Here is a 115,343-nt window from a genome sequence, read left to right as displayed (position 1 = left end):
AGCCGGGTGACGTAGGTCTTGGCGGTGGCGACACTGATCACCAGGTGTTCGGCGAGTTCGGGGTTGGACATCCCCTGGCCGATCAGGGTGAGCACCTCGCGCTCCCGGTCGGTGATGCCGGTGATGGTTCGCCGGGGTTCGGCGGAGGACGTGGCCGTCGGGCGGTCGGCGAACTCCTTGATGAGCCGGCGGGTGACGCCGGGGGCGATCAGGCCGTCGCCGGCGGCGACCACCCGTACCGCGGCGAGGATCTCGTCCAGCGCCATGTCCTTGACGAGGAAGCCGGACGCGCCCGCCCTCAGTGCGGCGTAGACGTAGTCGTCGTCGTCGAAGGTGGTGAGCACGACGATCTGGGCCCTCCCGGGGCCGGCGGTGATCCGCCGGGTGGCCTCGATGCCGTCCATGCCGGGCATCCGGATGTCCATCACCACGACGTCGGGATCCAGGGCGGCGGTCAGTTCGACCGCCTCGGCGCCGTCGCCGGCCTCGCCCACCACCTCCAGGTCGGGGGCGTCGGTGATCACCATCTGCAGGGCGGCGCGCACGAGCGGCTGGTCGTCGGCCAGCACCACGCGGATCGTCATCGGACCCCCTCGGGAACGGGAAGACGCGCGGCGACGCGGAAGCCGCCCTCGGGAAGCGGCCCGGCGGAGAATTCACCGTGCAGCAGGTCGACCCGTTCACGCATGCCCACCAGGCCGAAGCCGGACCCGGTGGTCCTGCCGTACGGGTGCCGGCGGCCCCGGTCGAGGACCTCGATGGTCAGCTCCGACTCCTGGCAGTCGATGGACACCCGGCACTCCGTGGCGTCCGCGTGCCGGACCACGTTGGTGACCGCCTCCTGGATGATCCGGAAGGCCGACATGTCGATCTCCGGGGGAAGCGTCCGGTGCTCGCCGGTCCACCGGACGTCGACCCGGACACCGGCGGCCGTCGTGGTCGTGGCGAGCCGTTCGACGTTCGCCAGACCGGGACCGGGCTCCAGCGGGGCCGGCTCGGCATCCGAACCCTGCTCTGGCTGTCGGAGGGCACCGAGCATCCGGCGCAACCCGGACAGCGTCTCCCGGCTGGCGGTCTCGATCTCGCCCAACGCGCCGCGCGCCCGGCCCGGTTGGGTGTCGATGACCCGCCGCGCCGCGCCGGCCTGAAGGGCGACGATGCCCGTCGTGTGCGCGACCACGTCGTGCAGTTCGCGGGCGATCCGCAGCCGCTCGGCGGTGACCGCCCGGGCGGCGGCCTGGGCTCCGAGTTGTGCCGCGTGCTCGCGGGACTGGTGCATCGAGCGACCGATCAGCCAGGCGATGACGGCCAGCAGCACCGCGCCCTGGGCGTCGGTGGTGTCGGTGCGGGGCACCATGCCGATGTGTGCGACCAGCACGCCGAGAAGCATGGCGGTGGCGGTGCGAGCCGTCCGCCGCGGGCGGGTGGCCGTGATCACGAGGAGCGCGATGTCCGCCGAGACGAACTGCAGGGCCGGGAACTGCGACCCGGCCGACCAGCCGTTCGTCACTCCGACCGAGGCGGTGATCAGCAGGGCGAGGCCGGCCAGCGGCCGACGAGCCAGCAGGGCGCTGCCCGCCAGGGCCACCAGCCCGGCCGCGCACACCATGTTCCAGTCCCTGTTCGTCGCCGAGTGCCCGTCCATGGCGATGCTGGTGAACCAGGTGGTGGCCCCGTCCCGCCCGACGAGGAGGGTGGGGTAGACAGTGACCACCAGCCAGCTGAAGCCTGTCCAGGCGCCAGGTGGCACGCGCTTCAGCAGCGGGAGGGTCGACGTGGCGTACATGCGCCGATGGTAGCCAGGAGGTGCTGACCGGGCATCGGACCACGGGTGTACAACCGTGGCTGACAGGCCGGCCGGACGACTGCCACCACGGGTTCGATGCACTGAACACGACGCGGGCCGCACGATGGGCCACATGATCGAAGTCCGCGAGCTGACGAAGCGTTACGGCAAGAAGCTGGCAGTCAACAACCTGACCTTCACCGTGAAGCCCGGCCAGGTGACCGGGTTCCTCGGCCCCAACGGCGCCGGCAAGAGCACCACCCTGCGCCTGCTCCTCGGCCTGCACACCCCCACCAGCGGGTCCGTCACCATCAACGGCCGCCCGTTCCGTTCGCTGCCCCGGGGTCTGCGGCACGTCGGCGCGCTGCTGGATGCCGGCGACGTGCACGGCGGGCGCACCGCCCGATTCCACCTGAGGGCACTGGCCCGCAGCAACGCGATCCCGCGCAGCCGGGTGGACGAGGTGCTGCGCGAGGTCGGCATCGCGGACGCGGCGGACCGCCGGATCGGAGGCTTCTCCCTCGGCATGCGCCAGCGCCTGGGCATCGCCACCGCGCTGCTCGGAGACCCGCCCGTGCTGCTCTTCGACGAGCCGCTCAACGGATTGGACCCGGAGGGCGTGCACTGGGTGCGCGGCCTGTTCCGCCGACTCGCCGGCGAGGGGCGTACGGTCTTCGTCTCCAGCCACTTGATGTCCGAGATGGAGCACACCCGCCGACGAACTCGTCGTCCTCGGCCGCGGGGAGCTGATCGCCGCCGAGAGCGTGGCGGACTTCGCGGCCCGCGGGGCCGGCCGGAGCGTGGTGATCCGTACGCCGGACCCGGCGGCACTGTCGCCACTACTGAGCGCCGAGGGCGCCTCGGTGCAGCGCGAGGCCGACGGGAGGCTCACCGTGGTCGGGCTGGAGTCGGACCGGGTGGGCGAGATCGCCTTCGAACACCACATCCTGCTCCACGAGTTGACCAACCGCACCGGCTCGCTGGAGAAGGCGTTCATGGAGCTGACCGCCGACAGCGTCGAGTACCTCGCAGGAGAGAACAGGTGACCGCGCAGACCACGACGCAGACGACCGGAGTGCCCAACGTGCCGGTCCTGGAGCCCGAGCCCCGCTTCAGCGATCTGTTCGCCTCCGAGTGGATCAAGCTGTGGTCGTTGCGCTCGACCCCTTGGGCCTTCCTCGCCACCATCGCGCTGGTCCTCACGACCACCGTCACCGCCGCCGTGGGCGATCTCGACAACTACAGCCAGTCCGACGAGGAGCACCGGGCGTACTTCCGGATGTTCGGGGGGCTGGCCGACTCGTTCTCCACCGGTGCCGCCACGCTGCTGATCGTCGGCGTCGGCGCCATCGGCGCCATCACGATCCTCAGCGAGTGCACCTCCGGCATGATCCGGACGACCTTCACGGCCGTGCCCGACCGCCGTTCGGCCATGGCCGCGAAGGTGGCGGTGGTCACCGTGACCACGAGCGCCCTCGGTGCGGGCTTGGCCCTGCTCTCCTTCGGTGTCGCCCAGACGATCCTCTCCGGCCAGCACGCCGCTGTCGGCCTCGGGCATCCCGGGGTCGTGCGCCTGCTCGTGGCCTCCGCGTTGCTCGCTCCGGTCTCCGCCCTCGTGGGCATGGGGCTGGCCACGGCCATCCGGCACAGCGTGCTCACCATCGTGGCCACGATCGCCCTGCTCTTCGTCCTGCCCTCCATGCTGAGCAGCGAGAAGCACCTCACCATCAGCCTCCGGCACATGACGATCCCCCAGGCATGGGAACGCATCGGCCACGAGCAGTCCACCACGGAGCAGTGGCCGTGGACGGTGGGAGGCGCCTGCATCGTCCTCGGTGCATGGGCGCTGGTCGCCGCAGCCATGGCCATCTTCCTCCCGAACCACCGGGACCAGTGAGCGGCGCTCCCGCTGGCCTTGTGTCCCAGGTGTGGGCCGATACGGCCGGGCTGATCACAACGACCCGATCCACAGTCGGCTGCTCGCGGTCGAGCGGTGGGTCGACCTCGTATGTCCGCAGGATCACGCAGCGGCGGTATGCGGCGACGACTTCGGCGACAGCGGCGAGGCGGTCGATCGGTAAGGCGCCGAGGGCGGCGGCATCGCCGAGCTGGCGGTCGTCCTTTGTCAGCCTCTCAGCCCCGGGCCCTGACCGACGAGGCCACCGGTGAGCTCGTCTCCTGTACCCAGGCTGACAACAGACCGTACGATGCTGGCGAAGGTTCAGAGTCGGCTCGCCGGGGCGCAGCTGAGACAGACTGCCGCTGGCGAGTTGGCCCGGCACACGTCGGGCTCCGGATTCGAACTGAATGGATTGGCGCACTCTGAGCCCAATCGCAGCAGGTCAGGAAGTGTCGGCCCCGCGCTCGCGGGGATAGCTCCCCCCCAGATGAGCGACCAGCAGAACACCCAGCGTCGGCCCCGCGCTCGCGGGGATAGCTCCCGCGAGTACAACGAGAAGGCAACGGACATCAGGTCGGCCCCGCGCTCGCGGGGATAGATCGTTCTGGGCTGGGGTACCGATGTGCATAGTGCGGTCGGCGTCGGTGAGGCGCTCGGCCTTACGGCGTTCGGCGTCCTCGGCGTCCAGCTGGCGGCGCAGCAGCGCGACCCGTTCCTCAGCCGCGCGTACCTGGTCCTGCACGGCAGCCACGTGTTCTTCGGCGGCCCGGGCCTGGCGCCGGGTGACTTCGGCGGCCGCCTCCGCAGCTTGCGCGTCTTCGCGTGCGTCTCTCGCCTGGCCCTTGGCGATGGCCGCATGCCAGAAGGTGGCGTCGGCGGATGCTCCGCCGAAGACAGCTGCCGCACTTGCGATGACCTGGTCGGTGTTCACGGTGGTCCTCCCCTTCCGGTCCGGCGGGTTGCGCCGGACCAAGGGAAGGACAACGGTGGTTGTCCTTCCCTTCCTTGGGGCGAGACGGGCTCAGGCGATCAGCTTGTGCAGCCCGACCACACTCGCCCCGAACGCCGCCAGGCCAGCTACTGCCGCGGTGGCTGCTCGGCCGCCACCGAGGAAGGTCAGTCCCCCGACGACCAGGCCGGTGAGGGCGCCGGCGAGGAGGATGACGGCGGTGCGCACCGTCAGGAACGGCTCAGGGGCGGGCGGGGGCGTCGGCGATTGGGTCGGCGAACTCACGTGCTTCTCCGTCGGGTTGTCGGTGATTCGGGCGTCCGCTTCTATGTCGTCCCGGGCCCTGCACCCCACGGACGAGTTTCCTCGGAGCCGCTCCAAGAAATCTTGAAAAAGTCCGTGGGGTACCCGGGGGAGGGCTACTTAAAAGGGGTCGGCCATCCGCCGAAGGCTGAGGGAGTCCGGCGGAGCCTGACGACGGCCCCGTTCCTCATCGGGCCGGGAGACGATCGGAAGGGGAGACGATGCGGGGCGACGACGCGGGCGCGCAGTTCGCGGCCGCGCGCGTCCGGGACCTACAACCCGCAGGCCGACCCGGCGCGACCGAGCTCGGCATGCCGGTGCCGATGGAGATCTTGGACGCGTTCCTCGCGGAGGAGTCCCGTGAGAGCGCGAGGGCGAAGAAGCTGCAGGAGAGCGTCGACCGGCGGCTGGCCGACCAGCGGATCGTCGGGCTACTGGCCAAGAAGGGCTTCGAGGGCCCGCAGTACGACAGGTTCGTCGACGAGCTCGTGCGGTACGGAATCGCCGTGCTGAAGGCCTGGTTGTGCCTCGTCGATGCGGGCGAGGAGGTTGTCGCGGATCTCTTCGATCCGGGTGCGTTGAGCGGGGTCGGGCCAGTGCATCGGACAGCGCGGCCGCCTCGGTGCCCGGGACGACCACGGTCTGCTCGTCGAGCGCGGTGAGGATCTCCTCGACCAGGCGCTCGGCCATCCGCGGAGCCTCCGGCCGGGCCAGGCTCAGCAGGCCGTGGCGCCCGGCCTTGCGCAGGGCGGCCGGGGAGCCGACCCGCTCCAGCAAGGTCAGGACTGCCGGGTGGTCCAGTCGCGGTCCGAGCACGCGTTCCAGGTGGGGGTGGATCTGGGTCAGCAGTCCGCGCAGGTGGTTGGCGATGCGGGTCGCCTCGCCGGCGAGGTCGTCGTCGAAGCCGACGATCATCTCCAGCTCGGCGAGGGTCTCGTCGGTGAGCTCGATGCCGCGTAGGGTGTGCGGCATGGTGCGGGCTGCGTCCGCGATGACGAAGGCGTCGCGGGCGTCGGTCTTGGCCTCGCCTGGGTAGAGGTCGGCGATCCGGTTATGAGGGTCGTTCATTCTGTCCGTTTGTCCGCCCTGGACGAGGCTCACTACCACCTGTCGATTCCTATAGCAGGCCCGCACCCGCGATCGGTGCGGGCCTGCTTCCCTCTCTTCTCTCATTCAACGTGACCGTTGCCCGAGACCTGTCCTGAGCAGGGTTGCGGTGAGATTCGAGAGATCCAGGTACCAGTAGCGGCCCAGGTGGCTACCGTCAGACCATGGGTCTTGACGATGCGATCAGCAAGGCGAGGCGAGAGCAGCAGACGCTGGACGAGTCGAAGCGGCAGGAGGAGGCCCGTCAGCAGCGCGATCAGCAAAGGCTGAGCCAACTGCTGGCAGACGCAGCCCAGCGCCTGCTGCCTCACCGTGGCGAGACGTTCCACCGGATGCGGCGCTCGCCGACCGGAACATTCATCGGCCAGGACAGGCAGCGTTACCAGCAGGTCTCCGGTCACTGGTGCTGGGTGATCAAGGAACTGACGACCAACCCGACTGCCTGGAATCACCCCGTGATGCTGCTCGTAATGGAGGGCACTACCCCGCACGTGGTGAGAGTGGAGCTCAACCTTCGAGCCGCGAAGGCCGGCCAGTATGTGAGCTCGCTGCCTTTGACCCCGGTGGGGCCGGGTGACTACGCGGATCGTGGCTTCACCACGCTCTTCTTCGGCGGGTGGATCGACGAGTTGGAGAAGGATCTAGGCGCTACGATCGTGCGCTACGAGCGAGGCGCGTGACGAGCCGACTCGATCGGCAGTACGAATGGCTGAGGGCCACCGGCTTCCCGGTGGCCCTCAGCCATTCGCACCTGGTGTCTGGGCTGCTGGCAGCGTCACAGCGCGAGGGCGTGCCGGTAGACGGCCCGCAGCCTGGCGCGGAGGGTGGCGTCGGTGATGGTCTGCAGGGCGGTCTCGTGGTCGCCGGTGACGATGTGGAGCTGGGTGCGCTGGCGGTCGAGGTAGGCAGTGAGGAAGGTGTACGTCTCACCGCTGGTGGTGGGCAGGAGGGCGGCGACGTAGAGGGAGACCAGGGAGAACGACCAGCAGCCGTGGAGGAATCCGTAGGCGGGCCGGTGGGTCTTCTTCCAGGGGGAGTAGAAGGTCTGGGCGTTGTCGATCTCGCAGCCGGTGGCGGTGAGGGCGTCGTTGAGCCAGTTGTGGCCGGCCTCGTGGACCAAGTCGCGGGCGACCATGACGGGGTTGTCCGGGACGTAGTCGAGGAAGACGGTGCCGGGCATGCGGCTGATGGTCCAGGAGCGCAGGGGGCTGCCCAGTGGCTTGCCGGTCAGCAGGCACACGACGGGGGCGTGGACGTCGACGAGTTCGCCGAAGCCGTGCTCGGCGGCGAGGCCGGCCGACTCCAGGGTGAGCTTGTGAAGGTGTTCCGGGGCGGCCTGGGTGGTGGGGCCGAGCACGTAGTACGGGGTGTCGGAGATGGACGAGGTGATCAGGTTCTCCTCGCCGGGAGCGACGGTGAGCGGACCGGCCGGGGCGAGGTCGGTGGCGCCGGCGTCAGGGTGCTCGGCATACCAGGCGAAGGCGTCGGGGTCGTCGGTGCGGGCGGCGTGTTCGGCGCCTTCGAGGACGTGGTGCGCGAGCGCGTAGGCCGCGGCGGTGGGCTCGGGCTCGGTGATGGCGAGGCCGGCGCCGCGTCGGAGGGCGTGGTGGATGCGCTGGGTCTTGGCCTGGTGGAGGTCGTGGATCGCGGGCATGCGGAAGACGGTGCTGAGGTCCATCGCGGTCTCCTTGGCGGGGAAGGGGTGGGGCCAGGGCTTGCGGCCCTGGCCCCGGCTGGGTCTAGCGCGCTGGATCAGGCGTGGACGGTCGGCTCGGTCGGCCAGTCGTCGGCGCCCTCTCGGGAGGAGTGCATGGTGAAGCGGACGGACCCGTCGTCGTCGCGGAGCTCCTCGACGGCGTCGAGGAAGTCCTTGGCCCAGGTGTCGTTCTTCATCGCCGGTTCCTTCTCTGCTCGGGCTTCTTGGGGTTGGGTTGGGGCCGTACGGGTTGGTCGGGGGTGCGCGCCCCCGTGGTGTGGGGGTCACGCGATGGCCTGTGGGGCTGCGATCGGCTGGGTGCCGGCCGGGAGGGGGCAGGCGCACGGGCGCCCCTCTGCGGGGGTTTCGGCGTCGAGGGCGGCCAGGAACTGGGTGGTGGCGTCGTCCAGGGCGGCGAAGTAGGCGGCACCGGGTGTTTCGGAGGTAGGCAGGAGCCGCAGGTCGAGGACCGGGTGGGTGCGGCCGGTGGTCTCGCAGGTCAGGTTGTTTCGGGCGACCAGGAGGCGTACGGCGGGCGGCAGGGCGGGGGCGCATCGGGTGGCGGCCCGGCACAGGGCTGCGGTGGTGGCGGCGTACTCGGCGCTGTCGCGTGGGAGGAGGCCGACCTCGCGGGTCTGGCTTTTGCGGGTGCCGTTGTAGTGGTGGCCTTCGCAGCTGTCGTAGGTGACGAGGTGCCAGCGGCCGGTGAGGTGGTCGACGAGCGGTTTGATGCCGGGCTCGATCGCGCCGTTCCACTGGGGGTGGGCGGGGTCGAGGTCGTCGGCGGGCTGGGCTGTGGGGCCGGGGAGGCCGGTGGTGTTGATGTTGCCGAAGGCGCTGGTGACCAGCTGGGCCGGGTGGCGGGCGGCTTGGGGGTTGTCCCAGGTGGCCAGGAAGGCGTGGACGTCGCGCATCCGGTTGACGGGGGTGGGGCGCCAGCGGGCCGTGCGGCACCAGGCGCCGTCCGGGTGGGCGGGGTCGGCGAGCAGGGCCGCGGTTCCGTCAATCAGGCGTATGCGGTGGTCGCAGTAGGCGTCGTGGTGGCCGGCGAGGTTCATGCGCCAGCGGGTGGCGATGCAGCCGCCGCCGCAGGTGGTGCGGTAGTCGCAGGTCACGCACGCGGTCATGAGGCCCTTGCCCTGGCCAAGCAGGTTGGAGCCGCGCTGGGCCGTGATGATGTCGGCCGCGCTGGTGGTGGGCGTCAGGTGGGTGAGCTGGGCCTGGGGCCAGGGAAGTTCGTCGCAGCTGCCGAGCCTGCCGTCCGGGTAGAGGGTGACCACGTGGTCGCACTTCATGTCGGAGAAGTGGCAGAACGACACCCCGAGGCCGCGGATGCGGCGGATGGTGGGCACGGCCGGGGAGAGCTTGAGGCGGCGGAACAGGCCGGTGGTGATCCAGCGCCGGGTGAGGCCGAGCACGAAGTCGGTGTACTGGTCGGGGGTGATCGCCCAGGCCGGGCCGCCGGGACGGTCGAGGGCGGCTTGCTGCAGGGCCCGGCTGGGCGGGCGGCGGCGGCCGGTGTGCGTGGTGGGCCGGGTGACGGCGGTGTCGAAGCACGGTACGACGCTGACCGAGGTGACGGCGGTGAACGCGGCCAGGTGGTCGAGGGTTTCGGCGGGGCGGTCGAGGACAGCGGGGGTGACGGTAGTGATGATGCCGCAGGTCCGGCCGCGTTCGGCCAGCAGTTCCAGGGCCTTGACCACGAGCTGGTAGGTGGGCTCGCCGTCGTAGCCGACGCGCCAGCGGTTGCCTTCCGGATCGCCGTCCAGGGAGATTCCCAGCTCCAGGCCGGGGTAGTGGGCGTCGAACAGGTCGAGCCACTCGGCGTCGAGCTGGACGCCGTTGGTCTGCAGGGACAGGCGCTTGACCTGCGGCATGCTGGCGAGGGTCCGCAGCAGCTGGGTGATGTGCTCCTTCCCGGCGGTCAGCGGTTCGCCGCCGTGCAGTTCGATGGCGAGCGGGCGGCCCGCGAAGAGGTTCGGGAGGAGCTGGACCTGGTCGTCGCTGATCCGCGCGCCGCCGGGGCCTTCCTTGCGCTTCTCGTAGCAGTGCAGGCAGTCGATGTCGCAGGTCTCGCCGCGGACCTTGAGGATGACCGAGACGGCGTCCTGGTCGGACGCGTCCAGCGACCGGTACAGGTGGCCGATCAGCTCGTTCGAGCTGGTGGGGTGCATCGGGTGCCTCCCAGGGAGAGGGACGGGCTCGGGCCCGGTCAGGAGCGAAGCGCCTGGTGCCACGCGGCCAGCTGGCCGGGGGTGAGGCGGATGGTGGCGTCGGCGAACTTCAGTCGCCAGCCGTCGCTGTAGCGCTGGGGAAGCCAGCCGGCCTCCAGCCAGTCGTCCGGCACCGGGCCGTCCGGGGCGGCGGTCTCGGGCCACACCGTCAGCAGCGCGGCCAGCAGCCGGGCGCGGGCCTGGCGCAGGGCCTGGTGCACGGACGCCGCGGGCGGTGTCGGGGCGCCGGCGAGGACGGGGGTCCACTTGTCGCCGAGGAGCGGGTGGCCGGCGGCGACGTTCTCCGCCTGCTGGACGGCGAGGTGCAGTTGTCCGGTGACCAGGTCCACGACGTCACTCAGTCCGGCCTGGAACAGGCCGTCGAGGTCCTCGACCAGGCTGATCGCGTGCTGGACACGGTCGGCCAGCGCCCACCGGCGGTAGACGTCCCGCTCGGCCTGGCCAAACACCGGCTGCTGTCCGTTGTGCATGGCGCGGGCGGTCCGCAGCACGGTCAGCGCCGGAAGGCGGCGCCTCACGGTGCGGAACAGGTCGACGTCGTCGCCCAGGATGTGGAACTGCCTCAGGTAGCCGCGCAGTTCGTCGGCCTCGGCCACGGTCTGGGCCTCCAGGTCGACGCGGACGCCGTCGACGATGCGGGACTGCAGCACCGGCACCGGGCCTTCGGTGACCAGCACCCGCAGGTCGACGTCGCTGCGGGCGTGGGCGATCCCGCAGGCCACGGGCCCCGTCATCCACACCGGCGAGTCCGGGTACTCCTCGGCGAGCTGCCCGGCGACCGTGCGGGCCGCTGCCAGTCTCTGTTCGACCCACGCGTTCACCGGGCCGCCTCCCCGCTCAGGACGGCGCGGGCGGTCTGGGTGACCCAGGTGTCCAGGGCAGCGCGGACGTCCGCGCGCTGGGCTCCGATGTGCGGGGTGGCGAGCAGGTTCAGCGGGGCGGGGCCGGCCTTGAACAGGTGCGCGTCGCGCGCCTCGATCGGATCGACGGCAAGGCCGGTCAGGCCGCCGTCGGCAAGGGCCTGCAGGCACGCGGCCGTGTCGATGGTGGCCAGGCGCCCGGCGACGACGAGCAGAGGCCGGCGCCTGGCCGACGAGCGGAGGAAGGCCGTGCCGAACGCCCCGGTGTTCTCCGCGGTGGCGGGCAGCGCGACGATGTGGGCGTCCGCCCAGCCGGGCAGCTCGGCCGCAGGTAGTTGCCGCAGCCCGTCGGTGATGCTGGGCCGGGCGGCGAAGGCGACCTCCGTGCCGAATCGCTCGGTCACGGCGGCTGCGGCCCGGCCGATGGGCCCGGCGCCCCAGACGGCCACGCGCATCGACACCGCCGGCGTCCCCAGGCAGGCCGTCTTGAGATGGTCACCGTGGGCCAGGCCGTTGGCGCCGAGCGGGATGCGCCGGGCCAGGGCCAGCAGTGCCGCCAGGCACCACTCGGCGACGGCCGGGGCCGATGCCTCGGGGTATCGGTGCAGGCCGATCCCCCGCGCGGGCAGGAGGGCGGTGTCGATGCCGTCGAGCCCGGAGCCGGCCCGGATGACGTGCCGCAGCTTCGGCATGGCGGCCAGCCGGTCCGCGTCGAGCCGCACGCCGGAGCGGATGACGATCAGCTCGGCGCGGCGCAGGGCGCCGCCGAGGTCGTCGAGGCTGGTGAACTCGTAGACGTCGTACCGGCTCAGGGAGCGGACCAGGGCGTTCGCATCGCCCGCCCCCTTGGCGACGAGGATCGTGGGCGCCCTCATCGCGTCGTCTCCGTCTGGGCGCGGTCCACGAGGACGTCACGGGTGTCCGTGAGAGCGGCGAGGATGGCGGGGGCGACCTGCGGGATCAGGGTCACCGTGGTGAGCTCGGTCAGCGGCAGCCATTCGAAGCCGACCTGGATGGGGTCGCGCGGGTCGGAGAAGCGGGGTGCGGTGCGGCCGTCCGTGATCTCGGCGAGGAAGTTGTGCTGGGTCTTGTGCTGCTGGCCGAGGTCCTTTCCGAACTGGCCGGGGACGTACTCCACGACGAACATCTCCCGCACGGCCCGCACGCTCAGTCCGGTCTCCTGGTGAACCTTGCGCACGACCGCCTCGCGCAGCGACTCGCCCTCGATCGCCTTGCCGCCGGGAAGGTTGTAGTGGAAGCAGCCGCCGTCCGCGCTGTCGTCGTAGGACAGGAGCAGGATCCGGTCCTGGTGGATGATCGCGGCCTTCACCGACACGCTGATGCTGGGCAGATCGCTCAAGGGTGCCTCCGTACTGGTTGTCGGAGCAGGGGTGTCACAGGCAGGCGCGGGCGTCGGGGTCGCCGACGCGCATCAGGTCCTGGACGTCGGCGAGCTGGTGGGCCTCGAAGACGCCCGTGGCGCGGAAGCCAACCGCGGCTCGGTGCATCGCGGCCAGTGCGGCGCGCGTCAGCTGGTTGGCGTAGATCGCCAGGACGAACCCGGCCCCCCCGAGGAGCCGGCGGTCCAGGTGCGGGAAGGCGGTGGGGACGGTGACCAGCGGCACGCCGGACCAGCGGCGGCCCACCTCCAGCGCCTGGTTGCCGGTGGTGTCCTTGGAGTGCAGGAGCACGGCGTCCGCTCCGGCCGCCTCGTAGGAGGCGGCACGGGCCAGCGCCTCGTCCATGCTGGCGCCGCAGATCAGCGTCTCCGTGCGGGCGATCAGCAGCAGGCCGGGGGCGGCGGCCTTGAGTTCCTTGATCTGCTCGCACACCGCCCCGGTCTCCGCCATCGCCTGGACGCGGTGTTCGGAGAACGAGTTGCACTTGGGGTAGCGGCTGTCCTCCAGGCAGACGGCCGCCGCCCCGGCCGCCTGGAGGTCGAACCCGAACCGCGCGGCCGACGCCCCGGTGCCGGCCGCGTTGTCGACGTCCACGATCACCGGCAGGTCGGTGACGCGGCAAAGCGAGGTGACGACGTCGGCCAGGTCCCGGGAGCCGAGCAGGTTCTCGTCCGCCAGCCCGTAGGCGGCCGACACCTCCAGGCCCGACACCCACAGCGCGTCGAACCCGGCCTCGACGGCGACCCGCGCGGCCATGGCGTTGACCGCGCCGATCGCCTGAACGGGCCGCCGGGAGGCTGCGGCGTCACCAAGGGCGGCCCGCAGGCGGCCGGCCGCGGATATCTCAGGCATGACGGCGCTCATCGGGTACTTCCTTCCAGATCGGGGGTCAGGCCGCGCTCCAGCAGCGCGGTCCAGGCGTTCGCGAGCACGTCAGCCCGGGACTGGTTGGCGTCGATCGTCACGGTCGGCCCGATCTTCGGGAACGCGGCCGGGCTGGCGGTGATCGCCCGGTAGGTGACCCGCACGATGGTCTGCACGTGGTCCACGTCCCAGTCGTCGCGCACCGAGTCCCCCGCGCTGCGGGAGGCGGCTCGCTGCATCGTGGTGCAGGTGGGCGCGTCCAGGATGAGCGTCAGGTCCGGCACCAGGTCGATCGCGTCGGCGAGAGCGCCGTAGGTGGTCTGCGGCGTCTGGCCGTGCTTGACCTGGAAGAACGCCAGTTCCGACAGCAGCCACCGGTCCGCGATCACCGGCCGCTGCGACAGCGCCGGCGCGATCAGGCGCTCGACGGTGGCCTGCTTGTCGGCGCGCAGGGCCTCCAGGTAGCGCTCGCGGTTGGCCTCGGTGGGCGTGTACTTGCCGTCCACCAGGTCTGCGGCCACCTCGGGGGCGAGGAAGTTCGTGGTGAGCACCGACAGCGGCGTCACCCCGTACAGGTTGTCGAACAGCCGGAACAGTCCCTTACGCAGCGTGGTCTTGCCGCTGCCGTCCAGGCCTTCGATCACGACGAACGGATACTGGTCCATCCCTACTCCACCTGCCCCGCTCCGGTGCCCGACTGGTACTTGGTGAACTGTCCGCGCCACGGCACCGAGGTGGTGACCAGGTCGGTGAGCCGCATCCCGCCGATCTCGCCGAGCAGCTGCGGCAGCGACGCCTCCAGCACGACGACCTCGGCGATGGCCCGGCAGTACGCGACCCGCAGAACCGCGCTGTCCTCTCCCCTGGTCCGAAGCGCCGCCCGCAGGACGCGCGTCCCCGTGCCGAGGGCGACGGCCCGCGCGGCGGACTGGAGCATCGCCAGGGAGGCGGTCCGGCCGCTCTCGTGGTGGATGACGGCGAACGCCCCCACCCACCAGGCGCTGGACCGGGTCGCGCCGTGCACGGCCGCCTCAAGGCCGCCGTCCAGGTCCTCGGCCAGCATCCGGGCCACCTCGTCCACCGCGAGGGTGAGCGGGCCGCTCGCGGTGCGGTCGTGGCCGAGCCGGTACGGCACCTCGATCCACGGCGTGAGGCCGGCGGCACTGATCAGGACGTCGTCGCACGGCACCACGAGCACCGGCTTGGACACCAGGTCGACGGGGTCCAGCTCGGCGGGCAGCCCGAGCTGTTCGGGCGCGAGCGTCGCGGCCCGGCGCCACTGGTCCTGGTGCAGGTGCACCCGCTGCACGTGCAGGCCGTCGGCGAGCGCCTGCCAGCTGTCCCGCACACTCGCGGGCCTCAGCGTTTCGGGCGGGCTCATGGCGGTGGTGGTTCCTTCCACGCGGTACTCCTTGATGGGTGAGCCGAAGCGATGGATCGTATTCGAATAGTGACGAACAGCAATGGCGCGTATGTTGGCGGACTGCCGCCCGGTTGACGGGATGGCCGGTGGTCAGGGGATCGTGAGGTCGGCGTGCACGCACTTGCCCCGTGGCTCCAGGCTGGTCCCCCACCGGCCGCTGGTCAGTTCGTGGACCAGGACGAGTCCGCGGTGGCACTCCTCTTCGTCGCCGGCCTTCAGCAGCACCGGCAGCTCGCAGGAGCCGTCCCGCACGCAGACTCGGACGAATCCCGGGGCGGGGCGCCGGACGGCCACCCGCATGAAGGTCAGGCAGCCGGTTTTGCAGGCGTTGGAGACCAGCTCGGTGACGATCAGCTCGGCCGGGTCGACCAGCTTGTCCAGGCCCCATTCGGTGAGCTTGCCCCGCACCAGCAGGTGGGCGGCCCGCGCCGACTCCGGGCGATAGCGCAGGGATACCGTGGCAGGGCCGGGCCGGGGAGCCGGCTCTGCGGGAGCGAGCTCTGCGGTCGTCACGCCAGCCCCCGGTACCGCCTGAGCCACCGTCCGTCCTCCAGCCGCCGTAGCACCGTCGCGCGCCGCAAGGCCCGCTCGAAGCCCTCGACGAAGACCTCGGTGCCGTCCGGCCGTCGCCGCCAGGCCCCCCGAGGGGCGCCGGCGGGATACACCCGCTTCAGGAGCTCGTCCGGGTCCGCACGCGCCAGCCGCCCCGGCAGGCCCGCCGCGATGTCGACCGACACCCGGCGGCGAAGCTGGCCATCAGCAGATCGACGCACGAAGACCTCCGCATTCCGATGGTGGAGGTGGCGGCCGTCGGCGTCTCGCAGGCCTCGACCGACCGTCTCTGACGCCCCGTCAACCAGGGCGTGCCACCACGGTGGCCCGTCTACGCTGAATCTGCAACGGCATCGGCACCGAATCCCCCGACGAAGGAGAAGTGGCACATGCCACCGCAAACGCATGGCCTGGCACCGCGCGCATGTGACGTGCAACACTGCGCGGATCGGTACGGACGGTAGACGCATGCACCCCGGAGGTGAGCACATGGCAGCACGGCCGAGGCCGACAGCACGGCGGATCGAACTGGGACACGCGCTTCGGGAACTGCGTCAGCAGGCTGGCATCACGCTCGAGGACGCCGTCAAGGGGCTGTCGTTCAGCGAGACGAAACTCCAGCGCGTAGAGACCGGCTTCCAGGACCTCCGCAACGCCGGGGACCTGCGCAAGCTCCTCACGCGGTACGGCGTTGACGACGAGGACGAAACCGAACGCCTGGTGGAGCTCCAGCGCACCGCCTCACGCCAGGACTGGTGGACGCCGTACACGGTGGCGACGATGGCGCCCTCGATGCCCCGCTTCCTCGGCGTCGAGTCCGCGGCCCAGTCCATCCGCGCCTACCACCCCACGTGCGTGCTCGGACTGCTGCAGACCGAGCGGTACGCGAAGGCACTGCACGAGATCGCCAAGCCGATCGAGGAATCAACCACGGAGTTCATACACAAGAGCGTGGCCCTTCGGATGAAGCGCAAGGACCGGGTGGTGGCCCCCGACGACCCTGTCAAGCTGTGGGCGATCCTGTACGAGCCGGCGCTACGGTACGTGGCCGGAGACGTGGACACGATGCGCGAGCAGTACGGGGAGATCACCCGGATTGCGGAGTTCGACAACGTGACCGTGCAGATCCTGCCCCAGTCGGTTCGCGGCTACCTGTCGCTCTCCGACTTCACGCTCCTGGACCTCGGCGACAAATTGCCTATGACGGTCCAGCTGGACACGGGGGCTGGCATGTCCCTCACGGACAAGGCCCGCGAAGTCGGCCGGTTCACTCGGATGTTCGAGGCGCTGTCCCGCTCGGCCCTCCCGTCCGAGGCGACACCGGAGTTCCTGCAACAACTCACCCGAGAGATCACCTCATGACCCACCACATCACCGCCCCCGAACTCGCCGGAATGACCGACTGGTTCAAGTCGTCTTACAGCGGTGGATCCGGCAACAACTGCGTCGAGGTCGCCGACCTGACCGCCACCCGCTTCGAGGCCGTGGCCATCCGCGACTCGAAGGACCCCGCCGGACCGGCCCTGCTCGTCACGCCGGAAGCGTTCGCCTGTCTCGTGGCGTTCGCCCGCGACTCCCGCGCCTGATCAGCGAAGGGCCGTTTCCCCCTCGTCCGAAGCAGGGGGAGGCGGTCCTTCGCTGTGGTGTTTCCATGCCCGGAAAGCACCGCGACCATGCCGCCATGCCCTTGCCCTGACTGCTTCCGATCCTCGCCTGTACTGCTTTAACACCCCTAGATCTTGATCTCCACCGCCATGATCCAGTGGCGGAAGCCACTTCTGCCGCCGCCCTTCCGCACAGGGTCTCGGCCTCGACTTGCGGCCAGTCATCCCCACTGTGACGCTCGACATGCGAGTCGGGCCCACCCTAGTCGTGGGCCCGACTCGTTCCAGAGATCGGATTCAACGCCGTCCGGCGGCACCCGACGTCTTCCGGCCCCTAGTCGATGCCGTAGACGCCTTTGGCTTCTCCTGCACGGCGTCCGCTGCGGCCTGCGCCGAGAATCCTGTCTCCTTGAGAAACTCCATCGCTCTGAAGATGTCGTCGCAGGTCTTGAGCAACACCATGATCGACAGGTCACTCTTGGCGTCCGTCGGAAGATTCACCAGGGCGCACTTGTAAACACGCTCAACCGACTTGTACAAGCTTTGCAACCGTAGCGTCGCGTACAGCTTGTTCATGTCGACATTGTTCGTCGCCGCATAGCGACTGTGGACCAGGACGAACCCGGTTTTCTCATTCCCGCACTGGGAGTCCCGGATCCACCCCTTGCCCCGTTCGAACTGGGCGGGTGTAAGCGGGCCCATGGCCTCGTCCCGGGGAAGGCCGTTGTCACCGGCCACGACCACCCGGTTCCATATGTCCTCTCCGCTGTCGTGCGCCGCCCGGCGGCGCGTCGTCGTCATTGCTACTCGCCTTCTTCGTCCTTATCGTCGCTCAGCACGTAGTATCCGTCCTGGTCGACGATCTTCCTTGTGTCCGGAGGCAGATGGTCCCGGATCCACGCCTTGTCCGTTCGAACCGGGCGATCGTGAGCCCGCCCATGGCCTCATCCTGGGAAAAGCCGCCGTCGCCGGCCTTAGCGACCCGGTTCCACATGTCCTCTCCGCTGTCGTGCGGCGCACGGCGGCGCTGCGTGGCCACGGTTACTCACCCTCTTCGTCCTCCAGCAGGCTCGCCAATGCCTTGTCCATGTCGGTACGGCCCGTCTTGACGGCGCTCTCGCACCAGTCGAGGAGCATCCGCGCTTTGTGGACGTTGTCGAGTACCGCCGCCTTCGTCTCCTCGTTGTAGTCCTGGGCGTGGATCTCGGGGATGATCCGCTGCAGGGAGACGAAGAACGATGCGAACGCCCCGATCAGCCGTAGAATCTCCAGAGGCGCTTCCTTGTAGTTGACCAGCGGTTCCTTCTCCTCGACGAACTCCTCAACCTCTGCGGCGTCCTCGGTCGGCGCGAACTCGGCTTCGGCTTCGAGCTCCTCGTCGACCTGCCGCCAGTGCTCGCGCTGAGCCTCCCGCAGTATGTTCCGTGACCTCGGGTCGGCCACCACTCGGCTGCGGACCTCGGGCCGGGTGATCATCTCCTTGACGACCTCGGCCGCGTCCTCGTCGCTGTGCAGCAGCCTCCGGGTCCTGGCCAGCCGTTCATCCCTGTTGCTCGGCGTGTCGAAGGCCCGGTGTGCGACCTTCTCCGCCTCGTTCACCGTCCACCGGTTCTCCTTCGAGATCGGGTCGTACGGGTCCTTCCGGATCAGGACGTAGCGACTTCGGACGTAGGCAAGCTCCGCGTGCACCGAGTAGCACACGTCCGCGCGACGCTTGGCCTCCGGCCACTGCTTCGCAATCTCATAGTGGTTTCGAAGCGTGAGCGCGTTGATGCCGATCTGGTGAGCAAGCATCTCGGTGACCTCGGTGACCTCGCCCCGCCTGCGAGGATGGCCTTCCAACGCTTCGATCACGAGATCACCCAGTGCGAACTGAATGCTGGTCTTCTGCTTGACCAGCTTTCGCCCCTTGCGGACGATCGGCTCCCATTCGGCCTTGGTGTAGCCGGTGGGAAGTGTCATGGTTGTCACGAGGAGCCTCCTCGCCCGTGTACCGAACACCGTCGAGCTGGTGCTCGCGCGCTGTCCGCCCGCTGGGCTGCGGGAAGCAACAACATCCCGCGACAGCCGCAAGTGCCGCCTACGAACCAATCTACCCCTGCCCAGCACTCCCGACCTCTGACCAACGGCCGACCGGCTGCGCTACCACTGGGCTGCCGCGGGAGGGATGCTGGAATCGAGGATCCGGGACGGCAGCAAGGAGGTGTCCTCGGTGTACGGCTCTCCCGCGATCAATGACATCGATCCCGCCGTCTGGGCGGACATTGTCCGCCGGGGGAAGGCGCTCGTACGGGAGATGCACAAACGTTCGCCAGGTAGGCGGTGGTCGGGGGGTTGAGGTCCTCCCCGCGAGCGCGGGGTCAGCCGTTCCCGTTCTCCTTCGCCAGGGCGGGCGCCAGGTTCTCCCCGCGCCCGCTGTCACAACTCATGTATAAAGCCAGTCGTCGCCACCGATCCGTTCGACCGCGTGTAGATCAGTGGTGTGGTGTCCCGCTTCATTGAGGGCGAGGAGGCGTGCGGCCGGATGGACCGGCTGGCCCGCAAGTACCTCGGTGTGGAGCGCTTCCGGGTGGACCATGCCGGGTGAGCAGCGGGTCGCGGTGATCGTGCGCCCGGTCAAGGTGCGGCACATTGTCGGAGTGGAGCGGGTTCGACCGGGCGGCCCTGTCCCTGAGCAGTGCACCTGCGTTGCTGACAGTCGGAAACCGAAGGGGCCGGCCACCATCGCGTGGCCAACGCCTTCGGTTCGGCTTTCCAGCGGGCACAGGGCCGCCGCACCACTCCAGAGTGACTTTCTATAACAGCCCTAGGCCTTAGCCATGCACTTAGCCGTCGCCGCGCGCGCCCCTCACGTACGCGTGGAAACGGCGGTTCGGAAGGCTGACCAGGGTAGTTGGTGACGGTAAGGCTGTTATAGAAAGTCACTGAGGGAATCTGGACGACGCGTCTCCATGGAGAGTCGTTCTATCAGGAGCCCGAGAGATTCCCTCCTGGCGGAGTCCGGGAAGGGGCCAGTGGAAGACGAGGACGTGGCCGCCCTCAATCGGGCCAGAGTCCAGGAACGACCCCTGGCGGCGACGGGTCCGCCGCCGCGCCGACAGCCTTTGTCTCGGGGGCGAGGAACATCGGAGCGACACTGGCGCTAAACCCTCTCCCCACTCTCCAGAACCCGTTGACTACGCTTTCATCGTGGCTGAACCTTCGGCGGTCGCGTTGCTCAACCGCCTCGCGGTTCGGGATGCCGGTCGAGTTCTGACGGATGAGCAGGCCGCGGGGTACACGGCGTTCCGAGGAGCGCCGACCCGCGCGCGGAGCTGGAGCGGTTCTTCCTGGACGACCCGACCGACGTGCCGACGAAGTCGCAACATACCCGGCCGAGCACCTGGACATCGAGGACGCCTCGGTACTGGAGGCGTACGGCGAGCGGGAGAACACCCGGCTCGACACCTCCCCGACCGGCCTGTGACACCCTGGGCCCCATGCACATCCCAGCCGGCGAGCCCACCTCCGAGGAAGAGCTCCCAGTCCTCCGCCCCGACCCCGAGCAGGTGCTCGCCGACTGGCTGACGACCACCCCGCTCGGCGACAGCGCCCGGCTGAACTACCCGCGCGAGGTCATGCGCTGGATCGCGTACATCGGGGACCGGGTCTGGACCGCCGGCGGCCGCGACGTCAGGAACTGGACCGAGGGCGCGGACAACGCCCGTACCCGCGCCTTCCTCGTCAGCGCGGTACGCGGCTTCTACCAGCACGCCCAGAGGTTCGACTCCGGCATCGTCAACCCCGCCCCCAAGACCCTGCGCCCCTCCGTCGCCGACCTCCCCGGCCGCCCCGCCCTCACCCGCGCCGAGTCCACCCTCTACGTCTCCGCCCTGGACCGCTACAGCGGCCTGATGCCCCACCGTGCCCGCGCGCTCGGCTACCTCGTCCTCGGCCGCGGCCTGCGCGCCCACCAGGCCGTCGCGCTCGACGTCGAGGGCATCGTACGCGAGCAGCACCGCACCACCGCCCTCGTCACCCTCAAGGGCGGCGGCACCGAGTTCCAGGAGCTCCCGGCGCCCGTCGCCCTCGCCGTCGAGGACTACCTGCCCCACCGCCGCACCGCCGCCCCCCACAGCAGCCCCGAGGCCGGCCCGCTGCTCACCAGCGGCCGCGGCCGCCGACTCGACCCCGCGCCCAGCGTCCGCGACCTCCTGCGCGCCGTCGCCTCCACCCACCCCCAACTCACCCACCTCACCGACACCCTCACCGCCGACGGCCTCGCCGCCAGCCCCAACCCCTTCCTGGGGTAACGGGTCGAGACCGGTAGGAACGAAAACCGGCGCTCAGTGGGCCTTTCAGCCGTGATTCAGCTGGTGGGTCTTGTTCTGCGGGCCGTAGGGTCGACCTGGCTACCGTGACTCCGAAAGACTGATGGGGCAGCAGTGTCACCGGTGTACAGCTGTCCACCGGAACTGCGCGGGTTCCACAGAGCCGCGCTGGCCCTGCCCGCGCCGTCCACGCGCCGGCCGGCGTCCGGGCGGCCGCCACCGTCACCGAGCTGCTGCGCTCGACCGTCAGGACGGACGTACGGACGCAGCGCGGCATCGCGGCCCAGTTCCTCATAGGGCGCCACGGTTCGCAGGCGGCTGCACGGGTGGAGCTGGGCATCGCGAAGTCGACGCCGAGCGAGCTGTTGTCAGGTAGTTGAGGGAAGCGGTGTGAATGTCCTGTCTCGCTGGGCCGAGCGCCGCTGGCTCAGCAGCCGGGTCGGCGTTCGGGCCCGAAGGCCCGGGCCGGTGTGGGATCGGGCGGAAAGGAGCGTGGGGCAGCGGGCTCCGGCGCTCCTGGCCGGCCTGAGCCTGGACCTGGCGCTGTTCAGCCGAGCGTGACGCGGGCGGCGGTCTCCCACTCGTACATCCGCCGGTCGCGGCCGAGGACGATGAGTTCGGCGGCGGTGACGCGGGCGGTGGCCGGGTAGGTGGTGACGCCCGTGAGGGTGTCGGCGGCCGGTTGGGCCGGGCCGGCGGCGTTGGAGTAGGCCACCGAGACGTGGGGCCAGAAGTTGTCGGCGGGCTCGGGGACCTCGGGCCAGACGTCGGCGATGGCCGCGCGGATGGCGGTGCGGACGGCGCGCACGGGCTCGGCCGGGTCGACGGTGAGGAGCAGGGCCTCGGGAGTGACGATCGCCGGGCCCAGGGCGAGGTCGAACGCGGGGATCTTCGCGAGGTGGTGGGCGGCGGCGTCGGCGATGGCGCGCGCGTCGGCCTCGCTGACCTCGGCGGTGGAGCCGAGGCCCTGCATGGTGAGGTGAAGCCAGCGGTCGGGGACCAGGTCGAGGCCGGGGACGCCGGCCAGGGCGTGGCGGTAGTCGGCGGCCAGGCGGTGGACGTCGTCGGCGCCGTCGAACGTCAGGTGCCAGGTGTACCAGCGGGTGCCCGGTTCCCAACCCGGGCGCCACCACCAGTGATCGGCCATGCGCGCAGGGGTGTCAGTCATGGTTGCTGATCCAATCACTGTCCGGGCCGGCGAGGCAGAGGGCGAGTTTGGCTTCGCGGACGGCGGTTTCCACGACGGCTTGCAGGCGGCGTCCGGCGGCGCTGTTGCCCATGGGCGATCCGGCGGCGTCCCGGGCGAGGTCGCGCAGGCGCCGGCGGACGGGGGCGGTGCGGTGTTCGGCGGGCAGTGCGAGGACGGGGGCGAGTGCGTCGAGGACGCCTTCGGGTTCGTCGGCGAGCAGGTGGGCTCCGGCGCGGGTGATGTGGAGCTGGGCGATGGTGCCCAGGGGCCGGACGTCCTGGCGCTGGAGAGCGGCGAGCCCGTGGTCGGCGTGGGCCAGCGCCCGGGTCGGGTTGTCACCGCGCAGGCAGATGCCCGCCCCGTAGTTGGCCAGCCGACCGTCCGTGCAGGCGAACAGCCCGCCGACCTGGTCGTGGGAGGCGTTGGCGAGATCGAGCCCGGCGGCGTCCTCGGCTCGGCCGAAGGCGGTCTTCGCCTCGGCGTGCGCACCGACTTCCGCCCACGCGTCCGCGGCCTGGCAGTGGAGCAGCACGGTGACGGTTCCGGGTGCCTGGAGGGCGGCGCCGTGTTCGGCGTGCTGGATGGCCGCGCGATACTGCCCGTCCCAGTACGCGAGCTTGCTGCGGGTGGCGGCGACCCATGCCTGGAGGGCCGGATCGGCGGCCATCTCGGCGGCCACCATGGCGGCGCGGATGTGGGTCGCGGCCTGCCTTTTGTGTCCGAGGTCGCTGGTCATCCAGGCCATCATCGCGGCGAGGTAGCCGGCGGTCGCGAAGAGTTTCTGGCGGTGCTCCAGGTTCTGGTGCCCGTACAGCAGGTCCCAGACCCGGACGAGTGATCTGTGGGTCTGCCCGTAGACCTTCAGCGGGTCCTGGGCCATGAGGTAGTCGGCGGCGAAGCCGCGGACGTCGGCGGCGTACTGCTCCACGCTGACCGGCCCGCAGTTGGGGACCTCGGCCCACTGCGTCCACTGCGCCGACTCGTCGGCCGCGGTGTGGATGAGCTCGGCGCCGCTGAGCGGCACGTCGGGCACCGGGGGAAGGGGCGCCGCAACGGCCGTGGCCGGATCGCCGGCGGCCTGGTGTCGCAGCACGCGCAGATCGGACTCGGGCAGGGCGCGGCGGTCTTCCAGATCCAGCAGGTCTTCCAGGGAGGCGCCGTAGAGCTCGGCGAGGACGGTGAGCACCCGCAGGGTGACCCGTCGGCCCGCCGCGGCCGGCCACTTCTCCCATTTGCCGAGAAGGGAGGCGTCCGTCGCGGGCCCGGCAGCGCCGACGGCGTTGTTGAGTCGGTCGGCCGCCTCCTGGAGAGTCCAGCCGTGGGCGTGGCGCCAGGCCTCCCGCGGACGGCAGCCGAAGCTGGTGCGCATCTCGGCGGCGATCGTCGCGATCGGGGCGCCGACGGCGAGGAGTTCGGTGCGGAGCGAGTCCCGGTGGGTCTTGGATCCGGGCTTGGGGCGTGGAGGCATGGTGGCTCCCGGATGGGTGCGGTGAGCGGCCTGACCACCTCACCGTAGCGACCCGACTACGCCACATGGGTCACGCTCCGCGATTTCCACATGACGCACTGTCCTCTTCTGGGCCTGCTCCGAAACTCCCGCCCAGGTGAGCGAGCTGACGCCGGTCCGGAAAAGGCGGTCACCGCTGCCCGTGGCCGCAGCGGGTCGAAGACGGGACCGTAGTGCCACCGCCGTTCACTGCGCGTCCGCTCTCGGACGGCAGAGGCGCGATTCGAAGGAAGGCACCATGCTGTCGAAGTCCGCCGCCATCGCCATCGCCGCGAGCACCGGCCCGGAGGAGAAACCGCAGGCCCTGGAGGACCTGGTGCTCGCGGAGGGCGTCGACCAGGAGTGGTAGTCACCGCCCGCTTCCTGAACCGGGATGTCCTCCCTGGGGGATCCGATGAATCATCTGTACGTCGGCCCGACGCTGCGCCCGCGCGAGCCCGTGCTGCGGCACCCGCGAGTCCGGGTGCACCGCCCGGCCCGGCACGGCGACCTGTTCGCTTCCTCGATCGCCGACGGCGACCGGATCGTGCTGATCGACGGGGTCTTCCACCAGAGCCCGGCCCTGCGCCACAAGGAGATCCTGGCCGCCCTGCGGCGCGGCATCGAGGTGTTCGGCGTAGCGAGCACCGGGGCGCTGCGAGCGGCCACCTGCGGGTGCTGCCGCCGGACGCGGACCCCGATCGCAGACGGGACCTGACGCGGTGGATCGACATCGGGCTGCTGACCTTGGGCGACCAGCTCGCAGCGCGAGCCTTCCTGCGGCAGGCACTCGGCCAGACCGTCGCCGACCTGGCCGCCGGGCGGGAGTGACGCACCGAGCCGTAGGCTTCCAGTTTCAACTGCGCTTACTGACAGCATAGTTAACTGTTCATCACATTGAGAGCGAGCACTGCATGTCTGACACGGTGGAGACCGCCACCACCAGCACGGAGACCCCGGAGGAGCTGCGGACGGCCATGGTCGAGCAGCTGATCTCCATGGGCGAGATCCGGACCGCCGCGGTCGAGCGCGCATTCCGCACGGTGCCGCGCGAGGCCTTCGTGCCGGAGGCGCCCGTCCGACAGGCCTACGGCGTCGAGGACGTCGTGATCACCAAGCGGAACGAGCACGGGACCGCGATCAGCTCGGTCTCCGCCCCGCGGATCCAGGCGTTCATGCTGGAGCAGGCCCACATCAAGCCCGGGCACCACGTGCTGGAGATCGGCTCCAGCGGCACCAACGCCGCGATGATCGCCGAGATCGTCGGGGCGGACGGCGAGGTCACGACCCTGGACATCGACCAGGACGTGACCGACCGCGCGACCCGCGGCCTGGCCGCTGCCGGCTACGAGCGGGTGAACGTCGTCCTCGGCGACGGCGAGGTGGGCTGCGCCGACCGCGCCCCCTTCGACCGGATCCTGGTCACCGTCGGGGCCTGGGACATCCCGCCGGCCTGGGTCGACCAACTCACCGAGCACGGCACCATCACCGTGCCGCTGCGGATGCGCGGCGTCTCCCGCTCGATCACCCTGCGCCGCGAAGGCGACCGGCTGGTGAGCCTGTCCGCCGAGGTGTGCGGCTTCGTGCGGATGCAGGGCGTCGGCGCACACGAGGAGCAGCTGCTGCTCCTGCACGGCGAGGAGGTCGGGCTGCGCTTCGACGAGGAACCGCCGGTCGACGCCGGCCCGCTCACCGGCGCCCTGGACAGCGAGCGCACCGAGGAGTGGACCGGGGTGGCGGTCGGCCGGATGGAGCCGTTCGACTCCCTGCACCTGTGGCTGGCCACCGTGCTGCCCGGATTCTGCATGTTGTCCGCCACCCCGGACACCAAGCTCGCCGCGCCGCAGAACCGCATGGCCTGCCCGGCGACGACCGACGGGTCGAGCCTGGCCTACCTGGCGCTGCGCAAGGTCAGCGAGGACCCGACGTTCGAGTTCGGCGCGCACGGCTACGGGCCGGACGGCGCGAAGCTGGCCGCCCGGCTGGCCGAGCAGATCCGCACCTGGGACCGAGACCACCGCTCGGGCGCCGGCCCGCAGTTCACCGTCCACCCGGCGACCACGCCGGACGGCCAGCTGGGTGAGGGCCGCGTCATCGACAAGCGGCACACCCGCATCACGATCTCCTGGCCCTGAAGCGGGCCGGGTAACCCGAGAGAACCGACCACCCAAGGAGGGGATCAGCATGGCGCCTCGGACGCTCATCGCGCCGGAGACCGAGAAGACCGACGTCGCCGCGCTCGACGGCTCGGACTTCGACCTCGACCCGACCATCGTCGAAAGCGGCGACGTGTTCGCCGACCTGCTGCGCGACACGAACGACAACTGCGGCAGCACCTGCTCCGGCAGCGCCTGCGCCAGCGGCGGCGGCAACGTCGCCTGAGCTGAACAGCTGAACGTTCGGCGGGCGGGCCGGGGCCGAAACGTCCCCGCCCGCCCGCCGGGCCCTTTCCGTCTTCTCGTGGGGGTGATGAGCGTTGTACCGTGCCGTGGATGCCGTGCTGCTCAGGGCGGGGGCCCTGACCGTCGAACCGACCTGGCCGGACCTGGCCGGCGGGGACGCGGAGCAGTGGCGGGCCTGGCTGGACATGGTCTGGTCGCATGCCCGGTTCGCCGAGGCCGTCGAGGCCGCGAGCCCTGTGCTGGCCGACCAGGTCCGAGCGGTGATCGACGGGCGGGGCCGGACACGGCGACAGGTGCGGCGCATCACCGTGTCGGTCCTCAAGTACGTGCTGCGGGCCCAGTCCCGGGCCACCCCGTTCGGCCTGTTCGCCGGCGTTGCGCCCGCCCGCCTCGGCGAGCGACTCTCCCTCACCCTCGGCGACGCGCACCAAGCGGTCGCCCGGCCGGACGCGGCGTGGCTGGCCGACGTCCTCGCCCGTCTGGAGAGCGACGAACTGCTGCTGGAGCGGCTGCCGGTGGTCGCGAACCCGCTGTGCTTCGCCCGGGGCGAGCGCCTGGTCGTGCCGTGGCAGGCCAACCCCGTCCACGGCGGCGACCCGCTGGAGGTGGCGGTACGCCGCACCCGCCCGGTCGAAGCCGCGGTGCGCGCGGCCGCGGGCCCGCTGAGCTTCGGCGAGCTGGCCGGCCGGCTCGCCGAGGAGTTCCCCCGCAACGACCCCGCCGCGATCCGGCAGCTGCTTCGCGCGCTGGTCGCCCAGCGGGTGCTGCTGACCGCGCTGTGGCCGCCGATGACGGCCACCGACCCGCTCGGCCACGTCCTCGCTGTCCTTGACCGGGCCGGAGCCGCCGGCATCGGCTCGGCCGCGCCGCTGCTCGCCGTACTGCGCGACGTCCATCAGGACCTGTACCGACACAACACCGGCCGTGCGCACGGGCGGCAGCTGCGGGCCCGTGCCAGTTCCACCATGGCGCGGGCCGCCGCCGCCGAGAAGCCGCTGATGGTCGATCTGCGGCTCGACGCCGCGCTCACCCTGCCGACGGCGGTGGCGCGCGAGGCCGCGGCCGCCGTCACCGTGCTGACCCGTCTCACCCCGCAACCCGGCGGGCTCCCGGCCTGGCGTGACTACCGGGGCCGCTACCTGGAGCGGTACGGGAGCGGTGCCGTGGTCCCGGTCCTGGAGATCACCAACCCGAACACCGGCCTCGGGTTCCCGGCCCGCTACCGCGACTCGGTGCACGAGCTGCCCGCGCCGAGCCTGAACGGCCGCGACGCCGAGCTTCTGGCGCTGGCCCAGGCCGCCGCCGTCGAGGGCCGCCTCGAGACCGTCCTCGACGACAAGGCCGTCGAGAGCCTGGCGCGGCCGGCGGCCGGCGGCCGCGTCCAGCCGCACGCCGAGCTGACGTTCACCCTCACCGCGCCGACCCGCGAGCACCTGGACCGGAGCGACTTCGCCCTCACCGTGACCGGCACCCCCCGGGCGGCCGGCACCACCACGGGCAGGTTCCTGGACCTGCTCGACCCGGCCGACCGCGACCGCATGACCGCCGCCTACGCGGCGCTGCCGACACTGGACGGCGACGCCGACCCGGTGCAGGTGTGCGCCCCGCCGCTGCACGCCCGCGTCACCAACGTCGGCCGCGCCCCCGCCGTCCTCCCGCTGCTGCTCCCGCTCGCCGAGCACCCCGACCCCGCGCACGCCGTCCTCGACCTGGAGGACCTGGCGGTGTGCGGCGACGTGGACCGGATGTGGCTGCTGCGCCTGTCCACCGGCGGGCCCGTCGAGCCGCGGGTGATGAACGCGATCGAGTTCCGCAACAACACCCAGCCCCTCGCCCGGTTCCTGTGCGAGATCACCACCGCCCACACCCCCACCTACACCGCGTTCGACTGGGGCGCCGCCGGGCGCATGCCGTTCCGCCCCCGGATCCGCTACCGGCGCACGATCCTCTCCCCGGCCCGCTGGAACCTGCCCGCCGACGCGCTGCCGCCGCGCACCGCCCCGTGGCCGCGATGGCAGCAGGCCGCCGCCGGCTGGCTGTCCCGCTTCCGTGTCCCCGACCGGGTGTTCCTCACCCAGCACGACCTGCGCCTGAGTCTGGACCTCGGCGAGAGCTCCCACCTGGTGCTGCTGCGCGACCACCTGGACGCCCACCCGGTGGCCGAACTCACCGAAGCGCCCGACCCGGCCGCCTTCGGCTGGATCGACGGCCGCCCCCACGAGATCACCCTGCCCCTGGCCGGCACCCGTCCGCCGGCCAGGCCCGGCCACCGGGGCGCGGTCGCGATGCGGACCTGCGGCCACCTGCCCGGATCCTCCCCCTACCTGTCCGCGAGGCTGTACGCCCACCCGCACCGGCACACCGAGATCCTGACCGCCCACCTGCCCGCACTGCTCGCCGCGTTCGACACCCCGCTGTGGTGGTTCCTGCGCTACAAGGACCCCGATCCGCACCTGCGGCTGCGCCTGCCGCTGCCGGACACCGCCGCCTATGGCCCGGCAGCCGGGCACCTCGGGGCGTGGGCCGCCCGGCTGCGCGACCTGGGTCTGATCACCCATCTGCAGCTGGACACCTACCACCCCGAGGCCGGCCGCTACGGGCACGGCGCGGCGATGACCGCCGCCGAGGCGGTGTTCGCCGCCGACTCCCGCGCCGCCGTCACCCAACTTCTCCACACCGCCCACAACCCGCGCGCGGTCACCGCGGCCAGCATGGTGGCCATCGCCACCGGCCTCAACGGCATCCACACCGGGATGCACCGGCTCTCCGCCAGCATCCCGGCCCGCGGCACGCCGCCGACCCCGGTCCCCCGCACCGTCCACCGGCAGGCCGTCGCCCTGGGCAACCCCGACAGCGACTGGGCCGCCCTGCGCGAGACCCCCACCGGCCGAGCCGTGGCCGACGCCTGGGAGCAGCGGCAGCGGGCGCTGGCCGCCTACCGCGACCGGCTCGAGAAGGCGGACCCCGGCGACGAGTCGGTGCTGTTGTCCCTGCTCCACATGCACCACGTGCGGGCGCTGGGAATCGACCCGGAGCGCGAGCGGCTCTGCCACCGCCTGGCCCGCGCCGCAGCGCTGGCCCACACCGCGAAGGCCCAGCGGTGAACCGGGCCGCCCAGTCCCTCGCCAAGGGCGCGGCCGGCGTCGCCCTGCTGCACATCGAGCAGGCCGCCAGCGGTCGGGGCAGCTGGGGAAGCGTCCACGCCCACCTGGCGGCGGCGCTGCGCGGCGGCGTCAGCTCCGGTCACGGCATGGGCCTGTTCTACGGGGCGCCGGCCGCCGCCTACGCCGTCCACACCGCGACGATCGGCCCCGGCCGCTACGAGCGCGCCGTCCAGGCCCTGGACCGGGCGGTGAAGACGACGACCCGAGCCCGGCTGGAGGCCGCGCACGCCCGCATCGACCGGGGCGACCTGCCGGAGTTCGGCGAGTACGACCTGCTCTACGGGATGACCGGCATCGGCGCGCACCTGCTGCGCCACCATCGAGGCGGCGACCTGCTGCCCGCCGTCCTGGCCTACCTGGTGCGCCTGGCCGAACCGCTTCCGGGCTGCCTGCCCGGCTGGTGGACGCACTTGGCGCCGTCCGGGGAGCGCTCGCCCGACTATCCGGGTGGGCACGGGAACCTCGGCCTCGCCCACGGCATCGCCGGCCCCCTCGCGCTGCTTTCCCTCGCCGTCCGCCGGCAGGTGTCCGTGCCCGGCCAGATCGAGGCGATCCGGACGATCTGCGCGTGGCTCGACGGCTGGCGCCAGGAGGGAGCGGCCGGACCGTGGTGGCCCGAAGCCGTCACCCGCTCCGAAGAAGCCACCCGCCGCACCCGCCAGCGCGGGCCGCTGCGGCCGTCCTGGTGCTACGGCACCCCTGGGCTGGCCCGAGCCCAGCAACTGGCCGGCCTCGCGCTGGGCGACACCGCCCGCCGGCAGCTGGCCGAGACGGCGCTGCTCGGCTGCCTCACCGACCCCGCGCAGCTGAGCCGCGTCACCGACGACGGGCTGTGCCACGGGACCGCCGGACTGTTCCAGACGGTGTGGCGGGTCACCCAGGACAGCTCGGGCCCGGCATTCGCCGAGCAACTGGCCCTCCTCGCCGAGCACCTGCCGCCGGCCGGCGAGGACCCGGCCGGACTGCTCGACGGGGCCACCGGCGCCGCCCTGGCCCGGCACACCGCCACCACCCGCACGGTGCTGTCCGGCTGGGACTCCTGCCTGCTCCTCAACTAGCCGAAAGGGAAGACGCGTTGACGAACCCGCCCGGGCCCTGGCCGGACGACGCCGCCTCCATGCTCCAACTGCACGTCCACTTCACCGACCCGGCCGCCGCCGAGCCCGCCGCGCTCGCCCACCTGTGGCCCGTCCTCGTCGGCGCGGAGGAGGCCGGGCACCTCGCGCACTGGCACTTCGTCCGCAAGGGCGACCGGTGGCAGCTGCGCTACCAGCCCGGGCCCGGCACCGGCCCCCACACCGTCGAGGCCGCCCTCACCGGCGCCCTCACCGCCGCGCGGGCCGCCGGCCCGGTGACCGCCTGGACCCGGGTGGTCTACGAGCCCGAAGTGCTCGCGTTCGGCGGCACATCGGGCATGGACGCGGCGCACGACCTGTTCCACCGCGACAGCCGCCACCTCCTTGCCCACCTCGCCGGGCACCACGGCCCCGACCGGCGGCGCGAGCTGGCCGTCCTGCTGGCCACCGCGCTGCTGCGCGGAGCCGGTCAGGAGTGGTACGAGCAGGGCGTGCGACACGAAGTCGCATGCAGAGAGTGGAAATCACCATGGAGGTTCGACATTGTCGAAGGTGTAGGACCCGAGCCAGTGCGCAAGGCTCGTTCCCGCCTCAGCGTGCGTCGTGAGTAATCGCGGGGTGCGAAGCCTGAGGAAATGTCCAAGGACCCCCGTTCCATCCGGGGGTTACAGGCTGGGAAAAGCCGGACGGGTGAACGCAAGTGAATCCTCGATGATGTCTCGTCACGTACACTCTCGCCGATGGGTCGCTCCAGCGGGAGATAGGGACTGGCCGTTGGAAAACGGCTGGCGCCGACCGGAGAACCTTGACCGGTCGGGAGTGCACCGCCGTCCCCGGGATACAGAGGGCACCCACCCCGGTTGCATCTCTCTCATGCGGAACGTGGAAACCCCGATGAGGTCCAGGGCATTGATTGGCCCTGGTAAGCCGACTGCAAGGAAGGCCCAAACCCTCAGCGGGAGTAGGAAGACCCAACAAGCGAATGCCGGTTGCCGAAAGGCAGCAGGAAAACGTGAACCAGGTCCTGATGCCTCCGTCAGGGGTTCGCGCATAACTGGCCGGATAGGGGCGGAGTGCCCCGACCTGAAAGGGTGCTGACGTGGGTCTGGTGAGCCCGTGCAGACACGATGACCAAGAACACCAGAACCGAAGGGCAAGTTGGACGCCATGACGACACAGACGGTCGGGGCGGCTCAGATCGCCACGAGCGCGGCCGTGATGGCGAACGGACCGGAGGACGCGTCCGAGGAATGGCAGTCGATCGACTGGCGTGCCGCCGAGGACGAGGTAAGGCGTTTGCGGCAACGTATCTTCACGGCTTCGCAGGCCGGAGATCTGGCCAAGGTCAGGAATCTCCAGAAACTGATGCTCCGTTCCCGCGCCAACGCCCGCGTAAGCGTGCGGCGGGTCACGGAGATCAATGCTGGCCGCGTGACAGCGGGAATCGACGGAAAAGTCGCACTGCTACCTCAGGAGAAAGCCGAATTGGCCACCTGGGTTCAGGTGCGCGCCGAACCGTGGAAACCCAAGCCTGTCAAGCGGGTGTATATATCCAAGGCGAATGGAAAACGGCGACCGCTCGGGATTCCCGTGATCAGCGACAGGTGCCTCCAGGCTCTGACGCTCAACGCACTGGAACCTGAGTGGGAGGCACGCTTCGAGGCGAGATGCTATGGCTTTCGTCCCGGACGTGGCTGTCATGACGCGATCGTAGCCATCCATACGACGGCGAGCGGAAAGAACGCTCAACGCCTGTGGGTGCTCGATGCTGATCTGAAAGCGGCATTCGACCACATCGACCACGAGTATCTGCTGAAGTCATTGGGAACGTTCCCTGCAAGGGGAATGGTAGCTAGATGGCTGAAGGCGGGCGTGGTCGAAAATGGTCTGCTCACGGCCACCACGGAGGGAACTCCACAAGGCGGCGTGATCAGTCCCACGCTGTTGAACATCGTCCTGCATGGCATGGAAAAGGCAGCCGGGGTCCGTTACCAAAAGCTCGGCAACAATGCCGCGCTCACGGCATCGAACTCCCCGGTCTTGGTCACCTACGCCGACGACCTTCTCGTCCTCTGCCACACTAGGCAACAGGCCGAGCAGGTCAAAGCTAGGCTATCCGCGTGGCTGGCCCCTCGGGGTCTGGCCTTCAACGAGGACAAGACGCGTATCGTCCACCTCAATGAGGGTTGCGACTTTCTAGGGTTCACCATCCAACGCCATCGCGGAAAGCTGCTGACCAAACCGAGCAACTCTGCCCTGCGGCGGATCCGGAAAAGGCTATCCGATGAAGTGACGGCCCTGCGTGGAGCCAACGCGGAAGCGCTGATAGCTAAGCTCAACCCGATCATCAAGGGCTGGGCTGCCTATTACCGGATCGGGGTATCCAAACGAGCGTTTGCCTCCTTGGATGCCCATGTGTGGAGGCAGGTCTATAAATGGGCCAAACTCTCCCATCCGAACAAGTCGAAACATTGGGTGGCTGCCCGATATTTTGGCATGTTCAATCCGTTCAGGCGCGACACGTGGGTATTCGGCGATCGCGCAAGCGGCCACTACCTGCGCAAGTTCGCCTGGACACCCATTGTCCGGCACCGGATGGTGCCAGGAACGGCGTCGCTCGACGACCCGACCCTGGCCGAATTCTGGGCCAAGCGGCGCCATCGCAACACGCCCCCGCTGAGCACGGCCACTCTGCGCCTGATGAAGGCTCAAAACGGCCATTGCCCGTACTGCGGAGAGCTGTTGCTACACGCCGACCATGAGCCGCAAAGCCCTGAAGAATGGGAACAGTGGCTCAAAGGCACCCGCAAGGCGATCCGTAAATCCGCGATCATCGCCGACACGGGGCATGGCAGGCCGGACCAACCCGCCGCACCACGTCTGGTCCACACGCACTGCCACCGACGGTTAACAACCGCCAGCCGGCAGGCTCCAGCATTTTCGCGGGCCCGCGAGCCATAGGGCTTGCTTGAGCCGGTTGCCCGGAAACGGGCACGGCCGGTTCTGAGGGGGCGGGGACGCAGCAATGCGTCCCCGCTACCCGACGACGTCTGGGCCCGCGTCGCCGCCCACCGGCCCGCCCCCGACCCCGCGCAGGCCGACCGGCTCACCCCCGCCGTCCAGCGGTTGATGTCCGTCGACACCGGCCCCGGCAGCGCACTCGCCACCGGCACCCTCGCCTTCGCCGCCCCCTGGATCGACACCCACACGCTGGCCGGCCAGGGACTGCGCCGCCTCGCCCACGACGGCCACCTGACCCGGGGCCTGCGCGCCGTCTGCGCCCAGCACCTGCTCTTCCACTTCAACCGGCTCGGCCTGCCCCCCATCGCCCAGGGCGTCCTCGCCACCACCGCCGGCCGCGTCGTCTTCGGACAGGAGTGACGATGGCCCAGCTGACCGAGACCACCGGCCGCTTCCCCCTCTCCCCCCGCTTCCGCCCGCCGTGCCGGCCGCTGGAGGACCGGGTGCGCCGCCTGGGCGAGCTCGCCGTGCAGGCCGACGACACGGCCGAGACCACGGTCGCATCGTCGGTGCACAACGGTGCCGCACTGCTGGCCTGCGACGTCGGCCTGCACGGCCTGGCCCGCAAGCTGTGCGCCGACCACGCCGAGATCTTCTTCGCCGTCCGGCCGCTGCCGGGGAAGGAGGCGTGCTACTCCCTCGCCCCGCTGGTCAACCTGGCGAGCCTGCGGATCCGCGAGGACGACGCCGACCAGGCGTTCCGCATGCTCCACGAACTCAACCGCGCGGTCGCCGCCCGCGCCGACACCACCGTGGACGGCATCACGGTGCCCGTCGGCACGCTCACCGCCACCGACGCGGACCACACCGAGATGGTGCGGTGGATGCGCGGCACGTTCCTCTTCGACGGCGCCCGCGCACTGGTACGGGCCGGCCGGTGGGCGCAGGCCCACGATCACCTCGCGCGGCCCGGCACGATCGGACGGCGCATGTTCGAGGGCCGGCAGATCGCCGTGCTCGCCCTCGCCTGCGGCGGCGACACCGAAGGCGCGCTCGACCTGATCGCCGCCACCCTGCCCGGCGACCCCTGGGAAGCCACCGTCACCGCCTGCCTGGCCACGCTGTGCCGCCGGCACGCCGGGCACCCTGCCGCCGACCCCGCCCCGATGCTCGACGGCTACGAGCAGCACCAGCGTGAACCGCGGTTCGCCGTCTTCGACACCCGCCTCGGACTCTCCCTCATCGAGGCCGCCGGCGGCACCGGCCAGCCGGCCGCCGCCAGTACCGCCCGCTCCCTGATCGCCCGGACGCTGGAGCACGGCGACGGCTACGCCGCCCGGGAAGTCCTCGCCCACCCCGGCTGCTCCGGCCTGCTGACCGGCACCGAGCGCGAGCGGCTGACCGCCACCGTGGCCGCCTGCGGACTCGGCACCGAGCTGATCCCTCTCCAGCTGCGGAACGACCTCACCGCGGCACTGGAGCGCAGCCGCTCGGTGCTGGTGCGCAGCCTCGCCGGCAAGGAGCGGTGATGGACTACCAGAGCCGGCCCCGGGTCCTGGTCGTGGACGTGGAGGGCAACGGCGCCCAGCCGCCGGACCTGGTCGAGGTCGCCGCCACCCCCGTGGTGGCCGGGCAACCGGTGCCCTCGTCGGCACGCTCCAGCCTGATCCGCCCGCCGGGAACCAGCACCTTGCCGACAGCGTCGAGTAACGACATGGACTCGGAAAGTGATGCGCGCCGGACGGTTGCCGTCGTCGCCGACAACGACACCGCGATCACCTACCTGCAGTGACCTTCCGGCCCGGGGACATCGTCCTGGTCAAAGGCTCCCGCTCCGGGATGCGCCGGCAGATCGCCGAAGCGCTCGCCGGGCAGGAAGTCACCGCCTGGGGCGGCTGGAACGACGACAAGGAGAACACCCCGACGTGATCTCGTACACGCTGCTCGCCCAGCAGGCCCTCGAGGAGGGCAAGGAGAAGCTGGCCGCCGGAACGGTGGTGCTCGACCCGGACGGCCGGATCCTGATGCTGCGCCGCCAGGCCGGCGACGTCCTGCCGGGTCTGTGGGACTACCCGGCCGGCGGCCTGCTGCCGGGTGAGGACCCGCTGCTCGGCGCGGTCCGCGAGCTGGCCGAGGAAACCGGCATCCGGCTGGCGCCGCAGAAGCTGGCGTACTGCCGGCACCTGGACTTCACCAATACCCGGGGCAGGCGGACCCGCCAGTTCGTCTTCACCGTCACCGTACCGGCCGCTACCACGGTGGTGCTCTCCGAGCACGACGAGTGGGGCTGGTTCCGGCCCGACGAGCTGCCGCCGACCAGCGACGGCTACCGTGAGGTGATCGGCTGGCTCACCCACCGCCTCGGAGCCGGCTGGCACCCGGTCGGCGAGTACGTGCAGACGATCGCCCGGCCGATGGTTTACGGCTGCTTCCTGGTCCGCGACCCGGAAGGCCGGGTCCTCGCGATGCGCAACGCCGTGGACACCGGTCGCTGGGACTGGCCGGGCGGGAACGTCGAACATGGCGAGAGCCCGTACCAGGCAGCTCTGCGCGAGGCCCACGAGGAGATCGGCCTCGACCTGCTCGCCGAGAACCCGGACGCCGTCGGCCGGCAGCGGCTCATCGCGGTGATCTACCAGGAGGCCGACGCCGTCCGGCCGGTCCCGTCGTGCGGCTACGTGTTCGACGGCGGTGTGCTCACCGCCGAACAGCAGGCCCGCATCGTCCTGGACCCCGCCGAGCACACCGAGTACCGCTTCGAGACGGACTACAACTGGCGCCACCACCTCACACCCGCCGAGTACCGGCTCGACCTCCAGGTGATCCGCGCCGCCCGCTCCCGAACGGTGCTGTACCTGGAGCGCCCCGTGCCGCCGGACCAGGACTTCGAGGGCGTCATCGTGTTCGTGACGAACCGACACGGGCACCTGCTGATGCACCATCGCGATCAGAAGGACGGCATCGCCTGGCCCGGCCACTGGACGCCGATCGGAGGATGGCGAGAGCGCGACGAGACGCCGGCCGAGACCGCGGTGCGCGAAGTCCTGGAGGAAGCCGGCATCGAGATCTCCGACGTGCGGCCGCTGCCCGGGCCCCGGCACGAGCTGGTCTCGCCGATGTCGCGGGTGCTGCGCGCGGTCTACGACGGCCCGCCGGAAGCGATCCGGCTCGGAGACGAGGGCCAGGCCGTCGCCTGGGTGCCGTTCACCGAGGCGACGGCCCGCACGGTGCCGCCCTACCTCGCCCATTACCTGCAGCTCATGAACCAGTAGGAGGACACACCACGAGGCGCGGGAGTCTCCCCGGTCATCGCCCGTACGAGGCCATCACTGGACGAGACCGGGGCTGCGCTGCCGGGGCACCGAGGCGAAGCCCGACGAATACCTGCCAGAGGCCGCACAGCCTGAGCCGGGCGCTCGCGCGGGCACCGCGGTGCGGCACCGGACGAGCCCACCGGGCCCGGGTCTGTCCGTGCCGTGCACGATTCTGGGGACAGCCACACCGGTTAGCGTCAGAGGAAGACTTCCGAGAGGGCGATGCACATGATCAAGCGCGGCGAGTTCAGCGTGACGGTGAACATCGACGACACCCCCGACGACCTCGCCACGGCCGCCGAGCGCCGACTGCTGCGCGCGTTCTTCGCTGGGGTCTCTCCATGAAGAGGTGGTGCACACGTGGCGCGACGAAACCAGGAAGTGGTGATCACGAGCTCACTGCTGGCACCGCTGCTTCGGCCGCATCGGCAGCCGCTCGACCGCGGCGGGGCACTGCGGCCCAGGTGACCAGGGAGAGCAGGGCCGCAGCCGCGAGTAGCAGCAGCCAGTAGCCGGAACCGAGCCGGGCCGGGCCGAGCGCGGAGGCCGCTGCCGCATTGGCGAGCGTGCCGCCCAGAGCCACACCCAGGCCGACCATGCCGAACGCGGTGGCCCGCTGCGCGGCGGGGACCGCCTGGGCCACTTCGCCGTCGAGCCGCGGGTCCACGATCACCTCGCCGACGGTGAAGAGCACCACGCCGAGGAGCAGGAAGGCGATGGAACCCTCACTGAACAGGCCGAAGCCGAGAGCCATCGCGCCCAGGCCGAACGCGATGACCGCCGCTGAGTTGACCAGCCTGCCGAGGCGGGCGGAGAACACGAGCTGCAGGACTACTACGGCCACCGCGTTCACGGTGTACAGGACACCGACGAAGGCCTTGCCCTGTTCGGCGGCGGCGGTGATCGGCATTGCGTACTCGATCTGCACGTAGCAGAAGCCGAAGACCACGGCCGTCGCGATGATCCAGATCATGCGCGGGCAGGTGCGCAAGACCTGGAGCACACCCGGCTTGGCAGCTGCCGCGGTGCCCGTTGTGGCCGACTGCTCCTGGGTGTGCGGAATGCGGTGCCGCAACCGCCAGAACGGCACCAGCAGGGCGAGGAACAGCGCTGCGGCAACCAGGAATCCGATGCTCGGTGAGGCGAGCAGCAGGAACAGGCCGCCGACCAGCGGGCCGAGGGCCGTGCCCGCGTTGTTCGCGGTGCTGCGCAGGGCGAAGATCGAGGTGGTCGCCGCCCGTCCTTCGACCAGCCGGGACAGCGCCGCCTTGCCGGCGGGGATGTACAGGGCGCTGCCAAGGCCGAGGAGGCCGCAGGCGATCACGGCTCCGGCATCCGAGGCCACCGTGACGATCAGCACGTACGACAGTGCTCGCATCAGGAGACCCAGGCACATGGTGCGTACCGTGCCGATTCGGTCGGCGACCGAACCGCCGAAGATCATCAGGCCTTGCTGGGCCCAGAGTTTGGCAGTGAATGCCGTACCGACGGCCAAGGGGGAGATGCTCTGCTCGGTGGTGAGGTAGACCGCCAGATAGGGCAGCACCAGATTGCTGCCGAAGGTGATCGCGAAGTTGCCGAACAGCAGCAGCAGGCAGCCGGGGGTCTCGCGGACGAGGGCGAAGGTCTTTCGCACTAGTAGCTCCAGTGGTCGGGGCGGCAGATGGGCATCACTCGGTCGCCCCGGTCGAGGGTTCGGGCTCGATAACGGTCTCGGACTCGACCCAGGTTCTGAGTTCGTCGATCGCCTGCTCGACTTCGGCACGGGTCGCGCCCACGGCCAGCGCTGAGGCGAAGTTCTCCACGCTGGCGTGCGCCGTGTGCAGCCGAGTTCCCGACTGCACGGCCACCTTGAACTCGCTGATGCCCGGGATGAGGCACTCGCCGGGCACGGCGCGCAGCAGTCCGGGGCGGGGCGGGAAGAGGGCGAGCCCGCCGATGCGGGCCGGTTCCGAGGGGATCGGGGGCAGCTCACCGCCGGCCAGCGCGCGGACGTAGAGCTCGGGCAGATGCACCCCGAAGCCGAGCCGGATCTGGTCCTCGATACGGCCGCCGGCCATACGGCAGGCGATCTCGTTGAACACCAGGCCATCCGCGGTGCCGAAGATCTCGGCATGGAAGATCGAGGTGCCCGGCGTCGGCAGGGTCTCCAGCGCGGTCAGGGTCAGCTTGCGGAGCGCTTCCAGACGGTGGTCGTCCACGTCCAACATGGAGCTGTGCAGCATCTTGCCGGTCAGCATGCCGAGGCAGGTGCTGGCGCCCTGAGACGACGGCCAGATCAGCCTGACCTGCCCGTCGATGACGAGGCCGTCGATGTGGAAGAGCTCGTGATCCACATAGGCCTCGACGAGCAGGGGCGCGCCGTCGTCGCCGCCCAGCTCTTCGGAACGGGCCGCGTAGTTCCACAACTCATCCTCGTCCTGCAGGACCTCGACGCCCATCGAGCCGCCTCCCCGGCGCGGCTTGACCACCACGGGAAAGCCGTGCTGCCGGGTGAAGCGCAACAGTGCGGTGACGTCCGGGACCGCCGCGTACGGGACCAACACAATGCCCACCCGGGCAAGCAGATCCTTCATCAGCAGCTTGTCGCGAAAGGCCGCGGCACTCTGTTCGCTCTGGCCGGGCAGACCGAGCAGCTCGCGCAGCCGGGCGGCTCGCAGCAGATCGAACTCGGACAGCGCGATGATCTCGTCGAGGCCGAACTCGGAGTGCAGGCGGAGCACTTCGCGCTCTACGAGGACATTGTCGTGGTAGTCGGTCAGCGGGAGAGCCGCATCGAAGGAGGTGAGCTGTGCCGTGCGGACAGTGTCGTCGGCGCTCAGTGCGCGCGCGTCCGTGATGAGGAGGAGCCGGTGTCCGTCACCGATCCACTGCCGGTAGGGGCGGATGTCGAGCGCGCTGCGGTTGAGGATCAGGTAGTTCACTGCTGCGGTGCCTCGATCTCGATACGGAAGACCTCGTACACGTGGGCGACCGCTGCCTCGGCCTCCTCGACGGAATCCGCCCGCAGGAAGACCAGGCCGCTGGCGGCCGCCGAGTTGAGCCGCTCCGGTACGGTCTCGCCCACCTGACGGAGCATCTTCACGTCGATGACCGACGGCAGGGACCGCAGCTCCTCGGCCCCGGTCATGGCGACGATGCGGCCGGGCTCGAGCGGCAGATAGCAGTGCGCGATGACACCCTGCTCGAGGACACGGTCCAGCTTCGGCTCCAGTCCGAGGGCGAGCAGCAGGCAGGCCTGCCATACATCGACACCGGTGTGCAGCGCGAGCGCATCCGGGATGCCGCCACCGGCCGGACGACAGGCGATCTCGCCGGCGATCAACCCGTCCTCGGTGCCGAAGAACTCCATGTGGGTGACGCCGTCGGTGAGCCCGAGCGCGGCGACCGCACGGGTGTGCAGCTCCTCCATACGGGCCCGCACGAGATCACCGGCGGGGAGCGTCATCGAGCCGAACGTCGCGCCATGGTCCAGGACCGGCACCAGGTAGCGGGAGGACGCGGCGAAGACGACCTTCCCGTCCTGCACCAACCCGTCGCAGTGGTACTCGGCGGTCATCTCCACGAACTTCTCGACGACCAGCGGAACCCGCAGCGCCCGGATCGGGGAGGCCTCCGGCGAGACGCTGAACTCCTCGAACTGCTCCGGGGTGTTGAGCACGCGGACATCAATGGACCCGCCGCCGATCATCGGCTTGACCACCACCGGCCAGCCCAGTTCGGCGGCGAGCGCCGGCACCTGGTCCAGGCTGTGGGCGAGCCGGAAGTCCGCAACCGGCAGCCCTGCCCGGTGCATCAACTGCTTCATGGCGTACTTGCTGGAGAAGGCGTGGGCGACCTCGGATCCGGTGCCGGGGATGCCGAAGTAGGTGCGGACGTATCCCGTCTGGGCCTGGCCGAGCTCGAACGGTGCGAAGATCCGGTCGATGCGCCGCTCCCGCAGCACCCGCAGCACCTCGAGCCTGAGCGCCTCGGGGTCCTGAACGTCGTGGATGAGGCGTACGTCGACATCGGGCCCGTACTGCTGCGCGTGACCGGGCTCGGTGATCACGGTGAGGTGACCGATCTCCGCAGCGGTGCGGACACGGTCGGGGAGGAGATTCTTCTTGACATGGACAAGGAGGACATTCATTGCTGGTCGCCTTTCACCCGGCGATCACCGGGAGGTGGGGGTGTGGTCTGGTTTCGACTCAGTCCGACCTATTCCGGGCAGGGGGTTCGGCGTTCCTCACGCCACAGGCCGAGAGCCCGCTGCGCGGCCCGGTCGGAGTAGCTCATGAGTACCGACTCCTCGTCGGCTTCGTGGTGCACCCAGGACCAGCTCGGTACGACCACGACGTCCCTGGCCTGCCAGTCCAAGACCTGGTCTCCGATGTGGGTGCGGCCACGTCCCTCGATCGGCAGCAGGACGGTCGCGTCAGTGGAGCGGTACGAGGCGGAGCGCCAGCCCGACGGGAGGAACTGCGCCCAGGCGGACATGGTCGACAGCACATCGCCCCCGGTGAGCGGATTGGCATAGGCCACCTTGACGCCGTGCCAGGGGTCCGGGGCAGAGCCCTTCGCGAGGCGGGCAAGCACCTCACGGGTGCGGGTGTACGGGTAGGACACGATGGGGGAGGCACCGCCGCCGGGCCTGCTGCCCACCGGGAGCAGCCCCGCGCCGTAACGGGCCGGCGAGTCCCCGGCCGGCCGGGTCACCGGTCGCACCGCCTCGGCGGAGCGCTCAAGGAAGGAGGTGTCGAAAAAGCTGACCACCGGGATGTCGAGGGCGTCCAGCCAGATGGTCGGGCCGCCCCCGTCGCTGCCGTGCTCATGCCAGGTCATCGGTGGGGTGAGGACCAGGTCCCCGGTCTCCATCAGCACCCGCTCCCCCTCGACCACGGAGTACGCACCGCTGCCTTCGACGATGATGCGCAGAGCCGACTGGCTGTGCCGATGGCTCGGGGCGATCTCGCCGGGCAGCACCAACTGCAGTCCGGCATAGAGCGAGGTCGTCACCTTTGAACTGCCCGGCAGGCCGGGGTTCTCAAGGATCAGCACCCGCCGCTCGGCTTCCTCAGCGGTAATGGCTTCTCCGGCGGCGAGCAGCTCGGGCCGTACGTCCGCGTAGCGCCAGCGGTGGGCGCGGCAGCCGCTGCGCGGCTCGGGGGTGATCAGGCTGGCGAGACGGGTCCACAGCGCGGCCAGATGCTGGTCGCCAATGCGGTCGTAGTACGCGTCGAGGCTCATCAGGTCTTCCTCAAGGGAGAGTTCGAGATGTCGGGCCGGAGCTCAGTGCTCGTACAGCCAGGACAACTTGTTGTGCAGGGCAGCCTCGTCGAGCGTGGCGAGCATGCTGTCACGTGCTTCGGCGGCCCGGCCCTGCGGGTGGTAAAGCTCCTTGCCCAGCAGGCGGGAAACCGTCTGGACATGTGCCGTACGCTCCCGGCGGTCGGCGGTGTAGCGGGCGAACACCTTGACAAAGTCAGGATGTTCGCCGTCGATGTGACCGGCGAGACAGGCCGCGTCCTCCAGCGCCATGCAGGCGCCCTGAGCCGCATACTGCAACATGGGGTGGGCCGCGTCACCGAGCAGCACCACACGCTCCTCCTGCCAGTTCTCCAGCGGTGGCCGGTCGCACAGCACCCAGCGCCGCCAGTCGCCGCCGGCCTCCACCAGCGAGCGGGCCTCGGCACACACCGACGCAAACTGCCGGGCCACCTCCTCGTCGCTGACAGGCTCACCGGATACGGCCTCGGTCGCGCCGCTGTCGCAGGTGATGACCGCGTTGTAGTAGGCGCCGCCGACCAGCGGGTAGTGCACAAGGTGGCACTTGGGCCCTGCCCATAACACCGCGGCGGACTGCCGCAGCGCGGCGGGCATACGGTCGCTGGGAATGAGAGAGCGGTAGGTGACATGCCCGGACACCCGGGGCGCTCCGTCACCGGCGAGTTGCTGTCGCACTGCGGAGTGCAGGCCGTCCGCGCCAACGAGTGCGGCTCCGCTCACGCCCTCGCCGCCGGCGAGGAACACCCGTACGCCGTCACCGATCTGCTCGTACCGCTGCACGGCACAGCCCGGGCGCAGCACGACACCGGCGTCGCGACACGCCCGAAGGAGTGTGCGGTGCAACTCGCCGCGGTGGACCACTGCGTACGGGGCGCCGAACCGCTCCCGGAAGCGCTCGCCAAGTGGCAGCCAGGTCAACGGACCGCCCTGCACCGCGTCCATGAGGCGAAGCTCCTCAATGAACACCGCGCACTGATAGGGCAGTTCACCAATACCGAGCCGGGTCATCGCCTTGAAGGCGTTCGGGCCCAGCTGAATCCCGGCACCGAGCTCTCGGAACTGCTCGCTGCGCTCCAGCACGATGACCTGTTGGCCCGCCCGGACCAGGCCCAGAGCGGTGGCAAGTCCTCCGATGCCGCCGCCCGCGACGATCACGGGTGTCATACGGCCGCCAACCCGATCTCGTGGAGCACTGGCGCCAGGCGGGTCAGTGCGACGGCCGTCTCCTGCGCTCCGTGCACCATAGCGAGCCGCAGATACCCCTTGCCGGGGTGCGAGCCGTCCCAGCCCGCGGGGCCCAGATAGCTACCCGGCACGCCGCGGACCGCCGCGTCCCGCCATGCCCGCACCGCTGCCTCTTCGTCGTTGCGGACTCGCAGCCACAGGAACATCCCGGCCTCCGGCTTCCGGTATCCCGGAAGCCGGGCCAGGATCCGGTCGGCGGCGGCGAAGGTGTCCCGATAGCTCTCCCGTACGGCATTGACGTGCGTTTCGTCGGCCAGCAGCTCGGCCGCGGCGGCGAGATTCGGCAACGGGGTGGTGCCGCCGATGTAGGAGCGCAGCGCGATGAAGGCGGCGATCAGCGCACGGTCACCCGCGACGATGCCGGTCCGTAGGCCGGCCGCGCTGGAGCGCTTGGACAGCGAGTTGACGACCAGGACGTTGCGGAACGGGTCGCCCTCGCCGTCGTGCATCTCCTGGCAGACCTGCAGTGCGCCGGTGGGTTCGTCACCCAGGTAGATCTCCGAGTAGCACTCGTCGACGGCCAGGATGAAGCCGTACGTCCTGGCCAGGGTGATCGCCCGGCGCAAATAGCTGACCGGGGCGATGGCGCCCTCGGGGTTGCTCGGAGTGCACAGGATCAGCATGGCGGTGCGCGGGCCGCGGTCCTCATCGATCAGGCCGAGGTCCGGGAGATGGCCGTGTGCGGCGACGGCGGGCATGTTGAAGGCCTGCAGTCCGCACAGCGCGGCGGCCGCCCGGTACGGCGCGTAGTGCGGGGTGGGCATGGCGAGCAGGCGTCGGGAGCTGTCGGTGGCGTCGGCGAGCAGTCCCAGCTGGAAGAGCGCTTCACGCGCGCCGGAGGTGGGGAACACCGCATCCATGCCGACGGTGCCCTGCGGCAGGCCGAAGCGGTTTTCGAGCCAGCCGGCCGCGGCACGGCGGAACCAGTCCGGGCCCTGGTTCGGCGGGTACTTGCCCAGCAGGTCCTGTCGGGCTCCGAGGGCTGCGCCCAGCCAGGCCGGTGGTGCGAAGCGGGGTTCACCGATGGTGAGGTCGACCGGGGTGACACCGAGAGCGGGGTCGATTCCTTCGAGAAGGGCGGCGATCCGCGGGAAGGGGTGCATGCCCAGTTCGGACACGGCGGGGTTGGTACTCATCACGGGTCAAATGACCTTTCGACAAGGGAGACAGGAGTGCGAAGGGCCAGTCAGCGTCGGAACATCGACGCCGGGACGATCCCCTCGATCTCCACCAGCAGGTCATCACGGCAGATGTCCACGTTCAGGAAGGCCACCCGGGTCTCGGGCGGGAACGCATCAGCGCACGCGGCACGTACCACGGGCAGGTGTTCCTCGTGCCTCACATACGCCTTCACCCAGCGCAGATCCTTGAGGCCGTGACCGCCGTCCAGACCACCGAGCTGTAGATTGCCGGAGCTGACCAGATGGGCGATATTGCTCAGGGAGAGCTCGCACTGCGCGGCGATGTCGCCCGCATGCAGCGTGTGGTGGCCGGTGATGCTCGCAGTGCCGGAGACGTAGACCGCACCGTGGCTTTCGTCCCCGCCTGCCGGCACGAGCCTGGTCGCCCGTGCGAAACTCGGCGACTTCGGACCGTACTGCCGCGGGTACTCGTACGCGGGAACCTGGCGGCGGTTCTCGATATTCTGGGCCGTGCCCGTGCGGGAGGCCAGGAAGAAGAAGGCGACGCCACTGCCCCGGGAGCCGATGCCGGTGGCCGCCGGCATGCAGTGAACTCGGTCCGGCTTGGCCTCGAAAGCCTCCGCACGGCCGACACAGAAGTCCCGGTAGATCTCCAGGCCTTCGGCGTTGTCCGCGTTGATCCCGCCGATAAAGTTCCACATACGGAAGACACGGCGGTAGTCGAGCTCGTCCATCAGCTCGAACGCGGCCTCGTAGGATTTCCGGGTCTGTTCCCGATACGTCCCGCTCGCGGGGATGCTGCCCGCACAGAACAGGTACTCGCCGTCATGGGCGTAGGCCAGGCCCTGGTATTCGCCGCTGTCCGCGACGGTGTCCGTGCGCCAGATCTCGGTGAAGCTGTCGAATCCCGGGGAGGCCATGTGCACGCCGATCTCCGGGGCTCCGTCATGCAGTGCAGGCCGGGTGGACACCTCACCGAAGATCACGCGGCCGAGGACATGCCTGTCCTCGGGAAGGGGGCTCTGCTCGCCCTCGAACTGGAATATGGAGTCAAGCTGGTTATGCTTCATTCGGGCTCTTCTCGATCGGACCGTCGAGGGTCGTTGGCCCCCATCAGATGATCTTGATCGAATGCCAAACGATCTTGATCGCATTAAACGGTTAGCTGTGATCACGAGGGCCGACGCCCTGATCGGCTGCCAAGACGGCAGGCTGTTGGCCCGAGATGCTTTCTGCATGCCCCGCGGGACATCCTCGCTCCGGCAGGACAGCGGTTGATTCCCGTGAACTGCCCGGGTCGGGTGTGACCGTCGGCAACACCCCACCCGGCGGATCGCGTCGACTGGGCATCGGCTGGAGGAATCTCAGTGCCACCCGGTACAGGTCTCGCCGTCGGAGAAGCAAGCAGTTGCTTCGAGCGACGGCGCGACGCCGCCGGCCGCGGGGAGGGGCCTCAGTGCGCGTTGGTGTAGAGGTAGCCGCCGGTGTCCCAGTTGTAGATGGCGAGCTTGATGGTCTTGCCCGCGTCGGAGCGCCCGTAGTCGGTGGCTCCCCACCAACCGTTGCCCTCGTCGATGGTGGCGGGAGTACCGGACCAGTCCCACCCGCTGCCGTTCCAGGTCAGGGTCCACAGGTTCTGGCCCTGGTGGGTGGTGTTGAGGAACGCGTCGATGTACTCGTGACCGTCGCTCCCCCAGTACACGTTCATCTGCGCGTAGTCGCCGGTGGAGCCGACAGCGTCGCACCAGTGGTAGTTGCTGGTCGCGCACGCGACCCGGGAACTCGGCTGCTGGGGCGCGGCGGCGGCCGGCGCGGCGGCGGCGATGGTGCCGCCGATGAGCGCCGTGCTCGCCGTGAGCGCGGCCAGTGCTGCACGGATCTTGACGATTGACATCGTTGTCTCCTGTCGGTGTGGACAACGGTAGGGACTGTGCGGCGGTCCGAACCGTGGGGTCCTGGATGCCGTTGCGCTTCACGGGTGCGGCGGAACGCGGCCCGTACCGGCGGTGGTGTCCCCGGGGCGTGGTCGTGCCAGCGCCAGGCCCGACCGTTGCTGTGCCTTGGCCCCGGCACGGTTCGAGTTTTCACAGCCGACCGGTTGTTGCGCAGCCCTTCTCGCCAGACGAAACAAAATGCCGCTTCGCAGGTCGGAAGGACCGCTGGAACGAGACAGGCTGATGAGAAGCCGTTGCAGCGGGTTTCCCCGGCCCGTAGGTTGACGCTCCGGTGGTGTCGCCGATGGGGGAGGACACAGGATGGGGCGCCAGGAGGGCCCGCTGGATCCGGCTGCCGGGCCGGTCCAGCGCTTCGCGTTGGAGCTGCGCAAGCTGCGCCGGGATGCGGGGGACGTCACCTACCGGGTCATGGCCGGCCGTACCCGGTATTCGGTCGCGACGCTGTCGCGGGCGGCCGGCGGGCAGCAGCTCCCGTCGCTGCCGGTGGCATTGGCCTATGTGGAGGCCTGTGGCGGGGACCTCGCAGAGTGGGAGCGGCGTTGGCACGCCGCGGTGCGGGACGTGGCCGCGGAGGACGGTGATGATGCCGATGCGCCGTACCGGGGCCTGGCCCGCTTCGAACCGGGTGACCGGGAGCGGTTCTTCGGCAGGGACAGGCTCGTCGCCGACCTGCTCGGACTGGTGGACTCCCGTCGTCTGGTCGCCGTCGTAGGCGCCTCGGGCAGCGGCAAGTCCTCCTTGCTCCGCGCCGGACTGATCCCGGCGCTCCGGGACCGGGGTGCTACGGGCACGGGTCCGGCTGCCATTCGGATCTTCACTCCGGGCCCGCGGCCCGCCTCCGAGCACGCCGCGCTGGTCGCGCCCGGGAACGGCACGGGCGACACGGTGCTGGTGGTGGACCAGTTCGAGGAGGCGTTCACGCTGTCCACCGAGCCGGCGGAGCGTGCCGCCTTCATCGGTCTACTGCTGGCGGCGTGTGAGCCGGAGAGCCGATTACGAGTGGTCCTGGCGGTGCGGGCGGACTTCTTCGGACGCTGCGCGGAGCACCACGGGCTCGCCGTGGCCCTGCGGGAGGCCACGCTGCTGGTCGGGCCGATGAGCTCGGCGGAGCTGCGGGAGGCGATCGTCAATCCGGCCGCCGGCGCGGGCCTGATCGTCGAGCGCGCCCTGACCTCGAGGATCATCGAGGAGGTCGACGGCGAGCCGGGCGGTCTCCCGTTGCTGTCGCACGCCCTGCTGGAGACCTGGCGCCGCCGCAAGGGCAGGACACTGACAGAGGCCGCCTACGAAGCCGCCGGAGGTGTGCACGGCGCCATCGCCCGCACCGCGGAACAGACCTACAACCGCCTGACGCCGCAGCAGGCCGCCGTCGCCCGGCGCATCCTGCTGCGACTGGTCACCCCGGGAGAGGGCGCGCAGGACACCAGCCGACCCGCAGACCGCACCGAACTCGAGTCTCTCGGTACCGGTGACGCCGACACCGCAGCGGTGCTGGAAAGCCTGACCCGCGCCAGGCTGATCACCTTGGACGGAGACACCGTCCACCTGGCGCACGAGGCTCTGATCAGCTGCTGGCCGCGCCTGAGCGCGTGGGTCGAAGACGCCCGCGAAAGGCTGCGCCACCACCGGCACCTCACCGAAGCCGCCAAGGCCTGGGAGGAACTGGGCCATGACCCCGGAGCGCTCTACCGGGGCACCCGCCTGGCAGCGGCCGAAGCCACCTTCGCCGGCGCCGGGCACCGCGACGACCTCACCCCGCTGGAGTCCCGCTTCCTCACCGCCGCCCTCACAGCCCGCGACCAGGAGAACCGGAAGACCGCGCGCTCCGCCCGGCGGCTGCGCACCCTGCTCGCCACACTGTCCGCCCTGGTCGTGCTCGTCCTGCTGGCCGGGGTGATCGCGTGGCAGCAAAGCCTGACCGGCGAACGCCGCCGCACGGAGGCCGCCGCCCGCCGGGCCGCCGCGGTGGCGGACGGCATGCGCTCGTCCGACCCGGTCACGGCGATGCGGCTGAGCGTCGCCGCGTGGAAGACCGCCGATCTACCCGAGTCACGGTCCGCGCTGCTCGGCGCAGCCGTCCAGCCGGACCAGGACGTCTTCACCGACCCCCCGTCGAGCAAAGCCGTCCCGCAGACCCACTTCCTCAGCGGCGACGGCCGCACCCTGGTCGGTGTCGGCCGGGACGAGGTGGTGAAGTGGGACGTCGGCACGCACCGGCGAGTGGCAACACTCCCCGGCCTGGGGGCCGAGGCCGAGGACGTGGAGGACATGAGCGCCGACGCCCGAACACTCGCCGTGTTCGGACTCGATCATGTGAACGTGTGGGACCTGCCGGCGGAGAGTACGGGCGGATCCCCGGTGACACGCCACCCGTTCGACCCCGGTCTGACCGGGACCGCGGCCCGGCTCGGTCCGAGCGGGCGGACCCTGGTCCTCTTCGCGACCGAGGGCACGGACGACGTGGTCCAGGTCCGGGACAGCCACAGCGGCCGGCTCCTGCTCGAACGACGCACCGGGGGCGGCGTACACAGAACGCCCACCCGCGACGAGACGCGCCGGGTACCGGAGGTCAGGCAGCGGCGGATGTGGGGAGAGTGGCCCCGCCTGGAGAACTTCCCGTATCCCGAGGCGTCGGTCAGCCAAGACGACCGCCTGATGGCGCTGTGCGTTCCGGGCGGGCCGGTCCAGGTGTGGAACGTGCCCGAGCAGCGCGAGGTCCCGCTCGCCGGGGCTCCCGACGCCACCGCGCAGCAGTGCCTGGACCAGGCCGTCGGGTTCTCACCGGACAGCCGCCGGTTGGCGGTCGTCGACAGCGGCGGCGTCCGGATCTGGGACATCGCCTCGGGAACGGAACTCCCGCGGGTCGAACACGCCGACCTCAGGGAGGCGTCGTTCAGCGCGGACGGAACGCTCATGGTGGCATCGGACGGCAAGGAGGTGCTGCTGTGGCGCCTCGACATCCCGTCGGTCCCGCTCCTGCGGCATCCACTCGCCAACACCGACGCCAGCCAGTTCAGGCTGGATCCGGACGAACACCGGATCCGCTACCAGGAGGGCTCGACCGGAGCCGCGGTGCGCACCATCGACCTCACGAACGTCCTCGCCCCGGCCTGGACGAGCCAGCCGATCTCAGCCGCCGTGTTCAGCCCGGACGGCAGCACGCTCGCCACCCTGCTGTCGTCCGCAGGCGACCACACGCACCACATCCGACTGCGGGACCTCCGCGGCGGAGGACACGTCGTCGACCTGCCCGTCCTGTCCTGCCTGCCGCCTCCCGAGGGCAGACAGCTCTCCTTCTCCTGCACCGTCCTCATGGCGTTCCGTCCCGACGGGCGAGCCTTCGCCTACGGCATCGTCGACCACAGGCAGCCGACTTCACCACCCAGAGTGTCCGTCTGGGACGTCTCCGCCGGCCGCACAACCGCGACCCTGGATCTCGCGGCTCCCGAACGGCGTGCGGTGGACGACGTCAATGCGATCGCCTTCACACCGGACGGAAGGTCGCTCCTGGTGTCACGGATGCCGCAGCAGGAGGCCCTGGAAGTCTGGGACCTGCCCCAACGGGCCAGGACCCGGGTGCTCTCCGGCCTTGGCGGGGAGCAACTCGCCGTCCGGCCGGACGGACGGCTCCTCGTCACCTCCCACAACCAACTCGCCGACCTGCCGTCAGGCCGAGTGGTCCCTCGTACGCTCACCCAGAACACGACGCACACCGTGGCGTTCAGCCCGGACGGCACGTACCTGGCCACCGGCGACGAAGCCGGCCGCGTCACGCTCTGGGACGGCAACGCCGAGCGGAACCTGGGCGTACTGCCCGGCAGCTTCAGACCCAACGCCACGGGAGCGTTCGACCCCATCTCCGCATTGGCCTTCTCCCACGACGGCCGCATCCTGGCCGCCGCGGGCACCGACGGCACACTGCGGATGTGGGACCTCCCATCCCACCAGCCACTGGGCCCCGCCGTCCCCACGACAGGAGGCGCCACCCTCTCCCTGGCCTTCGGCCCCGACGACCGCACCCTGCGCATAGCGACCGAGCACGTACCGGCACACGAGATCACGGTCGCCCCGGACCAGGAAGCCGCCGGCATCTGCGAACGAGCCGGAGGCGGACTGCCGCAATCCGACTGGGACACATACCTCCCCGAGGTGCCCTACCGGAAGGTCTGCTGACCCCGACGGCTTCACCGTCGACGAGCGATGGACGGTCACCCGCACGACCAGGCCGGAAGGCATCGCGTCGGCCTGTGTCAACGGTCACTGAGATGCCCGGGTGGGATGCCGTGGCTTGCCGACATGCGCGAAGCACCGGAGGACCGCACCGTACGGAGCTTCCTGTCAGCGATCCGCGTCGGCGACCTGCGTGGTGGGGTCGCGTCAGAGGTCACCCGCTCCGGGGTGGCGGTGACGTTGGACGGGTTCCCGACGAGACCGCTGGGGTTCGTCGGCTCGTTGGACCTGCCCTGGGGCGGCCTCGGAGCGAGGATGTGGAGGTCGGTCGGCGGATCACCGCTGAGGTCATCGCCGTCGACCGGCCTGCGACGGTGGACGGGCTGTGGTTCGACACCCCGGTCATCGACGCGAACGACGAGGCCCTGACCCGGGCAGGTGGACGAAGGCGTCCAGGAACCCGGTCCAGGAGTCCACCCGTCCCCGTCAGCCATAGGATGACGGGGACGGCGGGGCGCGCGCCGTGGCCGGAAAGGGGTCGGGCTGATGGGGACCATCGCCGAGGAGTACTTCGGCTTCATGCAGCCCCAGCACGGCTGCCTCGTCGCCGGCCGGCGCACCGAACAGCTGCTTCAGGTCGACGTGGTCGGGTACGTCCGCCAGTACCGGACGCCCTGCGGCGCCTGGCGCTGGGAAGGCCAGGCGCCGCCGCGGTGGCACCGCGACGGCGCCATGGTCTCCTACCGCACCTCCCAGGACGGCTTCGCCACCCCGTCGGCGGTCGCAAAGTGGGTCACCGCCCAACCGTCCGCGGAGGCTTGAGCCGGTGGCCAGTCGCAGCAGCGCGATCCGCTCGTTCGTCTTCCGGCTGTCCAAGATCCACCAGTGTGGCATGGACACGGACTACCACGACCACCGACGGAAGTGGGAGATCCGGTGGTACGACGGGCCGACCGAGGCCACAGTGCGCGCCGCCGTCGAGCGGCAGCTGCCGGAGTACAAGGAGATCATCTGCACCGACCGGAGTTTCTCCGAGGAGGCGATCGTCCTCGCGGCGATCCGGTGCTTCGTCTCCGGAGAGGACAAGCGGTGGCTCGACCTGCGCTACGCTGCGCAGCGCTCGCTGGAAGATGTGGCGTACCCGATGCGCACCGCGAGCGCGCGGGAGAGCGCCATGGTGGAGCGGGTACTGGAGGAGTCCGCTCAGGAGCGCGGTCGGGGCCGGGGCCGGGATGCCACCTACGCGCTGGAGCTCCTGAAGGAGCGCCGGGGAATCGGCTGGCTCCTCGCCCCGCCCGTCCCCGCCCAGGACAGCCGTCAGCCAGAGACTGACGCCCCCGTGTCGGCCGCCTTGGAACCGACTCCGGTCGAGTTGCTGACCGCCCGCTACGCCCGGGGCGACCTCGGCGAGGCCTGGCGGCAGCGCGCCGCGCCCATGCCGGCGGCGGAGGCCTTCGCCGCCGCGCTCGTGGACGAGGAGATCGACAAGGAGGCCGCGCTCGCCGCGCTCGCGCTCGTTATGGAGCTGCAAGCCGTCCTGGACGCGAACACCGCCACCCTGATGGCCAAGGCGCGAGGCGCCGGCGGCTCCTGGGACGACGTTGGCCAGGCGCTGGGCGGGATCACCAAGCAGTCCGCCGCGAAGAAGTACCAGGTGCTCACCCGCTCAACCGAGAAGCCGTCAGCCGCAGGCTGACGCTCCCTGCCGCCGTGGCGTCGTGTCGAAGGGCAGTGGCCCGGGCAACGCCGTCAGTCTACGGCTGACGGACTGCGCAGGGCGGGCCCCCGGCGCCGCCCCGGCGCAGCACGTCCGCGCCGAAGGTGTTCCTGCCGGGGCCCGGGGCGTTGCGTCGCATACCGTGTTCACCCGCACGGGTGACCTGTGCCTGTCCGACCGGAGGTCGTCGGCAGGCTCCCGCAGAGCGCAGCGGTTGCGGCAGGAAGGCCCACAGATCAAACCGACTTCGGGCGGTTCGGCGCATGGCTTCGGCACCTCTAAGCTCGGCCTCATGACAGCAGAGACAGCGCTGATAGACGCGTCCATGCCTTCCTCCGGTCCCTGTGGGGGTGAGACGACATCCAGGTCGAGGTGGGTGCCGTCCGCGCAGTAGACCTCGACGCGGAAGAAGAACCGGTTGTCGGCGAGGTCTTGCATGCGCCCGTCGCCATGCCGGTTGTACGCCTCGCCGATCGCATGGAGCGCCTGCGCGAGGCCCCTGCAGGCCAGGGAAGGGATGTTGCGGAAGGCGACCGGACGGACTTCCGAACGTCCGCTGATGGCCCAGTCGTTGGGCAGGTCACGGACGTAGATGACGATGCCGGCCGAGCCGGTGGAGATCCGGTGCGCGACGGCGTCCGCAGCGGGCCGTGCCGTTCCTCCAGGGCGACCAGCCGACTGCGGGCGGCCTCGCACAGACCATCCGGCACCCGGTCGTCCTCGGCAACCGCGCGCACCTTCTCCGCGCGCGCCCTCAGCTTCTCGTCCATGGCCACTCTTCTCGCAGTGGGCCTCCAGGATGCCGCACAGCAGGGACATCGCCGGGGCGCCATCGGCATCACAGCAGTTCGCACCCGAGGGTCGCTACCTGGTGGCAATCCAGAGAACCGCAGGTCAGCTAATTGATTGCATGCGAAGAGTCATGACTAATGCCCTCAAGTTTTGAAGCCCCGTCAATTGGCTATAGAATCGGCCGCGTCACTGCCATTCGAGGGGGCATCCCCTCGACCCTTCCCGATGATCTTGGGTTCTCTCCGGACCCGGGGGCTCGGGCGTAGCCATATACGCCCACCCATCAAGGAAGGGGAGCAGCGTTCCATGACTGGACAACCGAAGGACCCGAACGCCGGCCGCGAGCTGGAGCAGGAGAAGCCGGACGACCAGCGGGAACGCCGCGTGCAGATGGTGGGCGCGATCGTCATCGAGGCACTCAAGTTGGCGGCGGAGATTTTCCGCCGGCTCTGAGTACGGCTGTGCGGCCCGGGTTGCGCCCCGGGCCGCACAGGTGATGGTGATACGCCGCACTGCGCGCGGTCCGCGGCCGCCCGGTTGCTTCCACTGTGAGGAGCCGGGCGGCTTCACCATGCCTCCGGAGGAATCAATCTCCGGAAGTCAATCTTTAGGTCCTAATCGAAAACAGCCCCGGAGGCCTAATAACGGACTCCGAACTATCGACTAACGCATTCGATTTGATTTTCCATCCTCAACCGTTATCGAGGCCTGGAAAGTCGGATCCATCAGTCTTTCGATGACCTAAGTCTCAATCTACCACGGCGTGGAAAAGGATTGAGGTCTTCGGTAGTCAGCTGGAGGGCCCCTGAAACGTCCTCTGCGCGAGGCATCTATGCGTTCGTTGGACCGTCTCACGTGAGACGGTCCAACGTCGGGGCTCCGTCGAGGGCCCGTGGGACCAATTGGTCCCACGGAGGCTGCTCACCGTGACAGCCAGGCGAGCCGCCGGCCGCCGTCCCGTCCTCGTCGCCGGAAGGACCACCTAGGAACGTTCCCAGCAGCGAACCTCCGCCTGACCAAGACCCCTCCTACTCACGTGAGGAGGCCTTGCCGCCGCCCTCGGCCGGGGCCGGCCGTCACCTACAAACGTTGGTAGGTGCTCGGGCGGAGCGAGCGGGCCTCTATACCCCCGCCTGACCTTCCGTCGCGCGTTAACGATCGTTAGCCTCGTATATCTGGCAATATACGAGGCAACTGCTGTGAGAAGCTTCCTCCGTCAGCAGCCCGTGCGCGCAGGAGAGCCGAGTTGAGTACCGAACCCACACCCGGCGCGCCCGCTGGGCCCGCCACCCACGGATCCGCACAGCTCGGACGGCAGTGGCACCACCTCCACGGCGGGCAGGCATGAGCGACGAACTCGACGTCGTGGAAGCCGAGTTCGTCGACAGCGACGACCAGAGACTGCCCGCCGCCCGCTCCGGCGGGCACGGGATCGACATCGGCGGCTTCGACCGTGACACCGTGCTGGTCGCAGGCCGGCCGCTGCCGGCCGCGTTCACCGCGCCCGAGTACGCGGCCGGGGACTTCGTCATCAGCGAGGAGATCGCGCAGCTCCTCGGCGAGTCGACGGTGCCCAACACCGAGCGCAACCGCCAGGCCCGGATCCGGGTGTTCCAACGCTGGTGCGCCGAGCGCGGACGGGTCGCACTGCCGTGCACCACGGCGACGCTGATCGAGTACGTCGGGTGGATGATCCTCAGCGACGTCTACGACCCCAACACGGTCTCCGACTACCACAGCACCGTGGTCACCTGGCAGGAGCGGGAGACCCCCGGGAACACCCGGCCCGGGACCATCCAGACCAGCAGGATGATCGCCGCCTTCCGCAGGAAGTGGTCCGCGACCAAGACCGAGAGGCAGTCGCCCGCGATCCTGGAGGCCGACCTGGAGGAGATGATCGCCGACTGCGACCGGGACCACCGCCAGGGCATCGGCCGACGCGACGCCGCCATGCTCACGATGGGCTGGCACCTGCTCAGCCGCCGCATCGAGCTCGCCCACCTGGTACCCGTGCACGCCGAACTGCACCCCGACGGCATCGCCGTCCGCCTCGTCGCCCGCAAGACCCGCAAGGACGGCTCGGTGTTCGAAGCCTGGATCCCGGCCCGCGACGACGCCCCGCACCTGTGCCCGGCACGCCGCCTGCGCGCCTGGCTGGAGTACGCCCGCACCGTCCGCATGCCGCTCGACCAGGCCCTCTTCCGCGCGCTCGACAAGGCCGGCCGGCTCCAGGTCCGGCTCACCCCGCAGACCCGGCCGAAGCACCGGGACGGGCTGCCGAAGGCGGACCACGAGATCGCCGTCGAGGAGTGGGTGGAGCTCTCCTACCTGTCCGGCGACGCCGTCAACACCATCGTCAAGTCCCGTGCCCGGAAGGCGTATCAGCATGTGGCCGACCTCTCGGAACAGCAGCGCGTCGAGTCCGGCTACAACGCGCTCCTGCACGAGGCCACCGCCAAGGCCGTCACCGCACACGGCCTCCGGGCCGGCGGGGCCTCCGCGCTGCGCGAGGCCGACGTTCCCGAGGACCAGATCGCCGAAATGGGTGACTGGCGCAAGGACTCCGCCGCGATGCGCCGCTACTTCCGCCGGATCCGGGTCCGGAAGCAGAACCCCTGGGCGGCCGCCCGCACCGGCCGACTGGAGGGGCGGACCGCACCACCTCTGTAGCCCGGCTGACCGCCCCCGGTGGGAAGGCGACAGGGGAGGGACAGGCGAGCGGAGGGGCAGGGGACTGGCTCCCGCCCCAGGCGACGTCGGCGGGGAGGAGACCGAATCCGTAGGCGGCGGCCGCTCCTTCCCTCAGCGTGCGACGGCGCTCGTCAGCTCGACGAGCCGCCCCCGCCCAGGAACGGGGCGATGGTCGCAGCCACCGCGGCCGACCGGAGGTACGGCGCCACCTTGTGGAAGTCGAACGGGGCGATGCTGTCGACCAGGTCGAGGTCCACGGTGGGGAAGCGTCGTTTCAGCGGTCGGGGGATCGCGACGATGTCGCCGTGGTCGCAGAGGTTGACCCAACGGCGGACCCCTCCCGGTCGCTGCCCGGTGCCGTCGACAGGCGTCGGTGACAGCCGGTCGAAGACCCCGTGGGGAAGCCCCAGCGGCGAGCCGAGGGTCAGGAGGAGGTCGACCTCGAGCTCGGGGTGCGCGTGGAGGGCCTCGTAGGCGACCACGCTGCCGAGCGAGTGGGCGATCACGACCCGTGCCCCTGCCGACGCGATGACGGCGGCCACCTCGTCGCGGGCGGCGATACGGGTGGCATCGTCCCGTTGCCCGAGGTAGAGGGCGACGTCCCGGAAGAACAGGCCGATGAAGGCCCGGGTCAGCCGGCCGTCGAGGCTGAGGCGCTCGGCGATGACCGACACGAGCTGCCGCAGAGGCACGGCCAGACGTCCCTGCGCCGTGACCGCCGGCAGCCCCAGGCCCAGGGACTCGTCCAACGATTCCGCCCAGTCCGTGATCCCGGTGACCGCCTCCGGATGCTCGCGCACAAGCTGTTCGAGAGCGTCCGCCGCCCCTTGCGCGACTGGCCGGTCGCGGTGCAGGTGGTGGGCGTAGTAGGCGTAGGTCAGTGATATCCGGTCGGGGGCGACGCCGAGTCCGGCGGCGAGGTCCCCGGTCCAGAGCGTCGAGCGGGCGGCGACGACGTCCACGGGGGAGTGGCCGGCCGCGTAGTGCCCGACGCCGTGCACTCCGACGATGGCGGTCATGCGGTCCTCGTTTCTTGTGCCGGGGCCGTCCAGGGCCGCAGGGGGAACAGGTGATCGGTCGGCTCCAGGCGGACGATGTCCGGGCCCACACCTGCGAAGACGGTGCCGTCCTCGGCCACGGCGATGGCGAACACGGTGTCGGGGAACCAGAAGACATCGCGTTGCCGACCGGTCGTCAGGTCCCACAGTCGCATCGAACGGTCCATGCCGCCGGTGAGGACGTGTGCTCGGCCCTGGAACGTGACCGGTACGACGGTGAAGACCGCGCGGGTGTGTCCGACGAGGTCGACCTGCGAGGTGCCGTCGAACGCCGTCAGGCGGAGCCCTCCCGCGTGGTCCCCGCTGATGGCGTGGAGCTGCCCGTCGAGTTCGACCGTGGCCACCGCCCAGACGGCAGTGGGGTGCCGGGTGAGCTCGCGTCCTCCGGACGAACCTCGCAGCGGTGCCGATCGGACGACACCCGAGCGGTACCCGGCGACGATGTGGCCGGCCGAGGCGGCCATGCAGGCCACGTCTCCGGGCAGGTCCAGCTCGCGTTCGCCGGTGGGTGCGCTCGGCCAGTCTCCGTGGCCATGGGGCCAGGCGGCCAGGTAGTCCACACGATCGAGGCTGTAGAGCTTGACGGTCGGGCCCGCGCACGCGATGTGGGGCACGCCGTCGATCACAACCGAGACGATGGCGTCGGTACCGGGCAGGGAACCGTCGACCCGTCCCTCGAGCGTCTCCTCCGCGACGCTCGTGTCCCACAGCGCGAAGTCCTCCCTGGCGCAGGAGGCGACGATCCGCGGGTGCTCTCCGTCCTCCAGCAGTGCGACGCCGGTCGCCTCGTCCGATATCAGGTGGCCGTCGTGATCAACGCGGAGGGAGACCTGCCGCCTCTCCCCGGTCTCGGTGTCCCACAACGCCAAGGTCCCGTCGGCGCCGCACGAGACCAGTCGGCTTCCCGGCAGGGCCAGCAGCGCGGTGACGGTGTGGACGTGCCCGGAATACCGCTGCTGGGTCGTCTCGACCGTCAAGTCCCAGATCCGGACGGTACCGCCCTCGCTCGCGGTGAGGAGTCGCGTGCCGTCGGGGTCGGGAGCCACCGCTACACGAGTGATCTTCGTGGTGTGACTGGCGACCTGACGCGCGCGCCACGGCTCACGCGTCTCGATCAGTCGGGCGGTTCCGTCCGCGCTCGCGCTGACGACGAAGGCGGAGCCCTCCAAGGGGACACGGGCAAGGTCCGTGATGGCATCGGCGTGCGCTTCGTCCAGGAGCTCGTACCCGATCAGGACCATGCCGTCACTGTCACCCGAAACCGGTTCGAGATCGGATCCGCGCTCGATGTACCGCACTCGCGTCGGCCGTTCCGGCACGGTGAGCAGCAGGTCCTCGTCTCCCAGTTCCTCACCGTGCACCGTGAGCACCGAAAGCCAATCGTCGTAGCAGACGGCGACGCAGTCGCCCCGTCCGGGGACCACGACATGGGAGAGCTGCCACACATCACCGCTGATGGGGGGCGCGTGGAGTGATTGCATCCGGATGTCGGACAGCAGGTCCCCCGAGGACGGGCGCCAGAAGCGGATGACCTTGTCCCTCCCCGCGGTGGCAAACGCCGGCGCCCCGCCGTAGGGCATGGCCACCATCGACCGGATCGGACCCGTGTGGGCCTGCCGCGTCCAGAGGCGACGTCCCGTCGTCAGGTCCCAGCCCCTCAGGACTCCGTCCTCACATCCCGTCACCGCGATGTGCGCGCCATCCGCCTCCACAACCGCGACGCAGTTCACCGGCGAGCCGTGACCGGCCAGTTCGTGTGTCGTCTCGGCCGAGTCCAGGTCCCACAGGCGCGCCGTACCGTCCCGTCCGGCCGTCAGGGCATGGGGCCGCTCCTGGATCACGAGCGTCGTCATGTCCGAGATCTCGCCGCGATGCCCGGTGAGCGTCCTCAGCAGGCCGGGGTGCAGATCGCGTCCGGCCGTCCAACGGATCCTCCACGCCGTGTCCCGTGACAGCTCGGAACTCAGCTGCCACTGCTGGTGCCGGGCCGCGTCGATGGCGAGAACGGTCCGCCGCTGGTCGGGCGGCCCGTCGTAGTGGGCTCCGTAGGACGTCAGATAGACGGCAGCGCGCGAGCTCCGTTCACCGTGGTACAGCTCGTTCACCAGCGGGGCCGGATCCGCGTGGACGAGGAATTCGGCGTCTTCGAGCAGCTCGTCGAGCCTGCCGGCGGAGGCGCTGTGACGGGCGGCATGGCTCAGCAGGTACGGCACGGCGGTCGACCAGCGGCCCTGCCGGGCACCGGCCGGCCGTACCGTGGCCACGAGCCGCTCCCAGACCGTCGCCGCGTCAAGACCGGGCCGGCCGCGCAGTTCGTCGGCGAGCCCCTGGTGGAAGAGGCGGTATACCGGCGTTCCTTCACGGTCGACGTTCCGGCGCACGTAGAAGCGCGCGATCTGAAGGAGTTCCGCCGCGTCCGCCCGCTCGTCGCTCCCTCCAGCCGACGCGATGTCCGCGACACGGACCAGCAGTTCCTCAGGCATCCCGTCGCCTTCGGCCCACGCCAACGCGGCCAGGAGTTCGCGAAGTCCGGGCCGGGCGAGGACCTCCAGGTCGAGGTCGAGGACCGCACCGAGGGTACGGGGGACGTCCCGGCCCAAGGCCTCGGCTTCGGCCACGTCGACCGGGGGCGCGGCCTGGTCCCGCAGCAGGCGGAGGTAGAGGCCGGCGACGAGGAACTCGCCGTACTCCCGTGTGCCGGTGAGCAGCGTGTCCGCCATCGCCCTGCCGAGGCTCTCCGCCGCGGACAGGGAACACCACGCGGGCTCGTCCGCCATGGGGCGCAGCACGCGGCTGACGAAGTTCACGAGGTCCTTGCGCAACCGGGCCGGGGGGACATGGTCCAGGTCGATCGGATCGCAGTACCGGGCGGTGACCTCGAAGAGGTGCCGAAGGCTCTCCTCGCGACGGGTGGCGATCAGCACCCGGCACAGCGGCTTCATGTCCGCGCGTTCGATCGACAGCAGGGGCAGCAGCAGGGCGGTGACGAGGTCAGCGGGATTCTCGGCCTCATCCACGGCGTCCACGATCAGGTGGGGCGGTTCGGCTCTGGTGCGCAACGCGGCCACCAGCCGGTCCGTGGTCCACGTGGTCGTGGGGTCTGCTGGTTCCAGGTTCCACTGGGCTGCGAGGGAGGAAAGGATCCTGGCGACGGTCCGCCGTCGCGCGTGGACGACGGCAAGCCCTTCGACGGCGTCGGGAAGGTCGCCGGCCGACGGTCTCCACAACCACTCCGTGGCCTCGCGCAGCAGGGGATGCGCGGTGCAGGCGAGGATGCCGACCAGCGTGGACTTGCCCGCCCCGGGCGCCCCTGTGACGATCCGTACCGGGGCGCCCTCACCCTCCGCCCATGCCGTGAGTTCGCGCAGCTCGGCACTTCGGCCGGTGAAGGTCGACAGACCGCTCTCGGCGGCGGCGCCGTTGCCTCCATGCGCCCGCCCCACGAAATGGCGAGCGTCGGCCACCTCGTCGAGGAAGGCGAAAACCGCCGGGTCGACGCCGGCGCGGCCGCGCGGACCGCCGGGCTCGTAGCGCGGGTTGGGGAAGAACCGGAGGTGGGACAGGTCGGTACCGAGCGCGACGAGCGGGCGCTCCACGGCTTGGGAGTAGGAACCCGCACCCTGGTCCTCGACGTGGAGGGCCACTTCGCGGCAGAGGCGGTCGATCGGTATGTGCTCGTGCGACTCGTCGAGTTTCAGGGCGCCTGACGCGAAGCCCCGGAGGACTTCGTCGATCGCCAGGCTCAAGCGGCCGTCGTAGGCCGACTGGTCGGACTGACAGGCCGCCAGCACCCATACCCGCCGATGTTCCGGCCGGACCAGCGACCGCAGGTGCTCGGTCACCACCGTGCCGGAGTGGCAGAGGTCGAGCACGAGCAGGACGGCGGGCTCGCTGTCCCCTCCCGTCGTCAGATTCTCGGCCAGGTCTACCCAGCGGGAGAGTGCCTCGGTGAGCTCACCGTCACCTCCGACGACCTGAAGCCCGTGACTGTTGCGGGTGGGCGCCCCGTGCCCGAGCAGGTGGATGACGATGAAGTCGGCCCCACTCTTGACCGCTGCCGTCAGTGCGTCACTGAGCGCGGCCGCGGTGAACGCGGGATCCGGGTCGGGCTCCAGGAGGACGTAGGAGTACTGCTTGCCCAGGACCTCGCGCAACCGTTGCGCGTAGGGAGCCGCGTAGGCGAGCGGCGGCCAGTTCGGAGGCGACTCGTCCGTGAGGCTCGCGGCCGCGCCTCCCACGCCGACCACCAGCGCATGACGGCGCACTTCCGATCCCCGTTCTCGGCTGTTCTGGTGTGATGTTCGGATCCGACCTGACCCGATCCGGAGAGACTACGCCGTTCGGGCCGGTCTCGTGACAGGCTGCTGGCACCGGTTCGCCTTCGGCTACACGCCGTGTCCTGCGGCGGAGGCCTTCAGGGGTCGGGATCGGAACCATGCCCAGTCGTAGCTTGTGGAGCCGCTGGGCGCTGGTTTCGGCCGGGCCGTTCAGCCTGCCGCCGCCGGACCACGCTGGCTCGTCATGGAAGCCACCCCCGCGCGTGCGGGGCCGACTGCGATATGGGATTCGAGACCGCCTGTGAGTGGGAGCCATCCCCGCACGTGCGGGGCCGACCCGCCCACGGCTTCCTGCCGGAGATCCTGCGGGGAGCCATCCCCGCGCGTGCGGGGCCGATAGATCCTTCCAACAGGCGCCGCCCCGTGGGTGGGAGCCATCCCCGCGCGTGCGGGGCCGACGTAGACGGCAGCCTCCTCCAGGGTGAGGAGGTGGAGCCATCCCCGCGCGTGCGGGGCCGACGTAGACGGCAGCCTCCTCCAGGGTGAGGAGGTGGAGCCATCCCCGCGCGTGCGGGGCCGACACTTTCTGACCTGCTGTGATTTGGCTCAGAGTACGCCAGTTAATTCAGTTCGAGTCCACAGCCCCGTCTACGCGGGGACCAACCTGACGCTCCGTTCTCTCAACCAAGCAAGGCTGCTTCCTCGGTTGGCCGACCCTTGGCACATCGCTCCGCCACGTCACCCGCACGGGGGAGCACCTCGAGCAGCGGGATCACAGGATCACCGTCGCGCGTCCCGCGCTGCTCCGAGGTGGCGCAGTCGGCTGGGCACCACCGACGTTCACCCTGCCCAGTTCGGGCCCGGAGCCGGCCGTCACCCGGTGGCCGGCTCCGGGCGGGACTCACCATGCCACGACAGTCGGCCTGCGTCGCGAAAGCCGGCACGCGCACGACGCCCTCCCATGCGAATGACCAGTGCTCACAAATTCCCCCCTCCGTCAAACATGCATCACCGCAGGTGGAAACCCTGGAGATTGGACGCCATCTCAGGGAAGAAGGACGGTTCTCCGGAAGTCCGGCCACCGCGATCCAACCCTTTTGTGCTCCATGACACGCGGGTCGTGTCAGGCTCCGGGCTGATCATCTGGAATGCTGTTCCCTGTCCGCCGACCACGGCTTTGAGCGGCGGGCATCCGCAGTACCGGGCAGTCGGCCCGGGAAGCCCACGGAGAGAACGGAACATCATGAAGCCATCCGTGCTTGTCGTGTCCACCGACCCCCAGGGGTCCGCCGTCGTCTGGGCCGAGCGGGTGGGTGACAACCTGCCCTTCGACTTCATGGCTGCACACGACCACGCCGAGCAGCTGATCCACCTGAAGAACACCGGCGCGAAGATCCACGTCATCGCCAACCAGAAGGGCGGCGTGGGCAAGACCACCACCACGGTCAACCTCGCGGCGTGCACCTTCGACGTCCTCGGTGAGAAGGACGAGTACCAGCACATCTTCATCGACACGCCGGGCACCCTGGCGGACGAGGAGATCCTGCGCAGGGCGCTGGAGATCGCGGACGACGTCCTGGTCCCGATGATCACCGAGCCGCTGTGCTTCGACCCGACGGCCCGGACGATCCAGAAGGTCATCGAGCCCATGGACATCCCCTTCCGGATCGTCGTCAACAACTGGGACCCCCGGGACGGCCGCGCCGACCTGGAGGACACCGAGGCGTACATCACGGCGAAGGGGTGGCCCCGCGCCAAGACCGTCCTGCGCCGGTACAAGATCCACTCGCGGGCGGTGGCCGAGGGAACGGTCGTCACCCAGTACAAGGAGAGCGGCACCGCCTACCGGGCCCGCGAGGACTTCTTCCGTCTGTCCCTCGAGCTCGGTTACGGGGGCCGCTGATGGCAGGCCGTCGTGTTTCCTTCGCCTCGATGGCCACCGACCCGGTCGTCGACGCTCCGGGTGTGGACAGCGCCAACGACGCCCCGGTGGCCAAGTGGATCCCCACGGCCAGCTGCCTCCCCAACCCGCGCAACCCGCGTGACGAGCTGGGCGACCTCTCCGACCTGGCGAGCATCAAGGACCGCCAGCTGCAGAGCTGCCTCGCCGTCACCCCGGCCGCCTACCTGCGGCTGTGGCCGGAGGACCGGCAGACGCTGGGCGCGGGCGCACAGGACGTCGTCATCGTCAACGGCAACCGCCGGCGGGCCGCCGCGGAGCTGTACGGGCGCGAGCAGCTGCTCGTGGTCGTGGACGACTCGGTGGCGGAGTCCAAGGCGACCCTGCTGCGGGCCGCGCTCGACGAGAACATGGCGCGCAAGGACTTCGACCCGATCGAGGAGGCCAATGCGGTCCTTCTCATCGTGGCGCAGTACCCGACCGCCAAGGAGGCCGCCGAGGCGGAGGGCTGGTCCCAGAGCTGGATCTCGCACCGCAAGAACCTGCTGAAGCTCCACCCCGAGCTGCAGCGCCAGGTGCGGGCCAAGGCTCGCGGCGAGGAGGGCGTCTCCATCAACGTCGCCCGCCGGCTCGGGTCGGTGAAGGGCATCGAGGCGATGTCCCTGGCCGGGCAGACCGCGGAACTGGAGCAACTGCTCCAGGCCGACGCCGACGCCGTGGCCGCCAGGCGCGCCGCGAAGCTGGAGGCCAAGGCCGCCGCCAAGGCGCCTGCTGAGGCTCCCGCACCGCAGCCCGCCGCGACGCCCGCCACCGCATCGCCGGCCCAGTCGGCAGCGGCAGCGGAGACGGCACCGGCCACTGTGAAGGCCCCGGCTCCTGTCACCCCTCGGCCGGAGCCCGCGCCCCGCAACCCGGTCGCGAACACCGAGCCCATCCGGAGCACCGAGCGATTTTCCGCGGAAAATTCCGAGCCGCTCCCGATGCCGGAGCAGCGGGCCGTGGCCCCGGTGGACGAGCAGTCGTCGGCCGCCCCGCAGGCGGAACTCGGTAGCGTCGACTGGCACAACGTGGAGGAGCTTGCGGACGCCATCTGCCGTACCCTCTCGGCCGACGAGGCCTACCGCCTCGCCGACGCCCTGGCCAACCGGCTGCTGACGACCAGCAACTGACCCACCCGTGGTGCCCCGGCTCCGCTGTCCTGGCGGCGGAGCCGGGGCACCACGGCATCGGATTCCTGCGCGACCCGGCGGCGTCACCGGGCAACAGCCCGTTGCGGCGGCTGCAGCCGGGACCGGGCGCCGGTTCCGTCTCGACCCCGGCTCGTCGCCGAGGGTCTTCGCCTTCACGTCAGAGGACGGAACTCGGGGCGGGCCGCTCGTCCAGGACTCCCTGCCCTCGAGCCAGGACGCCGGCCATCAGGGCCGACACCCGGTGCGAGGAACCGTCAGCCCGCCGCGCCGTCCAGCCGCCTGAGCACCGCTGTCAGCGCCCGGACGCGGTCGCTGCCCTGCGGGAGTGCGGGAAGGCAGGCACGCAGACGCCGCATCGCGTCGAGCCGCACGTTCCCCGGCCCGACGGCGTCGGCGACCGAACCGACCGCCTGGAAGGCCCAGTACTGGTTGAACGCGAGCTCCTCGGAAGCCGCCGCCTCGACGAGCGCCGACAGGAACTCCTCCTCCGGCCGGGCGTACAGGCGGGCGTAGCCCGCCAGCCGGGTCCCGCCGTCGGCGGAGCCGAGAGCGGATGCGGTGTCGTAGCCGTCCACCAGCGGAGTGAGCCTGGCCAGCTCGGCGAAGATCAGCTCCTGACGGTAGGTCCGCGCCGGCCCCGACGGCTCCCTGCGCCGCAGGTCCGCGAACTCGCCGACGAGACGGCCGACCTCCTCCTCCGCCTCGGCACTCCCGATGCCCTCACTGCCGGCCACCAGGGCCACCCGGGCCTGGCGGCTCGCGTCGTCCCCCACCTGCCGAGCCTCCGCGGCCTGCTGCTCGACGGCCTCCACGCGCTCCTGCAACTGCCGGTACTGGAACTTGGCGCCTCCGGGCAGTTCGATGCTCTCGAAGAGATCGCCCAGCCACGGGACCACGGCGATCGCGGCCAGGACCAGCGTCGCACCGTCGATCTTCAGATCCGGCCTGACGGTGTGGACGACACCGACACCCAGTGCGCCGAGCGAGATCACGGCGGCCACCAGCCGCCTCCGCCGCCCTTCGCGCACGCCTTCCCGACCCCCCGTATCCGTCATACCCCCAGTGTCCCAGAGGACGGTCAGCTCTCCGATCGGGATGTCGCAGCCGGCCAGGCATCAGCTGTACGGGCTTCCGCGGCCGAAGTGGGGCCGGCAGTAGGCGGGTGCTGCCGATGTCCGGCTCGGTCTCGTCCGGCCGCTCGTCGTGGCGGGGCACGGGTGAGAACGCCGGTCGCATGTTCGAACGCACGCGGGGATCCGAGCGATCTCGGCCGTTGTACCTCGCGGTAGCCTCTGGCCATGAATCGTGGGGAGGGCGCGGACGCGCTGGTTCCGGAGGCCCGGGAGATGCTTGCCGCTGGGCAGGACAACGAGGAGATCTTCGCCGAACTGGCCGCGAGGACGGGCGAGTGGGGTGATTGCGCGCTGGCCGTGTGCCTGGCTCTGGGTGTGCCTCGGCCGGACGCACAGGCCCGACTCCGCGAAGCCGAACCATTCTTCGCGGAGTTCTCGGCAGGCGAGGAGGAACTCGTCGCCAGCGTCCTCGTGATGAGGGGCATGTTCATCGTGGACCGAGCACTCGACGAGTACGACGAGCGCATCCGCGACCTGTTGGGTATCGCCGCCGGTGCACGTGGAGGCTATCCAGGCAGCTTGCTCGGGTGGTTTCGTTCCGGTGAGCTCACAAAGATCTTCCTGTACTTCGCCAGGACCCGGTTCCGGGACGGGCGGGGCTCGCCGCCCGATTTCTGGGCCGCCATGACCACGGCCGGCGAACTACTGGCGGGCAAGGACGATTCGGACCGGGCCGAGGTGATAGCAGGACTGGACCGTTGCCGCGCGCAGGCTGCTGCCACCGGTGCGGAGTAGCGTCATCGTCGGCGCGCGGCCTCCGCTGCGCAGGCGGTCCTGACGGCTCCCGGCGGCCCGGCGCCCGACTGCTGCGGGGCTGATGCCGGGCAGGCACCGAAGGATTGGCGGCGCCATCTGTATGGCAGTGGCGGGCGAGATCACGGGCCACTTATCCGGCGGCAATGCGCCCTGCCGTTGGCTGCGACAGTGGTTCCGTGGCGGTCGACGATCAGGTGCTGCTTGGCGCCGGGGCGGGCGCGGTCGACGGGTAAGGGGCCGACATGCTCCCCCCTTTGAGGGCCCGGATGTGTGAGCCGTCCACGGCGCAGTCGCCCAGGTCCAGCAGGTCTGCGCGACGCAGTTCGGTCAGCAGGGCGGCGTGCAGTCGCGGCAAAACGCCGGCCTCGGTCCAGTCCCGCAGCCGGCGCCAGGCCGTGACGCCAGAGCAGCCCACGGTCTCGGTGGGCGTGTCGCGCCAGGCAACACCGGTTCGCAGCACGTACATGATACCCGCGAGGGCCGCCCGGGATGGCGGTAGCGCCGCTCGGGAGCGGGTGGCAGCAGCGGAGCCACCCACTTCCAGAGGTCGTCCGGAACAAGATCAGCACGGCCCCGGACACCCTGCCGACCGAGATCGTCGAGCGCAAGACCCACAGCTCAACTCATTCTGAAATGATCAGTTATTTCCGCTGTGCTGTAGTTCTCGGACATCCCCGCAGCTATCCGCTTCCTCAGCAACTGGCGGCCCGGCTCAGGTCATTGGCCAGGAGAGTCCAGGGGGCTCCGGAGGCCCAAGCTCCTTGGCAACCTCGGAGTGGTCACAGCGGGCGTTGCCGTTGTCGTGGTGGTGAAGCGAGCGTAGGTACAGGTCCAGGACGGGGTTCAGGAGGTGGTGAGCGTGCCGAGCGCGTCCTTGGCACAGGCGATGGCGGCGGCTTCGGCCGTTTCAGTGGGAACGTCCTGGAGGACCGGGCCGGAGCTGGTGAGTGCGCTGTATCTTACGGTGACGAGAGCATTGCGCTGGACCACCGTGAGGCTGACGCTGCCGGAGCCGCTGTAGGAGGTGTAGAGCAGGGTCGCCTTGTCACCGAGGCCGGGAATGGTCCGGTCGTCAGTGATCTTCGCGCCAGTGGTGGTCGCTGTGGTCCGGCCAATGGTCAGCATCTGCTGGTAGACAGACTCCACGACGGGGGACAACATGACGTTGACCTCCGCGTTGGCGTAGCCGGGTTCCTTGCTCGTCCACATCCCGCGTGACGAGATCACACCGCCGCTTGACGCCCCGGTCGTGCAGGCGGCCCCCTTGATGTGGCGCTCGACTGTCTCCGGGCGCAGCAGCGCGCAGCCGTCGATCAGTGTGGTGTAGAGCGGGGTGGCCGGAGCGGCGGAGGAAGGTCCGCCGGGGACGGTTGCCGGGGCGGTCACTGCCGTAGCTGGCGCGGCGGTCGGTGTCGGGTGGAGGAGGTTGGCCACCAGGCTCAGTGCGAGGGCGGTGATGCCGGCTCCGGCTGTGAGGCCGCCGAGCAGCCAGGTCCATCGTCGGGTGGGACCGGCGGGGCGCAGGTCCGCCGGGTCGGGGAGGGTGGCCGGGGTGGGCTGTCCCGGCAGGATGCGGGTGGGCTCGGGGGTTGGCAGCGGCTCTGGTGTGTGTGGGGTTTCCTCGGTGTCGGCCATCTCGTGGTGAACCTTTCGGAGGAGGGTCAGCTGCTGGGCAGGTGGTAGGCGGTCAGCGTGGTCCCATAGCTGACCAGCAGGGCCGAGTCCTGGAGCAGGATCTTCGGGTCGCCTGGCTGCCGGGCGAAGGTGTGCTGCCACTGCGGGGTGCCGTCGGTAGCGGTGAGCGTCTGTAGGGTGATCCCGCCGGCGGTGGTGGGTGTGGTGAGGACGATCAGCTTCCCGGCGGCGCCGTGGACGGTGGCTGCGCCTCGGGGCGACTGCCAGGTCCAGGCGGTATGTCCGGTGCGCAGGTCGGTGCCGGATGCGCCCCGTGGCCCGCCTAGGACGAGCACTCCTGCGGCGTCCGCGCTCCCGTTGATGGAGCCGCTGTGTTGTCCGCTCCAGAGTCGGGTGCCCTGGGCGGAGTCGAAGGCCGCCGTGTTGACCTGCTCGTCCGAGTCCGTCAGCCCGATTCGGGGCAGGCAGGTGACCACGTCCTGGCGGAGCGACAGCGAGCCCAGGTAGGACGTGAAGCTCATGGTCGCGGAGGCCGGTGGAAGGCCAGTGGGCTGACTCCAGACGGTGGCGCCGTCCTGGCTGTTCACTGAGGTGAGGGCGAGATCCGAGGTCAAGGTGTACAGCCGGTTTCCGGTCTGCGGCGCGTACAGGTCCTGGGCGTCGAGCGACCAGCGCTGCTGCCCGCTCGCTCGGTCGAGCGCGGTGAAGTGGAACGCTGCGCTCGTGTTCTGGATCTGGTCCGAGATGCCCATCACGACCAGCAGGCCCGCCGAAGCCATGCTCTGGAGGATGGGGAGGTTGCCAAGCGGGGCACTGGTCCAGAGCCGGCCCCCGCCGGTCGCGTCGTAGGCGTGCAACTCGCCGTTCTGGCCGATGACCAGCAGCAGGCCTGGCATCGGCAGGGCGGCGGACCGCGCGCCGGGAGCGGTGTCGGCCGAACGCCAGAGCGTCGTGCCGTCGCGGGCGTCGCGCACCTGCACCACTCCAGCCGGGTCCACGGTCCACACCCGGCTGCCGTCGCCGATCGGGAGGATGCCGGTCTCCACGGTGCTGCTCCACAGCGTCCGCCCGTCGGTGCGGGCGTAGCCGATCACTCCGGTGCGGTCCGCGCACACCACCGCCGCCGGCCCGCAGCCGACAGGAGCCATACCGGCTCTGAGGAGCGTGACCGACCAGGTCGTCGGGGGCGCGCCGCTGGCCGGGCCGGGCCACAAAGCCCGGGTGGCGCCTCCCGCGGCGGCCGTGGTCAGTAGGGCTCCGCCGAGGACGAGCAGCCGACGCCGGGTGCCGTTCGGGTCTCTCAGCACCCGGGCCAGGTCCCGCTCGCGTCGGCGCACCGTCCGCTCGGCTACGCCCATCCAGTCGGTGCCGACCGCCGGACCGTACCGGAAGGCTGCGGCGAGTTCGGCCGGTGAGGGGCGCCGGGCTGGGTCCCGGTCCAGGCAGCGCACCAGCAGCCTCACCAGTTCCGGCGGTACCCCGTTGAGGTCCGGGGATTCCTCAGCGGACCGGTAGATCAGCACCTCCGGCGGGCCCTCGCCGAAGGGCGGGCGACCGGTGGAGGCGAAGGCCAGGACCGCGCCGAGCGAGAACAGGTCGCTGGCAGGGGTGAGGTCCTCGCCCCTCGTGTGTTCGGGGGACATGAACCCGGGGGTGCCGACGATCTCACCGCTCGCGGTGGGAAGCGCGTCGACCGTCGGCTTGCTGATGCCGAAGTCGATGACCCTCGGACCGTCCCTGCTGACCAGGATGTTCGAGGGCTTCAGGTCGCGGTGGATGATCCGGGCGCGGTGGATCGCGGTCAGCGCCTCCACCAGTCCCGCCCCCAGGACCTGCAGGGCGGGCCCAGGGAGCGGGCCGTGCCGCGTCACGGCCTCGTGCAGTGATGGGCCTGCGACAAACTCGGTTGCCAACCAAGGGAGTTCCGCCTCGGTGTCGGCATCCACCACCGCCACGGTGTAGGCCCCGTTGACTGCCCTGGCCGCTGCTACCTCCTGGGTGAACCTGCGCCGGAAGCCGGCGTCGGCCACGTACTGCTGCTTCACGGTCTTCACCGCGACGGGGCGTCCGCTGTCGGTGGTGGCCAGGTAGACGTCGCCCATGCCGCTCGTGCCGAGCCGCCGCAGCACGCGATACGGGCCGATGCTCCGCGTGCTCACGCACCGCTCGCCCGGAAGGCGCGCAGCATGGTGGCGGACCCGCAGTAGAGGGTGCTGCCGTTGGCCGCAGTGGTCCACTGGCCTTCGTCGGAGGCGGCCTTCGCCACCCAGCGGATGGCGCCGTCGGCGGCATCCAGGACTACTGCTCCGGACGATCCGTCCGGCAGGGGCACTCCGAAGAAGCCGTTCCCGGCTGATGGCGTCCGGAAGTTGGTGTCCGTGCTCGGCCCGGTCATCGCCTTCACGGCAGTGTGCCATAGCCCCCTGCCGGTCGTGACGTCCAGGCAGTAGGCGGTGCCTTGTACGCCGGAGAGGAGAAGCCTGCCTGCCCCGAGCGCACAGCCGAAGACCGCCTGCGGGACAGCGGGAGCAGCCCAGCGCTGTTGCCCGGTGTCCGGGTCCAGGGCGACGACCGCGGTGCCACTGATGACCAACAGCAGCTCGCCGGTACGCAGCAGCCGGGTGAGCCCTCCAGCCCCTGGTGCAAGGCTGGTGGCCTGCCAGTGGGACGCGCCGGTGCGCAGGTCCACAGCGCGGATGGCGCCACTGTCCTCGTAGTAGCAGCGACCGTCGGCGACCAGGCCCATCGAGCTGCCGGAACCGCTCATCATGCTCTCCGAGTCGCGGGCCGAAAACACTGCCATCGGATTGGTGATCTCCTGCTGCCACAGCACCGCCCCCGTGTTCAGCTCGGTCCCGGTCACAACCCCGCCGCCCGTCAAGGACGTCTGACGGGCGAGCACCACCGTCCGGTTGTCCGCGCCGAAGACCCGCAGGCTCATCGCGGCGTAGTCGCGCTGCTCGGCGGGCACGGTGAGAGGGCTCTGCCGGCTTTCGCCTCCGGCGTTCAGCCACACCAGGTTCGCGAAGCCCAGAGATGTTCCGTAGATCAGGCCGTTCTGCACCTGGTAGAACTGCGCGTCCTGCCGGGACCAGGTCTGGCGCCCCGTCGCGCCGTCGAAGCCGGCCGCGCCCTGCCCCTCGTTCCACCACACCGGTGTGCCACCGAGCATGGACAGTTGATGGCCGAGCGTCAGACCTTTGATCGGAGTGCTCCACAGCGGTTCCGGACCGGGGGCCGGTGTACCGGAACCCGCCGCTGAAACTCCCCACGCGTCGACGGCCTTGCCCACCGTCACCGGTCCGCCGGACGACCGGACAAGCAGCGGCACGCCAACGGCAGCGGCCACGCCCGCGCCGAGCCCTGCGCCGAGCCCGAGCAGGCCGCGCCGACTGAGCGACTGCCAGGTCCGCACCGGCAGCGCGGGCGGATCGGCCGGCGGCGCGCCCAGGTCCGCCTCGGCCTGCTGCTCCCGGGCATCGAGGTCGGCGAGCAGCCACGGGCTCAGCAGCGCCACCGGATCGGCTGGGGCCAGTGCGCCCAGCACGGCCGCCGCGGTGGGCCGCCGGACGGGGTCCTTGGCCAGACAGGAGGCCACCACAGGGAGCAGTGCGGGGGGCACTCCGGAGAGATCCGGTTCCTCGTACACGACCCGCCGGTTGACCTCCGCCGGTTCGCCGTCGCCGAACGGCGTACGGGCGGTGAGTGCGTACACCAACAGGCAGCCGAGCGAGAACACGTCAGCCGCACCGGTGGTGGCGGAGTCTGCGACGATGCGTTCGGGGGAGACGTAGCCGGGTGTGCCGCACACCATGCCGGTCCGGGTCAGGTGCACGGCGTCGAAGGCGCGGCTGATCCCGAAGTCGATGACGCGCGGACCGTCCCGCGCGATGAGCACATTGCCTGGCTTGAGGTCACGGTGGACCACCCCCGCGAGGTGGATCGCGGTCAACGCCTCCGCGAGAGCGGCTCCCAGGGCCTGTGTTCCCGCCTCGCCGAGGGTGCCGAAGCGCAGCACCACTTCGCCGAGGTCCGGCGCGGGTACGTAGGACGTGGCCATCCATGGCCGGCGACCGCGCGGTTCCGCGTCCACGACGGGGGGTGCGTGAAAGCCCGTCACCCGTCGCGCGGCCTCCACCTCCTGCCGGAAGCGGCGCTGGAACTGGGGGTCCTCAGCGTATTCAGCCCTGATCACCTTCACCGCGAGCAGTCTCAACCCGGGTGAACGGGCCAGGTAAACTTCCCCCATCGCTCCCGCGCCCAACGGACGCAGCAGCTGATGCGGGCCCACGAACACAGTCTGCTGGGCCCGCATGCCCTTGGTGTTTCTGTCGGCCGCCACCAGTCCTCCCCGAGCGTGCTGCCGTCATCACCGACAGACACAGTGACACGTACAACTCACCCTGTGGTTCTCTTTCGCGCAAATGGTCTTCCACCCCCGCCGACGGCCGGGCACGCCACGGCCGGTCACCCTGGCCCCGAACCGGGCCGGCGCGAGACGGATGGCAGCACCAGCGGCGAACTGCCCAGGGCTGCCCGCGTGCTGCGCACCCCCTCTCGGGTCTCGGAGTAACTGCGCTGGTGTGGGCGCGAGACACCGCCAACGGCCTCGGTATGCGAGTAGGACAAGGAAAGCCTCCGCCCTTGAGGCTCCCTCTATCGGGTGTGACGTGAAACCGTCAAGTTTGCCGCACCTGCTTCGGGAAAGTCCCTGACACGTGGCCGCGCAACCGTGAAAATGCCCGTATGGCAGACAGCGAAGCGCTCTTCGGTCTGATCGGCGTGATCGGGGGAGCCGTACTGGGAGCGGGGGCCACCATGTTCTCGTCAGCGCTTCAGACCAGAACGGCGGAACGTATCCGACGACGCTCGCGTGCCGAGGAGGAGATGCGTCGGCTCATCGCCTTGCGCAAGAGCACCCGAGAGGCGTTGAAGTGTCTGTCGGACACAGTGGAAGGCCTGGAGTCCGCCCAGCCGGCCTCCAGGGACGGGTTTATGGCCGATTGGCAAGCGGCACGAAGCGCCGTCACGGACGCAGCGGAGATGTCGACGATCGACGGATTCGACCTCGCGCTTTCCCCCGGCACCGAGGAGGCGATGCGCCGCCGGGAGCACGACTCAGGTCAACAGGCGCGGCCCCGCCGACACCAGTCGAGCCCATCCCAAGATAGCCCGGGCATCGTCATCTCACTGGACATCGCCGGCTCGGCTCTTGGTGAAGCGCTTCGCGCCCAAGGCCTTGGCACTGCCTTGACCCCAGAGGACATGCGTCGGCTTCGAGAGCTGGTAGCCCGCGCGGAAGAGGGCCGGTCCACGCTGCTGGCCGCCCTCCTGGACCGGATGGAAGACCTGCAGGACTGAGTCGCCCTCCGGACCGACCAGCACTGATTCACGTTGTATTCAACGCAGCATCGTTGCATTGGCTGCATCACCCCACGGAGAGGACGCATCAAGGGACCGACTTCAGCCGACCCCTTGATGAAGCCCCGGCGCCGCAGAAACGCGGGTAGGTTCGACCAGTTGACGCGCGCACTCTCGCGGCCCTCCGGGCGCCGAGTAGTGTCGCGGATATGGCTGACTTCTTGATCATGATCACCACGGTCGACAGCGACGCTGCAGGCGCCAAACTGTCCCGGTCCGCGGTCGAAGCCGGCTTGGCTGCCTCAGGGCAGGTCACCGGGCCGGTCGCCACGACCTACCGACACCTTGGAGAGGTGTGCGAGGGCATCGAGTGGCAGGTGACCTTCCGTACAACGGATGACCGGGTAGCCGAGTTGGAGGCGCATGTCGTTGCGGAGCATCCGTACGACAACCCGGAGGTGATCGCGGTGCCGATCCTGTCTGGGCCGCAGCCCTACCTGGACTGGATCACCCGGGCGACGCGACCTGCGGGCGGCTAGGTCGTGTGGCAGATCCGCGCTACCGGCTGACAGTGGCAGCCCGGACCACACCAGGATCTTCATCAGTCTTCCAGGACGCCCCGCTGGGTGAGTCGGCTGTGTGCGGAGTGGGGCGCGGTCGGCGGCGACGACGCTGGTCAGGTAGCGGGCGCAGAACACCGCTGCCCCGGACAGCCCCACGAACGGCGAGCGACCGTGCGTCGGCCACCCGGCAGCGGCCGTGCACAGGTCCATGACGTAGCCGTTGTTCACGAAGCCGCTGCCCGGTTCATCTCACCGTGCAGGTGCGCGGCGTCGACCGGGCGGTCGGTGCGCTGGGGACGTCGGGTCGGGTGCCGCCTCCGTGCCTTCGCGCAATCACCGGGAGTTCGGTCCAAGCACCTCACGGCGACGGCATCGGGAGTACCGTCCTGATTGACGAGGTCGGGACGGAGGACATCAGCATGCCCTTGAACAGCGAGCACATCGGCGCACGCGTGCGGATCGCCCGAAACGCGGCTGGACTGACTCAAGTTGAGCTGGCTGGCTTCCTCGGCCGGGCCGAGTCCTGGATGGCGAACGTCGAGAGCGGCCGACAGCCGCTCGACCGGTACAGCGTGATCACTGCGATCGCCGACCGTTGCGACGTTGACGTCGTCTGGCTCCTCGGCCAGCCGTACCGCCTTCAGAGAGCTGGGGGAAGCCTTGCTCACGCCCACGTCCCCGCGATCCGGACCGGTCTCCGCCGTGCCGGCCTGATCCTGTCTGGGCACCCCGGGCTCATCCCGCAAGGGCCCCCGGTTGAGCTGGCCAGGCTGCGTGAGCAGTCCCGCCGTGCCAACGCGGCCCGCCAGGCGGCGAACCTGCCGGGAGTCGCCACCCTGCTTCCGCCACTGATCGAAGATCTGAACACTGCGGTGCTCACCCTTGCCGGCCACCAGCGGAACGAAGCCCTGAGGCTGCTGGTCGACGCCGCGAGGACGGCCCGGATGTGTCTGAACCAACTCGGCTATCCGGATCTGGCGTGGTCGGCGGCCGAGGTGGCCGCCAATGCCGCGACAGCCGTCGATGACCCGCTCATGCGGGCCGCCGTCGCATGGGACAGGTGCGGCGCGTTGCTGCACCAGGCCTCGAACCGCGAGACCATCGCCGTGGCCGAGGCTGCGATGCGGGACCTGGAGCCCTACACCAGCGGAGGTTCAGCCGACCGAGCGGCGGTTTCGCTGCGCGGCGCCCTGCACTTGAGGTGTTCGATCGCCCACGCCCGCGCAGGGCAGAAGGACGACGCCTGGGCCCGGATCAGCGCCGCGCTGGAGGACGCCGACCAACTTGGCGACGGCTGGTACGACCTGGCGAACCACACCGTGTTCGGACGTGGTGTCGTGGCCGTGCACGCAGCGGAGGCCGGCGTGGAGGTGGACGAGCCGGACCGTGGCCTCAGGCGTGTTCCGGAGGTGGACATCCACGAGGTGCCGTCGAAGGAGCGCCGTACGCACTACACGATCGACGAGGCACGAGCGATGCACCGGATGGGCAGGAGCTCGGCCGCGGTGGTCAAGCTGAAGGAAGCCGCGACGGCGGCACCGCACTACGTGTACGCCGACCCCATGAGCCGCGCCCTGGTCACTGAGCTCGTCCAGGTCGGAGTGCCCTCCCAGGACGCTGTCCTCTCCGGGCTCGTCCGCAGCATGGAACTCGTGCAGTAGCTTCACGAACCTGCAGTCTCGCAGCAGCGTTGGGACGAGCACGGGATCGCGCCGGACAAAGAGAGGACCGTTCTGGCCGCAGTTCGCCGGCTGCTGGGTCCGGGGCTGTTCGTCGGCCGCGGCCATGGGTGGAACGGCACCAGGGTCCGGCGTACCTCCCGCGCCGGACCATGGTGCTGCGTGGGTCAGATGAGATCGAAGTCGAACATGCCGGTTGCCGCGGCAGCGATGAAGGAGCTATGGGCTGCAGCGCTGAAGGCTAGCGCGGGGCCTGCGGGGTCCTTCGAGTCGCGGACGTATCGGATGTCTCCGCTGGTGGCCATCTCAAGGCAGTCGCCGTTGCCGCCGCTGTGAGTGCTCTTCTTCCACCTGACCGTCAGGATGGTGGAGTTGGGGACGAATGTCACTTCAGCCTGTCTTTCTGTGCGGTGATGAACTCAAGCGACTGGTCGAGTGACCAGGCCTCGGCGACGATGTCGCGGAACGCTCGGTCGAAGACGGTGACGCGCTCGGGTTCCTCGACCCACTCACTGGTCAGCAGCCCCTCGAGCAGCACTACGTCGAGATTGCCGTTGGGGAAACCGAGGACGGAGAACGGGCCGTTCATGCCCTGGTGGACACCGGTCTCCGACGGCATCACCTGGATGGTGATGTTGGGAAGCACCGCGAGCTCAAGCAGCTTCTCCAACTGTTCGCGCATCGTCTGAGCGCCCCCGACCAGACTGCGAATCGCTGTCTCGTGGATGACCGCCTGCATCTCCACCGGCTTGGGCTGGGTGAGGATGGCCTGACGTTCCCTTCGGATCCGGACGCGCGCCTCCACGTCCTCCGAAGTCGCCCCGATCGCCAGCCGGCTGTGGACCGCGCGAGCGTAACCCGCCGTCTGGAACAGGCCCGGGATGAGCTGTACCTGGTAGGTCCGGAACGTGGTGGCGTCTTCCTCCAGGCTGATCTGGTCGGCCAGCCATGGCGACAGGACCTCCCCGTAGTTGAGCCACCACCCGCGCTTCTTCCCGTCTCGGGCGACTGCCACAAGCGACTCGACAAGCTGCTCGTCGCACTCGTACATCTGAGCCAGCACCCGGACGTCGGCCGGCTTGGCAGCCGACCTGGCCAGCTCTATCCGTGACAACTTCGCGCTGGTGATGCCCGTGGCCTGCTCGACGTCCTCCAGCGTGAGGTGTCGCGTCTCTCTGATCGTACGGAGCTGGCGGCCGAGTTGGCGCTGCCGAACCGTGGCTTCCGCCATGGGTACCCCCAATTCTCGCTATCCAGGCCTGGGTGGCCAGTGTGCCCCGTCAGTCGCGTGGGTCGCCAGCAGCTCCCTGCTCGACATGGCAGCAACTCTCATCACCAAATGAGAATTCATAAATTTCGCGGATGGGCTTGCACTGACGAGGGATCAGCCGCCATGCTCAATGTCACGGACCGCAGGGGCACGCCTTCGGTGAGTGACCGGCGGCCGTAACGCCTGAGCACGCGTAGAACGACGGCGAGCGAGACACCTTGCCGCGTCGTGCGGTCGGTTGACCGCTTCCCCGAACACCTGCCGAGAGCCTCGACGGGTGGCTCCCAGCGGAGGTATGCCGTGTATGCCGCAAACAGTGAAAGCTCCGCCGACGAGGCCCGGGGGCCGGACACCCGCCTCACGGCCGACATCGAGTTCCCTGCCGAACGGGAGCGGATCGGCGATCTCCGCCGCTGGGCGAGGACGGTGCTGCCGACGCTCGGCCTGGACGGTCGTCAGCAGGACACCGTGCTGGACGATGTGCAGCTCGTGCTGAGCGAACTCGGCACGAACGCCGTCGTGCACGGCTGTGGCGGCGAGCGGCCGGACGTGATGCTGACCGCCTGCCTGCGATATGACATGAGTGTGCTGCGGGTGTCCGTGACCGACCCGGGGCTCGGCCGCCCCGAGTACCGGTCGGCCACCAACGAGGCGACCTGCGGCCGCGGGCTGATGCTGGTCACGGCGGTCGTATCCCGGTTCGGCGTCGAGGAGCTCCCCCAGGGCGGCAAGGAGATCTGGGCGGAGATCGGGCTTCCCGAGCAGGTGCGTCCGGCGGCCGCCGTGGGCGAGCAGGTCAGCCTGCGGGTCGCGGCGCCACGCGCGGACGCACTCCTGCGGGAGTTCCGGCCTCGGCCCGCCGTGGGCCGGCCGCCTGGGCAGCCGGCGCCCGACCGAATACCGGCGTGACCGGCGCCTCGTAGGCCTCCGGTGGCACGTGTTGCCACCGGACTCCGGAACACCCGCCCCGGGAACGCCGCGGCGGCGGGTGGCGGAAGAGCACCGCCCCGCCTGCATGGGGCGCGCACGCTCACCGCGTCCAAGGCCACGTTCCTCACTGCAACCGGGAGAGTGCAGGCCCGGACACCCGCAGGGCCCCGCATGAGGGGTGGGCCCTGTGGCTCTGGATGGCGCCGTTCCCGCAGACGGTGCCACCCGGTGTGCGGGCCCGGCCGTGAGAACCCGGCCGGGCCCGCACAGGGGCCGAACCGTCCCTGGGCAGAGTCCCCTCCCCCCATCCATCCGATTCGTTCGTATTCGAGGACTGTGCCGTGAGCGTCGGAACCCGCACCAAGACGCTGCTCAAGACCGTCAGCCCCGCCCGCAGACTGGACATCGCGGCCTCCTACGAGGCCCTGACGCAGGCCTGTGTGGCCACCGGCGACGACCCCGCGAAAGCCGAGCTGGTCAGCGACAGCCCGAACCACCTGTGGTCGCTGCCCGACTCCCACGCACTCGCCATCGTCCACCCCGACCTGGACGAAGCCTGGGCCCTGGTCAGAGGTGCGCAGTTCCTCCGGCAGCACCGGCTGCCCGTCGTCTGCCCGTACTACACCGAGGTCCGCGCGGCCGCCGACGGCCGGGCCGTGACCTTCTGGCAGAACCCCGGGAGGCCGAGCACCGACACTTCCCTGTCCGCGTGGGTGACCGCCCTCACCCATCGCATCGACCCCGGGACGGCGTCCTGGCTGCGGGAGCACGACCCGTTCGCCTCCCTGCTGGACGGCCTGGACGACACCCCGCTGGACGAGACCGCCCGCCGGTTCCTGCGCGAACGCGCGGCCCAGCTGCGCGAGGAGTGGGGCTACCTCGACTGGCCAACCCCGGACACCGTCGTCCTCGGAGCCCTCGGCATGGTCCCCGTCCACGACGACGGCACCCACGTCGGACTCCTCCTGCGCCGCCCGCTGACCCGCGGCCACCGCGAGTGGGACCTCGTCGCCGCCCGCTGGCGGTCCGAACTGCTCGCCGGCCCGCGTCAGGACCACCGGACCTACGCCGACACCTACCTCTCCTACGAACGCGAAGACCACGCCGTGGCCCACCCCTACATCGGCGCCTGGTCCGGCTACCAGACCGTACGCGACACCGTCGTCCTCACCGCGGTCATGGACACGGTCCGCCGCGCCCGGCTCGACCCCGGCGCCCGCCGGCAGGCCGCCCACCGCATCGCGTGCCTGCGCGGCGCCCACCCCGCCCCGTGGAACTGGGGACCGCGATGACGGCCGCCCGCGCGAACGCCCTCCCGCTGCCGGAAGTCCACGAGCCCCGGGTCGTGCGGTGCGGCCACCACGTCACCGAGGAGATCACCGAGCCCGAGGCCCTGGCCTTGAGTCACCTGGTCACCGACCTCAACGCGATCGAGGTCGCGGCCGCCGTCAACGCCCTGCCCGAACGCCGGGGCACCGCCCGCGAACGCGCCCGGGCTGTCCTGCCCGAGCCTGAGCCCGAACCCGCCGGGCAGCGCCCCCATCGGCCGGCCCCCCACTGAACACGAGGACACCACCACCATGCCCATGGCCCCGTCGCAGAGCACCGACCTCACCAACCTGGCCGACCTCGGCAACCTGGCCGGCTTGGCCGACCTGGACCCGAACACCCTGGCCGACCGCCCCGAGCGCCTGGTCACCGACGCCTGGCTCGCCCCCGCCACCGAGCTGGCCCTGCACCTGCTCAACCAAGCCAACCCCCTTGCCCTCGCCGCCGGCTCCCACACCGCCCCCGGCCACACCATGCTCCTGCTCGCCGCGCCCCGCGACGGCCACCCGGCGATCCACCTGCGCCTGCCCGACGGCACCGCCGACGCCGAGCCCCGGCCCTCCGACCGAGCCGCCACCGTCCTCCCACTCGTCGGCGTCCTGGACCTCGCCCTCTACCGCGACCGGGACGACGTCGACCACGACCGGCCGCAGTACCTGCGCACCCTGGACGCCGGCCAGCTCTGCCTCCTCCACACCGGTGCCACGGTCCGGCTCACGGGCTGCCCCGACAGTGCGCAGCTCGTCGCGTCCCACGTCCCGGCCGATGTCCCGGGCACCGCGCCGCTGAACCCCGGCGAGTACCGGGCCGCCGCCGACGACGCCCGTGCCCGTCTGACCAGAAGCCGCCCGACCGGTGCGGGGCGGACCGCCGGGCCCGGCCTGGAGGACGTCCCCGATCTGCGCGCCGCCGACCTGCCGCGGATCCACGCCCAGTCCGGCGTCCTCCACCGCCTCGCCGCCGACCGCGGCCGCCTGTCCTACCTGGTCACCACCACCGTCCTCGCCCCCGAACGGTACGAGGCCTCCCGCACCACCCCGCCACTGGACCGGCTCGTCCTGTCCAAGGCGGACGACCTCGGGTACGAAATCCGCCTCAACGCCAACCCGCGTCCCGGCAACCAGCTGCTCCCGCACGACCACGCCTACCCGTTCGCCGCCCGGGTCCTGACCGGCGGCTGCCTCCACACCGTCTTCCTGCACACCGGCGGCCGCGCCGACGGACCGTTCAGCTCCCGCGGCCTGCGCCCGGCCGTCACGACCACCGAGCTCCCCGGCAGTGCCTACACCCTGGCGCCCACGCTCGCGCACCGGGCCGTCGTGCTGCCCGGCACCACCACCCTCGTACTGCGCGGCCCGTACACCGCCGCCCATCCCGCCACCGACCTGATCCCGTTGGTCGCCGCCTGGACCGTGCCCGTCGGCGGCGAGGCGCCGGTGCACTCACGCCGGATGACCGACGCCGAGCACCAGGCGCTCTACCGAAGCCTCGCCGCCACCGGCGTGATCGACCTCCTGCCCGGGCGCCTCTGAACGGCACCCGGCCCGGCACCCCGGGCCACCGTTCCCGGCCGAACCGGCCCCGGCACCCGCCCGGAGTTGGCAAGCTGGGGCGGCCACTTCGGCACCCGAGGCAAGGAGCGTCCCGTGCACACCGTCCTGACGACCGACCACCCCGCCTGGCAGGAAAACCCCGCCAGCGGCCACCGGCAGCGTCCTCTGCGCACCGCCGACGGCCGCTGGCTGGCCACCCTCACCCCCGACGGCCTCGACCTGGCCTGCGTGGAGGGAACGGAGGACACCAAGCCCGCCCTCGTCACCACCGACCCGGCGTCACTGCCCGGCACCGTCCCGGCCGCCCTCCTCACCGGCCTGCGCGGCCTCGGGCCGAGCGTGCGCGTGGCCAACCCGTGGCTGTGGGACGCGATCACCACCGCCGTCCTGCGCCAGGTCGTCCGCGCCGACCAGGCCCGCCGCCTCTACCGCGGCTGGTGCGCGACCCACGGCACCGAACTGCCGGGCACCGACCCAGCCCTCCGCACCGCACCAACGCCCGAAACTGTCCTCGCCCTGACCGACGAACAGTTCGCCGCCGTCGGCACCACGTTCCACCGCACCGCCCTGCGCGCGGCCGCCGGCGCCTACCAGGAGCACCGCACCCACTGGGAGCAGCTGGACGCCCCGGCCCTGGCCGCCGCGCTCGTCGCCGTGCCGCGGATCGGGCCCTGGACGGCGGCCGCGGCCGCCGCCGACTTCACCGGCGACTTCTCCGTGTACCCGCACGCCGACCTCGCGGTCCGCACCTGGGCCGCCCGCATCGCCCCCGACCACCCCTGGCCCGCCGCCGACAAGCCGAAGAAGACCGAGGCCCTGTTCGGCGCGCACTGGCACCACCTGGCCGGCCACGAGCCGCGCCACCTGCACACCCTCACCCTGTCGACACTCACCTGGGGGGCCCATGCCCGCACCGATCAGCTCGGAGGAACAGACCCGCACCGCCCGTGACCTGGTCGCCGGAGCCGACCCGCACCGCTCCCTCGACTGCCTGTTCGTCAACGCCCCGCTGCGCGACTACGGCCTGCGCCCGCGCGTCAACGACTACACGCTGCCGGTCCTCGGCATGGGCTACATCGCCACCCACGCCGCCGCGCACGGCTTCAACGTCGGGATCCTGGACGCCGAGGCCCACGGACTCGGCGTCCGGCGCACCATCGACACCGTCAACGCGCTGCGGCCACGCTGGGCCGCGTTCAACCTCCTCGCCCCGACCTATGAACTGACGGCGCGGATCGCCGCCGCCCTGGACCCGGCGATCGCGCTGATGGTCGGCGGCCACCACGCCAAGGCCGACCCGCGGCGCGTCCTGGACGACCCGCGCTTCGCCCGCCTGGAGGCCCTGGTGATCGGCGAGGGCGAGACCCGGGTCACCGCCCTGCTCGGGGACGTCGACCGGCGCCGCGAACTGCCGAAGGTGATGTGGCGCGACCGCCTGCTCTCCACCACCGCCTGCGGCATCCCGCAACGCGGCGACACCGCCCGCTGGCTCGCCCCCGACATCAACGCCCTCGCCCTCGACCGCCGCTTCCTCACCCAGGACCCGCACCGGGCGGCCGACGGCCGCATCGAGGCCAACCTGGTGTGCTCGCGCGGCTGCCCCTACGAGTGCGGGTTCTGCGGCGCCGCCGCCTCCATGAACCCCGAGGTCAGCATCCGCACCCGCACCCCCGAGAACATCATCGCCGAGATGCACCGGCTCCACGCCGACCTCGGCTGCACCGCCTTCCGCGCGGTGGACGACCTCTTCCTCGGCGCCCGCCGCGTCATCCACCCCGCCCTGGACGCCTTCGCCGCCGAACGCGTCGGCGAGAGGTACGTGTGGGACGCCACCGGCCGCATCAACGTCCTCGACCGCGAAAGCGACACCGTCCTGGAACGGCTGCGCGCCAACGGACTGCGCGAGGTCGCGCTCGGCATCGAATCCGGCTCCGCCCGAGTCCTGGAGGCCATGGACAAGCGGATCACCCCCGCGATGACCCTCACCGTCGCCCGCCGCCTGCTGGAGAAGGGCATCGGCGTGAAGGGGTACTTCATCCTCGGCTACCCCGGCGAGACCAGGGACGACGCCCTCGCCACCCTCGCCCACATCCGCGCACTCTGGGCCCTGTCCGACCGCCTGCCCGGCACCTTCCGCGCCTCCGCGTTCACCTTCCGCCCCTACCCCGGATCACCCGTCTTCGCCGACCTCGTCCGCCAGGGCTGGGACCCCGAGGCCCTGCAGACCTACCAGGATGTCGACCTCACCGGACACGGCGCCGACGAGGCCATGCGCGACCGCGACGAGTTCAACTTCGCCACCGGCCAACAGTTCGGCCACGTCCCCCTCACCCAGCTGTACGACTGGCTCGCCGACATCTCCCGCGAACAGCACCACCGCAACACCGCCACCGCGGCCCGCCGGGAGGTGACCGCGTGAACGGCCTGCTGCTCACCGTGGACGGGCCCAGCGGTCTGGGCAAGTCCACCGCCGTCGCCGCCACCGCCCGCGCCCTGCGGGAGGCCGGACACACCGTCCACACCGCCACCGGCCCCTCCGCCACCCCGTACGGCCAGGCCGTACGCGCCGCCGCCGCGACGATGCGCGGCCGCGCCCTCGCCCTGGCCGTCGCCGCCGACCGCCTCCACCAGCTCGACACCGACCTCCGCCCCCGCCGCGCCGCCGGCACCACCGTGCTGCTGGACCGCTACCTGCCCTCCACCCTCGTCCTCCAGCGCGCCGACGGCGTCGACACCGACTTCCTCCTCACCGTCAACCAGGGCGCCGACGTCCCCGACCTCGCCGTCCTCCTCACCGCCGACCCCGACACCGTGCAGCGCCGCCTCTCCCACCGCGGCACCCGCCACCGCTTCGAACTCGACGCCGCCGCCACCGCCCGCGAACTGCGGCTCTACCAGGAGGCCGTCCCCGTCCTCGAACGGCTCGGCTACCGCCTCCACACCGTGGACACCACCCACCTGTCCCCCGAGCAGACCGCACAGGCCATCCTGGAAGCGGTACCGCACCGGACGATCAACACCAAAACCCCGTACGGCAGTTAGAGAGAACATGAGCACCAGCGACACCAGCCCCGCCACCGCGTCCGCCCCGCTCCCGATCGTGGACGTCCACGTCGTCCTGCGCACCCCGGACGGCAAGATCCTGCTCTCCCAGCGCGGCGGCCCCTACGGCTACGGCCAGTGGCACGCCCCCAGCGGCAAACTCGATCCCGGCGAGAAGCCCGCCCACGGCGCCGCCCGCGAACTGGCGGAGGAGACCGGCATCACGACCGACCCGGCCCGCCTCCGCCTCGCCTACACCGTCCTACACCACCAAGACCCCGCGACCCTGCGCCTCGGCCTGTTCTACCTCGCCACCGAGTGGGAGGGGGAGCCCGTCAACCGCGAACCCGAGAAGTGCCTGGACCTGCGCTGGTTCACCGAGGACGACCTGCCCGACGACCTCATCCCCTACCCCGCCGCCGGCATCCACGGCACCCTCACCGACCCCGGCGGCCTGGCCCACCACGGCTGGCCGCCTGCGTGACAGCCGGCCGCTCGAATTCCTTGGCACACCCGTCCTCGCCCTCTGCCCATCGCCACCCCCAGGGGCGCCGGGGGTTCAGAGGGTGAGGCGGGTGTGCCCGTAGGTGCCACAGAACCCGCAGTCACAACTGGTGAGGGAGTTCGCCAGGCAATGGGCAGTCGGCCAGTAGCGCGACGCACAGGGTCCCGGATCGAGCGGCGTCTCATCCCCGGACACGGTCCTGTCACACCAGGTGCAGCGTACGGCCGCAGGCACACCCGCCTCCCTCAGCCGCCGGACCGCACCGACCGCCGTGTCGAACGGGACCTCCTCCAGAACCACCACAGGGGCGCTGCCCAGAAGCAGCTTGCTGTGCCACAGACTCAGCCCGGTCCCCGCCCTGACGGCCCGCAGGGCATTCGGCCCCACCTCCCCGGGGCCGGTCACCAACGCGGTGAACTGCGACACCTCCACGGACGCATCTCCTCCGGCAGCGGGACGGTCGCCCCAGTATGTCGACGGACAGAGCCCTCGGCCCACCGGCTTTCGGTGGCCACCGAGCCCAGGCCCGGCCCCTGCCCCGCCTCGCCGTCGAACGCCACGTGCGGCAGATGATCCGCACCTGCTGGGAACACGGCAAGCGCCCGGGGTTAGCCGACCTCAAGCTCTGGAAGTGGGCACACATGCTCGGCTTCCGCGGCCACTTCTCCACCAAGTCCCGCTGCTACTCCGTCACCCTCGGCCAACTGCGCGACGACCGCCGCACCTGGCGCACCGAACAGGCCCGCGCACACGCCGGCCTGCCCGAACTCGACCCGAGCACAACCCTCGTCATCAGCCACTGGGCCTACCACGGCTCGGGCTACAGCCCCGGCGCGCAACTCCTCGCCGCCGCCGTCTGGCACCGCAGAGAACTGGAACGGCAGTTCACCGCAGAGGGCGGCTGCTGATGACCACACTGCTCACGGTTCCGAGCACGGGCGAAGACCTGCTGACGGCCCCCCAGGTCATGGCCCGCCTCCAACTCGGCCGCTCCGCCGTCTACGACCTGCTCCGCACCCGGCAGCTCGCCTCCATCACCCTCGGCCGCGCCCGCCGCATCCCCACCCACGCGCTCACCGACTTCATCCGCACCCGACTCGAACAGGAAGCCGCCTGATGACCACACCCCGCGACGCCCCCGCCCCCTCCCGCCGCAGCCGTACAAACGGTGACGGCACCGGCTACCAGCGACAGGACAGCCGCTGGGAAGCCGCCGGATACGTCCTCACCCCCGGCGACACCCGCAAGCGCGTCCGCGTCTACGGCATCACCCGCAAGGAAGCCCTCGCCAAGCTCACCGAGAAGATCGCCACCAGCAACCGCGGCGTCCCCGTGGTCTCCGCCCAGGGAAGCCTCGGGGCCTTCCTGACGTACTGGCTGAAGAACGTCGCCGTCCCCGCGAGAACACCCACACCCGCTACACCGCCTGCACGAACCGCTACCTCATCCCCGGCCTCGGCAAGAAGAAGCTCGCCAAACTCTCGGCCAAGGATGTCCGCACATGGCTCAACCAGCTCCGCACCACCTGCCAGTGCTGCGCCCGCGGCCTCGATGCCGCCCGCGACCAGCCCCGCTGCTGTGCCACCGGAACGTGCTGCGGCAAGCGGCTCTCCCCGCTGACCCTCGCCTACATCCACTCCGTACTCAAATCCGCCCTGGAGCACGCCGTCCGGGAGGAAGAGATCCCGCGCAACGTCGCCCGCAACGTCCGCACCGGCACACCCCGACCCCGCCGCTTCGAACCCTCACCGCCGACGAAGCCCGCACCCTCCTCACCGCCGCCCAGGGCCACCACCTCCACGCACTGTTCGAACTCGCCCTCCGCACCAGACTACGCAAGGGCAGACTCCTCGGTCTGCGATGGGAAGACATCGACCACGGAGGCGGCACCGCCAGCATCCGCCGCACCCTCCAGCGCACCCGCACCGGCGGCCTGACCACCCTCCCCACCAAGAACAGTCAGCTCCGAACGCCGCATCGCCCTCCCGGCCCCCTGTCTCCTCGCACTCCGCGCCCACCGGGGGCAGCAAGCCCAGGAGAAGGAGAAGGCCAGCGCGGGCTGGGTGAACAACGGCCACGTCTTCACCCGGACCGACGGCCACCTCATCGAACCCGCCGCCCTCACCCGCCACTTCAACGCACTCCTTCGCCGCGCACACCTCCGCCAGATCCGCTTCCACGACCTGAGGCAAACGGAGCAGGGCACACACCCTTCGGGTTGTTGATTACCACGTCCGCACTCGTCACATCAGGGTGGTTCCGCATCGCCCATGCAATCTCTGACTCAAAATGCGTGGCTGCGCAATAGGACCGCTGCGGAGGTTTGTGATGTTCGGAGAATCCGCAAGGAAATCCACAATCTCCCTCCAGGACCCAGTCTCTCCACTCATTACTGGCGCGCCGATCGGGTTTCCAGCAGAATCTACTACCTGGCACGTTGCCCGTGACCTCGTCGCCGACGGCCTCACTGGCCCAGCCGGCACCGGCGACGTTCGGATCTGGAGCGACCCGCACGAGCTGTTCGGCTCCAACGACGACCGCAGGGTGCACCTGAGCCTGGACTCACCCCAAGGCCACGCCGACCTCACAATTCCGTGGAGCGACCTCGAGGAGTTCATCACCGCTACGCGCAAGATCGTGGCACCGGGTCGGGAGCACACCCACGTCGCCACCGCGTTCGACGACTTCGCCGCGACCATCCACAGCAGCGCCCCGTCGCCGGCATCGCGCCCTGTCAGCTGACCGCAGGTGTGAAAACGGGCCATTTGCGGACACGGTTGTCGACAGGCATGGCTTGTCAGGCCGCCGCAGTTCCGCTGCGGCTACACGCCCAGGGAGAGGTGGCGCGGGGCGCAGTGGTGCCGTCGCCCGGGCCCGGAGCTGCCAGAGCCCGTGCGGTTCATTCCTCGAAAGTCTGGCCCCACCGCGCGCGCGGTGGGGCCAGCATCCAACATCCTCGTCGGCGTTCTAGAAGCCGCCCTGTAATCTGGCGCTAGAACGATGCTAGCTCGTTCGATCGGTCAAGAATTCAATATTCCATATGAGTTCGAGCCATTCCTTCGCCGCGGTTGCGAGTCGTGAATCCTTCATCCGTGGCGCGGCCCATTCCAGTTCCAGTCGGACAGATCTTATCGCAGACCATGTGTCCCGATCTGGCCCGAGACTGGAATCTTGCCGCCATCCTTCGACGCGCAGATGCTCGGCAAATTTTAATACCTCGATTCGCGCTGGCGAAAGAAGCGCTAGAATGCGGCGCCCAAGATTATCCGGAGCGAGTTCCGGATGCTCGATGACCCAGCCGAATCGATCGGCTGTCGAGACGTAGACGCCCAGCCAGTTGATTCCCATGAATGCCGGAACTCTTCCAGATTCAATCGCAGCGATCGCAAATTCGACGGCGCGATCGAAATGCTCCCGTGGGTGATTTTTGGGATCGGCTAGCGCGTATATTGCGTCCGTCTTCAGTAAATCATTGACTGCGCCCCAGGTCTGAAGGTGAGTATCTTCGGGAATATGCGAGGATATCCACGTGCGATAGTTTGCCGGGCTAACAGTGCAAAGTTGATCGTATAGGTCTGGTGGCTCGGTCGTCACGGCCTCGGTTCTCCTCCGAGATTAAACGTTACGTCATCTGGGACATGTACGCCCGCACTCCTAAAAGCGTCCACGCCATTTTGCAATGCCTGGGCCGCCTGATCTTCATAAGGAAGATAGTGGCCTGTCCTGTTGTCGAGGCGTATGACCCGCCCGTTCGCAACCTGGATGCTCCCAGCGCCGACAACATCAGCCCCTCGTGTGAGTACGGGATGGTTGAAGCCGCCCTCAATTATTCTGAGTTTACCGCCCGTATCGACCGACCAGATGTAGTGCCCACTGCCGGCCATGGCCGTGCCGAACTCAGAAGAACCAGCTTCCAGAGGAGTGGCGTCGACCAGTCTCATCAAACCCATCTCGCCCTCAAGTCGCTCCGGATAGCGGTTGGACAGCACTGGACCGCAATTGTGAACCAGGACTGGCGTCGCGCCCGCAACCACATAGTACGTGTGGAGGTTGGCAACGGTGAGGTTGTAGGCCGGACGTGGGCTGGTGTGGTAGTTGCGGACCTGGAGGACGGGGATGGTCTTGCCGTCGGAGGTTCGGAGGAGTTCGCCAGTTCTCAGGTCGTTGGCGTTGGTCCAGTGTTGGGTGGTTTCATTCCAGTATGGATGCCTTTGAGTAGAGGTGACGGTGGAGGTTTTGGACGGGTTGGAGGGGTCGGTGATTGTGAGGTCGGTGAAGTCGTGGTCGTCCGATCCGATGATGGTGTCGGTTACGGTTTCGGGACTCGTGGTGCCGGTCTCCGGGTCTGTTGCGATGACCTCATCTCCGGACTGAACCTCGCTGATGGGCTTGGTCGTTCCGTCGGCAAGGACGACTGGCGTGTCGGGCGGGAAGCTGTTCGGCTCCTCTTTGCATCCACGTGGGGTGGCTGGGTGTGGTTCGTCGGAGAGGGCTTCTGTGAGCGCCGTTCTTAGACCTCGCTCGAGCATTTTGGCCTTGGTGTAGCCAACCATGTTGAGACTCATGTTGAGGCAGCCCATTGCCGAGCCGTTGTAGCAGTCGATGGCGTCGGCGATGCCGGTGAATTCGGCTACGAGTTGGGTGACCTTGGTCCAGGTGGGGTTGCCCTTGGGCTTGTACGAGCTCCAGGAGGATTCGACAGGGGGGCGGCGCTTGACGGGTTTGGCGTTGAAGTTGACTCTCTGGTGGACGACGATCACGTTCTTCGAGGCCATGGAGCCGTTGGGGACGACGTCGCGGGCCCAGTCCCAGCCGCCGTCGCCGTCGGGTGTCCAGATTTCCATGGTCCCGTCAGGGAGTTTGTTGCTGAAGCCGCCGGCTGAGCCGTCGGGGCGCAGTCCGTTCGGGTCGCTGAGGTTGACGGGGTTGTTGTTGCTGTAGGAGTAGGCGTTCCACTGTTGTGGGTTGGCCTGGTCGAGGATGGGGTCGGGGCTGATGAAGCGGCCGGTGGTGGGTTGGTATTGGCGGGCGCCGAGGTTGGTGAGGTTGGTGGTGTCGTCCTTGGTGCCGCCGATGTAGCCCTTGGTGCCGAGCCAGGTTCCGGGTGCGGGTTGGTTGCCGCGGGGGTTGCCGAAGGGGTCGCTGGTGCGGCGGGTGGTGGCGGTAGTGGCCAGGTCGATGCTGGTGGTGCCGGTTCCGTGGTGGTCGGTTGCCTGGACGACGAAGGTTCCGGCTGCGGTGCCGGCGCCTTGGCGGACGATGGTGAGGCCGCCGGGGATGGGGTAGTAGCGGGTGCCGGTCTGGGTCTTGGCCGTCGTGTTGACGGTGAGTTCGTCGGTGCCGAGGGTGATGGTGTTCTGGCCGGGGTTGCGGCGGATGAGCTGGTTGCCGTCGGCGTCGTAGAGGTAGGTGGTGGTGGTGTTGGGGACGGTCCACTTCTGCCCGGCCGGGACGGTGCTGGCGCAGGTGCCGAGGGCCAGGGCGGTGTTGGCGGTGGTGACGTCGCCGGGGATGGCGAGGCACTGGTTGGATGCGGGGTTGTGGATGGTTCCGTCGAGGCGGGCGTTCCAGGTCTGCGCGGCGGAGTTGTCGCAGGCCTGGAGCTGGACGGCCGACCCGGCGGTGGTGCCCATGGCCTGGACGCACTTGTCGAGGACGACGAGCTTGCTGTTGGCGACGGTGTAGAGCTGGGTGCCGCTGTTGTTGCAGGTGTTGATCTGCAGGTTGGTGCCGTTGGCGTTGCTGCCGCCGGCGGTGGTGAGGCAGGTGCCGCCGTTGCCGGTGATCTGGGCGGGGGAGGTGTAGGAGGCGAGCTTGCCCTCGCTGTTCCAGGTCAGCGCGGAGGTGCCGGTGCCGGGGACGCCGGTGCGGATAGCGGTGGTGTTGCCGGCCGCGTCGTACTGGGTGGCGCCGGTGGCGGTCGTGGTGGCGCCGGTCTTGACGGTGGATCCGAGCAGGGCGTGGGCGCCGCCGGTGCCGCCGCCGGTGGTGGCCGCGGTGGTCGGTGTGTTGACCGTGCCGGCGACCGGGAACTGCTGGGTGGTGGTGACGTCCTTGGCGGGGTCGCCGTACTGGTCGCGCTGGATCAGGGAGGTGCGGTTGCCGGTGAGGTCGTAGGTGTACTCCTGCCAGTAGGGGTTGCCGCCGCCGACGGTGGTCTTGGCCGGCGCCACCGCCCCGCTGGTGGGTGTGGTGTTGGCGCAGGCGCCCTGGTCGAGGGTCTTGTGCTGGAGCGGGTCCGGGGTGGTGATGTCGCCGGTGTCGGTCCAGGCGGTGGTGAGGCGGCCGAGGTAGTCGTAGGTGAAGCACTGCCGGTCGGTCGCGGTGGGGTTGTTGTCGGGGATGTCGGTGATCGAGGTGATCGAACCTGCGGGGTTGTAGGTGTAGTTGGTCTGCTGGACCGCTCCGAGGGTGGAGGTCTGCTTGTCGAGGAACTGGCCGCGGATGCGGCCGGTGGCCTGGTCGTAGTCGGTGGTGGCGACGACCTGGGTTCCCCACGGGTTGACGGTCGAGCGCAGCGGGCGGCCGTAGGCGTCGTACGAGGTCTGCACGTCGTAGGTGGTGGCGCCGGCGTAGGAGAACATCTGGCCGTAGTCGTTGTACGAGAACGCCAGCCGGTCCTGCGGGAGTCCGCCGGTGGCGGGCAGCGTGGTCAGCTTGGGGCTGCCGGTGACCTGGTCATAGGCGGTCGAGGTGGCGTAGGTGTAGGTGCCGGAGTCGAGGCCGGCTTCGGTTCCGGGGACGGTCAGGGTCGTGCCGGTCAGGCGGTAGCCGTTGTCGTAGCCGGTGACGGCCGTCGTGTAGGCCTGGCCGCCGTTGCTGCCGCCGACGTAGCGGGTGGACGAGGCGGGTTTGCCCTTCATCACCGTGTCGAAGGTCCACGCGGCGAGCTGCGTGGCAGGTGTGGCCGTGCCCTGGTAGAGGCCGGTCTTTCGCCCGAGCAGGTCGTAGGTGTAGGTGAGGACCTGCCCCCTGGCGTCGGTCGAGGTGGACACCCGGGACGCGCCGTCGTAGGTGCGGCCTGTCGTTCCGGTGTCCGGGTCAGTAGCGCTGGTCTGGCGTCCGCGCAGGTCGTAGGTGTATGTCCAGGTATTGCCCGCGGCGTCGGTCATGCCGCCGATCTGGCCTGCCGGGGTGTAGGTGCGGCGGGTGACGGCGGCGTCGGAGGCCTGTCCGGTGGCGGTGGCGGTGCGGTACTGCCACGCTTCGGTGGTGCGGCCGCGGGCGTCGGACAGGGTGGTGGTGGGCCAGGCGCCCTGCGGGGGGACGACGTCGATCCGACCGGCGTCGGGGTAGGCGGTGGTGGTCTGGTACTGGAGGACGCCCAGGGACCAGGACGCCGAGGCGACCTGTCGGCCGAGGCTGTCGAAGGTCAGGCGCGTCTGGGCCGGGATGTCGCTGTCTGGGGCGCTGACCAGCGTCGTCGAGGGGCCGGAGGCCTTGTCGTACCAGGGCGTACTGGAGGCCCAGGCCCGGCCTTGGGAGTCGTACTGGGTGTCGGTGATCAGCCGGCCGGTGTAGCCCGGGCCTGCCGGGGTGGACTGGGTCTGGCGGGTGCGGGCGAAGCCGTCGAGCAGCGAGATCTGTCGCGTGTAGACGGGGGTGTCGATGTCGGACGTAAGGGTGGAGGAGGTGGTGGTCGACGGGACGCCGGTGGTGTTCGAGACGTTGTAGTCGAATTTCAGGTTGGCGTTCGGCTTGAGCGCCGGGGTGCGGCCGGGATACCAGACCGCGGTCAGGCGGCCGAGGGCGTCGTAGGTCTCGGTCGTCGTCTTGCCGTTGGCGTCCTTGACCGTCAGCGGCAGGGACCGCCGGCTGTCGAACGTGGTGACGGTGTCCCAGGTGCCGTTGCCGGAACCGGGCGCGGGAGCCGACACGGTGATGGTGGCAGGCAGTTCGCCCGCGGCGGGAGCGGCGTAGGACGTCGTGCTCGTGGCACCGTTCGGGTGCTGCGCGTCGGTGCTGTTCGGGTCGGTGACGGAGAGGGGCCGGCCGTAGGTGTCGAACGCGGTGGTGCTCACGGTCGTGAACACGGGGGCGCCGGTGCTGTCGTAGCGGTCGAGGACCTGCTTGGACGTTGGGTCGGCGGTCGTGGCGGCCTGCTGGTAGGGCTTGCCGTCGTAGAGACCCCGCTCCCTGGAGACGGTGTTGGTTGCCGTGGCCGGGGCGGTGCAGGCGTCAGTGCCGGAGACGGTCAGGGTCTCGGCGATCAGGTCGGTGCGCTGGAGGTCCGGGCCGGTGGCGTATGCGGTGCGGGTGCACAGGTCCGGCAGGCCGTCGGCCTGGTCGAGCGAGGTGATCGGTCGGCTGCTGTGGGTCTCGTCGCCGGTGGTGGTCTGGGTGGTGGTCCGCCAGGTGTCGTCGGCCTTGCGGATGCGGTTGGTCGTGCTGTTGACGGTGGCCGGGTAGCGGGCGACGAGGTCCGGAAGGCCGTTGCCGCGCGGCTGGGTCGCGGTGGTCCACTCCCTGGTCGCGCTGTTGACGACCTGTGCCATGGCCTTGCCGGTCGTCAGGTCGATCGTCTCGGTCTGCAGGGGTAGGCCGGAGAGCCATTCGACGTCGGTGACGCTTCGGCCGAGGGCATCGGTGAGGCGGGGCGCGGTCCGCTTGGTGTTGTTCTTGAGGACGTCACCGTCCATGCCTTGCCGGTAGGTGGTGACGGTCCGCGTTTTGGGGCCGTCGTTGCCGCTGCCGACGGTGACGGTGACCGTGGCGAAGCCGCGGAAGTCGTTCCAGGTACGGGCTTTGGGGTCGGTGAACTGGCTGTCGTCGCGGTGCCAGGCCGCAGGGCCGTAGTCGTAGCTGGTGGTCTTGGCGGGCGCGCCGGTGGCGAAGTCGTTCTCGGTGATCGAGCGGACGGTGTAGTGGTTGAACCAGTCGAGGACGGGGTCCGCGCCGGCGATGGATCCGGGGACGGACCAGCGCACCGGGAAGCAGGCGCGGGTGTTGTCGTCCTCGGCCGCCGGCATCACATGGTTGACGCGGGAGCAGTCGCGCTCGTTGTAGTCGACGTTGAGGACGCCTCCGGTCTCGTTGCGGATCTGCTGGATGCGCGGCCGGTTCATCCGCGGTGGTGCCGGGACGAGGTCCGATCCGTCGACTCGGTTGGCCAACATGACCGGGACGAAGGACACCGCGGGGGTGCTGACGTTCGGTGTGGCGGTCTTGCCGGTGCGCTGCACCGAGTCGAGCCACAGGACCCGCTGGCTGAGGGCGTCCTTGGGGTCGCTGGTGACGTCCTTGGGGTCGCGGAAGGAGTGCGTCAGCTCGTAGGAGTCGACGTCCTGCCAGGCGTTGTTGACCCGGACCTGGGTGGTGACCGACATCAGGCGCTTGGTGGTGAAGTATGTGGGGCCTGGGACGGTGCAGGTGCCGGTGTCCTTGCATTCCTGGTCCACCGGTACGTCGGGCCAGTTGTTCTTGTTCGCGACGGTGCGGTTCGCCGGGTCGCAGGCGGAGCCGGTGGTGAGGCAGCGCTCGGCGGTGTTGAAGGCGATCCGGGCCGCGGGCTGGAGGGCCCCCTTCGCTGTGACCTGGTCGGCGAGGCGCTGGCCGTAGTCGATGCGGGAGAGCGTGTTCGCCCGGGTGTACGCCGTCAGCGTTCCGTTGCCGCTGTTCTGGCCGGCGCCGCGGGAGTAGTAGTTCGTCTCCGGCGCCCAGGTGTAGGTGATCAGGTTCCCGTGGGCGTCCACGACGTAGTCGAGGGACAGGCGCTGCCACATCTGGCACCAGGAGGCCTTGCCCTTGGCGGCGTCGTAGCACGGGTCGCCGTTGTTGGGGGTGTAGACCGGAACGGTGGAAGCGGACTGGGTGGCGGGGCCGCTCTTGTCGCCACCGGGCAGGTGGTTGAGTCCGAAGTAGTACACCGTGCCGGAGGTGTCGGTGACCTTGGCGTAGGCGCCGTTGTAGGTGCCGTTGCCGCCGGCGGGGTCCGCGCCGAACTCGATCCGGGTGCCGTCGTCGTTCTTCAGATGCCACACACCGGTGGCCTCGTCGGACGAGGCCGCTGCTGTCGACTCGCGCACCAGCGGTCCGGCGTGTGATCCGAGGGACAGAGTGGCGTTGAACCCGCCCCAGCACAGGTCTCCGGACTTGGCGATGCCGTCCTTGTCGCACGGGGTGTAACTGCGTTCGATGAAGCCGGGGTTGAAGTCCCAGCCGTCGCCGATCCAGGACGCTTGGGCGTTGGTGGCCGACGTCTTCCCGTCCACCGAGGAGGAGTTGTACCCGAGGGACACCTGCGGTGCGGCGTCGCCGAGCGCCGGCGGCACATCGACGCCGTAGTTGTAGGTGAGCGAGCCGGAGGAGTTGCCGGCCGCCCAGGCGGAGGAGCTCGACAGGCTGGTGGCCTGGTACGTCCCGCCGCCACCGGACGCGCCGGTCTCCGCACCGAGGAGCACGGCTTGGGCGTTTGTCGTCGAGGTGCTGGACAGCGCGGCCTTGACCGCTCCACCGGCCCCCGGCGCGGGCTGCGTGCCGGTGTGGCCCGACGGGATTTCCAGGTCGGCGACCAGGCGCTTCGAAGCGGGGTCGTAGGTGGTGGTGACCGGTGTGCGGACCAGGCAGGACGGCACCTGCGGGGTGGTCAGCGCGCACGACGGCATCGTGACCAGTCGGCCGCGGGAGGCGAAGTCGCCGACCGTTCCGCTCGCCGCATCCAGTGCCGCGACATCGACGGCGACCTTGACCGCCTTCGACGCGCCGTCGCCTGCCGGGGCCGGTTCGCCGGCCGCGGGCGCGGTGGCGCTCAGTGAGAGCAGGAGGCCGTTCACCCGGGCGGCGTCCGCGGTCTTCGTATCGGCTTGAACGACCGTTACCGCGTCCGGGGCGGAGCCCTGCTCGGCGGCGCTGACCCAGACCGGGAGTGTTCCCGCCTGTGAGGGCGTGCTCGTCAGGCCCGCCGTTGCGCTCTTCTGCTCGACGGGCGTCCGGACGGGGACGGTGTTGGAAGCCGCCGGGACGGGGTAGTGCGGAGCGGTCTCGGACGGCTTCGGTGCCGGCGCGGCGTTGACCGACGGGGTCTGCGGCAGCGGGGTGTTGGGAGGTGACCACACCCGGGTGAAGTCGGGCTCCGCCGCGATGGCCTGGGAGACGGCAGGTCCCAGCAGCGACGAGGTCAGGGCCAGCACCACGGCGCCGGCTATGCGCCTGCTCACCGGTGGTGATCCGTCTCTTCTGCGAATTGGCATGGATAGTCCTTTAGCTGACGTTGAGTTAACTAAAGCGTGCCTCGTTGAGGGCTGGTGGATTCTATGGGGGGCTTGAAAGTTGATCTCTTCGTATCGAGAACACGGCGCCTGTGACGTGCGTCACCTTGGTGGAGTGGGGTGTCTATGGCATCCGATGGGGGATATTTCGGAAAGAAAATCGTTGACGACCCGTCTGATTCCCTGAGACCGTCCGCCTGGCCTCCGCGCGTCCGGCGCCGAGGGTTCAAACCGGGGAAAACGCCATGGGTGCTCCAGGTAGGGATATGACTGACAGTCGACCATCGTTCGAGCGGGCCGCCAGGCCGCGATCCGCTGGACTCCGCTTCTCGTCACTGGCAGCGATGCTGGCACTCGCGGTGACACTGCCCGGCCTCGCACCGCTTCCCGCCGCAGCCGACTCGGCCGCCGATCCGTGGAAGGCCGCGCAGGAAGCCGTCACCGCGGGAGACGCCAAGCACGCGGGGGAGTTGCTGGATCCCAAGCCCGCCGAGCTGGCGCTCGCCGAGGCGAAGAGGACCGGCAAGGACGTCCCGGTCCCGTCGCTGGCGGACGAGTTCAGCACCACGGTCGCCACGCCTTCCGGCAGGTTCCGGCAGGAGAGGCACCTGGACGCCCAACGCGTGAAACGCGCCGACGGGTCGTGGGCAGCGCTGGACGACACCCTGCTCAAGCGCGCCGACGGCACCCTCGCACCGGCCGCGGCGAGCGAGGACCTGGCCGTCTCGGGCGGCGGCAACGGCTCGCTGGTGACGATGACGACCAAGGACGGCAAGCAACTCGCAGTCGGCTCACCGTTCCCGGGGCCGCTGCCGGTCCCGACCGTGAGCGGAAACAGCGCGTTGTACGCGTCGGTGGCACCGGACACCGACCTGAAGGTGACCGCAAACCGGTTCGGCGGCTACAGCACCGTACTGATCCTCCACACGCCGGCCGCGGCGGCGAACCCGGCCGTTCGCTCGCTCACTTTCCCCACCACGACCAAGGGTGTGGAGCTGTCCACGAACGAGGACGGGAGCCTGCGCGCGGTCAGCGAGGGCAAGGAGGTCTTTACCGCTCCCAAGCCGCAGATGTGGTCGGCCGCGGCACCAGTACCCGCTCTCGCGTCAGGCGGCACCGGCTCGACGTCGGCCTCCACGGTGGTGAAGGCGTCGTCGGCCAGCCAGGTCTCGCTGACCGCGGGCGGGTCCGGCGAGGGCACCCGGCAGGCATCGGGCACACCGAGTACGCCAGACGGCCCCGGCACTGGGGCCACGGTCGCCGACATCCCCGTGACGACCGGAACAGGCACGAACGGCAGCAGGAGCATCGTCCTGTCGCCCAGCCCGGAACTGTTGGACGGCCCGAACACCAGCTACCCGATCTACGTCGACCCGTCATGGTCGAACGACGCTCGGGGCAAGAGTCACCACGCCTGGGTCCAGTCCGCCTACCCGAAGACCGGGAACTACGACCGCACCGGATCCGCCGACCGCGACCACCCCGGCGTCGGCTACCAGGGATGGGAGACCACCAAGGGCGTCGAACGGGCACTGTACGAGTTCAACCTGAACGGCTATCTGCCCGACACCGCCATCAACTACGCCAACCTGCGCGTCTGGCAGCACACCTCCGCCGACTTCTCCTGCACCAACGCGTACCCGGTCAGCGCCTACAGGGCCGGCGCCTTCGGTGACGGCATCTCTTGGGACAGCCACCAGATCTTCGAGTGGCTCGACGGCAAGGACGTCCCCGGCAACGGAGGCAACGGCGCCTGCATGTCAGGCATCCCCGTCGACTTCAACGTCACCGGGGCGATGCGCAACGCCCTCGCCGATACCAACACGCCTCTGGCGTTCGCCATCAGGGGCCCGGAGGGAACCGGCGACAGGGTGGCGTTCAAGCACTTTGCCTACGACGCGGTCCTGTCCACCGAGTTCGACCACGTACCGCTCCAACCGGCAGACCCCCAGGCCCGTCCGGCCCCGCGCAGCGTCACCCGAGGCGAGAGCAACGCCTGCGGCGACGGGACGGTCTCCTCGTTCCGCTGGGTGACCGACACCACGGTCAACCTGACCTCGATCGTCAGCAGCCACAACCAGGGCCAGCTCACCGAGTACGTCAGGATCTGGGACGACGCCGTCTCCGGATCGCCCATCGTCAGCAGTGGCTGGTCGGGCTTCGTCCCCAACAGCAGCCGTGCCTCCTACACCGTCCCCCGCTTCACCCTGCAGGACGGTCACATCTACGGCTGGGCCACCCAGGGCGACGACGGCATCCTTCGCGGACCGGAGACGGCCACGTGCCACTTCGCCGTCGACACCACCCCGCCGGTCGCGGCCTTCGGCACCTTCACTGACCCCAACAAGCAGTTCCCACCGTCCGGCAACGGCCAGACCACCAACCTGCGCCTCGGCGACGAAGGGTCGATCCCCTTCACGGCCTACGACCCCAACCCCTCCGGCAAACTCGCCTCCGGCGTCGTCTGCGTCCGCTACGGCTACGACCCGCAGCTCGCCGACCACAAGCAGGACTGCGCCCCGGCCGGAAGCACCCTGAACGTCACCGAGATCAGGACCAAGCCCCCGCACTGGGGCACCAACATCCTCTACGCCCAGGTCTTCGACGACGCCGGCAACGCCTCGCAGACCATGTCGTACGCCTTCTACGTCCCCTGGGCACCGGGCCCGGTCGCCTTCGGCGACACCACCGGCGACGCCAACCCCGACATCCTGGTCCCGGACAGCGCCGGCAACCTGATCACCCACGGCCGTGCCACCGACCCGGGCAACACCGATGTGCCGCCCACCGGAACCGCCGCCCCCGCCAACCAGGTACCCGAGGCAGGGAAGACGTGGAAGGACTACCACGTCACCCACCGGGGCTCCCTGGACCCCGGGAAGAACACCGACGACCTGTTCGTACACCGGGACGGCGGAGCCGGTCTCCACTACTACTACAGGAACGAAGGCAACCCCGGCCGATTCAGTCTTGATTACAAGAAGATCCTGGACCGGCCCAATTGCGAGGGTGGCGCAGCGTCCTGCCCTGGCTACCAGCAGGACGCGGACTGGAGCCACACCAGCCAGATCACACCGATCGGCTCGGCCAAGGACACTCGAACCCCCAACCGCCAGGTCACGAACGCCACCGGCATCTTCGCCGTGGAGGCCAAGAACCTCTGGTACTACCCCGCCGGCTCCAACCACACCCTGCTCCCGCCCACCCTGGTCTCCGCAGGCGGTTGGGACACCGTCGACCTGATGGTTCCCGGTAACACCCTCGCAGTCGACCCCGCCGGCACCACCCCGGTGGCCCCGGCCCTGTGGGCGCGTGCCCGCACCGCCACGACCGACCGGGCCGTAGGAGACATCCTCCAGTACGCCCTCACCACCGAGACCCGCACCGACGGCACCAGCGAGTACACCGTCGTCACCGCCGTCACCCCGGCCAGCACCTTCAAGATCGGCGCCGGAGTCACCCCGGGCGACTTCCCGACCGTCGGCTCGGACGGCGACGTGACCGGCGACGGCGTGCCCGACCTGTGGGCCCTGGACAGCTCCGGCAAACTCCACGCCTGGCCCGGCGCGCTCACCGGCAAGACGGTCACCGGCCTCGGCGCCGACCACTACCGCGGTAACACCCAGGCCCCGGCCGCCCAGTGGAAGCTCCAGGGCGACACCAGCGCGATCAGCGCCGACCCGGCCGTCACCTACAACGCGACCGCCACCGACGTCGCCTTCGCGGACGACACCGTCGACGGCCGCGGCACGAAGGCGGCAGTCTTCAACGGCTCGACCTCGGCCATGACCACCGACAAACCGGCCGTCGACACCCGCAAGAGCTTCACCATCAGCACCTGGGCGAAGTCCAACGGCAACGGCCAGATCGTCGCCAGCCAGAACACCGCCCACGCCAGCAGCTTCATCCTCTGGAGCGAAGGCACCGGAGGCGCCTGGCGCTTCGCGCTCGCACACGGCGACGACAACACCTGGCCCTACGAGTTCACCAACATCAGCAACAGCGCCGCCCTGGTCCAGAACGGCGCCTGGACCCGCCTGACCGCCAGCTACAACGCCGACACCGGCCAGATGAACCTCTACGTCAACGGCACCCTCGCAGGCAGCGCCTACCACAACGCGGCCACCAGCCCCGCTCCCAGCGGCGGCCTGGCCCTCGGCCGTTTCCAGTACCAGGGCCAGCCGAGCCCCAGCTTCAACGGCAGCATCACCAACTTCGCCGTCTACACCAACCCCGTCAACCCGCCGACCGCGGCCATGGCGATCCGCCACGCCGCGAGCAACAACTGCCTCGACGTCCCCTACAACGACACCAGCCAGGGACTCGAGATCGTCCCCTGCAACAACACCGCCGCCCAGAGCCTGACCGTCGACTCCACCAACGCCACCATCAGCCTGCGCGGCATGTGCGTCGACATCACCGCAGGCAGCACCGCCAACGGAGCCGGCATCGGCCTCGGACCCTGCACCCCCGGCGCCTCGAACCAGGTCTGGCTCCCCCGCGCCGACGGAAGCCTCTACAACCCGGCGACCGACCACTGCCTCGACCTGCCCAACAACGACACCACCCCCGGCAGCCGCCTCGCCGCCGCCACCTGCAACAGCACACCCGCCCAGACCTGGAGCTTCCCCGCCCTCAGGACCCCGCCCCAGCCCGTCAACCCCTAATGGGACTCGACGGGCCGTGAGGGAGACTACGGCCCGTAGCCGCCAGCAGGTGAGCACTATCAACCCCGGAGCCACTGCGAGTTCTGTGGTCAGACCGTGCCCCTGCTGGTCGGCCGGGAGGCCTGACCGCTGATGGGATGGCGTGCCCGCCGGGCGGTCGGGCGTGAGCACTGGATCCACCGGCCGGTCGGCTCGCCGATCGTCAGCACGCGGCCCGTCTCGCACGGAAGTTGGGGTTCCAGCGGACCGTGCACGAGTTCGACGATGAGGTCGAGTCGATCATCGAGCGCAATGACGATGCCCCCGGCCTGCTGCTGCTCGACCGCTGGGCGCTGCGCGACCCGCGCCGGCGCGAACTGGTCCGGCGCTTCGACCGCTCGGACGAACTGGGCGACCTGAGCAACGAGACGCTGCGCATCACCCGGTCGGGCCAGCCGGCCGAGCTTCCTCGGCGCGACCGGCCCGACCGGGCTGCACACGCTGGAGGACTTCGACGACGCACTGCCCCGGGCGGCGATGAAGGCCAAGTACGCCTTCGAGGGCCGCACCCGGGCCCCGGGGGATGGCGATGGGCCGACATAGGCAGCCTCCGCTTCGCTCAACCCTGCCCGATGCCCGGGGCTTCCTTGACAGCAGGCCCCTGACACAACCGTTCTCACCTCGTGCCCACGGGACGCGTTCAACGGTCACAGGGCAGCAGATCGCCCAACGCATTCTTGAAGGCCGTGAGCGGATAGTGCTCGCTTCCACAACCGGACATCTCAAGCTTCTTGAGCTGCCCGCCGACGATGTGGGACACCAGCGGTACGGGCAGGGCGTCCGACCACAGGCCGGTGCGCTTACCCTCCGAGAGCACTCGGCGAAACGCGCCGGTGGAGCCCCGCAGGCTCCGGCCGTTCGCCTTCAACTCCTCGGCGGCGCACTCGCCTTGGCCCTCGACAACCTGGAGCAGGATCTGCTGCGCGCGGGGCGGCAGGCGGTCGTAGTACGAGCGGGCCCGCTCCGGGGTCCAGCGGTCGTCGGGCACCGCGGTCACGACCGCCGTCGGCGTGGCGGCGAGGGCGAGCAGCTTCTCGAGCACCTCGGGGGTCGGATTCTCCACGGTGATCGTGATCTTCATGACGGACACCTTGGCAGCTTGAGGGGCTGAACACAAATAACCTCGACAAACGTGTCACAGACGCGAGGGCGGCATCCGGCTCGGATTGTGTACCAAGAAACGTGTTGCGTCCTCTAACTGGATTTAGAGGACGCAACACAGGGGCTGGTACAGATAGGCTGTCCCGGACGGATCATCAGCCCGCCGTGCCGGAAGGAGAGCGCCGTGGATGCCGAGGCGTCGGACTCCCTGCCGGCTCTGGTGGAACGCTCCACCGAGGTGGTGATCGGCGAGCTGGTGGACGACGGTCAGGCCCTCGTGCAGTTCGCGTTCGCCGGGGTCGACCCCAACGAGACGCTGACCGAGGACGCGGCCGACGACCTCGCCTCCGCCCGGCCGGCGCGCACCAGCCAGACCTACGCCGAGCAGTGGCGCTACTTCGCCCGCTGGTGCGCCGACAACGGCCGCCACCCCGGGCCGCATACCAGCGAGGCGAACATGGTCTCCTACGTCTCCCACCTCCGCCGCCGCGGCGGACGGGACGGCACAGGCGCGCCCGTCAGCTCGCTGCGCCTGGCGATGGCCGCCATCCGCGACGCCAACGCCCGTGCGGGGTACGAGAACTGGCCCCCGAAGAAGGCGACCGCCGAACTGATCCGCAAGCAGGCCGCCGAGCACGCCCGCGCCCGCCGCACCCCGAGGTCGAGCCCGCCCGTCGACGCCGCCCGCATCGCCCACCTCCAGCAGGGCACGACCGCCGACATCCCGCTCGCCCGCTGGCGCGACCTGACCATCCTGCACCTCGGCTACCGCACCCGTGCCCGGCGCTCCGAGCAGGCTGCCTACCGCATCGACTCCGTCGTCTTCGAGCGCCTGGAGGACGGCACCGAGCAGATGGTCGTCGGCAAGCGCACGTCGAAGAACGACCACTGGTCCACCGGTCGCGAGTACGTCGTCCGCGACCCGGTAGCGATCACCGTCGTCCGCACCTACATCTCACTGCTCGCCGAACTCGGCCAGGCAGAACCGCAGTTGCCGCTGCTGCGCGGCATCACCCGGTGGGGCCGGCTGATGCCCGTCCCCACCTCCGGAACCGGCATGACAGGCCACGCGGTGAACCGCGCCTTCAAGCGCATGGTCGCCCGCACTCCCGGCTTCGACGCCAAGAACGCGACCAGCCACGGCCTGCGCGCCGGCGTCCCCGCCGACCTCGCCGCCCAGGGCTACAGCGCCGCGGAGATCCTGGTCATCACCGAGGACTGGAAGTCCACCACCATGGTGGAGAAGTACGCCAAGGCCGGGCTACGCCGCGCGGGCAAGGACGACCTCGGCCGGGCCCAACAGGCCCTCGACGCCCTGGTCGTCCCACTGCCGACCGATCCCGCCGAATAGACAGGACGGGCGAAACCCCCGTATTTGCCGTGTCGTTGTCGGTCCACTCGATGGGTCACGGCCGGCCGCACTGGCCACTGATTCGCCCGGCGTCGCCAGGAGGTCGGCTGGGCTCTGGGAGGCAGCAGAAGAAGGGTCCTACCACGCGGTCATCGTGCCGCTGCCGGAACACTCCCGTCCCAGCGTCCGGAGCGACGCGCTCTTCGCCTTCCAGATCCGGGGCAATGCGGCGGCCAGGTCCGCCGACAAGCTGATCCCGCAAGTGCCCGGTGTGCGACAGTTCCGTCGCCTCCGCCGCCACGATGGCCGCCACCGCCCAGGACCTGGACCGCCAGCTGACCCCGCTTGCGCGGGGAGCACGTACAGGGTCTGTTCCTGGTCCGACTCGGGGTCGGCTGCCCCCCGCCTGCGCGGGGAGCACACCAGCCGGGGCGGCTCCTGGTGCTCCGGGGGCGGCTGACCCCCGCCTGCGCGGGGAGCACACCGGACTGGGGGTGAGGCGGCGCGGGTTCGACGGCTGACCCCCGCCTGCGCGGGGAGCACGGCGGCACCGTCCCTCGCGAACTGCGTTCGCAGCGGCTGACCCCCGCCTGCGCGGGGAGCACCAGATCGCCCGGTACGAGGAGCCCGAGCCCGGCGGCTGACCCCCCGCCTGCGCGGGGAGCACTGCACCGAGGCGGCCCACTTGGCGGGCGTCACCGGCTGACCCCCGCCTGCGCGGGGAGCACACGAAGGGGTTCATGCTCCACATCCAGGCGACCGGCTGACCCCCGCCTGCGCGGGGAGCACCCGGCCACCACCCGAGAGGACACGACCATGGGCGGCTGACCCCCGCCTGCGCGGGGAGCACGCCAGCCTCATCCCCTACGCCATCGGCACCGGCGGCTGACCCCCGCCTGCGCGGGGAGCACTACCTGCGCACGCTGCCCCCCGGCGCCCGCAGCGGCTGACCCCCGCCTGCGCGGGGAGCACTTTGTGCGCCATTTAACCCGGTACCCGTAGCGCGGCTGACCCCCGCCTGCGCGGGGAGCACCTCTCCGAGATCGAGTACTGGGCCGCCAGCCCCGGCTGACCCCCGCCTGCGCGGGGAGCACCACGGGAACAGGGACAAGGCCGACCGAATCACCGGCTGACCCCCGCCTGCGCGGGGAGCACCCTTCGCGACCTGCGCTATTCCTATGACTTTGCCATTCCTTGACTATCTTTCAATGCTGTGGCGGCGATCAAGGTAAGGCCATCGAAGTCGACCGCGTGTCGTCTCTGCTCCCCTGCAGTCGTCAGAACGAAGCCCTGCTCGTTGGCCTCTGGGTAAGCCAGAGCTGCGGCCCCGGTGCCGATGTAGTTGCTGACAGCGCTCCATAGTTCCTGTCGGACCCTGGCGGAGACCGTTCCGATATACAGGTACGGCGTGACCTCCAGAAGCCAGCGGGTCAGCGCACCGCGTACGTGGTCGGGTACGGCTGTGACGGAGATGACGATCATTGAGGCCACGTCGCACCTCGCCTCAGGGGTGCGACGTCTGGCAGCCGTCTCACAGGTCCCCACCGTTGGAGTAGTTGACACCGCCAGGCAGCGCTCCGCCAACCGGATCCCACAGGTCCACGAGTTGCTCGTCCGGGTCCGGGAGTTCGATGTCCTGGTCCGGCGCGAGCAGCCTCTGGATATCCGTGACGATCCGTGGCAGCAGTCGAAAGAGCCGCAGCTCGTCCCGGAATCTGCGGCGGGCCTCGGCCTCCGGGTGAGGAGAAGCATGGAGGGAGAACGCGAGCGGGATGGTGAGCTCGGCCTTGTAGAGGTCCGCGATGTCGTAGACGAAAGCCTGCTGGTTGCCACTGTGGACGAAACCGAGCGCCGGTGAGCAGCCGAGTGCGAGGAGCGCGGCGTGGACGATGCCGTAGAGGCAGGTGTTGGCGGATGAGAGGGCGAGGTTGACGGGGTCCTGGGTGTCCCAGGAGTTGGGGTCGTAGTTTCGGCGGAAGCGGCCGATACGGTACTGCTGGGCGAGCAGGCGGTAGTGGGCCTTGATGCGTTGGCCTTCGAGGCCGCGGAGCTTGTTGAGACTGCTACCGGGAGGAGCGGTGCCGCGTCCGAAGCGTTGTTCGTACATGGCGGTGGCGACAGTCAGACGTGTGGTGTCGTCGGCCCAGGCTCGGGCCTGGCGTTCGAGCCAGATGGTGCTGAGGGAGTCGGGGACGGTGGCGGCGTAGCAGCGCACGCCGCCGGACCCGGTGGCGACGACGGTGGTTCCGTGGCGGGCCAGGGTGCTCAGGGCTCGGGCGGTGATGGAGGTGCCGGGACCGAGGAGGACGCAGCTGAGTGCGGCGGTCGGAAGGTAGACGGTTTCAGTGCCGCGCTGGGGGCTGGTGACCTCGGCGCATACTCCGGTGTCGTTCTGGACGATGCGGACGATGTCGAGGTAGAGGAAGGACAGCGAGTCGGCGATCCGGGGCAGCATCGCGACGGTGGGTGCGGCCAGTTTGCGGCGGGCGCTGTTGGGGTCGGGCTGGCGGGCGGTCACTGGTCGTCCCGCTGGGGGGCGAGGCTGAGCAGGCCGCAGCCGTAGGCCTTGCCCTTGCCGATCCCGGTGATCAGGCGGGTGCGTAGGAGTTCGGGGTCGGTGATGCGGGCGGTGCCCTCGAAGAGGACGCGGTCGTGTTTGATGTGGTGCTGGTCGCTGCGGCGGGTGCCGCGGGCGGCGTCGAGGGGCTCGGAGCGCAGGGCTGTGAGTTGCAGGCCGGCGCCGTCGGCCTGGCGGGTCCACCAGTCGTCGGCCGCGGCTCCGCGCAGCGGGACGACGGCGCTCAGGCTGTAGAGCTCGCGGGTGGTGCGTCCGGGTTTGCGGATGGGGTTGGCGGCGATGCGGTAGCGCACCGCGAGTCCCTCGCGCATGGCGGCCAGGAGCGGGGCGAGGGACTTGGTGGCGCCACGGCCGTAGCCGGGGGGCAGCCGTGTCAGGTCGGGCTGGACGCCGCTCTGCAGCAGGATCTGGTGGCCGCCGTCGGCCGCCGGCTCGGTGCGGAACAGGACACCGAGATTCTGCCGTGCGGCGGTTTCCACGGTGTGGTCGGGGAAGAGCGCCATGAGGCGGTGGTGGAGATCGACGGCGTTGGTGCCGTCGCGGCGCGCCTCGCGGCTGCGCTGGTCGGGGATGATGCGGGTCAGCCACAGGCTCATGGACGGGTGCTTTCGGGGCGGCGTCGGTCGGCGGAGCGGTCGAGGTGGTCGCCGAGGGCGGTGAGGTAGGCGGTGCCGAGGCCGGCGCACCGGTCGGCGGGCAGGGTGAGGGTGCGCTGGTAGCGGGGGCGGGCGCGGTAGGCGCGGTGGCGCGGGTGGAAGGTCGACGGTTCGTCGGTCACCTGGCCCGCCGGATGCGCCCCGTCCTCACCGGGGCCGCCACCGTGGCTGAGGAAGGTGAGCGGGCGGTCGCCGTGGAAGACGACCTCGACGTTCGCGGCGCTCGCGGGTCGGCGGCGGGCGATCGGCAGGCCGATCAGCTGCCGGGTGACGTCGTCGAACAGTCCGAGCAGTAGCGGGCCCTCGGGCGGGCAGGAACGGCGGCCAAGGAACGGCGGCCACCTCGGCGCGTCGAGGGCGTCGGCGCACGCGGCGAGCACAGCCGGGTCGCCGGTGACCGCCGCGGTGAACGCCGCGTCGGCGAGGTAGTAGCGGTGCGACAGGAGCGTGGACGACGCGCCGGGCCGCTTCTTGCCGTCCGCGGTGGTGACCGTCGCGCCGGGCGGCAGGCCGCCACCGACGGTGTGCAGGTCGCGCAGCAGGACACCGGGCCGGTCGACGCGCACGGTCAGCGACAGCCCGACCAGGTCGGTGATGTCCGCGCCGCGCTCACGGCCAAGCGCGGAGGCGAGCAGGCCGATGACACCCGAGCGGGTCGGGAACGGCGCGGTGTCGCGCTCGTTGAAGTGGCTCCGCTCGCCCCAGGACTGCAACGGCCCGGCCAGGTGCAGCAGCAGCCCCCGCCCACCGGAAGCCGGGCGGGGGGCGGGAAGGTACGCGCTCACGCGTCGACCGTCTCGCGCGCGTACACCGCGTCCAGGGCGGCGTCGATGAGAGCGGGGAAGGACTCGACGTGCTCGCCCAGCCCGGTCAGGTCCTTGTCCTCCAGGCTCGCCCAGCCGGCGAAGACCCGACCGCGGCCGCCGAGCAGCCGGTCCGCCGCCGTGGCGTAGCGGGCGAGCGCGGCCCGCGAGGGGAGGGCGTAGCCGCCGTCGGTGTGCGAGCGGACGGGCTGCTCGAACGCGGCGGCGTAGGACAGCGGGCGGTCGGCGCGCACGGCGACGTGGGCGAGGTCGGGAATGGTGTGGGGGGCGGTGGCCGTCTTCTTCGCGCGGGGCAGGGAGAGCAGGAACGCCTCGGCGAAGCCGCCCGCGAGCTCTCGGGCGGCGGTCAGGTCGCCGCCGAGGTTGCGGGCGAGGTCGGCGAGGTCGACGGTGGCGTAGCGGTAGAAGACGCCGGCGCTGAACTCGGCGGTGCCCATGTGGGCGCTGCCGGTGGTGTCGCCCCAGGCGGAGGTGACGTCGTCGACGGCGGAGAAGTAGTCGAGCTCGACATCGACACCGTGCGTGGTCATGGCGTGGGCGACCTGGACCGCGCCGTCGACGCCGGCGTCGTCGACCTCGGCGAGCATCCGGCCGAAAAGGTTGATCACGCCGTTGCGGGTGCGCAGGATCGTGTCGATGCGGTCCTTGGGCAGCACGCTCTTGTCGCTGCTCTTCTTGATGTCCTTGGCGGCGGCGAGCGCGTCGCGGTGCTCGACGGCGAGCGCGGCGAGTTCGGCGACCGCGCTCTCCGGCACGTAGACCATCGCGTTGGTGGTCACGACCGGGGTGTCCTTGGACGTCTCGAACTTGATGCTGCTGCCCGCCGCGGTGTGCTGGCCGGCGCGCTGCGCGAGGTCCTCGGGCCAGCCGTGCTCCTCCTGCAGCAGGCGCGTGACGCGCGCGCCGATGCGGCGGGTGCGCAGCGCCCGCTCTCCGAAGCCGTCCTGGAAGTACTCGCGGACGGCGCGCTTCCAGGACTGGCTGCTGACCCGGGTGCGGTCGGTGTCGCCGTAGCGCACCGTCTTGACGGAGTTGTTGTCGTCGCGGTTGAGGTTGGCGAACGGCACGGCCTGGACGACGTGCAGGTCGAGGAAACGCGCGGACGCGGCGTCGGAACGGGAGGGCACTGTTCTTCTCCTGGACTGGTTCGGGGAAAGTCGGTACGAAACGGCAAGCCGGGCGGCGGGGCGACGGGCCTCGCCCCGTTGGGGGTTAGGTTCGGTCGTCCGCCTCCCCCTGGCCGCCGCCGGCGGTATCGGCGGCGATCGCGGTGTCGTGTTCGTCCGCCTCGCGCGCGGCCCGCTCCTCACCGGCCTGCACCGCCCGGTAGTAGTCCTGCAGCCACCGGCGCTTCACCGCGCCCGAATGCCGCCGCCACCGGCACAGGTCCACCAGCAGCTGTGCCCAGTCCACGTCGACGCCGCGTTCGCGCAGCTGGCGCACCGCGGCGGGCAGGTGCCGGTGCAGCCCCTCCACGCTCTGGCGGGTCAGCAGGTTGAGCTTGGTCTCCACCGACGCCTCGCGCAGCCCGGCGGCGACGCCGTCGGCCAGCGACCGGCCCAGACTGCGCCCCGGCCGGACCGCCGTGTCTGTCCGTGGACTGCCCGCACCCGTCCCGTCGGCCTGGTCGTCTTCGCTGTCGGCACCGGCCCCGCCGGTCCCGGCCGCCGGGGCGTCCCCGTCCCGCCCGCCGCTGCCCGCCGCCCGCGCGGCGGCCGTGTACTGGTCGCGGCGCTGCGCGGCGACCAGCGCTGCCACCGTGTAGTGCGCGCGCTCCACGTCCCGGTCGCGCAACTGCTCCTCGGTCAGCCACGACGCGACGTAGCGGTGCATGAACGGTGCCTTGTCCACCGGTTTGCCCACCCCGCGCCGCAGCGCCGACCGGACACCGGGGTCGTCGTGGCTGCGCCGGTCGATCCAGGCGGCGAAGGCCCGGGCGCGGCCGAGCGCCGGAACGGTGCCGCGGTTCGAGGCGGCGGGCGGCGGTTCCGTGGGCGGGGTGGGGGCGGGGATCGTCGTGGTGTCGGTCACTGGTCCTCCGTGCTGCTGGAGCTCTGGCCGGCCTTGCCCGCTCCGCGGGAGGCCTTGTCCGTCTTCTTGGTGGGACCGCCGTACAGTTCGAGGCGGGCGGCGGTGCAGGCCTTGGAGCCGCGCGCGGTGCCGAGAGCCTTGTAGGTGACGGTGTCGTAGGCCTGTTCGGCGATGGCGCGGAACACGGCGGCGGCGCCCGCGAAGTCGCGGCCCTCGAGGCGCCTCCAGAACTCCGCCTCGGCGGCCGGCCAGTACCGGGCGGCGGCGTCCGCCGCCCACGAGCAGTCACGGACCTTCGACGCGTCGGTGAACGCCGCCCAGGCCTTCTTCACCGCCCGTTCCAGCCGCACGCCGTACTGCTCCCCCAGCACCCGCAGCCGGCCGATCTCGACGGCGAGTGCCGGGCCGGCGCGGTTCTCGGTCTCGGTGAACTCGAGGACGGGCGGGGTGGTGGCGTCGACGAACTGCACGTCTTTGGCCTGGCCGTCCTGTTCGAAGCCCAGCGCCCGCACCCACAGGTACTCCGACACCTCGACCGCGGTGGAGAACACCTTCGGCCGGCGCGGCTGAGCGACACCGTCCGGCTCCTTGAGCAGCAGCGCGTCCAGGTCCCGCCACAGGGCACGCCCGGAGTCGGCCGGGCGGGGGTAGGAGTTGCCCTCCTTGCTGGTCTGCCAGATCAGGTAGGGGTCCCCGTCCCGGGGGATCTTGTGGAGAGAGGACCAGGTGATGAACGCGTCGCGCACCCGCTCCCCACCGCCGTCGGCCACCAGCAGCACCGCGTGCTGGGAACGGGCCGTCAGCTCCGAACACCTCCCGGCCAGGACCGGCGGCGCACCACCCGGGTCCGGCAGCTGCGTCCGCTCCCATGGACACAGGTCCTCCTCCCGGCGAACCGCGGCCCCCGGCTCGGGAAGGCCCGCGAGCAGCGTGACGAACAGCGACTCGCCCTCCGGGTGGTAGGACAGCGTGCTGCGCAGCGGTCCGGCCTTGCTGTTGGCCGTGCTGGTGCCGTCGACGGTGCGGCTCGAACAGCGGCCGGACGGCCCGTAGTAGTGCCAGACCAGCAGGTGCAGGACGGCCTCGGCGCTGGAGGGCAGGTCGGGCGCGGTGCTGTCGACGTGCCGGAACCAGGCGTGGTTGTTGCCCGACGGGCGGGTGGTGACGAGCTTGTCCACCCCGGCGGTGTTCGCCGGGTCGCACTGCCCGGCGAGCCGGGGGTCCTGGAGGAACGGCCGCTGCGGGTCGAACAGGTCGAACCGGTGCCGCCACTCCGCCGCGAACGTCTCCACGTCGTCCGGGTCGAAGCTCCCATCGTCGGCGAGCGCGACCCGCCGCTCCGACCAGTCCTCCCCCTCGGCCCGGGTGTCGCCGGGACGGGGCAAAGCCGCGTCCAGGCCCGTCAGGCGCGCGGTGATCGCGTACAGGACCCGGTACAGCGCCGACAGCGCCGGCGGGAGAGCCACGGCGATCCGCTCGATCTCGTGGGCGTGGAGCAGCAGCAGGCGCAGTCCCACCGCGTCGGGCCGTGGTGGTTCGTTGTCGCCGGTGGGCACGTCGTCGCGCCAGCGGACGGGGATCCACGGCTCGTCGAACAGGTTGTACGCGGGCCGTGGCGGGACCGGTGATCCGGTTGGTGCCGACGGGGCCGGCAGGAGTGGTGGCGCGGAGCCAACGGGTGGTGCGGACGGCAAGGAGGCCTCCGGTGAGGCGGATACGGACAGGACGACGCGGCGGCCGCGTCCAGGCGCCGCCGTGGGCCGGCGGCGGGCGGAATCGGGCAACACCCCTGCCCCGACGGGCCGTTCGACGGCCCTGGGGATCCGGTGCACCCAACCTAGCGACACGTACGTACACGAGGTGGCTAGATCTCGGAAAGTCCCACCTCCTCCGATATCTCCAGCTCCCTCTCCCCCAGCCGGCACCGCCACCGGCCCTGCCCGTCCAGGCGCATCGGCAGCAGCACCAGGTCGGCCAGCACCGGTCGCTTCCCCCATGAGCGCGGCACCTCGTGCTCGGCACCCCCGCCCCTCAGCCACCGGCCGGGAACCGGCACCGTGTGCCGCACGATCCACTCGACGTCCTCACGGCGCAGGACCCCGCCACCGCGGCCCGGCAGCGGGACCCTGCCGTCGGCGTCGAGCGTCGGCTCCCCGCCGGCCCGCGTGTAGACGCACACCGCGCGGCCGCTGTCCGCGCCCAGGCGCGTCGTCAACAACTCCTCGGCCACTGGGCGCTCGCTGAGCACGGACAGGTCGCCTCGCACGTCGAACGGCGCATACACCGTCGTCCCCTCGGCCAACTGCCCCTCGGCCGCGGCCGAGGCCACCCGCTCGGCGTCCATCCGCGCCAGCTCACGCCGGGCCGCTCCTTCCAGGCCCTCCCCGAAGTCGTCCGCGTACACGGCGTCCACCAGGCGCTGCACATCACCCGGAACCGCGACCGCCTCGTTGCCCGGCTCCGCCAGCAGTACACTGGTGCGCCGCAGCAGCGACGCGTCGTACACCGTCCCCCAGTCGCGCGGCGCACACACCGCGCCGTCGTCGCCGAGCGGTTCCAGCACCACCAGCCGCGGCTCGTCCACCGCCCCGCTCCACACCGGCCGCACCTTCCGGTCATGGCGTTTGCCCCGCCCCGCCCGCTGCAGCAACTGTGCCAGCGGCGCCAGGTCCGACACCACCAGGTCGAAGTCCAGATCCAGGGACTGCTCGACGATCTGGGTGGCGACCAGCACCGAACCCGGCCGCACCACGCCGCCCTCCCCGCCGCCCTTCGGCTTGCCGTAGGCCGCCTCGCACTCGGTGGTGATCCGCTGCCGCTCGAACGCCGGAAACCGCGAATGCAGCAGACGCAAGCCCCCCTCACGCGCCGCCAGCCCGGGCAGCCCCTCACACAGGTCCCGGTACGTCGCCTGCGCCTCGGCGACCGTCGTGCAGCACACCAGCACGCACCCGCCGCCATCGACCACCGGCGCCAGCAGCTCCCGCAACACCGCCCGCCGACCCCCGGCCGGTGGCGGCTTCCCCGGGTCCTCCCGCACGTCCCACCGCACCGGGTGCCGCTCCACCCGCAGCGTCCGCTCCCGGCCGCTGCCGACCTTCCGCGGCGCAGCCACCTCCCCCGAGCCCGCGTCCACGAACAGCCACCCCGGGTAGCACGGCTCCACCGTCGCCGGCTCCAGGAAACCCGCACCCCGGCGGTAGGCGTTCACCAGCGACGACGCCGCCCGGCCCGTCAGCGTCGCCGACAGCAGCACCACCGGCGCGCCGAACGCGCCCAGCCACTCCAGCAGCCGCACCAGCAGGCTGTGCATCCACGGTCCGTACGCGTGCGCCTCGTCGACGACCAGCACCTTGCCCGACAGGCCGAACAACCGCAGCACGTTGTACCGCAGCGGCAGCACCCCGGCCAGCACCTGGTCGACCGTCCCCGCCCCCAACGGCGCGAGGATCCCCCGCCGCCCCGTCCGCAACCACCGTCCGGCCTCCCGGTCGGCCAGCACTGGCCCCCCGCCACCGTACTCACGCTCAACGCCCAGCCACGCCATGCTGTGCAACAGCATCAGCGCCCGCTCACCCTCGACATTCGCGTCGGCGAACTCCCCAACCCGGCCGAACATCGCATCCGCCGTCGCCATCGTCGGCAACCCCACGAACAACCCCGACGCCCCCGACCTGCGCGCCAGCACCGACGCCGCGTGCAACGCCGCCTCCGTCTTCCCGTCCCCCGTCGGCGCCGTCACCAGCACCAACCCCGAACCCCCCACCCCTTCCCGCCCCCGCAACAGACCCGGAAGATCCTCCGAAACGCTCTCCTGCAGCGGATTCGCCTCACGAAAACCCGGGAACTGCTCGACGAACGACCTCACCGGAAACACCGCCCGCCCAAGACCCGCCTCCCGCACCCACCCCGGCGCCGCCCCCACAGCCACCCGGTAGTGCGCCCCCAACGCCTCCTCGTCCGCCACCCACCCCGACGACGGGATCCGACCGACGATCACCTCCACCTGACTCGCCAACCAGTCCGCCACCACCACCAGACCCGTCACCACCACCGCCGCCCACCCCGGCAACACCCCCACCGGAACCCCACGAGCCCCCGTCACCCGCCGCACCGCACGCGCGTGCACCAACCGCTGCTCCCGCCAGCCCGGGCCCGCCCCGAGCCCGGGCTGGTACCCGGACGGATCGGCCAGCTTCCGCGCCTCCGGCACCGACCCGTAGCAGCCGTGGTGCCCCCCGAGGAGCTGCGCGATCTGGTGGGCCGCGGACTTCCTCACCAGCCGGCCGACCGGCGGGTAGCCGCACTCCTCGAAGAACTCCACCAGCGCCCAGTGCGTCGCGACCTCGTGCCGCAGCCGCCCCCCGGCCCCGCCCGCGTCGTCGGTTCCGGCGGCGTACCGGTCCTCGCCGGCGAGCCGGCCGAACACGCCGGGCACCTGTGCCTGGAACCCGGGAATGATCTTCCCGACGTCGTGAAGGCCGGCCCAGAACCCCACCATCCTCCGGGCCTCGTCCACCCCGACACCCACGGCCTCGGCCAGCCGCTTCTGGACCTGCGGGTGCAGCACCGCATCCCACAACGCCACCGCGACCGCCGCCGTGTCCAACAGGTGACAGACCACCGGATACGCGGCCGGCAACCCGCTCTCCTTGCCCCACAACCGCAGATCCGGTAACTGTCCTACGCCCTCGTCGAGAACCATGCCCAGTGAACTATCACCCGGCACTGACAACAGCCCCTGCCCCGACCTCAGGCCAGGCCGGCTCCCCCGAAACCGCGTCCCAACCCCGGCCCACCCGATAGGATCCCGCGCCCGCGATGGAACCCGCAGCTGGACCAGGGCTGACCTAATGCGCGCTGTCCCCCGTCACCTGGTGCGGGACGCTCGTCTCGCGTTCCCGGAGGGAAGCCGACCGTGAACCGGTTCCCTGGAGTGGCTGGCTGCGGACCGCTTCGTCGCTTTTGCTTATCGAAGCTTTTGAATGCACTCGGCGATGGCAGCGACGGCGCCAAAGAATGCGGTGACTGCGGCAAGAATGGACGGAGCGCGCTTGTGCCAGGGCTGCTTGTCGTCGTCCAACGTTCCTCCATGACAGTGCGTTCTGATGCCTGCGGTGCGCCGACGCGAGCACGGAGGAAGCTACCAGCGGCTGACGGTCGCGGCGGTGAGACTCGCCGCCGCCAAAGCCAGAAAATGAGCTGCAGTGACTCACCAAATAAAGACAACCAGAGGCTTGGCGAGTGAAGACAGGGAATGATGGTTAATGTATTCAGATATCACTTTCAAAATCCTTGCCGGAGCATTCGGTCAGCCGATCGCTTCTGGCACTTATACGGCATATGCTTTTGAATCAATCCCCGCGCAAGCGGGGGTCAGCCGCCTCTGGTTGGTTTCTTCGAGAGCCACTGTGCTCATTCCTCGCGCAAGCGGGGGCCAGTTGGCTACGTTCGTCGCCGACTTCAACTCAGGCGGGCCCTCCCCGCAAGCGCGGGGGTCAGCCGAAGCCGGTGCTCGTCGGCCAGCAGGAGTTCAGGTCTTCCCCGTAAGCGCGGGCGTCAGCCGGCCGAGGGCGGCCAGCACCGCATCGTGCGCGAGTCCTCCCCGCGAGCGCGGGGGTCAGCCGTTCCGCGACGTCGACATGCGTGACTCCAAGACGTCCTCCCCGCGAGCGCGGGGGTCAGCCGGCTGCCGAGCTGGAGCGGCTTGCCCTCCCGCCGTTCTCCCCGCGAGTGCGGGGGTCAGCCGGTCGCACAAGGCTGTCGGACCGTGCCTGTGCACTCGACGGTCAACCCTTGGAATTAACTCTTGGGTTTATGTCTTGACTACAGTCCAAGAGTTGATATCTTGGATGCATGCCAAGCAATGAGAAGCCTCGTCTCATCCCGACCGGCAAGTGCTGGTGCGGCTGTGGGAAGGATGTTGGCCTGGGTAAGTTCTTCGCCGCCGGCCATGACAAGATCGCCGAAGCAGCGCTGATGGCCCTCAAGTACGACGGGTCCGTCGCTCAACTGCTTCATGCCCACGGCTACGGTTCGCACCACTCCGTTCGCCACGCCGCCGTCGCCGATCCGGACTGCTCGTGGCAGAAATGCGCCGACTGCAACTACAGCGGCGCCCCCGCCAGCATCGCCAACCACCGCAAGAAGGACCACCCCGAGTAGCACGTCCTCGCCCAGGCGATCCGTGCCCTCGGCGGCACCGGCGATCCACAACGCGTCATCAGCTCTCCCCGCGAACGCGGGGGTCAGCCGTCCCGGCTCCCGCCCAGCCGTTCGGCTCCTCGGTCCTCCCTGCAGGCACAGGGGTCAGCCGGCGTACGACGCGGTCACGGTGCGGAAGGGCAAGTCTTCCCCGCGAGCGCGGGGGTCAGCCGTACGTCCAGCGACTCGACACCGCCAGAGTACTGTCCTCCCCGCGCGGGCGGGGGTCAGCCGGCGCTCGCCCTGCTCCCGGACGGCGTGCACGCGTCCTCCCCGCAGGCGCGGGGGTCAGCCGAGGAGGTCGCCGATCGGGTTCGCCCCCGCGAGGTCCTCCCCGCAGGCGCGGGGGTCAGCCGTACCTGGACCGGGTGTGGCGGCGTGCTGTTCGGTCCTCCCTGCGAGCGCGGGGGTCAGCCGGCGTCGCCCTGGTCGCCACCGTCCGCGCCGAGGTCCTCCCCTGGGCCAGCGGGAGATCGGTTCGTCTTCGGGGCCGGCCGTCGTGCGGTGCCGCGGCTCTCCGGAGTGACTCCTCCCCCTGCTCCGTCCTCGCCCACGCAGGCCCAAGCGCCGCCCAGGCCTTCAACGGTGTCCGCACAGAACGGTGTCGTGGCCGTCTGCCACGATGGACGCTGCTCCTTGATACCTCAACAGGCCGGCCCGCCTCGTGTTCCTCGGCAGGCTGGTCAAGAAATGGCAAAGCCGTCAGAACGGTGCAGGTCACGAAGGTCCTCCCCGCGAGCGCGGGGGTCAGCCGGTCTGGCACCGATGGTAGGGGACGCTCGCCCCGTCCTCCCCGCGAGCGCGGGGGTCAGCCGGTGACGGGCCGTCTGGGCGGCCGGGTCGGTGAGTCCTCCCCGCGAGCGCGGGGGTCAGCCGGTGACGGGCCGTCTGGGCGGCCGGGTCGGTGAGTCCTCCCCGCGAGCGCGGGGGTCAGCCGGTGACGG

90 protein-coding genes, 6 pseudogenes and 2 CRISPR repeat arrays (1 of these 98 cut by a window edge) are annotated in these 115,343 nt (G+C 70.4%); of the genes and pseudogenes, 47 read left to right on the top strand and 49 right to left on the bottom strand.

What is annotated here, in order from left to right; translation table 11 throughout:
* A protein-coding gene (locus tag ACWDD9_RS31595; protein WP_380659954.1) for a response regulator crosses the window boundary here: on the bottom strand, positions 1-584 show its 5' portion. The gene continues 76 nt to the left of window position 1, outside the view; only the first 584 of its 660 coding nucleotides appear in the window; its start codon is at positions 582-584; its stop codon lies beyond the left edge, outside the window.
* Entirely contained in the window at positions 581-1,786 is a 1,206-nt protein-coding gene (locus ACWDD9_RS31590) for a sensor histidine kinase (protein WP_449813477.1), read from the bottom strand. The genes ACWDD9_RS31595 and ACWDD9_RS31590 overlap by 4 nt, the downstream gene beginning before the upstream one ends.
* Positions 1,787-1,919: 133 nt before the next feature.
* Here ACWDD9_RS31590 and ACWDD9_RS31585 point away from each other — a divergent pair.
* Positions 1,920-2,832 (top strand): annotated as a pseudogene (locus tag ACWDD9_RS31585) (ABC transporter ATP-binding protein).
* Positions 2,829-3,683: an ABC transporter permease gene (locus tag ACWDD9_RS31580; protein WP_449813476.1), complete on the top strand. Its 855-nt coding sequence runs from the start codon at positions 2,829-2,831 to the stop codon at positions 3,681-3,683. Before ACWDD9_RS31585 ends, ACWDD9_RS31580 begins: the two are co-directional and overlap by 4 nt.
* A gap of 445 nt (positions 3,684-4,128) precedes the next feature.
* Here ACWDD9_RS31580 and ACWDD9_RS31575 read toward each other — a convergent pair whose 3' ends face one another.
* Together ACWDD9_RS31575 and ACWDD9_RS31570 are read right to left on the bottom strand one after the other, a co-directional pair.
* Complete coding sequence (locus ACWDD9_RS31575) at positions 4,129-4,617, bottom strand: hypothetical protein (RefSeq protein WP_449813475.1); 489 nt, start codon at positions 4,615-4,617, stop codon at positions 4,129-4,131.
* 90 nt (positions 4,618-4,707) lie between these two features.
* Positions 4,708-4,920 (bottom strand): hypothetical protein, encoded by a 213-nt coding sequence (locus ACWDD9_RS31570; RefSeq protein ID WP_380659949.1) that lies wholly within the window; start codon positions 4,918-4,920, stop codon positions 4,708-4,710.
* A gap of 239 nt (positions 4,921-5,159) precedes the next feature.
* On the opposite strand from ACWDD9_RS31570, the gene ACWDD9_RS31565 reads away from it, so the two are divergent.
* Positions 5,160-5,600, top strand: a complete 441-nt coding sequence (locus tag ACWDD9_RS31565) for a hypothetical protein (RefSeq protein ID WP_449813481.1) — start codon at positions 5,160-5,162, stop codon at positions 5,598-5,600.
* Here ACWDD9_RS31565 and ACWDD9_RS31560 read toward each other — a convergent pair.
* A pseudogene (locus ACWDD9_RS31560) lies at positions 5,551-5,988 on the bottom strand (IS110 family transposase); the annotation flags it as partial. The gene ACWDD9_RS31565 and the pseudogene ACWDD9_RS31560 overlap by 50 nt on opposite strands.
* Before the next feature lie 221 nt (positions 5,989-6,209).
* Between ACWDD9_RS31560 and ACWDD9_RS31555 the strand changes: the two are divergent.
* The gene (locus tag ACWDD9_RS31555; RefSeq protein WP_449813474.1) at positions 6,210-6,725 is read left to right on the top strand and encodes a hypothetical protein; all 516 of its coding nucleotides are present in this window, start codon (positions 6,210-6,212) and stop codon (positions 6,723-6,725) included.
* Between the two features lie 95 nt (positions 6,726-6,820).
* On the opposite strand, the gene ACWDD9_RS31550 is transcribed toward ACWDD9_RS31555, so the two are convergent.
* The 11 genes from ACWDD9_RS31550 to ACWDD9_RS31500 form a co-directional block, all read right to left on the bottom strand.
* The gene (locus ACWDD9_RS31550) at positions 6,821-7,723 is read right to left on the bottom strand and encodes an aKG-HExxH-type peptide beta-hydroxylase (RefSeq protein WP_449813473.1); all 903 of its coding nucleotides are present in this window, start codon (positions 7,721-7,723) and stop codon (positions 6,821-6,823) included.
* A 74-nt stretch (positions 7,724-7,797) separates the two neighbouring features.
* Positions 7,798-7,938, bottom strand: coding sequence for a hypothetical protein (locus ACWDD9_RS31545; RefSeq protein WP_153471719.1), 141 nt, complete (start codon positions 7,936-7,938; stop codon positions 7,798-7,800).
* A gap of 87 nt (positions 7,939-8,025) precedes the next feature.
* Positions 8,026-9,915, bottom strand: a complete 1,890-nt coding sequence (locus tag ACWDD9_RS31540) for a radical SAM protein (RefSeq protein ID WP_449813472.1) — start codon at positions 9,913-9,915, stop codon at positions 8,026-8,028.
* A 38-nt stretch (positions 9,916-9,953) separates the two neighbouring features.
* Positions 9,954-10,796, bottom strand: a complete 843-nt coding sequence (locus ACWDD9_RS31535) for a hypothetical protein (protein WP_449813471.1) — start codon at positions 10,794-10,796, stop codon at positions 9,954-9,956.
* Positions 10,793-11,710: an NAD(P)-dependent oxidoreductase gene (locus tag ACWDD9_RS31530; protein WP_449813470.1), complete on the bottom strand. Its 918-nt coding sequence runs from the start codon at positions 11,708-11,710 to the stop codon at positions 10,793-10,795. The genes ACWDD9_RS31535 and ACWDD9_RS31530 overlap by 4 nt, the downstream gene beginning before the upstream one ends.
* The gene (locus ACWDD9_RS31525) at positions 11,707-12,195 is read right to left on the bottom strand and encodes an NUDIX domain-containing protein (protein ID WP_449813469.1); all 489 of its coding nucleotides are present in this window, start codon (positions 12,193-12,195) and stop codon (positions 11,707-11,709) included. The genes ACWDD9_RS31530 and ACWDD9_RS31525 overlap by 4 nt, the downstream gene beginning before the upstream one ends.
* Positions 12,196-12,229: 34 nt before the next feature.
* A complete protein-coding gene (locus ACWDD9_RS31520; RefSeq protein WP_449813468.1) occupies positions 12,230-13,087 on the bottom strand; it encodes an isocitrate lyase/phosphoenolpyruvate mutase family protein in 858 nt (285 codons plus the stop codon).
* Between the two features lie 8 nt (positions 13,088-13,095).
* On the bottom strand, positions 13,096-13,764 hold the full coding sequence (locus ACWDD9_RS31515; RefSeq protein WP_449813467.1) for a dTMP kinase: 669 nt from the start codon (positions 13,762-13,764) through the stop codon (positions 13,096-13,098).
* Positions 13,765-13,766: 2 nt separating this feature from the next.
* Positions 13,767-14,501: a hypothetical protein gene (locus ACWDD9_RS31510; protein WP_449813466.1), complete on the bottom strand. Its 735-nt coding sequence runs from the start codon at positions 14,499-14,501 to the stop codon at positions 13,767-13,769.
* 111 nt (positions 14,502-14,612) lie between these two features.
* Positions 14,613-15,035, bottom strand: coding sequence for an ATP-binding protein (locus ACWDD9_RS31505; RefSeq protein ID WP_449813465.1), 423 nt, complete (start codon positions 15,033-15,035; stop codon positions 14,613-14,615).
* Entirely contained in the window at positions 15,032-15,295 is a 264-nt protein-coding gene (locus ACWDD9_RS31500) for a hypothetical protein (RefSeq protein ID WP_449813464.1), read from the bottom strand. The genes ACWDD9_RS31505 and ACWDD9_RS31500 overlap by 4 nt, the downstream gene beginning before the upstream one ends.
* Before the next feature lie 268 nt (positions 15,296-15,563).
* On the opposite strand from ACWDD9_RS31500, the gene ACWDD9_RS31495 reads away from it, so the two are divergent.
* On the top strand, positions 15,564-16,436 hold the full coding sequence (locus ACWDD9_RS31495; protein ID WP_449813463.1) for a helix-turn-helix domain-containing protein: 873 nt from the start codon (positions 15,564-15,566) through the stop codon (positions 16,434-16,436).
* The gene (locus ACWDD9_RS31490; protein ID WP_449813462.1) at positions 16,433-16,660 is read left to right on the top strand and encodes a DUF397 domain-containing protein; all 228 of its coding nucleotides are present in this window, start codon (positions 16,433-16,435) and stop codon (positions 16,658-16,660) included. The genes ACWDD9_RS31495 and ACWDD9_RS31490 overlap by 4 nt, the downstream gene beginning before the upstream one ends.
* 315 nt (positions 16,661-16,975) lie before the next feature.
* Here ACWDD9_RS31490 and ACWDD9_RS31485 read toward each other — a convergent pair whose 3' ends face one another.
* Together ACWDD9_RS31485 and ACWDD9_RS31480 are read right to left on the bottom strand one after the other, a co-directional pair.
* Positions 16,976-17,479: a hypothetical protein gene (locus ACWDD9_RS31485; protein WP_449813461.1), complete on the bottom strand. Its 504-nt coding sequence runs from the start codon at positions 17,477-17,479 to the stop codon at positions 16,976-16,978.
* Positions 17,480-17,719: 240 nt separating this feature from the next.
* The gene (locus ACWDD9_RS31480; RefSeq protein ID WP_449813480.1) at positions 17,720-18,640 is read right to left on the bottom strand and encodes a DUF6192 family protein; all 921 of its coding nucleotides are present in this window, start codon (positions 18,638-18,640) and stop codon (positions 17,720-17,722) included.
* A 1,290-nt stretch (positions 18,641-19,930) separates the two neighbouring features.
* Here ACWDD9_RS31480 and ACWDD9_RS31475 point away from each other — a divergent pair.
* Together ACWDD9_RS31475 and ACWDD9_RS31470 are read left to right on the top strand one after the other, a co-directional pair.
* Positions 19,931-20,123, top strand: a pseudogene (locus ACWDD9_RS31475) (hypothetical protein); the annotation flags it as partial.
* Between the two features lie 34 nt (positions 20,124-20,157).
* Positions 20,158-20,970, top strand: coding sequence for a hypothetical protein (locus ACWDD9_RS31470; protein ID WP_449813460.1), 813 nt, complete (start codon positions 20,158-20,160; stop codon positions 20,968-20,970).
* A 565-nt stretch (positions 20,971-21,535) separates the two neighbouring features.
* Here ACWDD9_RS31470 and ACWDD9_RS31465 read toward each other — a convergent pair.
* Positions 21,536-22,156 carry a 2'-5' RNA ligase family protein gene (locus ACWDD9_RS31465; RefSeq protein WP_449813459.1) on the bottom strand — a complete coding sequence of 207 codons (621 nt, stop codon included), beginning with the start codon at positions 22,154-22,156 and terminating at the stop codon, positions 21,536-21,538.
* A complete protein-coding gene (locus ACWDD9_RS31460; protein ID WP_449813458.1) occupies positions 22,149-23,645 on the bottom strand; it encodes a helix-turn-helix domain-containing protein in 1,497 nt (498 codons plus the stop codon). The genes ACWDD9_RS31465 and ACWDD9_RS31460 overlap by 8 nt, the downstream gene beginning before the upstream one ends.
* A 433-nt stretch (positions 23,646-24,078) precedes the next feature.
* Between ACWDD9_RS31460 and ACWDD9_RS31455 the strand changes: the two genes are divergently transcribed.
* From ACWDD9_RS31455 to ACWDD9_RS31395, 13 genes are all read left to right on the top strand, one after another.
* Positions 24,079-24,381, top strand: a complete 303-nt coding sequence (locus tag ACWDD9_RS31455) for a TfuA-like protein (protein WP_449813457.1) — start codon at positions 24,079-24,081, stop codon at positions 24,379-24,381.
* Between the two features lie 196 nt (positions 24,382-24,577).
* The gene (fxlM, locus tag ACWDD9_RS31450) at positions 24,578-25,798 is read left to right on the top strand and encodes a methyltransferase, FxLD system (RefSeq protein WP_449813456.1); all 1,221 of its coding nucleotides are present in this window, start codon (positions 24,578-24,580) and stop codon (positions 25,796-25,798) included.
* Between the two features lie 49 nt (positions 25,799-25,847).
* Positions 25,848-26,045, top strand: coding sequence for an FxLD family lanthipeptide (locus tag ACWDD9_RS31445; RefSeq protein ID WP_375875845.1), 198 nt, complete (start codon positions 25,848-25,850; stop codon positions 26,043-26,045).
* Between the two features lie 115 nt (positions 26,046-26,160).
* Positions 26,161-29,169, top strand: coding sequence for a lantibiotic dehydratase (locus tag ACWDD9_RS31440; RefSeq protein ID WP_449813455.1), 3,009 nt, complete (start codon positions 26,161-26,163; stop codon positions 29,167-29,169).
* The gene (locus ACWDD9_RS31435) at positions 29,166-30,287 is read left to right on the top strand and encodes a lanthionine synthetase C family protein (protein ID WP_449813454.1); all 1,122 of its coding nucleotides are present in this window, start codon (positions 29,166-29,168) and stop codon (positions 30,285-30,287) included. The genes ACWDD9_RS31440 and ACWDD9_RS31435 overlap by 4 nt, the downstream gene beginning before the upstream one ends.
* A gap of 17 nt (positions 30,288-30,304) precedes the next feature.
* Positions 30,305-30,916: a thiopeptide-type bacteriocin biosynthesis protein gene (locus tag ACWDD9_RS31430; protein WP_449813453.1), complete on the top strand. Its 612-nt coding sequence runs from the start codon at positions 30,305-30,307 to the stop codon at positions 30,914-30,916.
* A gap of 556 nt (positions 30,917-31,472) precedes the next feature.
* The gene (gene ltrA / locus ACWDD9_RS31425) at positions 31,473-33,266 is read left to right on the top strand and encodes a group II intron reverse transcriptase/maturase (protein ID WP_449813452.1); all 1,794 of its coding nucleotides are present in this window, start codon (positions 31,473-31,475) and stop codon (positions 33,264-33,266) included.
* A gap of 168 nt (positions 33,267-33,434) precedes the next feature.
* On the top strand, positions 33,435-33,686 hold the full coding sequence (locus ACWDD9_RS31420; RefSeq protein ID WP_449813451.1) for a hypothetical protein: 252 nt from the start codon (positions 33,435-33,437) through the stop codon (positions 33,684-33,686).
* A gap of 2 nt (positions 33,687-33,688) precedes the next feature.
* Positions 33,689-34,795 carry a hypothetical protein gene (locus ACWDD9_RS31415; RefSeq protein ID WP_449813450.1) on the top strand — a complete coding sequence of 369 codons (1,107 nt, stop codon included), beginning with the start codon at positions 33,689-33,691 and terminating at the stop codon, positions 34,793-34,795.
* Positions 34,795-35,058 (top strand): hypothetical protein, encoded by a 264-nt coding sequence (locus ACWDD9_RS31410; RefSeq protein ID WP_449813449.1) that lies wholly within the window; start codon positions 34,795-34,797, stop codon positions 35,056-35,058. Before ACWDD9_RS31415 ends, ACWDD9_RS31410 begins: the two co-directional genes overlap by 1 nt.
* A complete protein-coding gene (locus ACWDD9_RS31405) occupies positions 35,055-35,195 on the top strand; it encodes a hypothetical protein (protein ID WP_449813448.1) in 141 nt (46 codons plus the stop codon). Before ACWDD9_RS31410 ends, ACWDD9_RS31405 begins: the two co-directional genes overlap by 4 nt.
* A complete protein-coding gene (locus tag ACWDD9_RS31400) occupies positions 35,192-36,538 on the top strand; it encodes an NUDIX hydrolase (RefSeq protein ID WP_449813447.1) in 1,347 nt (448 codons plus the stop codon). Before ACWDD9_RS31405 ends, ACWDD9_RS31400 begins: the two co-directional genes overlap by 4 nt.
* A 264-nt stretch (positions 36,539-36,802) precedes the next feature.
* Positions 36,803-36,925 carry a hypothetical protein gene (locus tag ACWDD9_RS31395; protein WP_449813446.1) on the top strand — a complete coding sequence of 41 codons (123 nt, stop codon included), beginning with the start codon at positions 36,803-36,805 and terminating at the stop codon, positions 36,923-36,925.
* A gap of 43 nt (positions 36,926-36,968) precedes the next feature.
* Here the strand turns inward: ACWDD9_RS31395 and ACWDD9_RS31390 are convergent, their stop codons facing one another.
* From ACWDD9_RS31390 to ACWDD9_RS31355, 8 genes are all read right to left on the bottom strand, one after another.
* On the bottom strand, positions 36,969-38,216 hold the full coding sequence (locus ACWDD9_RS31390) for an MFS transporter (RefSeq protein ID WP_449813445.1): 1,248 nt from the start codon (positions 38,214-38,216) through the stop codon (positions 36,969-36,971).
* A 34-nt stretch (positions 38,217-38,250) separates the two neighbouring features.
* Positions 38,251-39,504 carry an ATP-grasp domain-containing protein gene (locus ACWDD9_RS31385; RefSeq protein WP_449813444.1) on the bottom strand — a complete coding sequence of 418 codons (1,254 nt, stop codon included), beginning with the start codon at positions 39,502-39,504 and terminating at the stop codon, positions 38,251-38,253.
* Positions 39,501-40,712: an ATP-grasp domain-containing protein gene (locus tag ACWDD9_RS31380; RefSeq protein WP_449813443.1), complete on the bottom strand. Its 1,212-nt coding sequence runs from the start codon at positions 40,710-40,712 to the stop codon at positions 39,501-39,503. Before ACWDD9_RS31380 ends, ACWDD9_RS31385 begins: the two co-directional genes overlap by 4 nt.
* Before the next feature lie 68 nt (positions 40,713-40,780).
* Entirely contained in the window at positions 40,781-41,809 is a 1,029-nt protein-coding gene (gtdA, locus tag ACWDD9_RS31375) for a gentisate 1,2-dioxygenase (RefSeq protein ID WP_449813442.1), read from the bottom strand.
* 42 nt (positions 41,810-41,851) lie between these two features.
* A complete protein-coding gene (locus ACWDD9_RS31370) occupies positions 41,852-43,012 on the bottom strand; it encodes a 3-hydroxybenzoate 6-monooxygenase (protein WP_449813441.1) in 1,161 nt (386 codons plus the stop codon).
* Positions 43,009-44,229, bottom strand: coding sequence for an aminotransferase class I/II-fold pyridoxal phosphate-dependent enzyme (locus ACWDD9_RS31365; protein WP_449813440.1), 1,221 nt, complete (start codon positions 44,227-44,229; stop codon positions 43,009-43,011). Before ACWDD9_RS31365 ends, ACWDD9_RS31370 begins: the two co-directional genes overlap by 4 nt.
* A gap of 50 nt (positions 44,230-44,279) precedes the next feature.
* Positions 44,280-45,305: an FkbO/Hyg5 family chorismatase gene (locus tag ACWDD9_RS31360; RefSeq protein ID WP_449813439.1), complete on the bottom strand. Its 1,026-nt coding sequence runs from the start codon at positions 45,303-45,305 to the stop codon at positions 44,280-44,282.
* A gap of 383 nt (positions 45,306-45,688) precedes the next feature.
* The gene (locus ACWDD9_RS31355; protein WP_449813438.1) at positions 45,689-46,129 is read right to left on the bottom strand and encodes a hypothetical protein; all 441 of its coding nucleotides are present in this window, start codon (positions 46,127-46,129) and stop codon (positions 45,689-45,691) included.
* A 361-nt stretch (positions 46,130-46,490) separates the two neighbouring features.
* Here ACWDD9_RS31355 and ACWDD9_RS31350 point away from each other — a divergent pair, with 361 nt between their 5' ends.
* The 5 genes from ACWDD9_RS31350 to ACWDD9_RS31330 all read left to right on the top strand — a co-directional run bounded on the left by ACWDD9_RS31350 (position 46,491) and on the right by ACWDD9_RS31330 (position 55,539).
* Positions 46,491-50,363 carry an nSTAND1 domain-containing NTPase gene (locus tag ACWDD9_RS31350; RefSeq protein ID WP_449813437.1) on the top strand — a complete coding sequence of 1,291 codons (3,873 nt, stop codon included), beginning with the start codon at positions 46,491-46,493 and terminating at the stop codon, positions 50,361-50,363.
* A 543-nt stretch (positions 50,364-50,906) separates the two neighbouring features.
* On the top strand, positions 50,907-51,182 hold the full coding sequence (locus ACWDD9_RS31345; RefSeq protein WP_449813436.1) for a hypothetical protein: 276 nt from the start codon (positions 50,907-50,909) through the stop codon (positions 51,180-51,182).
* 4 nt (positions 51,183-51,186) lie between these two features.
* Entirely contained in the window at positions 51,187-52,056 is an 870-nt protein-coding gene (locus ACWDD9_RS31340; protein ID WP_449813435.1) for a hypothetical protein, read from the top strand.
* A 1,119-nt stretch (positions 52,057-53,175) separates the two neighbouring features.
* Positions 53,176-53,322: a hypothetical protein gene (locus tag ACWDD9_RS31335; RefSeq protein ID WP_449813434.1), complete on the top strand. Its 147-nt coding sequence runs from the start codon at positions 53,176-53,178 to the stop codon at positions 53,320-53,322.
* A gap of 891 nt (positions 53,323-54,213) precedes the next feature.
* Positions 54,214-55,539, top strand: coding sequence for a hypothetical protein (locus tag ACWDD9_RS31330; protein WP_449813433.1), 1,326 nt, complete (start codon positions 54,214-54,216; stop codon positions 55,537-55,539).
* Positions 55,540-55,691: 152 nt separating this feature from the next.
* On the opposite strand, the gene ACWDD9_RS31325 is transcribed toward ACWDD9_RS31330, so the two are convergent.
* Both ACWDD9_RS31325 and ACWDD9_RS31320 read right to left on the bottom strand, forming a co-directional pair.
* Entirely contained in the window at positions 55,692-56,579 is an 888-nt protein-coding gene (locus ACWDD9_RS31325; protein WP_449813432.1) for a serine peptidase, read from the bottom strand.
* On the bottom strand, positions 56,576-60,883 hold the full coding sequence (locus tag ACWDD9_RS31320; protein ID WP_449813431.1) for a hypothetical protein: 4,308 nt from the start codon (positions 60,881-60,883) through the stop codon (positions 56,576-56,578). Before ACWDD9_RS31320 ends, ACWDD9_RS31325 begins: the two co-directional genes overlap by 4 nt.
* Positions 60,884-61,141: 258 nt before the next feature.
* Positions 61,142-61,475: direct repeats of the CRISPR family, unit length 29 nt; unit sequence GGGAGCCATCCCCGCGCGTGCGGGGCCGA.
* A 684-nt stretch (positions 61,476-62,159) separates the two neighbouring features.
* Between ACWDD9_RS31320 and ACWDD9_RS31315 the strand changes: the two genes are divergently transcribed.
* Positions 62,160-62,798, top strand: coding sequence for a ParA family protein (locus ACWDD9_RS31315; RefSeq protein ID WP_375876880.1), 639 nt, complete (start codon positions 62,160-62,162; stop codon positions 62,796-62,798).
* A 29-nt stretch (positions 62,799-62,827) separates the two neighbouring features.
* On the top strand, positions 62,828-63,964 hold the full coding sequence (locus ACWDD9_RS31310) for a ParB/RepB/Spo0J family partition protein (protein WP_449813430.1): 1,137 nt from the start codon (positions 62,828-62,830) through the stop codon (positions 63,962-63,964).
* Between the two features lie 275 nt (positions 63,965-64,239).
* Here ACWDD9_RS31310 and ACWDD9_RS31305 read toward each other — a convergent pair whose 3' ends face one another.
* The gene (locus tag ACWDD9_RS31305; RefSeq protein WP_449813429.1) at positions 64,240-64,986 is read right to left on the bottom strand and encodes a hypothetical protein; all 747 of its coding nucleotides are present in this window, start codon (positions 64,984-64,986) and stop codon (positions 64,240-64,242) included.
* A 297-nt stretch (positions 64,987-65,283) separates the two neighbouring features.
* Between ACWDD9_RS31305 and ACWDD9_RS31300 the strand changes: the two genes are divergently transcribed.
* The gene (locus ACWDD9_RS31300; protein WP_449813428.1) at positions 65,284-65,853 is read left to right on the top strand and encodes a hypothetical protein; all 570 of its coding nucleotides are present in this window, start codon (positions 65,284-65,286) and stop codon (positions 65,851-65,853) included.
* A 182-nt stretch (positions 65,854-66,035) separates the two neighbouring features.
* On the opposite strand, the pseudogene ACWDD9_RS31295 reads toward ACWDD9_RS31300, so the two are convergent.
* The 4 genes and pseudogenes from ACWDD9_RS31295 to ACWDD9_RS31280 all read right to left on the bottom strand — a co-directional run.
* Positions 66,036-66,489: pseudogene (locus ACWDD9_RS31295) on the bottom strand (transposase); the annotation flags it as partial.
* 228 nt (positions 66,490-66,717) lie between these two features.
* A complete protein-coding gene (locus tag ACWDD9_RS31290) occupies positions 66,718-67,509 on the bottom strand; it encodes a hypothetical protein (RefSeq protein ID WP_449813427.1) in 792 nt (263 codons plus the stop codon).
* 26 nt (positions 67,510-67,535) lie between these two features.
* Complete coding sequence (locus ACWDD9_RS31285; protein ID WP_449813426.1) at positions 67,536-69,668, bottom strand: protein kinase domain-containing protein; 2,133 nt, start codon at positions 69,666-69,668, stop codon at positions 67,536-67,538.
* On the bottom strand, positions 69,665-71,851 hold the full coding sequence (locus tag ACWDD9_RS31280; protein WP_449813425.1) for a protein kinase domain-containing protein: 2,187 nt from the start codon (positions 71,849-71,851) through the stop codon (positions 69,665-69,667). Before ACWDD9_RS31280 ends, ACWDD9_RS31285 begins: the two co-directional genes overlap by 4 nt.
* A gap of 404 nt (positions 71,852-72,255) precedes the next feature.
* Here ACWDD9_RS31280 and ACWDD9_RS31275 point away from each other — a divergent pair, with 404 nt between their 5' ends.
* The 3 genes from ACWDD9_RS31275 to ACWDD9_RS31265 all read left to right on the top strand — a co-directional run bounded on the left by ACWDD9_RS31275 (position 72,256) and on the right by ACWDD9_RS31265 (position 75,094).
* A complete protein-coding gene (locus tag ACWDD9_RS31275; RefSeq protein ID WP_449813424.1) occupies positions 72,256-72,870 on the top strand; it encodes a hypothetical protein in 615 nt (204 codons plus the stop codon).
* Positions 72,871-73,079: 209 nt separating this feature from the next.
* On the top strand, positions 73,080-73,409 hold the full coding sequence (gene cutA / locus ACWDD9_RS31270) for a divalent-cation tolerance protein CutA (RefSeq protein ID WP_449813423.1): 330 nt from the start codon (positions 73,080-73,082) through the stop codon (positions 73,407-73,409).
* Positions 73,410-73,852: 443 nt separating this feature from the next.
* Complete coding sequence (locus tag ACWDD9_RS31265) at positions 73,853-75,094, top strand: helix-turn-helix domain-containing protein (RefSeq protein WP_449813422.1); 1,242 nt, start codon at positions 73,853-73,855, stop codon at positions 75,092-75,094.
* Between the two features lie 185 nt (positions 75,095-75,279).
* On the opposite strand, the gene ACWDD9_RS31260 is transcribed toward ACWDD9_RS31265, so the two are convergent.
* Both ACWDD9_RS31260 and ACWDD9_RS31255 read right to left on the bottom strand, forming a co-directional pair.
* A complete protein-coding gene (locus tag ACWDD9_RS31260; protein ID WP_387968570.1) occupies positions 75,280-75,501 on the bottom strand; it encodes a DUF397 domain-containing protein in 222 nt (73 codons plus the stop codon).
* On the bottom strand, positions 75,498-76,343 hold the full coding sequence (locus ACWDD9_RS31255) for a helix-turn-helix domain-containing protein (RefSeq protein ID WP_380670789.1): 846 nt from the start codon (positions 76,341-76,343) through the stop codon (positions 75,498-75,500). Before ACWDD9_RS31255 ends, ACWDD9_RS31260 begins: the two co-directional genes overlap by 4 nt.
* 339 nt (positions 76,344-76,682) lie before the next feature.
* Here ACWDD9_RS31255 and ACWDD9_RS31250 point away from each other — a divergent pair, with 339 nt between their 5' ends.
* From ACWDD9_RS31250 to ACWDD9_RS31195, 12 genes and pseudogenes are all read left to right on the top strand, one after another.
* Entirely contained in the window at positions 76,683-77,291 is a 609-nt protein-coding gene (locus ACWDD9_RS31250; RefSeq protein ID WP_449813421.1) for an ATP-binding protein, read from the top strand.
* A gap of 362 nt (positions 77,292-77,653) precedes the next feature.
* On the top strand, positions 77,654-78,604 hold the full coding sequence (locus ACWDD9_RS31245) for a hypothetical protein (protein ID WP_449813420.1): 951 nt from the start codon (positions 77,654-77,656) through the stop codon (positions 78,602-78,604).
* Complete coding sequence (locus tag ACWDD9_RS31240) at positions 78,601-78,873, top strand: hypothetical protein (RefSeq protein WP_449813419.1); 273 nt, start codon at positions 78,601-78,603, stop codon at positions 78,871-78,873. The genes ACWDD9_RS31245 and ACWDD9_RS31240 overlap by 4 nt, the downstream gene beginning before the upstream one ends.
* A gap of 19 nt (positions 78,874-78,892) precedes the next feature.
* Positions 78,893-80,173 carry a hypothetical protein gene (locus ACWDD9_RS31235; protein ID WP_449813418.1) on the top strand — a complete coding sequence of 427 codons (1,281 nt, stop codon included), beginning with the start codon at positions 78,893-78,895 and terminating at the stop codon, positions 80,171-80,173.
* A 114-nt stretch (positions 80,174-80,287) separates the two neighbouring features.
* On the top strand, positions 80,288-81,145 hold the full coding sequence (locus ACWDD9_RS31230; protein ID WP_449813417.1) for a hypothetical protein: 858 nt from the start codon (positions 80,288-80,290) through the stop codon (positions 81,143-81,145).
* The gene (locus ACWDD9_RS31225; RefSeq protein WP_449813416.1) at positions 81,099-82,613 is read left to right on the top strand and encodes a B12-binding domain-containing radical SAM protein; all 1,515 of its coding nucleotides are present in this window, start codon (positions 81,099-81,101) and stop codon (positions 82,611-82,613) included. The genes ACWDD9_RS31230 and ACWDD9_RS31225 overlap by 47 nt, the downstream gene beginning before the upstream one ends.
* Positions 82,610-83,236 (top strand): dTMP kinase, encoded by a 627-nt coding sequence (locus ACWDD9_RS31220; protein WP_449813415.1) that lies wholly within the window; start codon positions 82,610-82,612, stop codon positions 83,234-83,236. Before ACWDD9_RS31225 ends, ACWDD9_RS31220 begins: the two co-directional genes overlap by 4 nt.
* Before the next feature lie 7 nt (positions 83,237-83,243).
* Positions 83,244-83,720, top strand: a complete 477-nt coding sequence (locus tag ACWDD9_RS31215) for an NUDIX hydrolase (protein WP_449813414.1) — start codon at positions 83,244-83,246, stop codon at positions 83,718-83,720.
* A 542-nt stretch (positions 83,721-84,262) separates the two neighbouring features.
* A pseudogene (locus ACWDD9_RS31210) lies at positions 84,263-84,649 on the top strand (replication initiator); the annotation flags it as partial.
* Positions 84,649-84,858: a helix-turn-helix domain-containing protein gene (locus tag ACWDD9_RS31205; RefSeq protein ID WP_449813413.1), complete on the top strand. Its 210-nt coding sequence runs from the start codon at positions 84,649-84,651 to the stop codon at positions 84,856-84,858. The pseudogene ACWDD9_RS31210 and the gene ACWDD9_RS31205, both read left to right, overlap by 1 nt.
* Positions 84,858-85,936, top strand: a pseudogene (locus tag ACWDD9_RS31200) (tyrosine-type recombinase/integrase); the annotation flags it as partial. The gene ACWDD9_RS31205 and the pseudogene ACWDD9_RS31200, both read left to right, overlap by 1 nt.
* A 133-nt stretch (positions 85,937-86,069) precedes the next feature.
* Complete coding sequence (locus ACWDD9_RS31195; RefSeq protein ID WP_449813412.1) at positions 86,070-86,483, top strand: SsgA family sporulation/cell division regulator; 414 nt, start codon at positions 86,070-86,072, stop codon at positions 86,481-86,483.
* Positions 86,484-86,744: 261 nt separating this feature from the next.
* Here ACWDD9_RS31195 and ACWDD9_RS31190 read toward each other — a convergent pair whose 3' ends face one another.
* The gene (locus ACWDD9_RS31190) at positions 86,745-87,335 is read right to left on the bottom strand and encodes a hypothetical protein (RefSeq protein WP_449813411.1); all 591 of its coding nucleotides are present in this window, start codon (positions 87,333-87,335) and stop codon (positions 86,745-86,747) included.
* On the bottom strand, positions 87,332-94,897 hold the full coding sequence (locus ACWDD9_RS31185) for a polymorphic toxin-type HINT domain-containing protein (RefSeq protein ID WP_449813410.1): 7,566 nt from the start codon (positions 94,895-94,897) through the stop codon (positions 87,332-87,334). The genes ACWDD9_RS31190 and ACWDD9_RS31185 overlap by 4 nt, the downstream gene beginning before the upstream one ends.
* A 395-nt stretch (positions 94,898-95,292) precedes the next feature.
* On the opposite strand from ACWDD9_RS31185, the gene ACWDD9_RS31180 reads away from it, so the two are divergent.
* Positions 95,293-99,615, top strand: a complete 4,323-nt coding sequence (locus ACWDD9_RS31180; protein WP_449813409.1) for a ricin-type beta-trefoil lectin domain protein — start codon at positions 95,293-95,295, stop codon at positions 99,613-99,615.
* An 89-nt stretch (positions 99,616-99,704) separates the two neighbouring features.
* Here the strand turns inward: ACWDD9_RS31180 and ACWDD9_RS31175 are convergent, their stop codons facing one another.
* A complete protein-coding gene (locus tag ACWDD9_RS31175) occupies positions 99,705-100,142 on the bottom strand; it encodes a hypothetical protein (protein WP_449813408.1) in 438 nt (145 codons plus the stop codon).
* A 152-nt stretch (positions 100,143-100,294) separates the two neighbouring features.
* Positions 100,295-100,735: a hypothetical protein gene (locus ACWDD9_RS31170; protein WP_449813407.1), complete on the bottom strand. Its 441-nt coding sequence runs from the start codon at positions 100,733-100,735 to the stop codon at positions 100,295-100,297.
* A gap of 204 nt (positions 100,736-100,939) precedes the next feature.
* On the opposite strand from ACWDD9_RS31170, the gene ACWDD9_RS31165 reads away from it, so the two are divergent.
* Positions 100,940-102,106, top strand: coding sequence for a hypothetical protein (locus ACWDD9_RS31165; protein WP_449813406.1), 1,167 nt, complete (start codon positions 100,940-100,942; stop codon positions 102,104-102,106).
* Between the two features lie 698 nt (positions 102,107-102,804).
* Positions 102,805-103,261: a CRISPR direct-repeat array (repeat unit 29 nt; unit sequence CGGCTGACCCCCGCCTGCGCGGGGAGCAC).
* Between the two features lie 21 nt (positions 103,262-103,282).
* Here the strand turns inward: ACWDD9_RS31165 and cas2e are convergent.
* The 8 genes from cas2e to cas3 all read right to left on the bottom strand — a co-directional run bounded on the left by cas2e (position 103,283) and on the right by cas3 (position 112,900).
* Positions 103,283-103,597 carry a type I-E CRISPR-associated endoribonuclease Cas2e gene (cas2e, locus tag ACWDD9_RS31160; RefSeq protein ID WP_449813405.1) on the bottom strand — a complete coding sequence of 105 codons (315 nt, stop codon included), beginning with the start codon at positions 103,595-103,597 and terminating at the stop codon, positions 103,283-103,285.
* Positions 103,598-103,637: 40 nt separating this feature from the next.
* Positions 103,638-104,561 carry a type I-E CRISPR-associated endonuclease Cas1e gene (gene cas1e, locus ACWDD9_RS31155; protein ID WP_449813479.1) on the bottom strand — a complete coding sequence of 308 codons (924 nt, stop codon included), beginning with the start codon at positions 104,559-104,561 and terminating at the stop codon, positions 103,638-103,640.
* Between the two features lie 59 nt (positions 104,562-104,620).
* Complete coding sequence (gene cas6e, locus ACWDD9_RS31150) at positions 104,621-105,280, bottom strand: type I-E CRISPR-associated protein Cas6/Cse3/CasE (protein ID WP_449813404.1); 660 nt, start codon at positions 105,278-105,280, stop codon at positions 104,621-104,623.
* Positions 105,277-106,125 (bottom strand): type I-E CRISPR-associated protein Cas5/CasD, encoded by an 849-nt coding sequence (gene cas5e / locus ACWDD9_RS31145; RefSeq protein ID WP_449813403.1) that lies wholly within the window; start codon positions 106,123-106,125, stop codon positions 105,277-105,279. The genes cas6e and cas5e overlap by 4 nt, the downstream gene beginning before the upstream one ends.
* Positions 106,122-107,291, bottom strand: a complete 1,170-nt coding sequence (gene cas7e / locus ACWDD9_RS31140) for a type I-E CRISPR-associated protein Cas7/Cse4/CasC (protein ID WP_380742979.1) — start codon at positions 107,289-107,291, stop codon at positions 106,122-106,124. The genes cas5e and cas7e overlap by 4 nt, the downstream gene beginning before the upstream one ends.
* Before the next feature lie 85 nt (positions 107,292-107,376).
* Positions 107,377-108,195, bottom strand: a complete 819-nt coding sequence (gene casB, locus ACWDD9_RS31135) for a type I-E CRISPR-associated protein Cse2/CasB (RefSeq protein WP_449813402.1) — start codon at positions 108,193-108,195, stop codon at positions 107,377-107,379.
* Entirely contained in the window at positions 108,192-109,793 is a 1,602-nt protein-coding gene (gene casA / locus ACWDD9_RS31130) for a type I-E CRISPR-associated protein Cse1/CasA (RefSeq protein ID WP_449813478.1), read from the bottom strand. Before casA ends, casB begins: the two co-directional genes overlap by 4 nt.
* A gap of 266 nt (positions 109,794-110,059) precedes the next feature.
* The gene (gene cas3, locus ACWDD9_RS31125; protein ID WP_449813401.1) at positions 110,060-112,900 is read right to left on the bottom strand and encodes a CRISPR-associated helicase Cas3'; all 2,841 of its coding nucleotides are present in this window, start codon (positions 112,898-112,900) and stop codon (positions 110,060-110,062) included.
* Positions 112,901-114,051: 1,151 nt separating this feature from the next.
* On the opposite strand from cas3, the gene ACWDD9_RS31120 reads away from it, so the two are divergent.
* On the top strand, positions 114,052-114,360 hold the full coding sequence (locus ACWDD9_RS31120; protein WP_449813400.1) for a hypothetical protein: 309 nt from the start codon (positions 114,052-114,054) through the stop codon (positions 114,358-114,360).
* Positions 114,361-115,343 lie beyond the last annotated feature (983 nt).

It is taken from the genome of Kitasatospora sp. NPDC001119, assembly GCF_053598475.1.
Note: the sequence above shows the minus strand (reverse complement) of the source record. Positions and strands in the feature narration are given on the sequence as shown.

Coding starts and splice junctions, on each gene's coding strand:
- ACWDD9_RS31470 (WP_449813460.1), top strand. CDS start 20,158: ATGCACATCCCAGCCGGCGAGCCCACCTCCGAGGAAGAGCTCCCAGTC.
- ACWDD9_RS31205 (WP_449813413.1), top strand. CDS start 84,649: ATGACCACACTGCTCACGGTTCCGAGCACGGGCGAAGACCTGCTGACG.
- ACWDD9_RS31265 (WP_449813422.1), top strand. CDS start 73,853: ATGCCCTTGAACAGCGAGCACATCGGCGCACGCGTGCGGATCGCCCGA.
- ltrA (WP_449813452.1), top strand. CDS start 31,473: ATGACGACACAGACGGTCGGGGCGGCTCAGATCGCCACGAGCGCGGCC.
- ACWDD9_RS31120 (WP_449813400.1), top strand. CDS start 114,052: ATGCCAAGCAATGAGAAGCCTCGTCTCATCCCGACCGGCAAGTGCTGG.
- ACWDD9_RS31420 (WP_449813451.1), top strand. CDS start 33,435: ATGTCCGTCGACACCGGCCCCGGCAGCGCACTCGCCACCGGCACCCTC.
- ACWDD9_RS31445 (WP_375875845.1), top strand. CDS start 25,848: ATGGCGCCTCGGACGCTCATCGCGCCGGAGACCGAGAAGACCGACGTC.
- ACWDD9_RS31225 (WP_449813416.1), top strand. CDS start 81,099: ATGCCCGCACCGATCAGCTCGGAGGAACAGACCCGCACCGCCCGTGAC.
- ACWDD9_RS31485 (WP_449813461.1), bottom strand. CDS start 17,479: ATGACGACGACGCGCCGCCGGGCGGCGCACGACAGCGGAGAGGACATA.
- ACWDD9_RS31410 (WP_449813449.1), top strand. CDS start 34,795: ATGGACTACCAGAGCCGGCCCCGGGTCCTGGTCGTGGACGTGGAGGGC.
- ACWDD9_RS31565 (WP_449813481.1), top strand. CDS start 5,160: ATGCGGGGCGACGACGCGGGCGCGCAGTTCGCGGCCGCGCGCGTCCGG.
- ACWDD9_RS31515 (WP_449813467.1), bottom strand. CDS start 13,764: ATGGACCAGTATCCGTTCGTCGTGATCGAAGGCCTGGACGGCAGCGGC.
- ACWDD9_RS31335 (WP_449813434.1), top strand. CDS start 53,176: ATGACTGGACAACCGAAGGACCCGAACGCCGGCCGCGAGCTGGAGCAG.
- ACWDD9_RS31540 (WP_449813472.1), bottom strand. CDS start 9,915: ATGCACCCCACCAGCTCGAACGAGCTGATCGGCCACCTGTACCGGTCG.
- ACWDD9_RS31380 (WP_449813443.1), bottom strand. CDS start 40,712: ATGAATGTCCTCCTTGTCCATGTCAAGAAGAATCTCCTCCCCGACCGT.
- ACWDD9_RS31180 (WP_449813409.1), top strand. CDS start 95,293: ATGCTGGCACTCGCGGTGACACTGCCCGGCCTCGCACCGCTTCCCGCC.
- ACWDD9_RS31275 (WP_449813424.1), top strand. CDS start 72,256: ATGGCAGACAGCGAAGCGCTCTTCGGTCTGATCGGCGTGATCGGGGGA.
- ACWDD9_RS31235 (WP_449813418.1), top strand. CDS start 78,893: ATGCCCATGGCCCCGTCGCAGAGCACCGACCTCACCAACCTGGCCGAC.
- ACWDD9_RS31290 (WP_449813427.1), bottom strand. CDS start 67,509: ATGGCCGACACCGAGGAAACCCCACACACACCAGAGCCGCTGCCAACC.
- ACWDD9_RS31495 (WP_449813463.1), top strand. CDS start 15,564: ATGGCAGCACGGCCGAGGCCGACAGCACGGCGGATCGAACTGGGACAC.
- cutA (WP_449813423.1), top strand. CDS start 73,080: ATGGCTGACTTCTTGATCATGATCACCACGGTCGACAGCGACGCTGCA.
- cas3 (WP_449813401.1), bottom strand. CDS start 112,900: ATGGTTCTCGACGAGGGCGTAGGACAGTTACCGGATCTGCGGTTGTGG.
- ACWDD9_RS31395 (WP_449813446.1), top strand. CDS start 36,803: ATGCACATGATCAAGCGCGGCGAGTTCAGCGTGACGGTGAACATCGAC.
- ACWDD9_RS31255 (WP_380670789.1), bottom strand. CDS start 76,343: ATGGCGGAAGCCACGGTTCGGCAGCGCCAACTCGGCCGCCAGCTCCGT.
- ACWDD9_RS31240 (WP_449813419.1), top strand. CDS start 78,601: ATGACGGCCGCCCGCGCGAACGCCCTCCCGCTGCCGGAAGTCCACGAG.
- ACWDD9_RS31545 (WP_153471719.1), bottom strand. CDS start 7,938: ATGAAGAACGACACCTGGGCCAAGGACTTCCTCGACGCCGTCGAGGAG.
- ACWDD9_RS31460 (WP_449813458.1), bottom strand. CDS start 23,645: ATGCCTCCACGCCCCAAGCCCGGATCCAAGACCCACCGGGACTCGCTC.
- ACWDD9_RS31350 (WP_449813437.1), top strand. CDS start 46,491: ATGGGGCGCCAGGAGGGCCCGCTGGATCCGGCTGCCGGGCCGGTCCAG.
- ACWDD9_RS31215 (WP_449813414.1), top strand. CDS start 83,244: ATGAGCACCAGCGACACCAGCCCCGCCACCGCGTCCGCCCCGCTCCCG.
- ACWDD9_RS31195 (WP_449813412.1), top strand. CDS start 86,070: ATGTTCGGAGAATCCGCAAGGAAATCCACAATCTCCCTCCAGGACCCA.
- ACWDD9_RS31360 (WP_449813439.1), bottom strand. CDS start 45,305: ATGAAGCATAACCAGCTTGACTCCATATTCCAGTTCGAGGGCGAGCAG.
- ACWDD9_RS31455 (WP_449813457.1), top strand. CDS start 24,079: ATGAATCATCTGTACGTCGGCCCGACGCTGCGCCCGCGCGAGCCCGTG.
- ACWDD9_RS31530 (WP_449813470.1), bottom strand. CDS start 11,710: ATGAGGGCGCCCACGATCCTCGTCGCCAAGGGGGCGGGCGATGCGAAC.
- fxlM (WP_449813456.1), top strand. CDS start 24,578: ATGTCTGACACGGTGGAGACCGCCACCACCAGCACGGAGACCCCGGAG.
- ACWDD9_RS31520 (WP_449813468.1), bottom strand. CDS start 13,087: ATGCCTGAGATATCCGCGGCCGGCCGCCTGCGGGCCGCCCTTGGTGAC.
- ACWDD9_RS31355 (WP_449813438.1), bottom strand. CDS start 46,129: ATGTCAATCGTCAAGATCCGTGCAGCACTGGCCGCGCTCACGGCGAGC.
- ACWDD9_RS31370 (WP_449813441.1), bottom strand. CDS start 43,012: ATGACACCCGTGATCGTCGCGGGCGGCGGCATCGGAGGACTTGCCACC.
- ACWDD9_RS31325 (WP_449813432.1), bottom strand. CDS start 56,579: ATGACCGCCATCGTCGGAGTGCACGGCGTCGGGCACTACGCGGCCGGC.
- ACWDD9_RS31490 (WP_449813462.1), top strand. CDS start 16,433: ATGACCCACCACATCACCGCCCCCGAACTCGCCGGAATGACCGACTGG.
- ACWDD9_RS31465 (WP_449813459.1), bottom strand. CDS start 22,156: ATGACTGACACCCCTGCGCGCATGGCCGATCACTGGTGGTGGCGCCCG.
- gtdA (WP_449813442.1), bottom strand. CDS start 41,809: ATGAGCCTCGACGCGTACTACGACCGCATTGGCGACCAGCATCTGGCC.
- ACWDD9_RS31330 (WP_449813433.1), top strand. CDS start 54,214: ATGAGCGACGAACTCGACGTCGTGGAAGCCGAGTTCGTCGACAGCGAC.
- ACWDD9_RS31345 (WP_449813436.1), top strand. CDS start 50,907: ATGGGGACCATCGCCGAGGAGTACTTCGGCTTCATGCAGCCCCAGCAC.
- ACWDD9_RS31415 (WP_449813450.1), top strand. CDS start 33,689: ATGGCCCAGCTGACCGAGACCACCGGCCGCTTCCCCCTCTCCCCCCGC.
- ACWDD9_RS31170 (WP_449813407.1), bottom strand. CDS start 100,735: ATGAAGATCACGATCACCGTGGAGAATCCGACCCCCGAGGTGCTCGAG.
- cas1e (WP_449813479.1), bottom strand. CDS start 104,561: ATGCTGCCCCGGATCGCCGACTCGCTGTCCTTCCTCTACCTCGACATC.
- ACWDD9_RS31300 (WP_449813428.1), top strand. CDS start 65,284: ATGAATCGTGGGGAGGGCGCGGACGCGCTGGTTCCGGAGGCCCGGGAG.
- ACWDD9_RS31590 (WP_449813477.1), bottom strand. CDS start 1,786: ATGTACGCCACGTCGACCCTCCCGCTGCTGAAGCGCGTGCCACCTGGC.
- ACWDD9_RS31550 (WP_449813473.1), bottom strand. CDS start 7,723: ATGGACCTCAGCACCGTCTTCCGCATGCCCGCGATCCACGACCTCCAC.
- ACWDD9_RS31310 (WP_449813430.1), top strand. CDS start 62,828: ATGGCCACCGACCCGGTCGTCGACGCTCCGGGTGTGGACAGCGCCAAC.
- ACWDD9_RS31555 (WP_449813474.1), top strand. CDS start 6,210: ATGGGTCTTGACGATGCGATCAGCAAGGCGAGGCGAGAGCAGCAGACG.
- ACWDD9_RS31365 (WP_449813440.1), bottom strand. CDS start 44,229: ATGAGTACCAACCCCGCCGTGTCCGAACTGGGCATGCACCCCTTCCCG.
- ACWDD9_RS31480 (WP_449813480.1), bottom strand. CDS start 18,640: ATGACACTTCCCACCGGCTACACCAAGGCCGAATGGGAGCCGATCGTC.
- cas6e (WP_449813404.1), bottom strand. CDS start 105,280: ATGAGCCTGTGGCTGACCCGCATCATCCCCGACCAGCGCAGCCGCGAG.